This window comes from Janthinobacterium sp. GW821-FHT03A03, assembly GCF_059421435.1.
Genome location: NZ_JBWKUZ010000008.1, coordinates 1 through 109529 on the forward strand (window position 1 = coordinate 1; position 109529 = coordinate 109529).

The 109529-nt window shown below is 64.1% G+C and carries 113 protein-coding genes, 1 other RNA gene and 1 pseudogene (1 of these 115 running past the window's edge); 65 read left to right on the forward strand and 50 right to left on the reverse strand.

What is annotated here, in order from left to right:
- Positions 1 to 573, forward strand: a pseudogene (locus AC07VI_RS16375) (hypothetical protein); the annotation flags it as partial.
- A 403-nt stretch (positions 574 to 976) separates the two neighbouring features.
- On the opposite strand, the gene AC07VI_RS16380 reads toward AC07VI_RS16375, so the two are convergent.
- Positions 977 to 1273 (reverse strand): flagellar protein FliT, encoded by a 297-nt coding sequence (locus AC07VI_RS16380; protein WP_086146338.1) that lies wholly within the window; start codon positions 1271 to 1273, stop codon positions 977 to 979.
- Between the two features lie 192 nt (positions 1274 to 1465).
- Positions 1466 to 2293: an HDOD domain-containing protein gene (locus AC07VI_RS16385; protein ID WP_086146337.1), complete on the reverse strand. Its 828-nt coding sequence runs from the start codon at positions 2291 to 2293 to the stop codon at positions 1466 to 1468.
- A gap of 158 nt (positions 2294 to 2451) precedes the next feature.
- Here AC07VI_RS16385 and AC07VI_RS16390 point away from each other — a divergent pair, with 158 nt between their 5' ends.
- The 3 genes from AC07VI_RS16390 to AC07VI_RS16400 all read left to right on the forward strand — a co-directional run bounded on the left by AC07VI_RS16390 (position 2452) and on the right by AC07VI_RS16400 (position 5576).
- Positions 2452 to 4521, forward strand: coding sequence for a M13 family metallopeptidase (locus AC07VI_RS16390; protein ID WP_492992852.1), 2070 nt, complete (start codon positions 2452 to 2454; stop codon positions 4519 to 4521).
- A gap of 67 nt (positions 4522 to 4588) precedes the next feature.
- On the forward strand, positions 4589 to 5236 hold the full coding sequence (locus AC07VI_RS16395; protein ID WP_086146335.1) for a class I SAM-dependent methyltransferase: 648 nt from the start codon (positions 4589 to 4591) through the stop codon (positions 5234 to 5236).
- A 154-nt stretch (positions 5237 to 5390) separates the two neighbouring features.
- Positions 5391 to 5576: a CsbD family protein gene (locus AC07VI_RS16400; RefSeq protein WP_034759763.1), complete on the forward strand. Its 186-nt coding sequence runs from the start codon at positions 5391 to 5393 to the stop codon at positions 5574 to 5576.
- 74 nt (positions 5577 to 5650) lie between these two features.
- Here the strand turns inward: AC07VI_RS16400 and AC07VI_RS16405 are convergent, their stop codons facing one another.
- The 3 genes from AC07VI_RS16405 to AC07VI_RS16415 all read right to left on the reverse strand — a co-directional run bounded on the left by AC07VI_RS16405 (position 5651) and on the right by AC07VI_RS16415 (position 10304).
- A complete protein-coding gene (locus AC07VI_RS16405; protein WP_086146334.1) occupies positions 5651 to 7861 on the reverse strand; it encodes a S9 family peptidase in 2211 nt (736 codons plus the stop codon).
- A 191-nt stretch (positions 7862 to 8052) separates the two neighbouring features.
- Complete coding sequence (locus tag AC07VI_RS16410; RefSeq protein WP_492992855.1) at positions 8053 to 8892, reverse strand: PhzF family phenazine biosynthesis protein; 840 nt, start codon at positions 8890 to 8892, stop codon at positions 8053 to 8055.
- 20 nt (positions 8893 to 8912) lie between these two features.
- On the reverse strand, positions 8913 to 10304 hold the full coding sequence (locus tag AC07VI_RS16415) for an MATE family efflux transporter (RefSeq protein WP_492992857.1): 1392 nt from the start codon (positions 10302 to 10304) through the stop codon (positions 8913 to 8915).
- A 188-nt stretch (positions 10305 to 10492) separates the two neighbouring features.
- Between AC07VI_RS16415 and AC07VI_RS16420 the strand changes: the two genes are divergently transcribed.
- The 6 genes from AC07VI_RS16420 (at position 10493) to AC07VI_RS16445 (ending at position 15491) form a co-directional block, all read left to right on the forward strand.
- The gene (locus AC07VI_RS16420) at positions 10493 to 11170 is read left to right on the forward strand and encodes a beta/gamma crystallin family protein (protein WP_086146331.1); all 678 of its coding nucleotides are present in this window, start codon (positions 10493 to 10495) and stop codon (positions 11168 to 11170) included.
- Between the two features lie 179 nt (positions 11171 to 11349).
- Positions 11350 to 12219: a beta/gamma crystallin family protein gene (locus tag AC07VI_RS16425; protein ID WP_193068907.1), complete on the forward strand. Its 870-nt coding sequence runs from the start codon at positions 11350 to 11352 to the stop codon at positions 12217 to 12219.
- Positions 12220 to 12309: 90 nt separating this feature from the next.
- Positions 12310 to 13299: a beta/gamma crystallin family protein gene (locus tag AC07VI_RS16430; RefSeq protein ID WP_172404773.1), complete on the forward strand. Its 990-nt coding sequence runs from the start codon at positions 12310 to 12312 to the stop codon at positions 13297 to 13299.
- Between the two features lie 156 nt (positions 13300 to 13455).
- Positions 13456 to 14118 (forward strand): beta/gamma crystallin family protein, encoded by a 663-nt coding sequence (locus AC07VI_RS16435; protein WP_099374656.1) that lies wholly within the window; start codon positions 13456 to 13458, stop codon positions 14116 to 14118.
- Positions 14119 to 14249: 131 nt separating this feature from the next.
- Positions 14250 to 15176: a DnaJ C-terminal domain-containing protein gene (locus AC07VI_RS16440; protein ID WP_086146327.1), complete on the forward strand. Its 927-nt coding sequence runs from the start codon at positions 14250 to 14252 to the stop codon at positions 15174 to 15176.
- A 3-nt stretch (positions 15177 to 15179) separates the two neighbouring features.
- Positions 15180 to 15491 carry a chaperone modulator CbpM gene (locus AC07VI_RS16445; protein ID WP_086146326.1) on the forward strand — a complete coding sequence of 104 codons (312 nt, stop codon included), beginning with the start codon at positions 15180 to 15182 and terminating at the stop codon, positions 15489 to 15491.
- Between the two features lie 3 nt (positions 15492 to 15494).
- On the opposite strand, the gene AC07VI_RS16450 is transcribed toward AC07VI_RS16445, so the two are convergent.
- Positions 15495 to 15722 carry a hypothetical protein gene (locus AC07VI_RS16450; RefSeq protein ID WP_086146325.1) on the reverse strand — a complete coding sequence of 76 codons (228 nt, stop codon included), beginning with the start codon at positions 15720 to 15722 and terminating at the stop codon, positions 15495 to 15497.
- Positions 15723 to 15781: 59 nt separating this feature from the next.
- A complete protein-coding gene (locus AC07VI_RS16455; protein ID WP_086146324.1) occupies positions 15782 to 16696 on the reverse strand; it encodes a LysR family transcriptional regulator in 915 nt (304 codons plus the stop codon).
- Between the two features lie 134 nt (positions 16697 to 16830).
- Between AC07VI_RS16455 and AC07VI_RS16460 the strand changes: the two genes are divergently transcribed.
- The 5 genes from AC07VI_RS16460 to AC07VI_RS16480 all read left to right on the forward strand — a co-directional run bounded on the left by AC07VI_RS16460 (position 16831) and on the right by AC07VI_RS16480 (position 20335).
- Positions 16831 to 17436 carry an FMN-dependent NADH-azoreductase gene (locus AC07VI_RS16460; protein WP_086146323.1) on the forward strand — a complete coding sequence of 202 codons (606 nt, stop codon included), beginning with the start codon at positions 16831 to 16833 and terminating at the stop codon, positions 17434 to 17436.
- A 114-nt stretch (positions 17437 to 17550) separates the two neighbouring features.
- Complete coding sequence (locus tag AC07VI_RS16465; RefSeq protein WP_086146322.1) at positions 17551 to 18105, forward strand: nuclear transport factor 2 family protein; 555 nt, start codon at positions 17551 to 17553, stop codon at positions 18103 to 18105.
- 302 nt (positions 18106 to 18407) lie between these two features.
- Positions 18408 to 19076, forward strand: coding sequence for a GTPase (locus tag AC07VI_RS16470; protein ID WP_492992863.1), 669 nt, complete (start codon positions 18408 to 18410; stop codon positions 19074 to 19076).
- The gene (locus tag AC07VI_RS16475; RefSeq protein ID WP_492992865.1) at positions 19063 to 19554 is read left to right on the forward strand and encodes a hypothetical protein; all 492 of its coding nucleotides are present in this window, start codon (positions 19063 to 19065) and stop codon (positions 19552 to 19554) included. Before AC07VI_RS16470 ends, AC07VI_RS16475 begins: the two co-directional genes overlap by 14 nt.
- On the forward strand, positions 19547 to 20335 hold the full coding sequence (locus tag AC07VI_RS16480; RefSeq protein ID WP_086146320.1) for a hypothetical protein: 789 nt from the start codon (positions 19547 to 19549) through the stop codon (positions 20333 to 20335). Before AC07VI_RS16475 ends, AC07VI_RS16480 begins: the two co-directional genes overlap by 8 nt.
- Positions 20336 to 20477: 142 nt before the next feature.
- Here the strand turns inward: AC07VI_RS16480 and AC07VI_RS16485 are convergent, their stop codons facing one another.
- On the reverse strand, positions 20478 to 20777 hold the full coding sequence (locus tag AC07VI_RS16485) for a YciI family protein (RefSeq protein ID WP_086146319.1): 300 nt from the start codon (positions 20775 to 20777) through the stop codon (positions 20478 to 20480).
- Positions 20778 to 20917: 140 nt separating this feature from the next.
- Between AC07VI_RS16485 and AC07VI_RS16490 the strand changes: the two genes are divergently transcribed.
- Positions 20918 to 21172, forward strand: coding sequence for a hypothetical protein (locus AC07VI_RS16490; RefSeq protein WP_086146341.1), 255 nt, complete (start codon positions 20918 to 20920; stop codon positions 21170 to 21172).
- Here the strand turns inward: AC07VI_RS16490 and AC07VI_RS16495 are convergent.
- Positions 21154 to 21393: a TIGR02450 family Trp-rich protein gene (locus AC07VI_RS16495; protein ID WP_086146318.1), complete on the reverse strand. Its 240-nt coding sequence runs from the start codon at positions 21391 to 21393 to the stop codon at positions 21154 to 21156. The genes AC07VI_RS16490 and AC07VI_RS16495 overlap by 19 nt on opposite strands.
- Before the next feature lie 71 nt (positions 21394 to 21464).
- On the opposite strand from AC07VI_RS16495, the gene AC07VI_RS16500 reads away from it, so the two are divergent.
- On the forward strand, positions 21465 to 22325 hold the full coding sequence (locus tag AC07VI_RS16500) for a cysteine hydrolase family protein (RefSeq protein ID WP_492992868.1): 861 nt from the start codon (positions 21465 to 21467) through the stop codon (positions 22323 to 22325).
- A gap of 77 nt (positions 22326 to 22402) precedes the next feature.
- A complete protein-coding gene (pncB, locus tag AC07VI_RS16505) occupies positions 22403 to 23593 on the forward strand; it encodes a nicotinate phosphoribosyltransferase (protein WP_086146316.1) in 1191 nt (396 codons plus the stop codon).
- Between the two features lie 25 nt (positions 23594 to 23618).
- Here the strand turns inward: pncB and AC07VI_RS16510 are convergent, their stop codons facing one another.
- Both AC07VI_RS16510 and AC07VI_RS16515 read right to left on the reverse strand, forming a co-directional pair.
- Positions 23619 to 23918: an antibiotic biosynthesis monooxygenase family protein gene (locus tag AC07VI_RS16510; RefSeq protein ID WP_086146315.1), complete on the reverse strand. Its 300-nt coding sequence runs from the start codon at positions 23916 to 23918 to the stop codon at positions 23619 to 23621.
- A gap of 66 nt (positions 23919 to 23984) precedes the next feature.
- On the reverse strand, positions 23985 to 24410 hold the full coding sequence (locus tag AC07VI_RS16515; RefSeq protein ID WP_492992871.1) for a hypothetical protein: 426 nt from the start codon (positions 24408 to 24410) through the stop codon (positions 23985 to 23987).
- 207 nt (positions 24411 to 24617) lie between these two features.
- Here AC07VI_RS16515 and AC07VI_RS16520 point away from each other — a divergent pair, with 207 nt between their 5' ends.
- The 4 genes from AC07VI_RS16520 to AC07VI_RS16535 all read left to right on the forward strand — a co-directional run bounded on the left by AC07VI_RS16520 (position 24618) and on the right by AC07VI_RS16535 (position 28158).
- Complete coding sequence (locus AC07VI_RS16520; RefSeq protein WP_492992873.1) at positions 24618 to 25199, forward strand: DJ-1/PfpI family protein; 582 nt, start codon at positions 24618 to 24620, stop codon at positions 25197 to 25199.
- 64 nt (positions 25200 to 25263) lie between these two features.
- Entirely contained in the window at positions 25264 to 26496 is a 1233-nt protein-coding gene (locus tag AC07VI_RS16525) for a GAF domain-containing sensor histidine kinase (RefSeq protein ID WP_086146312.1), read from the forward strand.
- 3 nt (positions 26497 to 26499) lie between these two features.
- Positions 26500 to 27183: a response regulator gene (locus AC07VI_RS16530; protein WP_172404772.1), complete on the forward strand. Its 684-nt coding sequence runs from the start codon at positions 26500 to 26502 to the stop codon at positions 27181 to 27183.
- Positions 27184 to 27462: 279 nt separating this feature from the next.
- A complete protein-coding gene (locus AC07VI_RS16535; protein WP_070221800.1) occupies positions 27463 to 28158 on the forward strand; it encodes a Crp/Fnr family transcriptional regulator in 696 nt (231 codons plus the stop codon).
- Here AC07VI_RS16535 and AC07VI_RS16540 read toward each other — a convergent pair.
- Positions 28155 to 29345 carry an MFS transporter gene (locus AC07VI_RS16540; RefSeq protein WP_492992876.1) on the reverse strand — a complete coding sequence of 397 codons (1191 nt, stop codon included), beginning with the start codon at positions 29343 to 29345 and terminating at the stop codon, positions 28155 to 28157. The genes AC07VI_RS16535 and AC07VI_RS16540 overlap by 4 nt on opposite strands.
- A 91-nt stretch (positions 29346 to 29436) precedes the next feature.
- Between AC07VI_RS16540 and AC07VI_RS16545 the strand changes: the two genes are divergently transcribed.
- The gene (locus AC07VI_RS16545) at positions 29437 to 29889 is read left to right on the forward strand and encodes a winged helix-turn-helix transcriptional regulator (RefSeq protein ID WP_099374650.1); all 453 of its coding nucleotides are present in this window, start codon (positions 29437 to 29439) and stop codon (positions 29887 to 29889) included.
- Positions 29886 to 31106, forward strand: coding sequence for a D-amino acid dehydrogenase (locus AC07VI_RS16550; RefSeq protein ID WP_099420764.1), 1221 nt, complete (start codon positions 29886 to 29888; stop codon positions 31104 to 31106). The genes AC07VI_RS16545 and AC07VI_RS16550 overlap by 4 nt, the downstream gene beginning before the upstream one ends.
- Here AC07VI_RS16550 and AC07VI_RS16555 read toward each other — a convergent pair.
- From AC07VI_RS16555 to AC07VI_RS16565, 3 genes are all read right to left on the reverse strand, one after another.
- Complete coding sequence (locus AC07VI_RS16555) at positions 31081 to 32160, reverse strand: hypothetical protein (protein ID WP_492992878.1); 1080 nt, start codon at positions 32158 to 32160, stop codon at positions 31081 to 31083. The genes AC07VI_RS16550 and AC07VI_RS16555 overlap by 26 nt on opposite strands.
- 67 nt (positions 32161 to 32227) lie before the next feature.
- Positions 32228 to 33262, reverse strand: a complete 1035-nt coding sequence (locus tag AC07VI_RS16560) for a MerR family transcriptional regulator (RefSeq protein WP_086146307.1) — start codon at positions 33260 to 33262, stop codon at positions 32228 to 32230.
- Positions 33263 to 33331: 69 nt separating this feature from the next.
- Positions 33332 to 34246, reverse strand: coding sequence for a LysR family transcriptional regulator (locus AC07VI_RS16565; RefSeq protein ID WP_099420767.1), 915 nt, complete (start codon positions 34244 to 34246; stop codon positions 33332 to 33334).
- A gap of 97 nt (positions 34247 to 34343) precedes the next feature.
- On the opposite strand from AC07VI_RS16565, the gene AC07VI_RS16570 reads away from it, so the two are divergent.
- A complete protein-coding gene (locus AC07VI_RS16570) occupies positions 34344 to 35411 on the forward strand; it encodes an SDR family oxidoreductase (protein ID WP_099420768.1) in 1068 nt (355 codons plus the stop codon).
- On the opposite strand, the gene AC07VI_RS16575 is transcribed toward AC07VI_RS16570, so the two are convergent.
- The 3 genes from AC07VI_RS16575 to AC07VI_RS16585 all read right to left on the reverse strand — a co-directional run bounded on the left by AC07VI_RS16575 (position 35398) and on the right by AC07VI_RS16585 (position 37463).
- On the reverse strand, positions 35398 to 36402 hold the full coding sequence (locus AC07VI_RS16575; protein WP_492992881.1) for an SMP-30/gluconolactonase/LRE family protein: 1005 nt from the start codon (positions 36400 to 36402) through the stop codon (positions 35398 to 35400). The two genes, AC07VI_RS16570 and AC07VI_RS16575, sit on opposite strands and share 14 nt — an antisense overlap.
- A 63-nt stretch (positions 36403 to 36465) precedes the next feature.
- Positions 36466 to 36708, reverse strand: coding sequence for an Imm32 family immunity protein (locus tag AC07VI_RS16580; RefSeq protein ID WP_086146304.1), 243 nt, complete (start codon positions 36706 to 36708; stop codon positions 36466 to 36468).
- A gap of 5 nt (positions 36709 to 36713) precedes the next feature.
- Positions 36714 to 37463, reverse strand: coding sequence for a hypothetical protein (locus AC07VI_RS16585; protein ID WP_492992883.1), 750 nt, complete (start codon positions 37461 to 37463; stop codon positions 36714 to 36716).
- Positions 37464 to 37713: 250 nt separating this feature from the next.
- Here AC07VI_RS16585 and AC07VI_RS16590 point away from each other — a divergent pair, with 250 nt between their 5' ends.
- Entirely contained in the window at positions 37714 to 37956 is a 243-nt protein-coding gene (locus AC07VI_RS16590; protein ID WP_099374644.1) for a hypothetical protein, read from the forward strand.
- Between the two features lie 417 nt (positions 37957 to 38373).
- Here the strand turns inward: AC07VI_RS16590 and AC07VI_RS16595 are convergent, their stop codons facing one another.
- Entirely contained in the window at positions 38374 to 38838 is a 465-nt protein-coding gene (locus tag AC07VI_RS16595; RefSeq protein ID WP_492992885.1) for a hypothetical protein, read from the reverse strand.
- A gap of 238 nt (positions 38839 to 39076) precedes the next feature.
- Here AC07VI_RS16595 and AC07VI_RS16600 point away from each other — a divergent pair, with 238 nt between their 5' ends.
- The 4 genes from AC07VI_RS16600 (at position 39077) to AC07VI_RS16615 (ending at position 42816) form a co-directional block, all read left to right on the forward strand.
- Positions 39077 to 40678: a sensor domain-containing diguanylate cyclase gene (locus tag AC07VI_RS16600; RefSeq protein ID WP_086146299.1), complete on the forward strand. Its 1602-nt coding sequence runs from the start codon at positions 39077 to 39079 to the stop codon at positions 40676 to 40678.
- Between the two features lie 173 nt (positions 40679 to 40851).
- Positions 40852 to 41646, forward strand: coding sequence for a hypothetical protein (locus tag AC07VI_RS16605; RefSeq protein ID WP_492992887.1), 795 nt, complete (start codon positions 40852 to 40854; stop codon positions 41644 to 41646).
- 24 nt (positions 41647 to 41670) lie between these two features.
- On the forward strand, positions 41671 to 42123 hold the full coding sequence (locus tag AC07VI_RS16610; RefSeq protein WP_086146297.1) for an HD domain-containing protein: 453 nt from the start codon (positions 41671 to 41673) through the stop codon (positions 42121 to 42123).
- Positions 42124 to 42240: 117 nt separating this feature from the next.
- Positions 42241 to 42816, forward strand: coding sequence for an SUKH-3 domain-containing protein (locus AC07VI_RS16615; RefSeq protein WP_143450653.1), 576 nt, complete (start codon positions 42241 to 42243; stop codon positions 42814 to 42816).
- Positions 42817 to 42898: 82 nt separating this feature from the next.
- On the opposite strand, the gene AC07VI_RS16620 is transcribed toward AC07VI_RS16615, so the two are convergent.
- From AC07VI_RS16620 to ompA, 5 genes are all read right to left on the reverse strand, one after another.
- Positions 42899 to 43201, reverse strand: a complete 303-nt coding sequence (locus AC07VI_RS16620; protein WP_086146295.1) for an HNH endonuclease — start codon at positions 43199 to 43201, stop codon at positions 42899 to 42901.
- 333 nt (positions 43202 to 43534) lie between these two features.
- Positions 43535 to 43895: a transfer-messenger RNA gene (ssrA, locus tag AC07VI_RS16625) on the reverse strand.
- 190 nt (positions 43896 to 44085) lie between these two features.
- Positions 44086 to 44790, reverse strand: a complete 705-nt coding sequence (locus tag AC07VI_RS16630; protein WP_099374640.1) for an HAD family hydrolase — start codon at positions 44788 to 44790, stop codon at positions 44086 to 44088.
- A 66-nt stretch (positions 44791 to 44856) separates the two neighbouring features.
- Positions 44857 to 45552 (reverse strand): bifunctional 2-polyprenyl-6-hydroxyphenol methylase/3-demethylubiquinol 3-O-methyltransferase UbiG, encoded by a 696-nt coding sequence (gene ubiG / locus AC07VI_RS16635; protein ID WP_086146293.1) that lies wholly within the window; start codon positions 45550 to 45552, stop codon positions 44857 to 44859.
- A gap of 132 nt (positions 45553 to 45684) precedes the next feature.
- The gene (gene ompA, locus AC07VI_RS16640; protein WP_086146292.1) at positions 45685 to 46395 is read right to left on the reverse strand and encodes an outer membrane protein OmpA; all 711 of its coding nucleotides are present in this window, start codon (positions 46393 to 46395) and stop codon (positions 45685 to 45687) included.
- A gap of 543 nt (positions 46396 to 46938) precedes the next feature.
- Between ompA and gyrA the strand changes: the two genes are divergently transcribed.
- The 15 genes from gyrA (at position 46939) to AC07VI_RS16715 (ending at position 63930) form a co-directional block, all read left to right on the forward strand.
- A complete protein-coding gene (gyrA, locus tag AC07VI_RS16645; RefSeq protein WP_086146291.1) occupies positions 46939 to 49608 on the forward strand; it encodes a DNA gyrase subunit A in 2670 nt (889 codons plus the stop codon).
- A gap of 109 nt (positions 49609 to 49717) precedes the next feature.
- Complete coding sequence (locus AC07VI_RS16650) at positions 49718 to 50302, forward strand: DUF2059 domain-containing protein (RefSeq protein ID WP_492992892.1); 585 nt, start codon at positions 49718 to 49720, stop codon at positions 50300 to 50302.
- 24 nt (positions 50303 to 50326) lie between these two features.
- On the forward strand, positions 50327 to 51418 hold the full coding sequence (gene serC, locus AC07VI_RS16655; RefSeq protein ID WP_086146289.1) for a 3-phosphoserine/phosphohydroxythreonine transaminase: 1092 nt from the start codon (positions 50327 to 50329) through the stop codon (positions 51416 to 51418).
- Positions 51419 to 51501: 83 nt separating this feature from the next.
- Entirely contained in the window at positions 51502 to 52572 is a 1071-nt protein-coding gene (pheA, locus tag AC07VI_RS16660) for a prephenate dehydratase (protein WP_492992893.1), read from the forward strand.
- A 90-nt stretch (positions 52573 to 52662) separates the two neighbouring features.
- Positions 52663 to 53769 carry a histidinol-phosphate transaminase gene (gene hisC, locus AC07VI_RS16665; RefSeq protein WP_086146287.1) on the forward strand — a complete coding sequence of 369 codons (1107 nt, stop codon included), beginning with the start codon at positions 52663 to 52665 and terminating at the stop codon, positions 53767 to 53769.
- A 4-nt stretch (positions 53770 to 53773) separates the two neighbouring features.
- The gene (locus tag AC07VI_RS16670; protein WP_172404771.1) at positions 53774 to 54679 is read left to right on the forward strand and encodes a prephenate dehydrogenase; all 906 of its coding nucleotides are present in this window, start codon (positions 53774 to 53776) and stop codon (positions 54677 to 54679) included.
- A 15-nt stretch (positions 54680 to 54694) separates the two neighbouring features.
- Positions 54695 to 56050 (forward strand): 3-phosphoshikimate 1-carboxyvinyltransferase, encoded by a 1356-nt coding sequence (gene aroA, locus AC07VI_RS16675; protein ID WP_086146286.1) that lies wholly within the window; start codon positions 54695 to 54697, stop codon positions 56048 to 56050.
- A gap of 15 nt (positions 56051 to 56065) precedes the next feature.
- Entirely contained in the window at positions 56066 to 56734 is a 669-nt protein-coding gene (gene cmk / locus AC07VI_RS16680) for a (d)CMP kinase (RefSeq protein WP_086146285.1), read from the forward strand.
- A 118-nt stretch (positions 56735 to 56852) separates the two neighbouring features.
- Positions 56853 to 58565: a 30S ribosomal protein S1 gene (rpsA, locus tag AC07VI_RS16685; RefSeq protein ID WP_071650172.1), complete on the forward strand. Its 1713-nt coding sequence runs from the start codon at positions 56853 to 56855 to the stop codon at positions 58563 to 58565.
- A 20-nt stretch (positions 58566 to 58585) separates the two neighbouring features.
- Entirely contained in the window at positions 58586 to 58891 is a 306-nt protein-coding gene (locus AC07VI_RS16690; protein WP_008446215.1) for an integration host factor subunit beta, read from the forward strand.
- 241 nt (positions 58892 to 59132) lie between these two features.
- Positions 59133 to 59435, forward strand: a complete 303-nt coding sequence (locus AC07VI_RS16695) for a LapA family protein (RefSeq protein WP_492992897.1) — start codon at positions 59133 to 59135, stop codon at positions 59433 to 59435.
- A 46-nt stretch (positions 59436 to 59481) separates the two neighbouring features.
- A complete protein-coding gene (lapB, locus tag AC07VI_RS16700; protein ID WP_086146284.1) occupies positions 59482 to 60657 on the forward strand; it encodes a lipopolysaccharide assembly protein LapB in 1176 nt (391 codons plus the stop codon).
- A gap of 139 nt (positions 60658 to 60796) precedes the next feature.
- Entirely contained in the window at positions 60797 to 62164 is a 1368-nt protein-coding gene (locus AC07VI_RS16705; protein ID WP_086146283.1) for a UDP-glucose dehydrogenase family protein, read from the forward strand.
- Positions 62161 to 63105: a D-glycero-beta-D-manno-heptose-7-phosphate kinase gene (gene rfaE1 / locus AC07VI_RS16710; RefSeq protein ID WP_086146282.1), complete on the forward strand. Its 945-nt coding sequence runs from the start codon at positions 62161 to 62163 to the stop codon at positions 63103 to 63105. The genes AC07VI_RS16705 and rfaE1 overlap by 4 nt, the downstream gene beginning before the upstream one ends.
- A 165-nt stretch (positions 63106 to 63270) precedes the next feature.
- Positions 63271 to 63930, forward strand: coding sequence for a ComEA family DNA-binding protein (locus AC07VI_RS16715; RefSeq protein ID WP_076567447.1), 660 nt, complete (start codon positions 63271 to 63273; stop codon positions 63928 to 63930).
- A 128-nt stretch (positions 63931 to 64058) separates the two neighbouring features.
- Here the strand turns inward: AC07VI_RS16715 and AC07VI_RS16720 are convergent, their stop codons facing one another.
- Positions 64059 to 65624, reverse strand: coding sequence for a phospholipase D family protein (locus AC07VI_RS16720; RefSeq protein WP_492992901.1), 1566 nt, complete (start codon positions 65622 to 65624; stop codon positions 64059 to 64061).
- Positions 65625 to 65829: 205 nt separating this feature from the next.
- Here AC07VI_RS16720 and AC07VI_RS16725 point away from each other — a divergent pair, with 205 nt between their 5' ends.
- On the forward strand, positions 65830 to 67185 hold the full coding sequence (locus tag AC07VI_RS16725; RefSeq protein WP_492992903.1) for a M20/M25/M40 family metallo-hydrolase: 1356 nt from the start codon (positions 65830 to 65832) through the stop codon (positions 67183 to 67185).
- Here AC07VI_RS16725 and AC07VI_RS16730 read toward each other — a convergent pair.
- Positions 67182 to 68951, reverse strand: a complete 1770-nt coding sequence (locus tag AC07VI_RS16730) for an FAD-dependent oxidoreductase (RefSeq protein WP_492992905.1) — start codon at positions 68949 to 68951, stop codon at positions 67182 to 67184. The genes AC07VI_RS16725 and AC07VI_RS16730 overlap by 4 nt on opposite strands.
- A 248-nt stretch (positions 68952 to 69199) precedes the next feature.
- Here AC07VI_RS16730 and cysM point away from each other — a divergent pair, with 248 nt between their 5' ends.
- Positions 69200 to 70102, forward strand: coding sequence for a cysteine synthase CysM (gene cysM, locus AC07VI_RS16735; protein ID WP_086146278.1), 903 nt, complete (start codon positions 69200 to 69202; stop codon positions 70100 to 70102).
- Between the two features lie 101 nt (positions 70103 to 70203).
- Here cysM and AC07VI_RS16740 read toward each other — a convergent pair whose 3' ends face one another.
- From AC07VI_RS16740 to AC07VI_RS16760, 5 genes are all read right to left on the reverse strand, one after another.
- The gene (locus tag AC07VI_RS16740; RefSeq protein ID WP_034751784.1) at positions 70204 to 70536 is read right to left on the reverse strand and encodes a hypothetical protein; all 333 of its coding nucleotides are present in this window, start codon (positions 70534 to 70536) and stop codon (positions 70204 to 70206) included.
- Positions 70537 to 70975: 439 nt separating this feature from the next.
- On the reverse strand, positions 70976 to 72124 hold the full coding sequence (gene mltB, locus AC07VI_RS16745) for a lytic murein transglycosylase B (RefSeq protein WP_492992907.1): 1149 nt from the start codon (positions 72122 to 72124) through the stop codon (positions 70976 to 70978).
- Between the two features lie 8 nt (positions 72125 to 72132).
- Positions 72133 to 74142 (reverse strand): transglutaminase TgpA family protein, encoded by a 2010-nt coding sequence (locus tag AC07VI_RS16750; RefSeq protein WP_492992909.1) that lies wholly within the window; start codon positions 74140 to 74142, stop codon positions 72133 to 72135.
- A complete protein-coding gene (locus AC07VI_RS16755) occupies positions 74139 to 75107 on the reverse strand; it encodes a DUF58 domain-containing protein (protein ID WP_099374635.1) in 969 nt (322 codons plus the stop codon). Before AC07VI_RS16755 ends, AC07VI_RS16750 begins: the two co-directional genes overlap by 4 nt.
- A gap of 5 nt (positions 75108 to 75112) precedes the next feature.
- Complete coding sequence (locus AC07VI_RS16760; protein WP_086147965.1) at positions 75113 to 76021, reverse strand: AAA family ATPase; 909 nt, start codon at positions 76019 to 76021, stop codon at positions 75113 to 75115.
- 253 nt (positions 76022 to 76274) lie between these two features.
- Between AC07VI_RS16760 and AC07VI_RS16765 the strand changes: the two genes are divergently transcribed.
- Complete coding sequence (locus AC07VI_RS16765; RefSeq protein ID WP_086147966.1) at positions 76275 to 77201, forward strand: histone deacetylase family protein; 927 nt, start codon at positions 76275 to 76277, stop codon at positions 77199 to 77201.
- Here AC07VI_RS16765 and AC07VI_RS16770 read toward each other — a convergent pair whose 3' ends face one another.
- Both AC07VI_RS16770 and AC07VI_RS16775 read right to left on the reverse strand, forming a co-directional pair.
- The gene (locus AC07VI_RS16770) at positions 77202 to 77597 is read right to left on the reverse strand and encodes a hypothetical protein (protein WP_143450652.1); all 396 of its coding nucleotides are present in this window, start codon (positions 77595 to 77597) and stop codon (positions 77202 to 77204) included. It lies immediately after the preceding gene.
- A gap of 168 nt (positions 77598 to 77765) precedes the next feature.
- Positions 77766 to 78563: a hypothetical protein gene (locus tag AC07VI_RS16775; RefSeq protein WP_086147968.1), complete on the reverse strand. Its 798-nt coding sequence runs from the start codon at positions 78561 to 78563 to the stop codon at positions 77766 to 77768.
- Between the two features lie 230 nt (positions 78564 to 78793).
- Here AC07VI_RS16775 and ylqF point away from each other — a divergent pair, with 230 nt between their 5' ends.
- The gene (ylqF, locus tag AC07VI_RS16780) at positions 78794 to 79714 is read left to right on the forward strand and encodes a ribosome biogenesis GTPase YlqF (protein WP_253251988.1); all 921 of its coding nucleotides are present in this window, start codon (positions 78794 to 78796) and stop codon (positions 79712 to 79714) included.
- Between the two features lie 69 nt (positions 79715 to 79783).
- On the opposite strand, the gene AC07VI_RS16785 is transcribed toward ylqF, so the two are convergent.
- Positions 79784 to 80587, reverse strand: a complete 804-nt coding sequence (locus AC07VI_RS16785) for a DODA-type extradiol aromatic ring-opening family dioxygenase (RefSeq protein ID WP_086147970.1) — start codon at positions 80585 to 80587, stop codon at positions 79784 to 79786.
- A gap of 114 nt (positions 80588 to 80701) precedes the next feature.
- On the opposite strand from AC07VI_RS16785, the gene AC07VI_RS16790 reads away from it, so the two are divergent.
- On the forward strand, positions 80702 to 81592 hold the full coding sequence (locus tag AC07VI_RS16790; protein WP_086147990.1) for a LysR family transcriptional regulator: 891 nt from the start codon (positions 80702 to 80704) through the stop codon (positions 81590 to 81592).
- Here the strand turns inward: AC07VI_RS16790 and AC07VI_RS16795 are convergent, their stop codons facing one another.
- Entirely contained in the window at positions 81593 to 82477 is an 885-nt protein-coding gene (locus tag AC07VI_RS16795) for a hypothetical protein (RefSeq protein WP_492992914.1), read from the reverse strand.
- Positions 82474 to 84738 (reverse strand): M1 family metallopeptidase, encoded by a 2265-nt coding sequence (locus AC07VI_RS16800; protein WP_492992916.1) that lies wholly within the window; start codon positions 84736 to 84738, stop codon positions 82474 to 82476. The genes AC07VI_RS16795 and AC07VI_RS16800 overlap by 4 nt, the downstream gene beginning before the upstream one ends.
- A gap of 242 nt (positions 84739 to 84980) precedes the next feature.
- On the opposite strand from AC07VI_RS16800, the gene AC07VI_RS16805 reads away from it, so the two are divergent.
- From AC07VI_RS16805 to AC07VI_RS16825, 5 genes are all read left to right on the forward strand, one after another.
- Positions 84981 to 86531 (forward strand): TonB-dependent receptor, encoded by a 1551-nt coding sequence (locus tag AC07VI_RS16805; RefSeq protein WP_492992918.1) that lies wholly within the window; start codon positions 84981 to 84983, stop codon positions 86529 to 86531.
- Positions 86532 to 86678: 147 nt separating this feature from the next.
- Positions 86679 to 87350, forward strand: coding sequence for a thiol:disulfide interchange protein DsbA/DsbL (locus AC07VI_RS16810; RefSeq protein ID WP_086147973.1), 672 nt, complete (start codon positions 86679 to 86681; stop codon positions 87348 to 87350).
- A gap of 13 nt (positions 87351 to 87363) precedes the next feature.
- Positions 87364 to 87588 (forward strand): hypothetical protein, encoded by a 225-nt coding sequence (locus tag AC07VI_RS16815; protein WP_086147974.1) that lies wholly within the window; start codon positions 87364 to 87366, stop codon positions 87586 to 87588.
- Positions 87589 to 87835: 247 nt separating this feature from the next.
- Positions 87836 to 88582, forward strand: a complete 747-nt coding sequence (locus tag AC07VI_RS16820) for an SDR family oxidoreductase (RefSeq protein WP_086147975.1) — start codon at positions 87836 to 87838, stop codon at positions 88580 to 88582.
- 130 nt (positions 88583 to 88712) lie between these two features.
- Positions 88713 to 89255 carry an ester cyclase gene (locus AC07VI_RS16825; protein ID WP_172404877.1) on the forward strand — a complete coding sequence of 181 codons (543 nt, stop codon included), beginning with the start codon at positions 88713 to 88715 and terminating at the stop codon, positions 89253 to 89255.
- Positions 89256 to 89264: 9 nt separating this feature from the next.
- Here AC07VI_RS16825 and AC07VI_RS16830 read toward each other — a convergent pair whose 3' ends face one another.
- The 7 genes from AC07VI_RS16830 to AC07VI_RS16860 form a co-directional block, all read right to left on the reverse strand.
- A complete protein-coding gene (locus AC07VI_RS16830; protein ID WP_099419958.1) occupies positions 89265 to 90179 on the reverse strand; it encodes a LysR family transcriptional regulator in 915 nt (304 codons plus the stop codon).
- Positions 90176 to 91072, reverse strand: coding sequence for an efflux RND transporter periplasmic adaptor subunit (locus AC07VI_RS16835; protein ID WP_492992922.1), 897 nt, complete (start codon positions 91070 to 91072; stop codon positions 90176 to 90178). Before AC07VI_RS16835 ends, AC07VI_RS16830 begins: the two co-directional genes overlap by 4 nt.
- A gap of 38 nt (positions 91073 to 91110) precedes the next feature.
- Positions 91111 to 91311, reverse strand: coding sequence for a DUF1656 domain-containing protein (locus AC07VI_RS16840; RefSeq protein ID WP_071324889.1), 201 nt, complete (start codon positions 91309 to 91311; stop codon positions 91111 to 91113).
- A complete protein-coding gene (locus tag AC07VI_RS16845) occupies positions 91301 to 93439 on the reverse strand; it encodes an FUSC family protein (protein ID WP_492992924.1) in 2139 nt (712 codons plus the stop codon). The genes AC07VI_RS16840 and AC07VI_RS16845 overlap by 11 nt, the downstream gene beginning before the upstream one ends.
- Before the next feature lie 10 nt (positions 93440 to 93449).
- On the reverse strand, positions 93450 to 93956 hold the full coding sequence (locus AC07VI_RS16850) for a MarR family winged helix-turn-helix transcriptional regulator (protein ID WP_086147979.1): 507 nt from the start codon (positions 93954 to 93956) through the stop codon (positions 93450 to 93452).
- A 73-nt stretch (positions 93957 to 94029) separates the two neighbouring features.
- Entirely contained in the window at positions 94030 to 95442 is a 1413-nt protein-coding gene (locus tag AC07VI_RS16855) for an efflux transporter outer membrane subunit (protein WP_086147980.1), read from the reverse strand.
- Between the two features lie 139 nt (positions 95443 to 95581).
- Complete coding sequence (locus AC07VI_RS16860) at positions 95582 to 95899, reverse strand: DUF4148 domain-containing protein (RefSeq protein WP_086147981.1); 318 nt, start codon at positions 95897 to 95899, stop codon at positions 95582 to 95584.
- A 285-nt stretch (positions 95900 to 96184) separates the two neighbouring features.
- Between AC07VI_RS16860 and AC07VI_RS16865 the strand changes: the two genes are divergently transcribed.
- The 3 genes from AC07VI_RS16865 (at position 96185) to AC07VI_RS16875 (ending at position 97493) form a co-directional block, all read left to right on the forward strand.
- Positions 96185 to 96511, forward strand: coding sequence for a hypothetical protein (locus AC07VI_RS16865; RefSeq protein ID WP_086147982.1), 327 nt, complete (start codon positions 96185 to 96187; stop codon positions 96509 to 96511).
- Between the two features lie 125 nt (positions 96512 to 96636).
- The gene (locus AC07VI_RS16870; protein WP_226936086.1) at positions 96637 to 96942 is read left to right on the forward strand and encodes a hypothetical protein; all 306 of its coding nucleotides are present in this window, start codon (positions 96637 to 96639) and stop codon (positions 96940 to 96942) included.
- Positions 96943 to 97028: 86 nt separating this feature from the next.
- Entirely contained in the window at positions 97029 to 97493 is a 465-nt protein-coding gene (locus tag AC07VI_RS16875; protein WP_086147984.1) for a DUF2244 domain-containing protein, read from the forward strand.
- Positions 97494 to 97509: 16 nt separating this feature from the next.
- On the opposite strand, the gene AC07VI_RS16880 is transcribed toward AC07VI_RS16875, so the two are convergent.
- Positions 97510 to 97995, reverse strand: coding sequence for a hypothetical protein (locus AC07VI_RS16880; protein WP_492992928.1), 486 nt, complete (start codon positions 97993 to 97995; stop codon positions 97510 to 97512).
- 72 nt (positions 97996 to 98067) lie between these two features.
- On the reverse strand, positions 98068 to 99108 hold the full coding sequence (gene mgrA, locus AC07VI_RS16885; protein ID WP_086147986.1) for an L-glyceraldehyde 3-phosphate reductase: 1041 nt from the start codon (positions 99106 to 99108) through the stop codon (positions 98068 to 98070).
- A gap of 121 nt (positions 99109 to 99229) precedes the next feature.
- Here mgrA and AC07VI_RS16890 point away from each other — a divergent pair, with 121 nt between their 5' ends.
- Complete coding sequence (locus AC07VI_RS16890) at positions 99230 to 100792, forward strand: CYTH and CHAD domain-containing protein (protein WP_492992930.1); 1563 nt, start codon at positions 99230 to 99232, stop codon at positions 100790 to 100792.
- Between the two features lie 18 nt (positions 100793 to 100810).
- Here the strand turns inward: AC07VI_RS16890 and kdoO are convergent, their stop codons facing one another.
- From kdoO to AC07VI_RS16915, 5 genes are all read right to left on the reverse strand, one after another.
- Positions 100811 to 101677, reverse strand: a complete 867-nt coding sequence (kdoO, locus tag AC07VI_RS16895; RefSeq protein WP_492992932.1) for a Kdo hydroxylase KdoO — start codon at positions 101675 to 101677, stop codon at positions 100811 to 100813.
- 79 nt (positions 101678 to 101756) lie between these two features.
- The gene (locus AC07VI_RS16900) at positions 101757 to 102128 is read right to left on the reverse strand and encodes a lysozyme inhibitor LprI family protein (RefSeq protein ID WP_492992934.1); all 372 of its coding nucleotides are present in this window, start codon (positions 102126 to 102128) and stop codon (positions 101757 to 101759) included.
- A gap of 209 nt (positions 102129 to 102337) precedes the next feature.
- Complete coding sequence (locus AC07VI_RS16905) at positions 102338 to 102916, reverse strand: superoxide dismutase (RefSeq protein WP_076567501.1); 579 nt, start codon at positions 102914 to 102916, stop codon at positions 102338 to 102340.
- A gap of 293 nt (positions 102917 to 103209) precedes the next feature.
- Positions 103210 to 104571, reverse strand: a complete 1362-nt coding sequence (gene xseA / locus AC07VI_RS16910; RefSeq protein ID WP_099374630.1) for an exodeoxyribonuclease VII large subunit — start codon at positions 104569 to 104571, stop codon at positions 103210 to 103212.
- A gap of 316 nt (positions 104572 to 104887) precedes the next feature.
- On the reverse strand, positions 104888 to 105019 hold the full coding sequence (locus AC07VI_RS16915) for a hypothetical protein (protein WP_264296515.1): 132 nt from the start codon (positions 105017 to 105019) through the stop codon (positions 104888 to 104890).
- An 881-nt stretch (positions 105020 to 105900) separates the two neighbouring features.
- Between AC07VI_RS16915 and AC07VI_RS16920 the strand changes: the two genes are divergently transcribed.
- The 6 genes from AC07VI_RS16920 to adk form a co-directional block, all read left to right on the forward strand.
- The gene (locus AC07VI_RS16920; protein ID WP_099419961.1) at positions 105901 to 106506 is read left to right on the forward strand and encodes a MotA/TolQ/ExbB proton channel family protein; all 606 of its coding nucleotides are present in this window, start codon (positions 105901 to 105903) and stop codon (positions 106504 to 106506) included.
- A complete protein-coding gene (locus AC07VI_RS16925; protein ID WP_086146703.1) occupies positions 106503 to 106943 on the forward strand; it encodes an ExbD/TolR family protein in 441 nt (146 codons plus the stop codon). Before AC07VI_RS16920 ends, AC07VI_RS16925 begins: the two co-directional genes overlap by 4 nt.
- Positions 106944 to 107017: 74 nt before the next feature.
- Positions 107018 to 108073: a tetraacyldisaccharide 4'-kinase gene (gene lpxK / locus AC07VI_RS16930; RefSeq protein ID WP_086146702.1), complete on the forward strand. Its 1056-nt coding sequence runs from the start codon at positions 107018 to 107020 to the stop codon at positions 108071 to 108073.
- The gene (locus AC07VI_RS16935; RefSeq protein ID WP_010395789.1) at positions 108054 to 108230 is read left to right on the forward strand and encodes a Trm112 family protein; all 177 of its coding nucleotides are present in this window, start codon (positions 108054 to 108056) and stop codon (positions 108228 to 108230) included. The genes lpxK and AC07VI_RS16935 overlap by 20 nt, the downstream gene beginning before the upstream one ends.
- A gap of 2 nt (positions 108231 to 108232) precedes the next feature.
- Complete coding sequence (gene kdsB / locus AC07VI_RS16940; RefSeq protein WP_099419962.1) at positions 108233 to 108991, forward strand: 3-deoxy-manno-octulosonate cytidylyltransferase; 759 nt, start codon at positions 108233 to 108235, stop codon at positions 108989 to 108991.
- 307 nt (positions 108992 to 109298) lie between these two features.
- Positions 109299 to 109529: the start of an adenylate kinase gene (adk, locus tag AC07VI_RS16945; protein ID WP_086146700.1), read on the forward strand. 426 nt of this gene lie beyond the right edge of the window; the window shows 231 of its 657 coding nt (coding positions 1-231); its start codon is at positions 109299 to 109301; its stop codon lies off the right edge, out of view.

The window sequence follows — 109529 nt, forward strand, 5'->3', positions numbered from 1 at the left end:
GTGTTTGTGCCGCCGCCCGCCGCGCAAAAGGCCGCCCCGGCCGCGCGCGCGGCCGTGCGTCCGCCGCCGTTGCGCCATCCATCCGCGCCCGTGGCCGCCTGCGCGCCGCAAGCCGACGCGCAGGCGGCTGCCTGCGTGGCGCTGGACGAGAAAAACGCGGCCCTCAACGTCAAGCTGGGCGAACTCGAGGGCAAGATCGGCGCCCTGCAGCAGGCGCTGGCGCTGCCTGCCGCCGCCGTGACACCCGCCGCCGCCGCGCCGGCCGAGGCCGCGCCTGCGCTGCCGCACGCCAAGCCCAGGCCCCTGCACGCGCCGCCGCCGGAAAAGAAGGCGGGCGGCAATGGCTTGCTATGGCTGGGCATCGGCACCGCGCTCTTCCTGCTGCTGACGGCCGTCATCGCGTATGCCGTGCGCAAGCGCAGGCAGGCTGCGGCACCGGCGGCGCCATCGAAGTACTGGGTCTTGCTGCGCAAGCCGTTCCGCCGCAAGACCGACGTGCCGGTGCTGACGGAAACGGTGGAAGGGGAGCAAGAGCCGGCGCCGGAAGCGGAGCCGGAGCCGTTCTCCCGTTAACGCTCCGCTGAAATTTGATATATAAAAAGATATTGAAAAAATACATGGAAACGCGTGTCAATCGCGTTGCCTGTTTTTCAAAGATGGTGATATGATTAATTCAGTGGACTTGCTCTACGACAAAACAGTCCCAGCCTGGCGCAGCCACCAACGATAGCGTGGCGCGGCAAACAGGTGTAGCGTTGCATAAACGCCTGGGCCTGGAAGCGGTCTGCGATGCCGACGATGTGCTCGCGGACGCCGGATGCAACCGGCAGCGAGGCGACGCCAGGAGATACCTGGGGTTCGCCTTCCAAATTCTTTCTCCCTGCCAACACTGGCGCGCGCTGCGCGGCCGGCCAGGGCGGCAGGCGTAAAAAAAGCACCCTCGGGTGCTTTTGTCTTTTCTGCGATGCAAACTTGTTTACATGCGGGCGCGCGCGGCGGGCATCACGCTGGCCAGTTGCGTCATCCACGGTTCCGTGACGGCGCGGATGTCGCGGTCATTCGCCAGGATTTGCTTGAGCAGGTCGATCTTGCGCAGGCGCGCAGCGCCGGCAAGGGCGGGTACCTTGCCCGTCGTGGCCGTGCTGGCCGCGCTGGCGCACTGGTTTTCCAGGGTGTCCAGGCCATCCCAGTCGCTCGTACGCGCCGCCACGACCATTTTATTGGTCATTCCTGCAATATTTTCGTACATCGAGAGAACGTCGTTGGAGGTCATGATCACACCCGTAACTAGTGAATGTATTACTGCTTGTCTAGGTTAACGGCGGCCACGGCGGGAACTTGAGGGGTTTTTTGAAAATAAATGCAAATAATTTCAACCGCGCGCGCCTGCCTGCCGAAAAATGCGCCGAAACAGCGCGCCAGACCCCGTGGATGCGGGGCTTGGCGGGTGTCGGCGGCGGCGCGCTTATTTCACCAATTCTTCCAGCCCCGCGCTCAGTTCGGCCGGCGGCGGCATCTTGTCCACCAGCACGGAGGGCGGCAGGCCCAGCGATTCAGCCACGTCGCTGGGGTAGCAGGCGATGATTTCTTCATTGCTCAGGGCGTTTTCGTCGACGCGCGCGCGCCAGGCGCCCAGGTGGACGATGGCGGCCAGGCGGTTCAGGGGCGCCTTGATGAGCGGATCGGGAAAGGCGGCGATGGTGGCGGCAAACGTGGGCGGGAATTTCCAGCGGCGCGCCAGTTCCGCGCCCACGTCCGCGTAGCTGTAGCCCAGCGAGACCCGCTCCGCGTCCAGGCGGCGCGCATCGAGCGGCGGGGCGATCTTGTCGAGCTGCATGGCTTGCTCGGGCATGGCGGCATGGATCACCAGTTGGCCGATCGCATGCATCATGCCGATGGTAAACGCCAGGTCCTGGTTGTCGCCCGTCTGCCTGGCGATCCAGCGGGCCGATACGGCGCTGTGCAGGCTGTAGCGCCAGAACTGCGGCAGGTTCAGGCCGGGCACGGCCTTGTAGCCGTTGACCAGGCCCGAACTGATGACGAGCGTGCGCACGGTAACAAAGCCCAGCATCAGCACGGCGTCTTCCACCGTGCCGATGCTGTGCGAGACGTGGTAGTAGGCCGAGTTGGCCAGCCGCAGCAGCTTGGCGCTCAGCGCCGGGTCCGCGCCCAGCTGGCGGGCGATGTCTTCGGTGGAAATGGCGGGATTGTCGAAACTGCGGACCAGTTCGTCGACGACCTTCGGGGCGGTGGGCAGGGCATGGGGTTGCTGGAACAGCGCTTCAAGTTGCATGGCGATTCTCCTTGGCAGTCGCGCGGCACGGTGTCGGGATCGTCAAACTATATGCCGATTTTTTATGCGCATGCAAAAAAGTTCGCGGGCGGTTTTTTGGCCTGAAACAGGCTATGATTTTAGCCACTCATCCCAGCAATTCAACGAAAGGACCGCCCATGCACGGTTTTCGCTTTTCCTGGCGCCGGACGCCAGTCCAGGCCGCCATCGCCCTGACCCTGGCCGGCGCCACGCTGGTCGCCCTGCCGGCCCTGGCCCACGGCCAGGACGCGGCGGCCGCCCCGGCTGCCGCCAGCGCCGCGCCGGTGTTGCCCGGCGATGATTTCTATTCCTACGTGAATGGCGACTGGATGCGCGCCACGGCCATTCCCGCCGACCGTAGCAGCTGGGGGTCGTTCGCCATGCTGGCCGAGGCAAGCAACAAGCGCATCACGGCCCTGATCGAAGCCTTGCCGGCGGCCGCGGGGCAGGGCAGCGAAGCGCGCCAGGTCGGCGATTTTTACCGCAGCTGGATGGATGAATCGGCTATCGAAGCGAAAGGCTGGGCGCCGCTGCGACCGATGTTGACAAAGATCAATGGCATCCGCGACCAGGCGGGGCTGGCGCGGGCGCTGGGCGAGAGCCTGCGCGCCGATGTCGATCCCCTCAACGCGACCAATTTTTATACGGAAAACCTGTTCGGCCTGTGGGTGGCGCAAGACTTGAACGACCCCACGCGCAATGTCGCCTATCTGCTGCAAGGCGGCCTGGGCATGCCCGACCGCGCTTATTATGCGACGGACAGCGCGCGCATGCAGGGCTTGCGCGCCAGCTACCAGGCGCACATCGCCGCCATGTTCAAGCTGGCCGGCTACGGCGATGCGGCAGGCCGGGCCGCGCGCGTGTTTGCGCTGGAACAGCAGATTGCCGCCAGTCATGCCAGCCGCGAGGATTCGGCCGATGTCGCCAAGGGCAATAATGCGTGGCGCGCCGGGGATTTCGCCAGCAAGGCGCCGGGCCTCGACTGGCAAGCCTTCTTCCAGGCGGCCGGCCTGGGCGCGCAGGCGGATTTCATCGTCTGGCACCCGACGGCGATGACGGGCAGCGCCGCGCTGGTGGCGAGCGTGCCGCTGGCCACCTGGAAGGATTTCCTCGCCTTCCACGCGATCAACCATTTCAGCACGATTCTCCCGAAGGCGGCCGCCGACCAGCGCTTCGCCTTCTATGGCAGCGCCCTGAGCGGCACGCCGCAGCAGTCGCCGCGCAGCAAGCGCGCGCTGGCGGCGACGAACGCGGCCTTGAGCGACGCCGTCGGTAAACTGTATGTGGAGCGCTATTTCTCACCGGAATCGAAAGCCCGCGTGCAAGACATGGTGACGAATATCGTCGCCGCCTTCTCGCGCCGCATCGACAAGCTGGACTGGATGGCGCCGGCCACCAAGGCGCAGGCGCAGGAAAAACTCAAGACCCTGTACGTGGGCGTGGGCTACCCGGAACGCTGGGATGACTATGCGGGCTTGCGTGTCGTGCGCGGTGACGCGCTGGGCAATGTGCAGCGGGCGGAACAGTTTCATTACCGGCAGGAGCTGGCCAAGCTGAGCCAGTCTCCCGACCGCAAGGCCTGGGCCATGCCGGCGCAGCTGGTCAACGCCGTCAACCTGCCGCTGCAAAATGCGCTGAACTTCCCGGCCGCCATCCTGCAGCCGCCGTTCTTCGATGCGAAGGCGTCCGATGCGGCCAACTATGGCGGCATCGGCGCCACCATCGGCCACGAGATCAGCCACAGCTTCGACGACCAGGGCGCGCAGTTCGACGCCCAGGGCAAGCTGCGCGACTGGTGGACGCCGGCAGACCTGGCGCACTTCCAGGCCGCCTCCCGGCAGCTGGTAGCGCAATTTTCCGGCTATAAACCGTTCCCCGACCTGGCCGTGAATGGCCAGCTGACCTTGAGCGAAAACCTGGCCGACCTGGCCGGCGTGGCGGCCGCGTACGACGCGTTTGCGCTATCGCAAGAAGGCAAGCCGGCGCAGCCGGAAGCGCAGCGCGCGTTCTTCATCGGCTACGGCGTCAGCTGGCGCAGCAAGGCGCGCGAAGCGGCGGCGCGCCAGCAAATCCTCACGGACGGCCATGCGCCGGCGCAATACCGCGCCGCCACCGTGCGCAACCTCGACGCCTGGTATCCGGCCTTCGACGTCCAGCCGGGCCAGCAGCTGTACCTGGCGCCCGAGCAGCGCGTGCGCGTCTGGTAGTCATTTACGGTGCCGCACGCCCAGCGCGCCGGCACCGTAAAATGGCGTGATTACTGATTGGAGCGCCATGAAGCCGACCTCGCAAGACCAGCAAGACCCCATCCACGCCATCACGGGCCGCACCCTGGCCCATTATGACGCCAGCGCCGAGCAGTTTTTCGAGGGCACGCGCGACCATGACGTCAGCCAGAACATCGGCGCGCTGCTGAACGCCATCGGCAGGCCCGCGCCGCTGTCCATCCTCGACCTCGGTTGCGGCCCCGGCCGCGACCTGAAGGCGTTCACGGCCCTGGGCCATCACGCGATGGGCGTCGATGGCTGTCCCCGCTTCGTCGAGATGGCGCGCGCCTACAGCGGCTGCACCGTGTGGCAGCAGGATTTCGTCGACCTCGACCTGCCCGCTGCGCACTTCGACGGCGTGTTCGCCAATGCCGTGCTGTTCCACGTGCCCAGCGCCGCCTTGCCCGGCGTGCTGCGCGCTTTGTACGCGTGCCTGAAGCCGGGCGGCGTGCTGTTCAGTTCGAACCCGCGTGGGCAGAACCAGGAAGGCTGGAACGGCGCGCGCTACGGCAGCTACCATGACGAAGCGAGCTGGGCCGCCTACGTGCAGGCGGCCGGCTTTACCCTGGTCGAGCAGTACTACCGACCGCCGGGCTTGCCGCGCGAGCAGCAGCCATGGCTGGCCACCGTCTGGCGCAAGGATTTGGCGGCCTGATCGACGATGTTGGCACTGTGTTAGGAACCGTACAGAGCCTTTGAACCCCACTGCGTACTATGGACACATCGACACGCAACAAGCAGCGTGTGAGCCGCAGTACCGGCCCTTGCGGGCTGGACAACAGATGTACCAACTACAGTGAGGATCCATCATGAACAAAGATCAAGTCGAAGGTAAACTGAAGGAAGTCGGCGGTAAAATCCAGGAAGCCGCTGGCAAAGTCGTCGGCAGCGAAGAACAGCAAGCCAAGGGCCTGGCCAACCAGGTCGAAGGCAAAGTGCAGAAGAAGGTTGGTGATGTGAAAGATGCAGTCGAAACTGTGACCCGCAAGCCATAATTTCTGCTCCAGTATAAAAAAACCGCCGCCTGTCGCAAGACAGGCGGCGGTTTTTTATTTGATGCAGCGCAAGCTTACTGTGCTGGCTTCATCAGGTTCTGCTTGAAGAACAGCTCGATTTTCTTGTATACGTGGCGCTGGCCCGCGCGCGACGAGATGCCGTGCTTGGCGCCCGGGTAGGTCATCAGGTCGAACTGCACGCCGCGGTTCACCAGCGCGTCGATCAATCGCGTGCTGTTGCTGAACAAGACGTTGTCGTCGGCCATGCCGTGCACCAGCAGCAGCGGCGACTTCAAGCCGTCGAGGTGGGCGAACACGGTGCTGGCCTTGTAGCCGTCCACGTTTTCCTTCGGCATGCCGAGGAATTGCTCCGTGTAGTGGGTGTCGTACAGCGACCAGTCGGTCACGGGCGCCACCGACACGCCCATGGCGATCTTGTCCGATGCGGCCGACAGCAAACGCAGGGTCATGAAGCCGCCGTAGCTCCAGCCGAACACGCCGATGCGTTTCGCATCGACGAAACTTTGCTTGCCCAGCCAGTCGATGCCGACCAGCTGGTCGGCCACTTCGGCGGCGCCCAGGTTGTGGTAGATGGCGTCCGTGAACGCGCGCTCGCGGCGCGAGGAACCGCGGTTATCGAGGCGGAAGACGACAAAGCCCTGCTGCGCCATGTACTGGTCGAAGTTGTTGCCCCAGCGGCGCGCCACGTGCTGCGAGTGCGGACCGCCATACGTCGACAGGTAGACGGGATAGCGCTTGCCCGCGTCGAAGTTCGACGGCTTGACGATGGAGTAGTACAGCGTCTGGCCATCGTTGGCCTTCAGGGTGCCGTATTCGGTCGGCAGGTGGTCGGCCTTGTACTTGAAATACGGGTGGCTGGCGTTGAGCGCGTTTTCTTCCAGCCAGCCCACCATGGCGCCGTCCGGGCGGCGGATGCTCACTTGCGGCGGCGTGGCCGGGTCGGAATACGTGTCGACGAAGACTTCGCCATTGCGCGAGAACGTCGTGTCGTGCCAGCCGTCGGCTTTCGTCACGCGCTGCGGCTTGTCGGCCGTGCTGCCGTCGAGGGCCAGGGCGTAGGTCTGCTTGTCGATCACGGCGTCGCGGTTCGACGATACATAGACCTTGCCCGACTTCTGGTTCACGGCCAGCACGCTGTCGATGCCCCACTCGCCGGAAGTGACAGGGTGCAGCAGCTTGCCGCCCATGTCGTACAGGTACAGATGGTTGCGGCCCGTGCGCTCGGACGACCAGAGGAAAGTGCCGTTGGCCAGGAAGCGCAGGTCGTCATGGATGCTGACCCAGGTTGTCGACGTTTCCGTCAGCAGGGTGCGCTGCGCCAGGGTGGCCGCGTCGACGGCGACCAGGTCCAGCGTCTTCTGGTCGCGCGACTGGCGCTGGTAGACGAGCGACTTGCTGTCCGCGCTCCAGTCGGCGCGCACCAGGTAGATATCGGGGTTGGTGCCCAGGGCCACCTGGCGCTGCGCGCCCGTTTCCGGCGAGACGATCAGCAGCTGCACCAGCACGTTCGGGTCGCCGGCGGCAGGGTAGCGCTGCTCGACGACGTCGGTGCGGTCGGCGAAGATTTCGAAGCGCCGCACGACGGGCACGGGCGCTTCGTCATAGCGTTTATACGCGATGGCCGAATCGTCGGGCGCCCAGTAGTAGCCGGTGCGCTGTCCCATTTCTTCCTGCGCCACGAATTCGGCTTCGCCGTTGCGTATCGTGCCCTTGCCGTCGCTCGTCAGCTGGCGTTCCTTGTCCGTCTTGAGGTCGATCACATAGATGTTTTGATCGCGCACAAACGACACGTAGCGGCCTTTCGGCGAGATTTTCGGGTCCAGCACATTGCCCTTGGCGACCAGGCGCGCCTTGTCCGGATGGGCCGCGTCGACCAGGTACAGATTGCCGGCCAGCGGCACCAGCAGCTGCTTGCCGTCCGGCGACCAGCTGTAGCTGAGAATGCCGTTCAGGCTGGCCGTGCGCTCGCGTTCGCGGCGCGCCTGCTCTTCGGGCGAAATCGTTTCATTCGGCACCAGCGCCTTCGAGTCGACCAGGCGGTGCGTGCTCTTGTCCTTCAGCTTGAATTCCCACAGGTCGAGCTGGAACTGGTTGTCGGCGCGGCCGCGCAGGAAGGTCACGCGCTCGCCGTCGGGCGAGACCTTCAGGTTGCGCACGCCGGGGCCGGCCAGCGCCGGATCGGCGTGGATGCGTTCCAGGGTCAGCTTTTCAGCCGATGCGGGAACGCTGGCCATCGCGGCCAGGAAACAAAGAATAAAACGCATGGATGTCTCGGTAGTTGAAGGAATGAATGGCACTGCCAGGGAAGGCAAGCTTGAGCGTTGCCTAAGCGTAAGACGATACCAGAGCGTGCCTGTTTATGCGATAGCCCCGGCCACGGAATAAGCGCTTCCTGGCCGTATTTCCTTCGTCAAAAATGTCTAGCAGCCGCCCATTCCATGGCGCTTTGCCCCGTTCAGGCCAATATCGTACCTGCGATCACCGTCAGGCAGGCGCCGCCTATCCAGGCCTGGCCAGCGCGGAAAGTGACGGATACGCGGCCGTCGCGCTGCAGGCACGTGCCCTGGCGGACCGTGTAGTCGGCACCCGCCAGCAGGTGCGCGATGCAGGCGTTGGCGCTGCCCGTGACGGGGTCTTCGACCAGCGCGCCGTGTTCGCTGAGCAGCGCGCGCACTTCGTAGTCGGCCGGCCCGCCTGCGCCGTGCGCGCCGTACAGCGCCAGGCCGTCGGCGCCGGCGGCGGCCAGCAAGGGCGTCAGCGCGGCGATGTCGGCGCGCACGGCCAGGCAGGCGGCGGCGCTGGCCAGCGGCACGCACAGCCAGCGGATGCCCATGTCGGCGATGGTGGCGCCAGCGGCCAGTTCTCCGCCCAGCGCTGTTTGCAGCAGCGGCAGCAGCGCCGGGTCGAGCGCGCGCGTGGCGCAGGACGGCGCCTGGAACGCCAGCACGCCGCCGGCGCCCCGTTCTATCTGCACCAGGCCGACGCCGCACTCCTGCACGATGCGCGCGCCCCTGGGCTGCATGCCCGCATCGAGCAGGGCGTGCGCCGTGCCCAGGGTCGGGTGGCCGGCGAACGGGAATTCCATCTCGGGCGAAAAAATCCGCACGCGGTAATCGGCGGCCGGGTCGCGCGGCGCCAGCACGAAGGTGGTTTCCGACAGGCCCGTCCAGCGCGCGATGGCGTGCATCTGCGCGTCATCGAGGCCGTCGGCGTCCAGCACCACGGCCAGCGGATTGCCCGAGAAGGGAACCGTGCTGAAGACGTCGACTTGCCTGAAGGGGCGTGGTTGCGGCATGAGGCTTCCTTGCTGGTTTATCAGGCTGCGCGCAGGCGCTGCAGCGACAGGCGGTTCAGATACCAGGTCAGCAGCACGGCGGCCACCGTCAGGCCCGTCACCAGGCCGATCCAGAAGCCGGCGGCGGCCATCGGCTCGGCCGGCGACCAGATGAAACCGGCCGGCGCCAGGCCCAGCACATAGCCGATGGGCAGCGAGAAGCCCCAGAACGCCAGCAGCTGGATCAGCATCGGCTGGCGCGTCACCTTGTAGCCGCGGATGGCGCAGGACGTGGCCACCTGCGTCGCGTCGGACAGCTGGAACAGGGCGGCGAACAGCAGCAGCTGCGCGCACAGTTCCTGCACCTGCGGGTCCGACGTGTAGGCTTGCGCGATCTGGTGGCGGAACACGGTGATCAGGGTGGCAGAGACGATGGCCGCCGTCAGCGACATGGCCACGCCCACCCACGAAATGAAGCGCGCCTTGTGCAGATTGGCTTCGCCCACGGCATGGCCCACGCGCGTGACGAGCGCAATGCCGAAGGTGAGCGGCACCATGAAGACGACGGACGAGAAATTGAGGGCGATCTGGTGCGCCGACACCTGGATTACGCCGAAGCGCGCCACCAGCAGGCTGATGACGCCAAAGGCGCTCACTTCGGCAAAATACGTCACGCCGATGGGCAGGCCCAGGCGCAGCATGGGGCCGATGGACGCCATCTGCGGCCACTCCCAATGCGTAAACGGATACGTGGCGTGGTAGGCGGGCGCGATCCTGATCCACGCCAGCATGGCCAGCAGCATCATCCACACGCAGCAGGTGGTGGCCACGGCGCAGCCCACGCCGCCCAGCTTCGGCATGCCCCAGTGGCCGTAGATCAGCAGGTAGTTGACGAAAATATTCAGCGCCAGGGCGGCCAGGGCGATGACCATCACGGGCTTGGTCTGGTTGATGCTGGTGCTGTAGCCGTACAGCGCGCGGTAGGCGGCGAACGGCGGCAGCGCGCAGCTGATGATGTGCACGAACAGCTTGGCCTTGGCGGCAACCGCCGCTTCGAGCATCAGGTGGTCGAACACCAGCGCCGCCATGTTCGTCAGCAGGCAAGCCACCAGGCCGACCAGCAGCGCCTTCCACAGCGCCTGGCGCACGATGTGCGGCACCCGGTCGTGGCGCGCCGCGCCGATTTCATGCGCCACGAGGGTATTGATCGCCATCATGATGCCGCTCACGGTGACGAGCACGATGGACCAGATGGCCGCGCCCAGCGAGACGGCCGCCAGCTCCTCGGGATTGGTATGGCCCGTCATGGCCACGTCGGCCGCGCCCATGCCGACGGTGGCCAGCTGGCCGATCAGGATGGGCCAGGCCAGCTTCCAGAGCGAGGAAACTTCATTGCGGACGGCGGGCAGGGTGAACGAGGTCGTGTGTGGCATGGGCGGCAAGCTTGACTAAAGACAAGATTCTACCGGCATTCGCCGTGCTTGTCCGCGCGCCGCCCCCGGCGCCCGCCTCGGTAATCATTTGTTACAGCTAAGAAGGCCAGTCGCGGATAGACTGCGCGCTCTATTTGGCAAAATGACCAAATAGTCAAACCGCAATACATTGACTATGGAGCAAGACCATGCTGAAACACACCCTGAGGTGCGCCCTGTTGCTGGGCGCCGCCATGACGGCCGAACTGGCCGGCGCCGGCGAACTGACCCTGTATTCGCGCGACGATTACCACGGCCGCTCGCAGACCGTGCGCGACGCCGTCGCCGACCTGGAAACCCTGCGCTTCAACGACACGACGCAAAGCATCCGCGTGCGCTCTGGCCGCTGGGAAGCGTGCGAGGAAGCCGATTTCCGCGGCGCCTGCTTCCTGCTCGATGCGGGCGAGTATCCCTCGCTCGACGGGCGCGCCAACAAGATCACGTCGCTGCGCGAAGTGCGCGGCGGCTGGGACCGGGGGCGTGACCGCGACTGGGAGCGCGACCGCGACCACGACCGCGACTGGGACGGCCGCCGCGACCATGACCGCGAGCGCGGCCGTCTGCCGGGGCGCGCGCTGGGCGGCGAGCTGACTTTTTATACGCGCGACGATTTCGCCGGCCGCAGCTTGACCGTGCGCAACAGTTCGGCCGATTTGCGCGAGCGCGACTTCAATGACACGGTGCAGAGCGTGCGCGTGCGTTCGGGCTACTGGGAAGTGTGCGAGGACGTGGGCTTCCGCGGCCGCTGCCGCACCCTGGAACCGGGAGAATATGCGAGCCTGGAGCGCATGAGCAACCGCATCTCTTCGGTGCGCGAAGTGCGCTGACGCGAGCCGCATAGCGAGGCACATGGCAATGACAGGCTCCTGCGGGAGCCTGTCATTGCTTTTGGTAACAATTTATTGTGCTTTTCACATACTTTGTTACACCGTTTCTGCTGCGGATGGCTACACTGACAGCAGTTGTCATGTCGATCACTTATCCTTGCCGCCACGGAGACCGCCCCATGCATCGCCCCTTCGCCCTCGCCCTGCTGTGCGCCAGTTCGCTGTTTGTCCACCTCGCGGCGCAGGCCGGCGAGATCCGCCTGTACACCGATGACAATTTCAAGGGCCGGGTGGTGGTCTTGCGCGATACGACGGACGACCTGTCGCGCGTCAATTTCAATGACACCGTCTCGAGCATCCAGGTCGATTCGGGCAGCTGGGAAGTGTGTACGCATGCCGATTTCAAGGGCGATTGCAAGACGCTGGAACGGGGCGACTACCGCTCGATGCCGGGCATGAACGATAAAATCTCGTCGGTGCGCGAACTTGGCGGCGGCGGCAGCAGCGGCAGCGGCGGACGCCGCGCGGCGCTGGAGCTGTTCGCCGACGCCGGCCAGCGCGGCGCGTCGGCCGGCGTGAACGCGGACCGCGACGACCTGGTCGACATCGGCTTCAATGACCGCGCCAGCAGCGCGCGCGTCGAATATGGCTACTGGCAGCTGTGCAGCGATTCCAACTACCATGGCAGCTGCCGCGTGTTCGGGCCGGGCAGCCACGATGACCTGGGCGGCCTGAACGGGCGCGTGTCGTCGGCCCGCCTGGTCGATCCGCGCGAGGAGAACCGTCCGAGAAATGACGAGGGACTGGTGGTGCTGTACGGCCGCGCCTTCCTGAAGGGCCGAGGGCTGCAGGTGAACCGCGACGTCAGCGACCTGGTGCTCCTGAATTTCAACGACCAGGCCGAATCGCTCGCCATCAATGAAGGTACCTGGGAAGTGTGCTCGGACTCGCAGTTCAACGGCAGCTGCGAGCGCATGGGGCCGGGCAGGTATGAAACACTGAACACGGCGCTCGACAAGCGCATTTCCTCGCTGCGCCGCCTGTACTGAGCGTTTTGTGCGGGCTGGCGCTTGTTACAATGGCACCCTGGCGTTTTGGCCAGGCAAATCATCATCAAAGAATGAAGAATGGAGTTAATCATGACGGGCCCTCTCAAACACGCGCTGGCATGCGCGGCGACCTTGCTGCTCTCGCTGGGGGCGCATGCGGCCCATGCGGGCGAAATCACCTTGTTCGAAGACGTCGATTTCCGTGGCCGCGCGGTGAACCTGCGCGAGACGACGGACGATCTGTCCCGCTTTGGCTTCAATGACAAGGTGTCGAGCATCCTGGTGCGTTCGGGCACGTGGGATGTATGTACCGATGCCGGCTTCCGCGGCAATTGCCGCACCCTGGGGCCGGGCGAATACCGCTCGATGCCGGGCATGAACGACGCCATCAGTTCGGTGCGCGAGTCGGGCCGCGGCGATGGCTACAATCCGGGGCGCCCTGGGCGCGATCCCGACCGGGGCCATGGCGGCTATGGCCGTGGCGGCACCCTGGAAGTGTATTCGGGCGCGGGCCAGAATGGCGGCTCGGCGCGCCTGAACCGCGACACGGATGATTTCGTCAATATCGGTTTCAACGACCGCACCACCAGTATCGTCGTCTATAACGGCTACTGGCAGCTGTGCAGCGATTCAAACTACAACGGCATCTGCCGCATCTTCGGCCCTGGCCGCCACGACGACCTGGGACGCGGCCTCGATGGGCGCGTCTCGTCGGCGCGCATGGTCGACGAGCGCGAAGCGCGCCGCCAGCAGCAGTACGATAATCAGTACCAGCGGCCGCAGTATGAGCAGCCGCAGTATCCGCAATACCAGCAGCCGCAGTACCAGCAGCGCGGCGCCGTCCTGCTGTTCCCCGAAGCGGGCATGCGCGGCGAGCCGCTGGCGCTGGACCGCAATGCGGAAGACCTGGTGCGCTACAACTTCAACGACCGCGCCTCGTCCATCATCGTCAATGAGGGCCAGTGGGAAGTGTGCAGCGATTCGAACTTCCATGGCCGCTGCGAAGTGATCGGGCCGGGCGAGTACGGGCGCCTGAACAGCATGGAAAACCAGATTTCCTCGCTGCGCCGCGTGCGCTGATACTCCTCCGCCGTGCTGACAGGCCGCCTGCCGGGTTGATCCCGCCAGGCGGTTTTTACATTCCCGGCCGTGTGCTGACATTTGCTTGCCCTTTGTTACACTCGCCGCCTGCCGCCTGGTCTACACTGGCGAAAATGTCTCAGTATTGGAGTTGTCATGGTTCGATCTTTCCGCCCTGCGCTGTTGTGCGCCGCCACTTTCCTTGCCCCCCTGGCCGCGTCGGCGGGCGAAATCACCCTGTTCCAGGATGCCGGCTTCCGTGGCCGTCCCGTGACCCTGCATTCCGACACGGGCGACCTGTCGCGCATGGGTTTTAACGACAAGACATCGAGCATCATCGTGCGCTCGGGGACCTGGGAAGTGTGCAAGGACGCCAACTACCGTGGCAATTGCCGCGTGCTGCAGCCTGGCCGCTACGACAGCATGCCGGGCATGAACGACGCCGTTTCCTCCGTGCGCGAAGTGGGCCGCCCGGGCCATGGCGGCGACCACCGTCCCTACCCGCCGCGCCCGGAGCGTCCTCATCCCGGCTATCCCGGCCACGGCGGCGGCCACCGTCCCGACATGAATGGCGCCGTGCTGCTGTTTCCCGATGCGGGCATGCGCGGCCGGCCCGTGCGCCTGGACCGCGAAGTGCATGACCTGAGCCGCTATGGCTTCAACGACCGCGCCGAATCGGTGGTGGTCAATTACGGCCGCTGGGAATTCTGCGTCGACGCCAATTTCCGCGGCCGCTGCGTGGTCATGGGGCCGGGCAGCTACGGCCGCCTGCACGGCGGCCTGGACCGCCGCATTTCCTCGGTGCGCCGCGTGCGCTAGGCGTTGTAGCCTTCCTGCCCAGCGCCCGCGCAAGCCGTGCTTCGCGGGCGCTGTTGTATTGTGCGCACGCTATGCCGCAGCCAATTCGTGTACTCTTCCCACAGGCAGTTCAACCATGGGGAGCAGGCACGGTGGAATACAAGGACTACTACAAGGAGCTTGGCGTCGAGAAGACGGCGACCGAGGCCGAGATCAAGAAGGCGTACCGCAAGCTGGTGCGCAAATACCATCCCGACGTGAGCAAGGAGCCGGACGCCGACAAGCGCACCAAGGCCCTCAACGAGGCCTACGGCGTGCTGGGCGACGCGGAAAAGCGCGCCGCCTACGATGAGCTGGGCCGCAGCGCGCAGGGCCATGCCAGGGGAGAGCCTTTCCGGCCGCCGCCGGACTGGGGCGCGGGCTACGAATCGTCGGGCGCCGACGACAGCGACTTCTTCGCCGACCTGTTTGCCCATGTGGGCGGGCGCCGCCGCGCCGGCGGCAGTTTCCAGATGCAGGGCGAGGACAGCCACGCCGCCATCAATATCGACCTGCAGGACAGCTACCACGGCGCCAGGCGCCACATCGTCATGCGCGTGCCCGAAGCGGACGCCCAGGGCCACGTGGTGACGCGCGAGCGCACCCTGGAAGTGACGATACCGAAAGGCGTCACGGAAGGCCAGCAGCTGCGCATGAAGGGCCAGGGCCAGCCGGGCAGCGGCGGCGCGCCCGCCGGCGACCTGTATCTGGAAATCCGCTTCCAGCCCGACGCGCGCTACAAGGTGGAAGGGCGCGACGTCTTCGAGACGGTGCCCGTGACGCCTTGGGAAGCGGCGCTGGGCGGCGAAATCGCCGTGCCCACGCCGTCGGGCACCGTGGCCGTCACGGTGCCGCCCAATTCGCAGACGGGGCGCAAGCTGCGCCTGAAGGGGCGCGGCATTCCCGCCGCCCAGCCGGGCGACCTGTATCTGCTGCTGGAAGTGGTGCTGCCGCCGGCGAACGACGACAAGGCGCGCGAACTGTATGCAACCATGGCGCGCGAGATGGCTTTCAATCCGCGCCAGAAGCTGGGAGGGTAAATCATGACAAACAAGGTAATTGGCGAACTGCTCGAAGACCGTGCCCTGAGCCTGGAAGAACTGGCGCGCGCCTGCGCCGTGGAGCCGGACTGGGTGGTGCAGCATGTGCTGACGGGCGTGCTGCTGCAAAGTGGCCCGCCGGCAGGGCAGCTGACGGCCTGGCGCTTCACCAGCATGGACCTGGTGCGCGCGCGCCGCCTGCACGAAATCGAATCCGTGTTCGACGCCAACGCGGAACTGGCCGGCCTGGTGGTGGATCTGTCGGAAGAAGTGGCGCGCCTGCGCCGCCGCCTGCACGTGCTGGGCGTCGATTAGGCCTTATGCCGGCTCGCCGTGGCGTGCCACGGTGAGCCGCGCAATATAAAACTGCCCGTCGACGACCACCCGGTGCGGGATGCCGGCCACGTCGAAGCCGGGGCCGCCGTCTTCCATCCATTCCTGCGCCAGCGAGTCGAACTGCTGCGGCGTCATGCGCAGCATCTGCGCCGTGATGACGAAGCGCGCGCCTGGTTTTTGCTTGTTGACGAAGTCGTCGATGCCGGCCATGGTGTTTCCTTTTGATACTGATCAATGTATGCGCGCATGATACCCGGCCGCGCGCGCATCTAAAAGACTTGTTCCAGCATCGGCAACTGTTCCGCAAAGCGCTCCGTCAGCCACTTGCCCGCCTGGCCGGGCGGCGTGTCGGCCCGCTGGATCAGGTAAATCGGGTAATTTTCGCCGTTGTCGACGGCCAGCGGCAGGTGCACCAGGCGGCCCGCTTCCAGGTCGTCGCGCACCATCGCTTCGGGCATGTTGCCCCAGCCCAGGCCCGCGCGCAGCAGCGCGTGTTTTGATCCCAGGTCGCCCAGGCGCCAGTTGCGCAAGCCCAGCACGCCGAAATCCTGGCCTTCCGTCAGGGCGCTGCGGTCGCTGAGCACCAGCTGCACGTGTTCGCGCGCCAGGGCCGAGGGAATCGGCCCTGCCAGCTGCGCCAGCGCGTGGCTGGGCGCGGCCACGGGAATCAGGCGCACGTGGCCGACGGCCAGGCGCTCGAAGACGCTGGCCGTGGCCGTCATCCAGCCGCCCAGGCCGATGTGGCAGCTGCCATCCATCACCAGCTGCGCCACGGCGCCCATGGCCTCGATGCGCAGGCGCAGGGCGACGGTGGGGAACTGCGCCTGGAACGCCTCGAGCACGCGCACCAGCACGCAGGTGGGGAACATCACGTCGACCACCACCGACACTTCCGCCTCCAGGCCGCCGGCCAGCGCCTTGGCCCGCGCGCGCATGCCGTCGACCTTCAGGGCCACGGCGCGCGCATCGGCCAGCAGGGCTCGGCCCGCGTCCGTCAGGGTGGGCTTGCGCTTGCCGCGGTCGAGCAGCACCACGTTCAGCTGTTCTTCCAGGTTGGCGATGGTGTAGCTGATCACCGACTGCGTGCGGTGCAGCTGGCGCGCCGCGTGGGCGAAGCCGCCCGCGTCGATGACGGCGACGAAGACGCGCAACTGGTCGAGCGAAGGCTGGCCCGGTTCTCTCATGAATACTCCCTATCTAGAAATTCGATGCTAACCATTGATATTTATACGGTTTTATCGATGGTAGACCCGAACTATGATGTATGCAAGTGCAGCAAACGCCGCACCCCCATCTATCGTCCTTGAAGGAGTGCATCATGGCAAACGTACTACACATCAATAGCAGCGTGCGCAGCAGCGGTTCCCTGTCGCGCCAATTGTCGGGCGAATTCGTCGCCAAACTGGCCGCGCAGGGCGACACCATCGTCGTGCGCGACCTGGCGGCGCAGCCCGTGCCGCACCTGACGGAAGAAGTGATGGGCGCGTTCTTCACGCCGGCGGAGCAGCGCAGCGCGCAGGCGGCGGCCGCCGTGCAAGTGTCCGACACCCTCGTCGATGAATTGCTGGCCGCCGACGTGCTGGTGCTGGCCGCCCCCATGTACAACTTTTCCGTGCCATCGACCCTGAAGGCGTGGATCGACCATGTGGCGCGCGCCGGCCGCACTTTCCAGTACACGGCCACCGGTCCCGTCGGCCTGGCCACGGGCAAGAAAGCGTATATTTTCACGGCCAGCGGCGGCGTCTACAGCGAAGGCCCCGGCGCCGCGTATGACTACCTGAGCACCTATCTGCGCACGGCGCTGGGCTTCATCGGCATCACCGACATCGAGTTCGTGCAAGCCGAAGGCGTGGCCATGGGCGAGGACGCCGTCGCCGGCGCCATCGCCAGGGGCCGCGCCTCGATCGCAGCGCTGGCCGCCTGAGTCTGGCCCCGTTCTAGTTCCAAAGAAGGATTGCCAATCTGTCATGGTTGACATAAGCTTGCCGGCGGCACGCCCCGTGCCGGGCCGGCGAGCCGTTCGCCATGAAAGTCCCCCATGCACAAGTTGGCCAGCGCAGTACTGTTCGGCAGTTCCCTGTTTTCGGCAGGCATGGCGCTGGCGCAGTCAGCGCCCGCTGCACCGCCTGCGCCGGCCCACGTGGGCCGCCACGCCGCCACGCCCGAGGATCTTCGCGCCATCGAGCAAGTCGTCGCCGACTTCCAGGCTGCCCTGATTGCCAAGGACGTCAGGCTGCTGTCGTCGCTGATGCTGCACAGCAACATCCTGTTCGCCTCGCCGGCCGACGACGATTTCATCAAGAAGATGCGCGGCACGACGGACGTCCACTTCGACGGCGTCGGAGCGGGCGGCTATGCCGCTTTCGCCAGCTTCATCAAGCGCGAACCGCAGCGCACGGAAGAAAAATTCTACAACGTCAAGATCACCCAGGACCGCCACGTGGCGTGGGTCAATTTCGACTACGAATTCCTCGTCGGCAATAAATTGTCGAACTATGGCGTGGAAGCGTGGCAAATGGTCAAGCGCGACGGCGACTGGAAAATCCTCAGCGTCGTCTGGTCCATGCATGCGGCAGCCGAGGCCGGAAAGTAGCCTGCGCGCACGATGACTGAAGCAAGCTCAAGCGTGCCTTCGGCATGGAGCGGTTGGAACCCGGCCAATCATTCCCCATTTGGTGGTTTGCATTCACTCCCCGTTTATTCTCCCATCTGGAGAAATTCCGGGACGGGTTGGTCTTTTAAGCGGCAACATTTTTATATTTCCACAAGGCAACATGATATGCTACCAATTTTACGCATGTAACTGTTTATCCATTCGCAGCGGCGGCATCGCGCTGTCCGCGTCGGTTGGGCGCCATGTTAAGTTGTGAATATATTCGAGTATAGGAAAGTTGAATGCTGCCATTTATTGCTGTAGGCCTTGTTGCAGGAGTGGGTATTGCGATTTATAAAAAATACAATAATCCACAAGATAAAGTAGTTCCGGTCGCGTCCGTATCCATAGGGAAGTTTGCCATATGGGGGCGTCCGAATGCCGGGAAAACTACCTTCATAAACCGTTTGTTGGGGAAAGCAACGGACTTCCAGCGGAAGGAGGCTACTACTGCCAAGACTGTTCACAAATTTATACCATTTATCAAGATCGCAGGCACGGACTATAAAATTAATGAAATCGTAGACATGCCGGGCACGCAGGATCGTCGCGGAGACTGGTTGGAACTGATTAAATCGCATGAACATGTTTTTTATTTGTTGAACCTGTCAAGAACGGATTCATCTTATATGGCCGAAGTGCGTAAGGATCTTTTTGAAACTGTTCGTGCTTTAAGAGCCTCCGGGAAGAGCAGAAAAAGGATTAATATTATTGCATCCCATGTTGATGAGTCTGGCTGGAAAAATATCAATCCGGCTGAGATTAATAATATTCTGCAAAATGATGATGATTTCCGAAAATTGTATGAAACGATCGATGACGTGGCGGGTTATGTGTACGCGGCTAATCTGACGGATACAGAAAATTTCCAACGCCTGATTGAAAGTGTCGTCAAAGATGCCATCGCTTGACTTGCCTAATTGCGCATATTTTTTTGCTCAGGCGCTGGATAATAGTGGTGAGGTTGAGTACTGGAGGATCAGTGCACAGGGTGCTCGTTATGATAAATTGGAGATGGCGGATCCGAAATTAGCTCTCATTCGAAAAAATATAGACGAAGCTGCGATGTTGGAGGCGTTTTATTTTTTTAAAAGTGAGACGCTGGATATCAGGATGAGTTTTGCTGGATCCGGTTTGATTTCAATCAGGCCAAGCACGCTCGACATTGATGGTCGAATATCACCGGTATTAATGATATTTAATGTGCATGGTGACTTGCGCCATCATGTTGCGACGGTAGTAAACGGAATTCTTGGGCAAATGGGACGTGATTTGAGTCGCGGTAGTGTCGCAGACGTTGAAAAACTTCAACGGATTTTGAATTTGCCCAGGCCGGTGCTGCTTTTTACTTTATTTCTTTCAAAAATCTGGAATAAAATCAATGGATAAATATGTCAGAAAAATCATATTTGTGGATGAAATTTTCCTCGAAGATTTGAATCAGATTTCAAGGCGTGACAGGGAAGAATTTTCCGATCCGGGATTGGACACAAAAGTAATTGCGCTACCTCTTTCTCCGGCGAAAATTGATGAAGTTACGGCGCTTGTCGATCCTTCGGCGATTCGTCCAGGAAGTATCGTTGTTAGGCCGGGCTATACTGACCAGTTCGTTCCTGTGGACGGTTTTTCTGAGGATCTGATGAATCGGAAATACGGTCTTTTTGTGCAGCTTTGTATTGCCTTGGGTGCGAAGAATGTTTCCGTCAGCAATATTGATAATGTCTCGCTTGGAAGTGATGCTGAGCTGGGAATGGAGGCGGGGGTGGGTGCACGCGCGCCATTGGCAAGCGGTAGCGCTGAATTTTCATCAAAAACGTCGGGGCTGACGGAAAATGTCAGCAAAAGCATCATGGAAATGAATACATCCGCGTCTGGTGGCGAACCCGACTTTGAAAAGGCCGACACTATAATTTGCCAGTATGGGCTGCAAAAAGATTCACTATTCACGGATATGCTGGGAATGTGCAGGGTTGCAACGAACAGGCTAAGCAGGCATGAGCTATCGCTGGACTTTTCGACCGATGTGAAGAGAATTTTTGATTCATCTATTCACGCAAAAATCAAGGTCATGAGCAAGCTATATGAAGGTAATGTGGATTTCGAGAAAGCAAAACGGTCTGTCGAGCGGACCCGGACTGCGACAAAACTTTCTGTCGTAGTGCAATTTTAAGTGAGGCAAGACTCCGAGATATTTGACCAGGCTGATTCCTGGTCTCGTTTCCGCATGGCGCCCCCGTTTTACAGATGCTGCTGTATCTATTATTTATAGATAATCGTTCGACTGCCTGTCGCTATTGGCCGGCCCTGCCGCGTCAGTCGCGCGGCAGTTCGCGGATTTCTACCGTGCCCCCTGCGTTCAGTACGGGGTTTCCGATTAACAATTTTTTTGCATCGTTTATACTTTCAGCTTGCACACGCAGATAGCCTGACAAGTGCGGCGTCACCGGCCTGGTTTGGCCGGAGCGGTGGACGCAGACGCCGGGGCCGATGGAGCTGCCGCCGAGGAAGCGGCCGCTGGCCCGCAGCATGGCAAAGTAGTCGTCCCAGACGGGCGTGGCGACTTCCATCGGTGTTTCCGTGTCGTCATGCATGAAGATGATGTAATCGTTCATTCCTTTTCTCCTGTGCCGCGCAATAATAAGTAGAGAACTGAATCAGGTATCCGATCAAGCGCGCACATGATTTTTACCCTGTTACCGTGTCAGTCCGTAGAGACAAGCTGTCCGGCCATGTCATTTTTGGAGCGTACATCGTGCCGATAAAGTATGTTGATTTTTATGAGGTAAATTACACGGCGGAACCCTTGCGGGGCTGCAAGCTGTGGGGCGCCTACGTCGCCATCTATGCCCCTACCGCCAACCCCATGCACAGGGCGAACCTCGTGAAGAAGCGCCGGGTGTCGGCCGATCACCAGTTTGCGACGGAAGCGGACGCCGTCGCCGAGGCGGGCGAGGCGGCCGTCAAGCTGGTCGAGCGGCGTCGGCGCCGCTACGTCTTCCATCCCTGATGCCACTGCGCCGCATCCTGCAGCGCGCGCCACGGCAGGATCTGCACGCGGCCCGAATGCACGGCTTCCAGCTTCACGTGCGTGACGGGCTCATCGGGCGTGGCCGTTGCGCATAGCCCGATGACCAGGAAGTGTTTTTCCTTGTTGGCTGGCGTGACGGCCGTCCATTTGCTGTTGAGTAATTTGCTCGGACGCAAATTATTGCGATTGGCACGGTGCATGGCGGCTCCCGGATTGGCGTGATGGTGATGTTGCCATTATCATGCACTACCCGCCATGCACGAGGATCGCCATGAAACGCCAGCTGCACCTGCTTGTCATCGACCCGCAAAACGATTTTTGCGACTTGCCCGCCGCCTGGCTGCCGCCCGATGCGGCGCCGGCCCTGGCCGTGCCCGGCGCCCATGCCGACATGCTGCGCGTGGCGCAGCTGATCCGCGAAGGGGGAGCGGGCTTGACGCAGATCAGCATCACCCTCGACGCCCACCACCGCTTCGACATCGCCCACCCCGCCTTCTGGCGCACGGGCGACGGCGGTGCCGTCGCGCCGTTCACGCAGATCGGCGCGCAGCAGGTGCGCGACGGCCTGTTCCGGCCCGCCGCCGGCGCCTTGCCGCGCGCGCTGGCCTACCTTGACGCCCTGGAGCAGGCCGGGCGCTACCGGCTGATGGTGTGGCCCGTGCACTGCGAAATCGGCAGCTGGGGCCAGAATGTGCACGCGGCCGTGCGCGCCGCCTACAACGCGTGGGAAGTGGCCCACCTGCAAGTGGTGGCCAAGCTGAGCAAGGGTTCCAATCCGTGGACCGAGCATTACTCGGCCGTCATGGCCGAAGTGCCGGACGCGCAGGATGCGGCCACCCAGCTCAACCGCGCTTTCCTCGACTCCCTGCTGCCGGCGCAGCAACTCTACATCTGCGGCGAGGCGGGCAGCCATTGCGTGAAAGCGAGCACGGAACATATCGCCGACTACATGGAAGCCCAGCAGGGCAAGCCGGCCCTGTCGCGCCTGGTGCTGCTGACGGACTGCATGAGTCCCGTCACGGGTTTTGAACGGCAGCAGCGCGACTTTATTGCCGGAATGCAAGAGCGCGGCGTGCGGCTGGCAACTTCCGCCGACGTCGTGCCCGAATTGCTGGCCAACGTGCCGGCCTGAGCCGCTGTCGATCATGCCCTGCTGAAATGCTTGCGGTGGCGTACTATTCTGCCTTCAGGAAGTTGGAGAAAACACACATGACCCCGATAGTGCGCAGTTTGCTGGAAACCGATCTGTATAAATTTACAATGTGGCAAGCTTTGCTGCACGGTCACCCGAATACCCACACCGAATACGAATTTGTCTGCCGCAATACGCCCGTCTTCCCCCTGGCGGAACTGAAGGGCGAGCTGGAAGAGCAGCTCGACCACCTGTGCGCGATGTCGTTCGCCGACGACGAGCTGGCCTATCTGCGCACCCTGCGCTTCATGAAGAGCGATTTCGTCGACTTTTTGACGGTGTTCCGCTTCCAGCGCAAATTCATCGACGTCAGCACGGACGGCGACACCCTGCTCGTGCATGCGGCCGGGCCGCAGGTACACGTGATGGGCTTCGAGATTTTCGTGCTGTACATCATCAACGAGCTGTATTTCCGCCGTTTCGACCTCGATGCGGCCATGCGCGAAGGGCGCCACCGCCTGGGCTTGAAAGTGGAAGCCGTGAAGGAATTCGGCAAGTTGCCGAGGCGCAAGCATCCGTTTGAATTTTCCGACTTCGGCGTGCGCCGGCGTTTTTCCGGCGCCTGGCATGACGAGGTGGTACAGCGGCTGGCGCGCGAGGTGCCCGAGTATTTCAAGGGCACGTCGAATGTCTACCTGGCGAAAAAGCTCGGCATCGTGCCGATCGGCACCATGGCGCATGAATACATGCAGTCATTCCAGTCGTTCGGCGTGCGCCTGCGCGACTTCCAGAAGGCGGCACTGGAAGACTGGGTGCAGGAATACCGGGGCGACCTGGGCATCGCCCTGACGGACGTGGTCGGCATGGATGCCTTCCTGGCCGACTTCGACCTGTATTTCGCCAAGCTGTTCGACGGCTTGCGCCACGATTCGGGCGACCCCGTCGAGTGGGGCGAGAAGGCGCTGGCCCACTATGCGGCCCTGCGCATCGACGCCAATACCAAGCGCCTCGTGTTTTCGGACGGCCTGGACCTGGACAAGGCGTTTGCCCTGTACCAGCACTTTGCCGACCGCATCATGACGGGTTTCGGCATCGGCACCAATCTGACCAACGACGTCGGTTTGACGCCGCTCAACATCGTCATGAAGCTGGTGCGCTGCAACGGCCAGTCCGTGGCGAAATTGTCGGATTCGCCGGGCAAGACCCTGTGCAAGGATGAAACTTTCCTCGCGTATTTGCGGCAAGTGTTCCACCACCCCGCGGCTTGACGGCGGCAGGGCTGGCGCTGACGGCTTAAAAACCCGTCAGCACGGTGTTCATATGCTCGACCTGCGGCGGGGCGGCGAAAAATTCGCCGACGAGGCCGCGCCAGGCCTGGAAGTCCTCGCTGCCGCGGAAATGCACGGTATGGTCTTCCAGGGTGGTCCAGCCCACCACGAGGCGGTAGGCGTCGCCGTTTTCGATCGAGCGCTCCAGGCGCATCGACTCGCAGCCGCGCGCGCGCTGGAACAGGGGCACGGCTTGCGCCACGGCCGCTTCGAAGGCTGCGTGCGTGGCCGATTTGATCTGGATATGGGCAATTTCATAAATCATGGCAAGTTCCACTGTGGAATGAAGGAACGTCGATCTTGCCATAATTTCGTCGCGCGGGGGAGGGCGTCAGCCTGCCAGCGCATGGGCCCCCGCATCGGCGCGCCGCCCGCCCGCGTGGCTGGCCGTGCGCTGTTCGATGTCGCAGCCATTGCATGCCTGCACGATGGCGTGCACCCGCTCCCGTTCCTGCGCCGTGCCGACGGCGACGATGAGGCGGAACATGCCGCGAAATGCCGTGGTGCCATAGTTACGGCCGTACATATGGTTGTCACCGCCAAACACGGTGTTGATGGCCCGCTCGAGGCGGCCCGTGAGGGTGTCGCGATTGCCGACGGTAAAATTGCCCTGTACGGGACCGGCTTCGTCGTCGCCCGCGTCCAGCTGCACCGCATGGGGGGCGAAACCGTCGGCCAGCAGGGCGCCGCGGGCCCGCTCGGCATCGGCGAAATGGTCGAAGACGCGGATCAGCGTGCCGCCGAGGGGAGTGCTCATGGAGGTACTCATGGCCAGGCTTTCAAAGAGGGTCGTCTGGATTTGACCTGCGAGCCTTGAAATAATTCTGTCTCAGCCTCGAAATGCCTGCATTGAGTGGCAAAAGTTTGATAAATATCCAGTATGGCTGCCAAGTCGCGCTAAGATACGCCTTGCGGCGCAGGGTGCCGATGGCGATACGGTGACGATCTTTCATAGGAGAACCAAATGGCAGCGAAGAAAATTCTGTTTTTGACCGGCGATTTTGCAGAAGATTATGAAACGATGGTGCCGTTCCAGGCCCTGCTGATGCTGGGCCATACCGTGCATGCCGTCTGCCCCGGCAAGAAGGCCGGCGAGACGATCAAGACGGCCATCCACGACTTCGAGGGCGACCAGACCTACACGGAAAAACCGGGCCATCTGTTCACCCTCAACGCCAGCTTTGACGAGATCGATCCGGCCCATTACGACGCCGTGATGATCGCCGGCGGCCGCGCGCCCGAATACCTGCGCCTGAATGAGAAAGTCATCGCCGCCGTGCGCCATTTCGCCGAGGCGGGCAAGCCCGTCGCCGCCGTCTGCCACGGCGCGCAATTGCTGGCCGCCGCCGACGTCATCCGCGGCAAGCGCATTTCCGCCTATCCCGCCTGCGCGCCGGAAGTCAACCTGGCGGGCGGCGCGTACGCCGACATCGCCGTCACGGACGCCGTCACGGATGGCCAGTTCGTCACGGCGCCCGCCTGGCCCGCCCATCCGGCCTGGCTGGCGCAGTTCGTCAAGCTGCTGGGCACCGAGATCCATTTGTAACCTTTACCAGCCCGGCAGGCCGCAGCGTTTGCCGGGCGCACCACTTTTCAGATTCGAGTTCCACATGCATGCGCCGCGCAGTCAACCTTCCCGCAAACAACTTCCAGCCTCGCGCTGGCGCCAGCGCCGCCTGGCGCAAGCCGCATCGGGCCTGAGCGCCGCGCAGGAACGCCAGCTGGCCACCCTGCACGACATCTCCACCCTGCTGGCGGGACAGCACGCCATCGATGCCCTGTGCCGCGGCTTTTTGCGCCACGTGATGCAGTTCGCGCAGGCCGAAGGCGGCACCGTGCGCATCCTTGATCCGCAACAAGATACCGTGCATATCATTGTGCACGAGGGTATTTCCGACGCCATGGTGGAAGAGGAGCATTGCATCCGTAACAACGATTGCCTGTGCGGTGCCGCCGTGGCGCAAGGCGTGATCCAGATCCGCGATTTCCGCCAGGTCGACGCCTTGCAGCGCTACCGTTGCCAGGACGAAGGTTTTATCGCCATCGCCGTTTTTCCCATCCTCGCGCGCGACCAGGTGGTGGGCAGTTTTTCGCTGCACTTTGCGCGGCCGCAAGCGGTGCATGCGCAGCAGCAGGGCTGGCTGGAGACGCTGGGCCAGAGCCTGGGCATCGCCATCGAAAACCAGCGCCTGATCGCGCGCGAAAAGGAGTTCGCCGTGGCGCGCGAACGCAGCCTGCTGGCCGAAGGCTTGCATGACAGCATCGCGCAAAGCTTGAACTTCATCAGCCTGCAAGTGCAGATGCTCGACGATTCCGTGCGCCGGGGCCAGCTCGACGAAGCGGCCGAAGTGTTGCCGCTGATGCGCATGGGTGTCGAACAAAGCTACCAGGACGTGCGCGAGTTGCTGGTTAACTTCCGCACGCGCTGGCATGGCAGCGACCTGGAAAGCAAATTGTCCGAAGTGCTGGCCAAGTTCGAGCTGCAGACGGGCGTCGTCGGCAGCCTGGACATGAGCGGCAACGGCGCGCCGCTGGCGCCCGAGCAACAATTGCAGATCCTGTTCATCGTGCAGGAAGCGCTGTCGAATATCCGCAAGCATGCGCAAGCGAGCAATGTGGCGCTGCGCGTGGAGAACGGGCGCGATTTCACGCTGCAGGTGCGCGACGACGGCGAAGGCTTCGCGGCCAACCTGCGCGACAAGAAAACGGAATTGCAGATCGGCTTGCGTATCATGCAGGAACGGGCCGAGCGTCTCGGGGCGCAATTTGCCATCGACAGCACGCCCGGCGGCGGCACGACGATTTCGCTGGCCCTGCCGGCAGCCCGGCGCCAGGCCGCGTAACAGATGATTCACCCCTATCAGGCAGAAGAAACAAACATAGTGAACGCTCCAATCAAAATCCTGCTGGTCGACGACCACACCTTGCTGCGCAGCGGCGTCAAGCTGCTGCTGCAGCGCAATCCTCAGTTCCAGGTGGTGGGCGAGGCAGCGAACGGGCTCGACGGCGTCAGGCTGGTGGCCGAATTGCAGCCCGACGTGGTGCTGATGGACTTGAACATGCCCGGCGTGTCCGGCGTCGAGGCGCTGCAGCTGATCCTGCAGGATTGGCCGCAGATGGTCGTGCTGATGCTGACCGTGTCGGAAAACGCGGCCGACCTGGGCGCGGCCCTGCGCGCGGGCGCCCGTGGCTACCTGTTGAAAAATATCGAAGCCGAGCAGCTGGGCCAGGCCATCGGCCGCGCCGCGGCCGGCGAATCCGTGATTGCCGACGCCATGACGGCCAAGCTGGTGTCGCAGTTCCGCGCGGGCCAGAACGCGCCCCAGGCCGATTATGACAAATTGACGCCGCGCGAGCGCGAAGCCATGGCCTGCCTGGCGCAAGGGCTGAGCAACAAGGAAATCGCGCGCCAGCTGGACGTGGCCGAAAGCACGGTGAAAATCCACGTGCAGAACATCCTCAAAAAGCTCAAGCTGAGCAGCCGCGTGCAGATTGCCGTATATGCGGTCGAGCGTGAGTTAAGTAAATAAGAGTACCTGTATAAGCTACTGCGCGTCGCGATTTGCGACCTCCGATGCTCACTGTGCTCAAGCACAGTTCCGCTTCTCTGTCGCAACTCGCTGCCGCTCGCTACGGTTCTGCTAGGCACTCTAAAAATCAAACAAAGCGCAAATAGTGGGCAGGGAATGCGCGATTGTTTGATCTGCATGGCGTTACGGCCTAGACAACCCTAGTTCCTTTGACGTATGGCCTTGACCGTGCCGGCCCATTACACTCTTAGTCATTCGCTAATCTAATAAGAGAGTGTCATGCATAAGGTCAACGTCGATGGCTTGCTGTCGAGCCAGGCTCTGTTCCGCCATATTTCCCCTTCGCAATTAGAGCAATTGCGCCAGGATGTCGTGCGCGTCGAAGTGGAAAAAGGCAAAGTGCTGTTCCGCAAGGGCGAAGTGGCGGAAGGCGCCTATGTGGTGGTCTTCGGCCTCGTCAAGCTGAGCGTGTTTTCCATGGAAGGGACCGACAAGGTCCTGGAACTGATCCGTCCCGGCCAGAGCTTCGGCGAAGCCATGATTTTCCTCGATGAACCGTATCCCTTCTGCGCCGAAGCGCTCGAGCACTGCCTGCTGCTGCGCATCCCGCCGCACGCGCTGCTGCGCCTGCTGGACCAGTCGCCCCGCATCGCGCGCCAGATGATGAACAGCCTGTCGCACCACCTGATGGGTTTCATCCGCAACGTGGAGCGCTGCTCCGTGCAGAACGCCACCCAGCGCGTCGTCGAGTATCTGCTGCAGGCATCGGACCAGCAGCGTTCCAACGAGGTCAAGCTGGACCTGAAGAAAAGTTTATTGGCATCGTTCCTGAACCTGGCGCCCGCCACCCTGTCGCGCGTGCTGCACCAGCTGACGGACTTGCATTTGATTAAAGTCAGCGGTTCGCTGATCCAGATCCAGCCCGATGCGCTGAAAACCTATCGCCACGGCTCCGCCGCGGCCATGCTGAATTAAGCTCTTTCAGCAGGCAAGGTCAGCCGCCAGAACAGCAGGGCGAGCAAGCTGACCGCCGCGCCCAGCGCGCATACCCCATGCCAGCCCGCCAGCGCATACACGCCGGTGGCGGCAATCGCACCGACTCCGCTTCCCACCGCATAAAACAGCATGTAGCACGCCACCAGGCGGCTGTGCGCGTCGCTGTCGTCCTTGAAGATCAGGCTCTGGTTCGTCACGTGGACGGCCTGGCCCGCCAGGTCCAGCGCGATGATGCCGACGACCAGGGGCCACAGGGCCGCGCCCGCAAAGCTGAGCGGCAGCCACGCGGCCAGCAGCAACAGCAGGGCCGCGCCCGTCGTCCACTGGGCGCGGCCCTTGTCGGCCAATGCTCCGGCCCGCGCCGCGCCCAGCGCGCCGATCACGCCGACCAGGCCGAAGGCGCCAATGGCCGCATGGCTGTAGCCCTGCGCCGTCAGGGGCAGCACGAGGGCGCTCCAGAAAATATTGAACACGGCAAACATCAGCAGGGCCAGCATGCCGCGCACGCGCAGCACCTTGTTGTGCATCAACATATCCACCATGGAAGCGAGCAGGGCGCCGTAAGCCAGTTGTTGCTTGCCTGGCTGCGCCGGCGGCAGCTTGCGCCACAGCAGCAACAGCAGGGCGCAGGCGATGGCGGCCGAGACAAAATACACGGCGCGCCAGTCGGCGATATCGGCCACCACGCCGGACAGGGTGCGCGCCAGCAGCAAGCCGATCACCACGCCGCCCTGCGCCATGCCGACGACCCTGCCCCGCTCGTGGCTGGCCGCCGCGCTGGCCGCATAGGCGATCAAGCCCTGCGTCATGGCCGTGCCCAGCAAGCCCACCAACAGCATGCCGCCCAGCAACGCTGCCGTGGAACGGGCGCAGCCCAGCGCCGCCAGGGTGAGGGCCAGCAAGCCCAGCTGGAACAGGGTCAGGCGGCGCCGGTTCAGCATGTCGCCCAGGGGCACGAGCAAGAGCAGGGCCAGCGCGCAGCCGAGCTGCGTGGCCGTGATGACCATGCCGCTGGCCGCCTCCGTCATGCCGAATTCCTGCGCCAGCGTGGCGAGCAAAGGCTGGGCGTAATACACATTGGCCACGCTGAGACCGGCCGCACAGGCAAACAGCCAGACGAGGGAGGGGGAAAGTGTGGTCGTGAGGGGAGGGTTCGTATCGCGCATAAGAATGGCTTTAAGTGGTTTCAAATTAAAACTAGTTGGAGTCTACGCCGGGAAGTTTTAAAATGCAACCACTCAATCAAGGAGAGACCCCGTGGCCAAGCGCAAGAGCCTGAAAACCGACCCCTGTCCCGTGGCGCGCGCGCTCGACGCGATCGGCGAGCGCTGGTCGCTCTTGATCGTGCGCGACGCCTTCGACGGCATGCGCCGGTTCGGAGAATTCCAGAAAAGCCTGGGCGTGGCGAAGAACATCCTGGCAGACCGCCTGCACACGCTGGTGGAGAAGGGCATTTTTACCATTGCGCCCGCCTCGGACGGCACGGCCTACCAGGAATATGTGCTCACGCCCAAGGGGCTGGCCCTGTTTCCCGTCGTCGTCGGCTTGCGCCAGTGGAGCGAGGCGCAACTGTTTGAGCAAGGCGAGGCGCATTCCACCCTGCTGCAGCGCGGCTCAGCCTTGCCCGTGCGCCGCATGGACGTGCTGGCCGAGGATGGCCGCGTGCTGCAGGCGGGCGATACCGTCGTGCAGAAGGTAGGGACGCCATGAGCCGCACGGTGGCCGTCATCGGCGGCGGCATCACGGGCGTCACCACGGCGTATGCGCTGGCGAAACGGGGCATCGATGTCACCTTGATCGAGCGCCACCGCTATGCGGCCATGGAAACGTCGTATGCGAACGGCGGGCAATTGTCGGCCTCGCACGCGGAAGTGTGGAACCACAGGGCGACGATTTTGAACGCGCTGAAATGGATGGCGCGGCGCGACGCGCCGCTGCTGCTGCATCCCTGGCCCAGCTGGCACAAGCTGAGCTGGTTTGCGGAGTTTCTCGCCGCCATGCCGGATTACGAGCGCAACACCATCGCCACGGCGCGCATGGCGATTGCCGCGCGCGCACATCTGTTTGCATGGGCGGAAGCAGAAAACATAGCTTTCGACCATCGCCGCGCCGGCATCCTGCACGTGTACCGGGACCGGCGCGGCTTCGAGCGGGCGGCCGGCGTGTCGCGCCTGCTGGCGCAGGCAGGGCTGGAGCGGCGCGCCGTCACGCCGGCCGAAATGCGCGCCATCGAACCGGCCCTGCACGGCAACTTTTACGGCGGCTACTACACGGACAGCGATTCCACGGGCGACATCCACAAATTCACCAGCGGCCTGGCCGATGCCTGCGCCCGCCTGGGCGTGGTCTGCCGCTACGGCGCGCAGGTGACGGCGCTGGCGCGCGAGCACGGCCAGGTGCGCGTCAGCGTGGGCGAGGACAGCAGCGTGTTCGACGCCGTCGTCATCTGCGCGGGCACGGCCAGCCGCGCCATGGCGGCCATGCTGGGCGACCATGTCAACGTGTATCCCGTGAAAGGCTATTCGATTACCGTGCAGCTCGATGACGACGCCAGCCGCGCGGCGGCGCCGTCCGTCAGCCTGCTCGACGATGCGACCAAGCTGGTCAGCAGCCGCCTGGGCGAGGACCGGTTAAGAGTGGCGGGCACGGCGGAATTCAACGGCGTCAATGACGACATCCGCGCCGACCGCATCCGCCCCTTATTGCAGTGGGTGCAGCAGTGCTTTCCTGAAGTCAATACGCGCAAAGTGATCCCGTGGGCGGGCCTGCGCCCCATGCTGCCGGCCATGCTGCCGAAAGTGGGGCCGGGCAAGGCGCCGGGCGTGTACTACAACACGGGCCACGGCCACCTGGGCTGGACCCTGGCGGCCGCCTCGGCGGAGATGGCGGCAGAGGCGCTGCTTAATTCTTCGGCAATAAATCGCTGAGCGCGGCGCGGCCCTTGACGGTGAGGAAGGGGCCGACCTTGCTGTAGGGCATTAAAAAATCGTTTTCGCAGCCGCTGCCGTTCGCGTCTTCCCAGAACGACACGCCTTCGGGCTTCAATGACAGGTGGAAGCGGCCGCGGCCGTCGTAATCCGTGCCCTTGCATTCGGCGTCGATTGCCACATCCTTGAAGAGGGCCTGGCGCAGGCGGTCCGGCAATTCGGCCTTGTCGTCGCCATCGCTGGCGCTGGCGCCAAACCAGTTCCACACGTCCGTTTCCTGGCCCGTTTTCACGTCCCAGGTGCGGAAGCGGATGGAAATGCCGCTGGCGCCATAGCCGGCCGCCCAGCGGTAGAATTTGACCGTCACCCAGCGCGGCGACCAGTAGGTCGGTTCCGCATACACTTCGTCTTCCGTCGTGAAACCGTTGCGGCCCAGGTATTCGCGGCGCGTGGCATAGAAATCGGCCAGGTCCTTCTTGTTCTTGGCCAGCACGGCGCGCAGCTGCGCATTGATTTTTGCAATGCCGTCGCCGGACGCCATCAGTTCCACGGTGATGGTGTCGCCCACTTGCAGGTTGCGGTATTGCTTGCCTTCGAAGGTAATGGGTTTGCTGACCTTGGTGCCGGGAAAGTCTTCCAGCGCCAGGTTGTAGGCGTCGCTGGCGCAGGACGGGTGTTCGCGGTCGCCCGCCGCTTGCAGCAGGGTCAAGGCCAGCGGCAGGGTCTTGCCGCTTCTGGGCTCCGTCCAGGTGCCGGTGAGCTTGCCGCCCTGCGGCGCGTCGAGGCGCCACGTGCCCGTCGTGTCGCCCTTGGCGTCGGACTCGCTCCACTCGCTCTTGCCGTTCGCCATGGACAGCATGATCGGTGTCTTGTAGCGCGTGTAGTAGTAATTGCCGCTGCGGTCAGCCCCTTGCGTGGGGCTGGGCTGGTTGAAGCAGGCGACGATATTCGCCTTGCCCAGGGTGCCCTGCCACACGCCTTGCACGGGCGTATCGCCAGCCATGGCGATATGGCAGGCGGGCAGGGTCAGGCAAGCAAACAGAAAGCGGCGCATCGGTAGTTCCTTTCGTGGGCGAAGGCCGATTCTACATGGCCCCGCCCACGAGATGCCACACGTCAACTTATTTGGCCGGACGCTCCTGCGCCACCACGGCCATCGCCGCGCCCAGGTATTGCACCATGGCGGCGTCGACGAAGCTGCCTTCCATCAAGCGCGGTTCCTGCTGGTGCGCCTGGCGGAACTTCAGCTGCGTGGCCGGGTCCGTGCCCGCATACGAGCGGAACAGGTCCAGCCACTGCCGCGCCAGCTGCAGCACGGCCGGGTCCGTGGGCGGCGTGCGCGCATCGATGGCGGCGCGCACGGCGGCGATCAGGGCCGGCCACTCGCCCGAGCGCCTGCCGTAGTTGGCGAGTAAATACGCATATTCCTGCTCATCGAGGAAAGGCCGGTACAGCGCAATGCGCGAGGCGTTGAAGGCGGCGAGGATGAACTGCATCAGTTCCGCATCGATGCTGGTGGTAGCCTGCATCGATGGTTCCTGCTCGTGCATGCTGTTCAGGCGCGCGAACAGGCCCGGGTGGGCGCCCGTGTCGCGCACCAGCTTGACCATCCATTCCGTGGCCAGCGCCTGCGCCTGCGCATCGTCCGGGCTGGCGCCCGCGTCCCTGGCAGCGCGCACGCGCGTCACCAGTGCCTTCCATTCCTGTTCCACGGCGCTATCTGTCAGCAGCGGCATCCGTTGCAGTTCTTCCTCGGTAAAGTATTTGTCGTACATGGTCATCAACTCCATTGTGGTGAGCCACTCGGCCAGTTCCGGTGCCTGCCCCTGCGCCAGTTGCGCCTGCAAGGTGCGCAGGCGTTCGCGCAGGGTGGAAGCCTGCGCGATCTGGCGTTCCAGCATGGCGATTTGCTGCGCCACGATGGCGCTCAAGGGCAGGTCCGGGCCGGCGAGTGCGTTGGCGATATCGGCCAGCGACAACCCGAACTTGCGCAGCGCCATGATCCGGTGCAGCCGGTCCATGTCGCCGTGCTGGTACAGGCGGTAGCCAGCTTGCGTGCGCGCCGAAGGCGAGAGCAGGCCGATGCTGTCGTAGTGGTGCAGGGTGCGGATGCTCAAGCCTGTCATCTTGGCCAGTTCACCGATTTTCAACAGCATCGTTTGCTCCTTTCCTGGTGCGTACACACAGCATCGACCATGACGTTGCGTCAGGGTCAACGGATATTTTCAGCTGATTGTCAGCCGCTGCCGCAATTCCTGCAGCAGGGTGCCTGTTTTCGGCGTCAGCTGGCGCGCCAGCGGCCACGCCAGGTACAGGGGCAGGCCCGGCGTGGCCAGTGCCGGCAGCACTGCCACGATGGCGCCGGTGGCCAGGTGTTCCTGCACCAGCCAGGTGGCCAGCTGGGCCACGCCCAGGCCGGCCAGCACGGCGGCCGTGCGCGCTTCCGCGTCGCCCGCCGTCATGCGCGGCGACGCCGGGCGGTATTCCATCTGCCCGCCATGTTCATCGTCCGGGAACAGCCACGGCATGGGCGAGCCATCGCCGCGCCCGTAGGCGATGCAGGCGTGGCCGTCGAGGTCCGCGATGGATGCCGGCGCGCCGCGCCGCGCCAGGTAGGCGGGCGCCGCGCACAGGATCAGCTGTTCATCGCCCAGGTGCATCTGCCCCAGCGCGGCGGGCCAGTGCGATGGCGCGCCGATGCGCACGGCGATATCGATGCGCTCCTCGAACAGGTCGACGAAGCGGTCGCTGAAGGCGATGGCCGGCTGCAGGCGCGGATATTTTTCGCACAGATCGATCAGCGCCGGCATCACGCGAAGCCGGCCGTACGCGGCGGGCACGCCGATGCGCACCTGGCCCGCCAGTTCCGCCGCATGGTCGGCCAGCACGTCTTCCGCATCCGCCAGTTCCTGCAGCACGCGCTTGCAGGTGGCGTAGTAGGCGCGGCCCGCGTCGCTCAGTGTCAGGCGGCGCGTGCTGCGCTGGAACAGCAGCACGCCCAGCCGTTCCTCCAGCCGCGCCACGCTCTTGCTGACGGCCGAGCTGCTCAGGTGCAGGCGCTCGGCCGCCTTCGTAAAACTGCCCGCGTCGGCCGTGGCGAGAAAGGGCGTGAGGCCCTTCAGATGTTCCGATGAAAACATGATCCGCGAATTTTATTCATGAATGAGGTGAAATAGTATCGCGGATAAGAATTTGCGTCGCGGATATGATGGTTTTTTCTTTCGGAGCTACTCACTCATGCACAAACACGCCCTCATCATCGGCGCCAGCGGCGTCATCGGCAGCAAGCTGGCCACGCATCTGCTCGGCGAAGGCTGGCAGGTGACGGGCGTCTCGCGCGGCCGCACGCCCGTTCCCGCCGGCTGCACGGCCCTGCGGTTCGATGCGACGGACGGCGCGGCCGTCGCCGCCGCGCTGGCGGGTGTCGACGCCAGCCACGTCTTCTTCACGGCCTGGGCGCGCCAGGAAAATGAGCAGGAAAACATCCGCGTCAACGGCGCCATGGTGGCCAATGTGCTGGCCGCGCTGGGGCCGAACGGCCACCTGCGCCATGCGGCCCTGGTGACGGGTCTCAAGCACTACCTGGGACCGTTCGACGCGTATGGCAAGGGAGCAGTGCCCGTCACGCCGTTCCGCGAAGAGCAGGGCCGCCAGCCCGTGGAGAATTTTTACTATGAACAGGAAGACCGCCTGTTTGAAGCGGCCGCGGAGTACGGCTTTACGTGGAGCGTGCACCGGCCGCACACCATCATCGGCTATGCGCTGGGCAATGCCATGAACATGGGCCTGACCCTGGCCGTGTACGCGCATTTATGCAAGGCCAGCGGCGCGCCCTTCGTCTTCCCCGGTTCGCCCGCGCAGTGGCACGGCTTGTCCGACATGACGGACGCGGGCCAGGTCGCGCGCCACCTGGCGTGGGCGGCGGACAGCCCTTGCGCGCGCAACGAAGATTTTAATATCGTCAATGGCGACGTGTTCCGCTGGAAGTGGCTGTGGCCGCGCCTGGCCGCGTATTTCGGCATCGAAGCGGCGGCCTTGCCGGAAACCATGGCGCCGCTGGGCGGCCGCATGCACGACGCGCCCGCCCGGTGGCGTGCGATTGCCGAGCAGCATGGGCTGGCGGAGCTTGATGTCGGCCGCCTGGCCTCGTGGTGGCATACGGATGCCGACCTGGGCCGGCCGATGGAAGTGATGACGGACATGGGCAAGAGCCGCAAGGCGGGTTTCCTCGACTACCAGGATACGCACGATGCCTTCATTCATCTGTTCGAGAAATTGACGGCCGAGCGCATCATTCCGCGCTGACGCTGTCCGCTGCGGCCGGTGGCGGCATTGCAGCCGCTGCCGCATGCGCCGCATTTGCCTTGTGCCGCTGCGCCCGCTGCCATTCCAGGCCCGGGCGGTCGACGCGGAACTGCAGCAGGCGCCCCTGCACCACTTCCGTCACGTAGGCAGTGCGGCCATCGGGGCCGCCAAAGGTGATGTTACTGGGTTTGGCGCCGGGCACGCTGATCTCGCGCAAGATGCGTCCCTGCGGCGACAATTTCACCACCGTGCCCTTGCCGTAGCGCGTCACGTACAGGTTGCCGTCGACGTCCACGCGCATGCCATCCATGCCGAAGTCGTCGAACTTGATCAGCAGGCGCTTGCCGCCCAGGCTGCCGTCCGCGGCGATGTCGTACATCCAGATATTGCGCTGCACGCTTTCATTCACGTACAGAATCTTGCCGTCGGGGCTCACTTCGATGCCGTTGGCCGTGCCCATGGTGTCGAGCGCCAGGGTCACCGTGCCATCTTGCGCGATGCGCCACACGCGGCCCGTGTTTTCCTTCCAGTTCGGGTCGCTCGCATACAGCACGTCGTCGGCCGTGATGGCGATGTCGTTCGGCTGCGTCATGCGCGGCTCGCGCGCGTGGATGGTGAGCGCGCGCGTGGCCGGGTCGACCAGGTAGATCGTGTGCTCCATGTAGTCGGCCAGATACATCTGGCCACGGCTGCCGAAGCGGATGCCGTTGGCGATGCTGGCGCCGGGCAGGGTCAGGTAGACCTCGGCAACGCCGCCGGGGCTGACCTTGCCGATGGTTTGCTGGCGCGCAAAGTTGACGGCGTAGATATTGCCGTCGGCATCGACGGCCGGCCCTTCGATGCCCTTGGTAAAGGAATGCGCGGCGGTCAGGGTGGTAGCGAGGAACAGCGTTTCGTGCGCGGGCGGGCTGGCGCAGGCGGACAGGCTGGCCAGCGCGGCGGCCAGCACGGCGGCGCGCAGCGACGCCAGGGCGGTTCGGGAATGAGGCATCAAGGTTCTCTGTGTGGCAACGGTGGCGTATGTTACCCGACGCGCAGCGAGCGGGGCGCCAAGCTAGGCGGCCACCACGACGAGGTCGGGGAAGTCGTCCTGCCAGCCGGCCCATGCATCCTGCAGGTGCGCGTGCATGCCGGCCCGGTCTTGCGCCAGATCAAAGGCGTCCGCGCTGGCCAGCAGAAAATGGGCGATGGCGCGCAAGGTGGCCGGGTCGGCCTGTATCGTCACGTCGGAGCAGGGCAGTGGACGTTCGGCGGCCTCGTCTTGCAGATAGCAGTGCAGCGATAAATGTGTGGTCATGAGCTTCAGTTGTTGATGTAGGCGCCCAGCATGGCGTGTGCGTTCAGTGCGGCGCGGGCCGCTTCCAGTTCCCCGGGCTGCAGGTGCCAGAAGATCCAGCCGGCATGTTCTTCACAGCGGCCATGGGCTTGCATCGCAGCGCGCAGCGCTTGCCGGCGCTCGGGCGGCAGCGCATCCAGTTTGGCTTGCGTGAAACCGTTGATGGCATATGCATCGCGCAGGTGCGCATCTTGCAGCCCGCGCCGCTTGATGGCGGCCCAGTTATTTGCCGGGCAAGGAGTGCCAAAGGTCATCGGATGGGCCGCATCAAGCTGCCGGTAGCCGAGTGCGTAGCCGGTGCCATAGCCCTGCGTTTCAGCGTAGCAGTACACATATTCGCAATGCTCAAACAGGCCGGGTATGGCCCGCGCACCGTCGAACAGCGGCGCCAGCGCAAGCTTGCTGGCGCGTATGGACAGAACCAGCTCCGAGTCCGATGAATACATGGCCTGCGCGTCGCAGTTGACGGCCTCGTAAGCTTCGTCGGGCGGTACGAGACGCGGCGAAAGCAGTCCGATGCTGTTGGTCTCTGGCGCGAACAGCATCTTCTCGTAATTTCGCTGTGAGAACTTGACGATTTTGCCACGCTTGTTGCCGTAGCGCTCGACGGGTTCGCCGATGTGCGCGAACCAGGCAAACAGCTGCGCGCTGGCCGCAGCGGCAATGAAGGGGGTATTTTTCTTGAATTCGCCTACGAGGAAGTGATATTGGTCCATATGTCGTTATGAGGGGGGGGCAACGCGCATGATGCCATGCGCGGGCACCTGGCGCCAGCGCGCGCACCGCAGCGATGGCGCCGGATGGGAGCGATAGAAAAAGATGCACGGCAGGACGGCGCAACGGCCGGCTTGAGGCGTATGATGGAAATACGGATGTGGTTGCCGCAAGGCAGTGCGACGGGCTCGCGCCAGCACGTTCTGCAGATTTTTTTCGTGGTTTTGGCAGCAGTAACAACGAGGAGACATCATGGACAAACCCGAATTCATCCTGGCCGCCAAGGCCATGGAAACCCTTGAGATGTATCAAACGTTTTATGGCCATTCGCAGGAATACCAGGCGCACCAGCAGGAAGTGCTGAAACTGCTGCGCCACAAGGGCGCCTCCCTGCTGGTGTCCGAGCATGGCCCGGCGAAGTTTTTATTGGCGTTCGCCGATGCGCTGGAAGTGGCGCACTTGCCGGGCGAGTATGTGCCGTTGAGCCGAAGGTAGGGGGCGCGGGGGCCTGGCTGTTTAATGGCTGCCAGGCTGCAGGGGCGCTAGCAAATCGATCCACCTATGCTTTTGCCATTGCGCAAGTTAAAGCCGAAGTGGCACCGATAGCCGTCATGATCCCGGACACAGGAAACATTTTCCTTATCGCGCTGCCGATAGCCTTTCTCCAAACTGCAGCGTTCTTTCGAATCCGTAGCCATGGAGTCAAACATGTCCTTGGCAACGGCCCCCGTGACCATGAAAGCAATCTTGCGGTCATGCGGTGTGGGCGGCTGTTGCTCGCCCAAGGTATTCGAATAGATCAGATAAGTACCCTTGAACTGTTTGTCTGCGCCTCAGTCGCTGTTGCCACCTGCATAGACCGTTGAAAACAGGGTGAGGGCGCTCAGTGCCATAGGCCATAGTGTTTTCATATCAGGTTCTCAGTTCCAGATGGATGTGATGGTCGTGATTTTTGCATGGCGTCACGAATGGAATGTGGGTATCGTTAAACAGCACCCTGCGCGCGCTGGCATGGGCACGAAAAAGTGCGATGAGCTTGGCCGTCTCGGCTTGATCGTAGTCTCTGTCATACCAATCAACAGGGAGTTGAAGGCCGTCGTTGCGCAGCGGGCGAATGTCCACCTCCAGGCCGGATTTGCGGGCTGAGTGCTGGCCATAGGCGGTTCCGTTAGCCAGACTGATGTTGCCAATGCCAAATTGCCGGTCATCGACCGCTTGCCATTCGCGCTCCACATACAGGAGCGCCATCATCATGTTCGGGTGCGCATATTGACCCGCGCCCCTGCCCGGGGTGCCATAGACGTAATATCCCGCACCTTGCGGAGCCTGCGGCAGGATGAAAAAACCGCGCTTGTCCCCGGGCTGTACTTCGAGCATGGCCGACTCCGCTATACGCAACGCTGGGGGAACTGGCATTGTTTCGCATCCGTTCCATCCGTGATTGCGCCAGCGCAAACCATTGTGAATAGGAACGGGGCCGCCGATGCCGTGGCGGAGAGAGCGCCTTGCCCGGCAAGTGATGCCGTAACTTTTTTGCATCTTTCGTGACGATGTGTGACTATGTTGCTGCCTATTTCGTGCACACTTTGCTGAATATCAAAATGGGAGCGTAGCCATGATCAGGTCGCCTAGCCTGTCGCCGCGATTGCCGAGGGGGCGCTTCCGGGGTTTCTCCTTGTTGCCGCTGGCTATCTCATTTGTCGTGCTGGTGTGCCTGTCGCTGCTGGCGCTGCAGTTATGGATGACCTTGCGCGCGCGGGAAGTGCAATTGCATGAAGCGGCCCGTGAAAGCGCCAACCTGGCGCAGGCTGTCGCCCAGCACGCTTATGACACGATCAAGGCGGCCGATACGGTACTGGTCGGCCTGGTGGAGCGGATGGAGGTTGACGGTACCTCCGAACCTGAACTGGCGCGTATGCATAAATTGCTGGCCGCCCGCGTAGCCGAGCTGCCGCAGCTGCATGGCATCTTCGTCTATGCCAGCGATGGCAGCTGGCTGGTGAACTCCCAGAAGACGCTGTTGAACCATCTGAACAATTCCGATCGGGAATATTTCAACTACCATCGAACGCATGGCGATCGCGGCCCTTATGTCGGCCCGCCCGTGCGCAGCAAATCGACGGGGGACTGGATAGTAACGGTATCGCGGCGTATCAATTTACCTGACGGCAGCTTCGGCGGCGTGGCGCTGGCGACCATCAATATGCGTTATTTCAGGCAGTTTTACGAACGCTTTTCAATAGGAGAAAAAGGCGCCATTTTTATTGCAAATGGCAATGGCATTCTTTTATTGCGAAGGCCGTTTGATGAAAGCATGCTGGGGCGCGATCTTTCGCAGTTTCCCTTATTTCATGATTATTTGCCCAAAAGTCCCGTTGGCACCGCCGTGTTCAGGTCGCGCGTCGATGGCGTGACGCGCATCAACAGCTATCGACGAATCAGCGAATACCCGCTGGTGGTCTCTGCCGCCTTGTCACAGGATGAAGTCCTCGCTGCGTGGCGTCTCGATACGGTGCTGCAGAACGCCGTGGGCGGGGTAATGGTGCTGCTGATTGCATTCATCGGTTACCGCATGGTGCGGCAAATCGGGTTGCGGGTAAAAAGCGAGGCGGGACTGGTCGAGGCGCGCAACGAACTGGAATTGATCAATGAAACCCTGGCCCGGCTTGCCAGCCAGGATGGATTGACGGGGCTGGCAAACCGGCGCCACTTCGACCAGACGCTGCTCGCCGAATTCAGTCGTGCTCAGCGTGAAGGCAACCCGCTTGGGCTGGTGTTGATCGATGTCGACTTCTTCAAGCAATACAACGACCTGTATGGCCATGTGGCCGGCGACGAGTGCCTGAGAAAGATCGGCAAAGTGGTGGCCTACAGCATGCGCCGGCCCGGCGACCTTGCGGCGCGCTACGGTGGCGAGGAAATGGTCATTTTGTTGCCCGGTACGGATTTACCGGGCGCATTGGTGGTGGCGGAAAGCATACGCCATGCCGTGCAATCGCTGGGCATCGACCATCGGGGCAGTCCCCCGGGCGTGGTGACGGTCAGTGTCGGCGTGGCGGCTTTTATACCGTCGCATCTGGAAAACCAGCCAGTCGAGCTCATCGAACTCGCTGACCTGGCATTGTATGACGCCAAGTCGTCCGGGAGAAACCAGGTCTGCCATGCCTCTTCCTGCGAGAGTGCGGGGCGGGCTGCGAGTGTATTTGCATTTCGCTAGCCATCATTGACGGTTGACGCGGCTGCGCCTGCCTTGTCCTGCGTGGCGCGTGCGCCTGCCTGATCCATGTACAATCGGCAATATCCGGATCGACGTGTCCGCCCCTTCATCGCGGAGTGCGCGCCAGCGTGATACCGACATTGCACACCTGCTTATTTGCCTAGCGCGAAGCCTTGACATGCGTGGGCCTGGGATTGCGCGATGCGCGCCATGCCGGGCTGTGGTGGCGTTCCGCGCTGTGGTGCATGGCGGTCGTCGCGCTGTGGCTGGGATTGTACGGCTATTTCGGCCGATTCTTTGTCGAGCTGAGCGCCGTGCTGGCGCAGGTGTCCGTCACCGGCTTGCTGGGCCTGGGCGTGATGGATGGCGTCGGGCCCCTGGCCAACGGGCCTGCCACGCTCTCGCAGATGGGCAATATCGCCGGCAGCCTGGGCAGCGCCGCCCAAGCCCTGTTGTCGATCGGCCAGATCGCCCTGGCGTTGCTGGCGCTGGCCACCTTGTTCTATGTCATGGTCTTTATCGTCGGCGCCATCGGCACGGCGCGCTTGCCGCTGCGCTGGCTCCTGCTGGAACGCGCAAGGACGGTGGCGGCGCGCCGCTATGCCGGCTGGCAGGCGCCAACCGGCCTGGAGCTGTCCGCCGCGCGCCCTGCCTGGTGGCGGCGCCTGTTGCTGCCGCTCTCCCTGCTGATCCCCGTATGGGCCATGTGCGTGCTGATTTCGTACTTGCTTGCCTGGAACGTCCAGGCGATCTACGGCGCGGCGGCCGAAGAGGTGCTCAGCGTGGAACAGCAAGCGGCGCTGCGCCGCGCACAGCGCCCGGCGATCTTTGCGCTGGGACTGCTGCTGTGTTTGCTGATGTTGATACCGGTCGTCAATTTATTGCTGCCCGCCCTGCTGTGCGGCAGCGTCTGCCATCTGCAGCGCCGCGGCTGGCGTGCTGCGGACACATCAATCAAAGTGGCGTGAACAAAGAGTGAACAAGGAGTGAACATGAGTGAACACGCAAGAGGCGGCACGCTGGAGCGCGCCATTCAAATCGCCGCCGCCACGCATGCGGGCCAGACGGACAAGGGGGGCGCGCCCTATATACTCCACCCCTTGCGCGTCATGCTGCGCGTCGCCCCCGGCGCCGAGCAGATCGTCGCCGTGCTGCATGACGTGGTGGAAGACAGCGACGGCAAAGTCACCTTCGACGACCTGGCGCGCGCAGGATTTTCCCAGGACGTCATCGACGGCGTGCGCGCCGTGACCAAGGTCGAGGGCGAGTCGTACGAGGCTTTCATCGCCCGCGCGGCCCTGGACCCGCTCGGCAAGGCCGTCAAGCTGGCTGACCTGGCGGAAAACAGCGACTTGTCGAGGATAGGGGAGCCGAGGCCAAAGGATCTGGAGAGGATAGAGAAATATCGGCGGGCGATCGGGTATTTAAGGGGGGATATTTCTTAATTTTAAGATGGTGCGGCGCATCCTTGCGCTGGCTCAAGGCCATGGCTACAAGCGGCGGCAACGCCCGCATACATTTTCCGTAACGCTAGGATGTTTGATACTCCGCAATGACCAGAAATGCATAGTGGAAAAATTGTCGAATGTGCATGTTCCTTTGCGAACGTGCCGGGATTCTCTGGCAAAATGCATGCAATCAACCCGCAACGGCAGCTGTCGGCTGCGGATTCAATCGACAACCTTTTTAAACTGAGCATGCTGGAGATACCGAAGCTAATAGAGCCCGCCTTTCGAGAGGCCGGCTGGAACGGACCGAAGAGTCTAGCCCCGCCAGGCAAGACGCCAGCGTCTGCCTATGCCATCGCCAATCAAATAGTTGATGAGTTCGGAGGGTTGACTGTAGGCACATGTGGTTCAGGAACAGAAATGGCATCGAGCGACGTGCGCTTTTACGAGCATCTTCGTTGCGGTCTGTTTCAAGCTTGGGCAGAACACATTGGCGAGGTTGTCGCATTTGCATCAGCCCACCATGAGCACATGATCTTGTCAGTCGGTACTGACGGGACCTATTATGTATTTACCGATCCTGACGGTCAGCTATACCAAGGTCCGCAGAATTTCGGAGAGCTGATGCGTCGTTTGCTTTGCGGCTATTCATACGGCGCCACAATTTCAAAGGACGCATACCAGGTCTAAGTCAGCATCCGCCCGGGGGGGCGGAAGCGGGCGGAACCGATTAGGGTTCTGAATCGCCGCCAGTAGCGTAAGACTGCGATTTTCAGCGCGGGAATTTATACCGTACCAGCAGCATAGGTCCTTTGCCGCCGGTTGGCGTCAGCAGTATCTCGTCACCCGGCTGCATCTCCTCGTACATCACCGTGCAACAGGTCGGCATCGAGTGGCCGCGCGCGGGATAAACGCCAACGTCGGTGTGCAGGGTCGCAGCGCGTACGTCCACGCTGGCCTTGCCGGTCTTTCCTGCTTCTTGCAGCAGCTTGCGCAGTGCGGTGACGAAGTCCCCTTTGCTGAGTCTGGCAGGTGCCTGGGTTGCTTGCGGGCGAGCAGTTACGTCGTTTTTCATGCAGTTTCCTTCAATGTATACATTCCCGCCACTATATCATTGGCCCCTGATGGAGCGAGGAGCGAGGGGCAGGCTCGGCATTCGCACACAGCCTGAGCCGCTAAGGTTGTCGTTAGGAAAAACCGCCTGCGGCGCAAGAGCTAGCCGGAAGAATCGGAGAGGGTTGCGCTTGCAAGCGCAACCCGGTGTTGCGGCGCCGAGTTGCGCTCGCCGAAGTCCCGCAAAACCCCCGCGCCCGTTCCGGACGCGCATGCGCTGCCCGCGTTCTGCATGCATGGAATAAATAAAAAGGGCCTCCCCGCCAAAACGGGGAAGCCCTTTTCATTTATTCAGTGGTGGAGACGGCGGGAATCGAACCCGCGTCCGCAAGCACTCTACAGACAGTTCTACATACTTAGCACTATCATTTAATTTAACTCAGCCAGCACGGATGTGCACGTTATGGGCAAGCGAGTTACCTATTATTTAGTCGGACGCTAAGTAACCCAGCATACGACGAGTCCCTGTAAATGACTCTAGAGCTTTTGACGGCCCACCCCAGGGACGAGGTGTTCTAGAGCTAACAGCGATTAAGCTGCCAGTGCGTACGAGTTATCGTTTGCAGTTAAGTTTTTTCTGGTTGTATTTACGAGGTAGCCAGCCCTCGGTATGCCCTGCGCTGCTTTGCAACCCACGTCGAAACCAGGTCGTCCCCACAGAACCTTCATTGTAGCGCAAACTTCACACTCTTGCATGATGCATTCGCGATAAGGAACGAGGCAATGGCACCGAAGTCGTCATACTTGAGTCTTGGCCCATAAAGCAAAGTGCTGGCGGCAGACCCCAGGTTTTCGTTGTTGGCCTGGGCAGGTGTTTGCGGCCGCATTAGTCTGCAAGACAAGTTTTCAGGCGGCCAGCTGCCGCTCCTGCGCCGCCTTCACCACGCCGGTCACCAGTTCCAGCAACGCTTGCGGCGTGTCCAGCAAATGGTCGGCGTTCCAGTGCTGCGGCTCGACGGGGCCGCAGTAGCCCCAGGCGCAGGCCACCGTGCGCATGCCGGCGGCGCGGCCGGCCTGGATGTCGCGCAGGTCGTCGCCCACGTACCAGCAGTCCTGCGGGGCCAGGTCCAGGCGGCGCGCCGCTTCCAGCAGGGGAGCGGGGTGCGGTTTCGGGTGCGCCATGGTGTCGCCCGAGATCACGCAGCCGGCCGCGCCCAGGCCGATCTGGCCCACCAGCGGGTCCGTGAAGCGGGCGGCCTTGTTGGTGACGACGCCCCAGGCCAGGCCCAGGCTGTTCAAGCCGTCGAGTAGAAGGGGGATGCCGTCGAACAAGCGGCTTTCCACGGCCAGGGCCGCTTCATAGTTGTTCAGGAAGCCGTCCTTCAGGGCTTCATAGCCGCTTTCACCCGGGTGGACGCCATACGACGCGCCTATCATGCCGCGCGCGCCGGCCGAGGCCGTGGGGCGCAGCACTTCGTACGGGGTCGGCTCCAGGCCGGCGCGTGTGCGCAGCAGGTTGATGGCCGCCGCCAGGTCGGGCGCGGTATCGGCCAGGGTGCCGTCGAGGTCGAACAGGATGGCGCGCGGTGCTGGCAGGTGGTCAGTGGTCATGATGGCTGAGGTGGTGAAAGAGCATGAAAAATGGCGGCCGCAGCCGCCTTTTGTTACGCGCGTGGATTACAGGGGCCGGGTGCAGGCCACCAGGTAATTGACGCTGGTATCGCTATTAAGTGAGTAAATTTTGGTCAATGGATTGTAGCCCATGCCGCGCATGCTATTGACATCGAGGCCGGCGCTGCGTATGTATTGCGACAATTCGGCCGGGGTGATGAATTTGTCGTAGTCGTGCGTGCCTTTCGGCAGCAGGCGCAGCAGGTATTCGGCCCCCAGGATGGCAAACAGATAGGCTTTCGGGTTGCGGTTCAGGGTCGACAGGAAGACGTGGCCGCCCGGTTTTACCAGCGCCGCGCAAGCCTTGACGATGGCGGCGGGGTCCGGCACGTGCTCGAGCATTTCCATGCAGGTGACGACGTCGTACTGGCCCGGCTCTTCATCGGCCATGGCTTCGGCGGCGATCAGCTTGTAGCGCACCTTGGCGCCCGATTCCAGGCTGTGCAGGTCGGCAACTTTCAAGGCCTTGTCGGACAGGTCGATGCCCGTCACGTCGGCGCCCTTGCGGGCCATCGATTCGGCCAGGATGCCGCCGCCGCAGCCGATGTCGATCACGCGCTTGCCGGCCAGCGGCACCTTCGCGTTGATCCATTCCAGGCGCAGGGGGTTAATTTCGTGCAGGGGACGAAACTCGGAAGTGGGGTCCCACCAGCGGTGGGCCAGCTCACTGAATTTTTGGATTTCAAGAGGGTCGGCGTTCATAGGTCGAATAATAGCGGCAATTTCACAATCGGGCAGCCACGGACGAAAAAAAACCCCGCCTGGGCGGGGTTTTTCATGCTGTCCTTGACTTGCGCGATGACTCGCGGCAAGTCCCAGGCCAGCGTTCAGCAATTACTTGTTGCGGGTACCAACAACTTCGATTTCCACGCGACGGTTTTTCGCACGGCCTTCGGCAGTTTTGTTGTCAGCAACAGGTTGCTTCTCGCCTTTGCCTTCGGTGTACACGCGGTTGCTTTCAACGCCTTTGGTGACCAGGTAGGCTTTGACAGCATCAGCACGACGTACCGACAGTTTTTGGTTGTAAGCATCGGTGCCGACGGAGTCGGTGTGACCCACAGCGATGATGACTTCCAGGTTGATGCCGCCCAGTTGTGCGGACAGCTCGTCCAGCTTGGCTTTGCCTTCTGGCTTCAGCGTAGCTTTGTCGAAATCGAAGAATGCATCAGCAGCGAAGCTGACTTTTTCCGAGGTAGGAGCAACGACGACTGGTACTGGCGCAACGACGACTGGTGCCGGTGCTGGCACTGCTGGCGGAGGTGGGGCCACGCATTTGCCGTCTTGCAGAGTTTCTGGCTCTACGCACAGGGGAACGTCGCAACCTGGCACCGCGTCAGCTGGTGTCCAGTAGCCGGTACGCCAGCACAGGCCGAATGGATCACGCACGATGACGCCGCGGGCATCTTGCACATAAGCGCTTTTTGGGCTTGGTGCTTTGATGTCAGTGGTAACTGGCGCGAACGGTGGGGAGGTTGGGGTTTGGGCCGAAGCCGAGCCAGCAATCACTGCGGATGCAGCGAAAAACAGCGTTACAAATTTATTCATTCTTTTTTCCTTTCGGGGGGTGATATCCGCAGAACAACACTGCGCTACTGGTGCTACGTGCCAAGATTTTATCATGTAGACCATATGCGCTCGTTTCAGATTGCGAAACTAGCAATTAACTTCCCAGTCATTTTGCCACACGCATCAGGGGCGCACGACCGTGGTTAAATCAAAGCTTGCCCGATTTTAGACCGCACGTTGTTTTTGCGCAACGAAAATGCTCATTTGTAACGCGTCTGTAACAAATGATCGCTTTTTTTGCCTCTTTTAAGGGCAGGCGACTTGAACTGGTATTGCCATTGTGCATTAACGACATGCCGGCGCGCACGCCTCCGGCGCAAAGTGGCAATCTTGCCGGTCTGGCCAATTTGTACAGGTAGCAGGGCGCGCATGCTAAAATCGTGCGCTTGACTGTCAATAGTGTGAAGCAAATGCCCGTGGCGGCGCTGCATCCACGACGACAGCCACCCAGGATATGCAGTATTGCGTCATACATTGCGTAACAGATAAGTTAACCACAGCCTGAGATCAGTCGAACCGCCAATGGATCAATTCGCAAAAGAAACAATTCCTATTTCCCTCGAAGAAGAGATGCGCAAGAGTTACCTCGATTACGCCATGAGCGTGATCGTCGGGCGCGCCTTGCCGGATGCGCGCGATGGCTTGAAGCCAGTGCACCGCCGCGTCTTGTTCGCGATGCATGAAATGAACAACGTGTGGAACCGCCCTTACGTCAAGTGCGCCCGCGTGGTCGGCGAAACCATGGGTAAGTACCATCCCCACGGCGACGCCTCGATCTACGACACCTTGGTGCGCATGGCGCAGGATTTCTCGCTGCGCTACATGCTCGTCGATGGCCAGGGTAACTTCGGTTCCGTCGACGGCGACGGCGCCGCGGCCATGCGTTACACCGAGTGCCGCCTGGACAAGATCGCCAGCGAGCTGCTGGCCGATATCGACAAGGACACCGTCGATTTCCAGCCCAACTACGACGGCAAGGAAAAGGAACCGACGGTCTTGCCGACGCGTATCCCGAACCTGCTGATCAACGGCTCGTCCGGCATCGCGGTCGGCATGGCGACGAACATTCCGCCACACAACATCACCGAAGTGATCGACGGCGCCCTGCACGTGCTGCGCAATCCGGACTGCACGATCGATGAATTGATCGAGATCATTCCGGCGCCCGATTTCCCGACCGCCGGCATCATCTACGGCGTGTCCGGCGTGCGCGATGGCTACCGTACGGGCCGCGGCCGCGTGGTCATGCGCGCCAAGACGCACTTCGAGGAATACGGCAAGGACGGCGGCCGCATCGCCATCATCGTCGACGAGCTGCCATTCCAGGTCAACAAGAAATCCTTGCTGGAACGCATCGCCGAAAACGTGCGCGACAAAAAGCTGGACGGCATTTCCGACATCCGCGACGAGTCCGACAAGTCGGGCATGCGCGTGGTGATCGAGCTGAAACGGGGCGAAGTGCCGGAAGTTGTGCTGAACAACCTGTACAAGCAGACCCAGCTGCAAGACACCTTCGGCATGAACATGGTGGCGCTGGTCGATGGCCAGCCGAAACTGCTGAACCTCAAGCAGATGCTGCAATGCTTCCTGTCGCACCGCCGCGAAGTGGTTACGCGCCGCACCGTGTTCGAACTGCGCAAGGCGCGCGAACGCGGCCACGTGCTCGAAGGCCTGGCAGTGGCGCTGGCCAACATCGATGACTTCATCGCCATCATCAAGGCCGCGCCGACGCCGCCGATCGCCAAGGTCGAGCTGATGGCCCGTCCATGGGATTCGTCCGTGGTGCGCGAAATGCTGGCCCGCACGGGCGACGGCACGACGCCGGGCGGCGTGGACGCCTACCGTCCGGAAAACCTGCCGAAGCACTATGGCATGCAGGCCGACGGCCTGTACAAGCTGTCGGACGACCAGGCGCAAGAGATCCTGCAGATGCGTCTGCAACGCCTGACGGGCCTGGAGCAGGACAAGATCGTCAACGAGTACAAGGAAGTCATGGCACACATCGCCGACTTGCTCGACATCCTGGCCAAGCCGGAGCGCGTCACCATCATCATCACCGATGAAATGAACGTGGCGAAGAACGAATACGGCGCCGGCAACAAGGACGTGCGCCGCTCGCAGATCGAGTTGAATGCGACCGACCTGGAAACGGAAGACCTGATCACGCCGCAGGACATGGTCGTGACCCTGTCGCACACCGGCTACATGAAGGCGCAGCCGATTTCCGAATACCGCGCGCAGAAGCGCGGCGGCCGCGGCAAGCAGGCCATGGCGACCAAAGAGGAAGACTGGATCGACCAGCTGTTCATCGCCAATACGCACGACTACATCCTGTGCTTCTCGGACCGTGGCCGCATGTACTGGCTGAAGGTGTGGGAAGTGCCGCAAGGCTCGCGCAATTCGCGCGGCAAGCCGATCGTCAACATGTTCCCGCTGCAGGACAACGAAAAGATCACCGTGATCCTGCCGCTGTCGGGCGAGAACCGCACCTTCCCGGAAGACCATTACGTGTTCATGTCGACCAGCCTCGGCACCGTGAAAAAGACGCCGCTGAAGGACTTCAGCAATCCGCGCAAGGCCGGCATCATCGCGGTCGACCTGGACGACGGCGACTTCCTGATCGGCGCCGCGCTGACGGACGGCCAGCACGACGTAATGCTGTTCTCCGATTCGGGCAAGGCAGTGCGCTTCGACGAAAACGACGTGCGTCCGATGGGCCGCACGGCGCGCGGCGTGCGCGGCATGAACCTGGAAGAGGGCCAGCACGTGATCGCCCTGCTGGTGGCCGAGAACGAGCAGCAGTCGGTGCTGACGGCCACGGAAAACGGCTATGGCAAGCGCACGCCGATTCTTGAGTACACGCGCCATGGACGTGGCACGAAAGGCATGATCGCCATCCAGACCAGCGAGCGCAACGGTAAAGTGGTTGCCGCGACCCTGGTCGACGCCAGCGATGAAATCATGCTGATCACCACCGGCGGCGTGTTGATCCGCACCCGCGTGTCGGAAATCCGCGAAATGGGCCGCGCGACGCAGGGCGTGACCCTGATCGCCGTGGAAGACGGCACCAAGCTGTCCGGCCTGCAGCGCGTGGTGGAGACGGATATCGACGAAGTCGAGCTGACGACGGAAGCGGGCACGGACGCCGCGCCGGCAGTGGCCGATCCGGTTGATCCGGCCCAGCCGGAGTAAGATGATTGGGGCTCTTTCGGGAGCCCCAATTGCTGTTGGCGTGCCAGTTGCGGCGCCAGCCTGCGTATCCCCAGGTAGTTTTCCCGCTTTTTGTAAAGTCCCGCATGCCATGAGAAAAATCGTCGCCACCTTCTTCGCCGCGTTTTCGCTGGCCTTTCTTGCCACCCTGCCGGCCCTGGCGCAGTCCGCGCAAGCGACGCCCGCCCGCCAGGCCGCGCCCAGCCCCGCCATGAAGGTGGCCGTGCGGCGCATGCTCGACGCGATGCAGTTCCCGCAGCTCACGCGCAGCATCTTCGACCAGATGCTGCAATCGGTGCCGGCCATGATACGCCAGTCGGCCCTGCAGCAAATCAGCAGCAACCCGAAGCTGGACGAACAGCGCAAGGCGCGCGCGCTGGCCAGCGCCGAGGAAGAAATCCCCGTCGCCATCGCCACCCTGACGCAGGTGCTGGCCGACCCGACCCTGATCGACGAGCTGGGCGCCGAAATGGTGCCCCTGTACGCGCGTTTTTATACGGTGCAGGAAGTCGACCAGCTGACGGTCTTCTACAAGACGCCGCTGGGCCGCAAGATGCTGGCCACCATGCCGCAGCTGTCGGCCGAGTCGATGGCCATCAGCCAGCGCGTGCTGATCCCGCGCGTGAACGCCGTGCTTGACCAGGTCATGCGGGCGGCCACGCAGCCGCCCCAATAACTCCATCTTATTAAGGACCGTATCGTGACCCATATCTACAACTTCTCCGCCGGCCCCGCCGTCCTGCCCAAGGAAGTGCTGGCGCAAGCGGCGGCCGAGATGCTGGACTGGCATGGCAGCGGCATGTCGGTGATGGAAATGAGCCACCGTGGTCCCGAATTCATTTCCATCTACAAGCAGGCCGTGGCCGACCTGCGCGAACTGCTGGCCGTGCCCGAGAACTACAAGATCCTGTTCCTGCAGGGCGGTGGCCTGGGCGAGAACGCCATCATTCCCATGAATCTGGTGGGCCTGGCCGCGCAGCAGCCGGCCACCATCGACTTCGTGCACACGGGCTCGTGGTCGGGCAAGTCGATCCAGGAAGCGGCCAAGTATGCCAACGTGAACGTGGCCGCGTCGTCCAAGGCCGCCCATTTCACGGGCGTGCCGCCCGTCGCCGAATGGCAGCTGACGCCCGGCGCCGCCTACCTGCATATCTGCACCAATGAAACCATCGATGGCGTGGAATTCCAGCAGGTGCCGGCCGTGCCGGCCGGCACCACCATCGTGGCCGACATGTCGTCGCATATTTTGTCGCGCGTTATTGACGTATCGCAATACGGCGTCATTTTTGGCGGCGCGCAGAAAAATATCGGCCCGGCCGGCCTGACTCTGGTCATCGTGCGCGAAGACTTGCTGGGCAAGGCGCTGCCGATCTGCCCGTCCGCTTTCGACTGGACCATCGTGGCCGAACATGAGTCGATGTACAACACGCCGCCCACGTACGGCATCTATATCGCCGGCCTGGTTTTCCAGTGGCTCAAACGCCAGGGTGGCGTGGCAGCCATGGAACAGCGTAATATTGACAAGGCGGCGCTGCTGTACGCAGCGCTCGATGCGGACGACTTCTACCAGAACCGGGTCGCCCCGCAATACCGCTCGCGCATGACCATCCCGTTCTATCTGCGCGACGAAAGCTTGAACGACGCATTCCTGGCCGGCGCCAAGCAGCGCGGCCTGCTGCAACTGAAGGGCCACAAGTCCGTCGGCGGCATGCGTGCATCGATCTATAACGCGATGCCGATCGAGGGCGTGCAAGCCCTGGTGAATTATCTGAACGAGTTTGCCGGACGCTGAGTCGCTTGACCGACCGCGCCGGCCCGCCGCCGGCGCAGGCCGCGCGGCAATGATTGAAGTACAGCTGACGAAACAAACCAACCATGACCGATAAATTGAAACCGCTGCGCGAACAGATCGATGCGATCGACGCGCAAATCCTCGAGCTGCTGAACCGCCGCGCGCAAATCGCCCAGCAAGTGGGCCACGTGAAGGCCGAAACGCAGGCGCCCGTGTTCCGCCCCGAGCGCGAGGCGCAGGTGCTGCGCGGCGTGACCGAGCGCAATCCCGGCCCCATGGGCGACCGCGAAGTGCAGACCATCTTCCGCGAAATCATGTCGTCCTGCCGCTCGCTGGAAAAGCGCGTGACTGTCGCCTACTTGGGCCCGGCCGGCACCTTCAGCGAACAGGCCGTGTACCAGCAGTTCGGCAGCGCCGTCGAAGGCTTGCCGTGCGCGTCCATCGACGAAGTATTCCGTTCCGCCGAGGCGGGAACGGCGGACTTCGGCGTGGTGCCGATCGAGAATTCCTCGGAAGGCGCCGTCAACCGCACCCTGGACATGATGCTGCAGACGAGCCTCATCATCAGCGGCGAGGTGGCGATTGCCGTGCACCACAGCCTGATGACGAAGAGCGGCAACATGGATGGCGTCACCGTCATCTGCGCCCATTCGCAGGCGCTGGCGCAGTGCCAGGTGTGGCTGAACCAGAATTATCCGCACATCGAGCGCCGCGCCGTGGCCTCGAACGCCGAGGCGGCCCGCTTGGCCGGCGAAGATGGCACGGTGGCGGCGATTGCCAGCGAACTGGCCGGCGCGCAGTACAAGCTGGGCGTGGTCAAGGGCCATATCCAGGACGATCCGCACAACCGCACGCGCTTTGCCGTCGTGGGCACCTTGCAGACGGCGCCGTCGGGCAAGGACCAGACCTCGCTGGTATTGGCCGTGCCGAACAAGGCGGGCGCCGTGTACCAGTTGCTGGCGCCGCTGGCGAAACACGGCGTGTCGATGACGCGCTTCGAGTCGCGCCCGGCGCGCATGGGCAGCTGGGAGTATTATTTCTATGTCGATGTGGAAGGTCACGTGCACGACTCTGCCGTCGCCCAGGCGCTTGCCGAGCTGCAAAGCAATGCGGCATTTTTCAAGGTGCTGGGGTCGTATCCTGTCAGTTTGTAACCCGGTAAAGGCCGGGATCGGACCCTCAGGGGCCGGTCCCAGTCATTGCTGTGGGGGTCACCAATCATTCACCAACTTTTAAAGAACACCATGTCTAAAAATATCGGTCCAGAATACGTCCGCGCCATCGCCCCTTATCAGAGCGGCAAACCGATCGCGGAAGTCGCGCGCGAATTCGGCCTCGACGAGGCAGCCATCGTCAAGCTGGCGTCGAATGAAAACCCGTACGGCATGCCGGAATCGGCCAAGCAGGCGATGATCGCCGCCATCGATGACCTGGGCCGCTACCCGGACGCCAACGGCTTCGACCTGAAGGCCGTGCTGTCGAAGCGCTATGACGTGCCGGCCGACTGGATCACCCTGGGCAACGGCAGCAACGACATCCTGGAAATCGCCGCGCACGCGTTTGTCGAGCACGGCCAGTCCGTCGTCTACTCGCAGTACTCGTTCGCCGTGTACGCGCTGGCCACGCAAGGCCTGGGCGCGCGCCACGTCGTCGTGCCGGCGCAAGCCTACGGCCACGACCTCGACGCCATGGCGGCGGCGATTGCCGACGACACGCGTCTGGTCTTCATCGCCAACCCGAACAACCCGACCGGCACCTTCCTGACGGCGGCGCAGCTCGAAGCCTTCCTGCAAAAAGTGCCGGCGCACGTCGTCGTCGTGCTCGACGAGGCCTACAATGAATTCCTCTCGGCCGACGAGCAGTACGAATCGACGGCGTGGGTGCGCCAGTATCCGAACCTGGTGGTGTCGCGCACCCTGTCGAAGGCGTATGGCCTGGCCGGCCTGCGCATCGGCTTCGCCATCGCCCAGCCGGTGCTGACGGACCTGATGAACCGCATCCGCCAGCCGTTCAACGTCAATTCGCTGGCGCAGGCCGCGGCGATTGCCGCCCTGAACGACAAGGCCTTCCTCGAGCAAAGCGCGCGCAACAACGCGGCCGGCTACCGGCAGTTTACAGAGGCGTTCGATGCACTGGGGCTGGAATACGTGCCGTCGCACGGCAATTTCGTGCTGGTGAAGGTGGGCGACGACGACGGCGCCGGGGCGAGAGTCAACCTGGCGCTGCTCAAGCAGGGCGTGATCGTGCGCCCGGTGGGCAGCTACGGCTTGCCGCAATGGCTGCGCATTTCCATCGGCCTGCCGCAGGAAAACGCCATCTTCATCGCCGCGCTGACGAAAGCGCTGGCCTGACGATATGACGACGCCTGCACTGAAGAAGGTCGTCATTTTCGGCGTGGGCCTGATCGGCGGCTCGTTCGCGCGCGCCTTGCGGCACGCCGGCGCCGTCGCCACGGTGGTCGGCATGGGCCGCTCGCCGGCCTCGATGGCGCGCGCGCTCGAACTGGGCATCATCGACGAAATCGGCGGCGACATGGCGCAAGCCATGGCGGGCGCCGACCTGGTGCTGGTCGCCGCGCCCGTGGCGCAGACGGGCGCCATCCTCGCATCCATCGCGCCGCACCTGCAGCCTGGCACCGTCGTGACCGACGCGGGCAGCACGAAAAGCGACGTGGTGGCGGCAGCGCGCGCGGCGTTGAAAGGCAAGGTGGCGCAATTCGTGCCCGGCCACCCGATCGCGGGGCGCGAGACGAATGGCCCCGACGCCGCCATCATTGATTTATATCAAGGCAAGAAAGTGGTGCTTACGCCGCTGGCGGAAAACGCCGCGTCCGACGTCGAGCGCGTGGCGGCCGCCTGGCGCGCCTGCGGCGCCATCCTGCACACCTTGAGCCCCGAAGAACATGACAAGGTATTTGCCGCCGTCAGCCATCTGCCGCATCTGCTGGCCTTTGCGCTGGTCGACGACATCGCCAACAAGCCGCACGCGGGCCTGCTGTTTCAATATGCGGCCAGCGGCTTTCGCGACTTTACGCGCATCGCCGGCTCATCGCCGGAAATGTGGCGCGACATCAGCCTGGCCAACCAGCCGGCGCTGCTGCACGAACTGGACGCCTACCTGGCGCAGTTGACGACCTTGCGCGCCCACCTGGCCGCCAGCGACGGCGCCGCCATCGAGGGCGTGTATGCGAACGCCCAGCACGCGCGGCAGCAATGGATAGAGGCGATCGAAACGGCGGAAGCGCCCGCGCCCACACAATAATTGAAGGATTCCAGCATGACCCAGATCAAGCACTACCCCCACCATGTCGATTTGAAGCCCGTGATGCACGTCGAGGGCACGGTGCGTCTGCCCGGCTCGAAGAGCATTTCCAACCGCGTGCTGCTGCTGGCCGCGCTGGCCAGGGGCACGACGAAGATCATCGACCTGCTCGCCTCCGACGACACCTTCGTCATGCTCACGGCCTTGACGTCGCTGGGCGTGAAATGGACGCAGGATGAATTGACGGGCGACCCGGCCACGGCGCACCAGGTGCACCATGTGGAAGGCTGCGGCGGCGTGTTTCCGCACCACGCGGCAGACCTGTTCATGGGCAACGCCGGCACGGCCATCCGTCCGCTGACGGCGGCGCTGGCCGTGATCGGCGGCGACTATACGCTGCACGGCGTGTCGCGCATGCACGAGCGCCCCATCGGCGACCTGGTCGACGCGCTCAACGCCGTCGGCACGCAGATCGAATACACGGGCGAGCAGGGCTTCCCGCCGCTGCGCATCCGCCGCGGCCACATCCACGCGCAGCGCATCGCCGTGCGCGGCAACGTGTCGAGCCAGTTTTTGACGGCCCTCTTGATGGTGGCGCCGCTGATGGCGCGCGACCATGCGGTGACCATCGACGTCACGGGCGAGCTGATCTCGAAGCCGTACATCGAAATCACCCTGAACCTGATGCGCCGCTTCGGCGTGACGGTCGAGCATGACGGCTGGCAGTCGTTCACCGTGCAGCCTGGCCAGCAATATCAAAGCCCGGGCACCATCCACGTGGAAGGCGACGCTTCGTCGGCGTCGTATTTCCTGGCGGCCGGCGCCATCGGCGGCGGCCCCGTGCGCGTGGAAGGCGTGGGGCGCGACAGCATCCAGGGCGACGTGCGCTTCGTCGAGGCCTTGCAGCAGATGGGCGCGACCATCACCATGGGCGAGAACTGGATCGAGGCCCGGTCGAACGGCGCGCTGAAGGCCGTCGACATGGACTTTAATCACATTCCCGACGCGGCCATGACGATCGCCGTGGCCGCGCTGTACGCGGACGGCACCTCCACCTTGCGCAATATCGCCAGCTGGCGGGTGAAGGAAACGGACCGCCTGGCTGCCATGGCGACGGAATTGCGCAAACTCGGCGCCGAAGTGGAAGAGGGCGCGGACTACCTGCGCGTGACGCCGCCGGCCGAAATCCAGGCAGCGACAATCGATACCTATGACGACCACCGCATGGCCATGTGCTTTTCGCTGGCCTCGCTGGACGGCGCCGCGCGCCGCGGCAACGAGATGCGCATCAACGACCCGAAATGCGTGGCCAAGACCTTCCCCGAGTATTTCGCCGCATTTGCGGGGATTGCCAAAGATACCTTAATTTAATTGATAAATAATACAATGCCGACTTCCACCATCCCAGTCATCGCCATCGACGGCCCTACCGCTTCCGGCAAGGGCACGGTGGCGCACCGCGTGGCCGACAAGCTGGGCTTTCATTACCTCGATTCGGGCGCGCTGTACCGCCTGACGGCGCTCACGGCCCTGCGCCGCGGCACCGACTTGCGCGACGAGCACGCGCTGGCCAAGCTGGCCGAGCATTTGCCCTGCCATTTCGCGGGCGGCGAGATCCTGCTGGCGCAGGAAAACGTCACCGAGCAGATCCGTGCCGAAGAAGTGGGCAATACGGCGTCAAAAATTGCCGTATTGCCAACTGTTCGCCATGCCCTCGTGGGTTTGCAGCTGGGTTTCCGCAAGACGCCGGGCCTGGTGGCCGACGGGCGCGACATGGGCACGGTGATCTTCCCGCACGCCCAGTTGAAGGTGTTCCTCACCGCCAGCGTCGAGGCGCGCGCGCAACGGCGCTACAAGCAATTGATAGACAAGGGTTTTTCTGCTAATATGGAAGACCTTCTGATGGATTTGCAGGCGCGGGACGAACGTGATACTCACCGTGCGATTGCGCCGCTGGTCCCCGCGGAAGGGGCGCATGTCCTCGATACGTCGGAAATGACGGCAGATGTTGCCGTTGAAACCGTGTTGAAATGGTATGCAGCTGTAGCAAAATAGCGTGCTGTTGTGCTATGTGGTGCCCGTTGACGGCTCCTGGCCTGTCCGGGTGTGTCAAAAACCTAACCCAGTTTAAGTCGCATCGTGCGATCTCTGCTGGATAACCTGTGTGAACCCTATGTCTACTGTTACAACTAACGAATCTACCGGTATGGAAAGTTTTGCTGCGCTCTTCGAGGAATCGTTGTCGCGTCAAGATATGCGCTCCGGCGAAGTTATTTCCGCTGAAGTCGTGCGCCTCGACCACAATTTCGTGATCGTCAACGCCGGCCTCAAATCCGAAGCATTCATCCCTGTCGAAGAATTCAAGAACGACCACGGCGAACTGGAAGTCAAAGTTGGTGACTTCGTTTCCGTGGCGATCGAATCGCTGGAAAACGGTTTCGGCGATACCATCCTGTCGCGCGATAAAGCCAAGCGTCTGGCTTCGTGGCTGGCTCTGGAAAAAGCGATGGAATCGGGCGAAATCGTCGTCGGTACCGTCAATGGTAAAGTCAAAGGCGGTCTGACCGTGTTGACCAACGGCATCCGCGCATTCCTGCCGGGCTCGCTGGTTGATACCCGTCCTGTCAAAGACACCACCCCATTCGAAGGCAAGACCCTCGAATTCAAGGTCATCAAACTGGACCGCAAGCGTAACAACGTGGTTCTGTCCCGCCGCGCCGTCATCGAAGCTTCGATGGGCGAAGAGCGTCAGAAGCTGATGGAAACGCTGAAAGAAGGCACGGTCGTGACCGGCGTCGTCAAAAATATCACCGACTACGGCGCGTTCGTGGATCTGGGCGGTATCGATGGCCTGCTGCACATCACCGACCTGGCATGGCGCCGTGTACGTCACCCGTCGGAAGTGTTGACGGTTGGCCAGGAAATCACCGCCAAGGTCCTGAAGTACGATCAAGAGAAAAACCGTGTTTCGCTGGGCGTGAAACAACTGGGCGACGATCCTTGGACCGGTCTGTCCCGTCGTTACCCACAAAGCACCCGTCTGTTCGGTAAAGTAACGAACCTGACCGACTACGGCGCGTTCGTTGAAGTGGAACAGGGTATCGAAGGTCTGGTACACGTTTCCGAAATGGACTGGACGAACAAAAACGTTGCTCCTAACAAAGTTGTCCAACTGGGCGACGAAGTAGAAGTCATGGTTCTGGAAATCGACGAAGAGCGTCGTCGTATTTCGCTGGGCATGAAACAGTGCAAAGCCAACCCATGGGATGACTTCGGTGTTACCCATAAGAAAGGTGACAAAGTCCGCGGCGCGATCAAATCGATCACCGACTTCGGCGTGTTCATCGGCCTGGCCGGCAACATCGACGGTCTGGTGCACCTGTCCGACCTGTCCTGGACCGAAACCGGCGAAGAAGCCGTGCGTCGCTTCAAGAAAGGTGACGAACTGGAAGCCATCGTTCTGGCCATCGACGTTGAGCGCGAGCGCGTTTCCCTGGGCGTCAAGCAACTGGAAGGTGACCCATTCAACAACTTCGCAGCCATGAACGACAAAGGCTCGCTGGTAACCGGCACCGTTAAATCGGTTGAGCCTAAAGGCGCCGTGATCCAACTGTCCGAAGAAGTTGAAGGCTACCTGCGCGCTTCCGAAATCTCGCGCGACCGCGTTGAAGATGCTGGTACGCACCTGAAAGTCGGCGACACCGTCGAAGCAATGGTGTTGAACATCGACCGCAAAGCCCGTGGTATCCAACTGTCGATCAAAGCGAAAGACAACGTTGAAACCCAGGAAGCCATGCAGAAGATGGCAGCTACCGACAACAACGCAGCTTCGGGCACCACCAGCCTGGGCGCCTTGTTGAAAGCTAAGTTCGATAACAAGAACTAAGACTTCGCGGATACTGGCAGATGACAAAGTCCGAGCTGATCAACCGCCTCGCTGAGCGTTATTCTCAGCTGGTGGCGAAAGATGCGGAGTATGCCGTCAAGACCATTCTCGATGCGATGACCAACGCCCTGGCGACCGGTCAACGTATCGAGATCCGCGGTTTTGGCAGTTTTGCCCTGAACAGCAGGCCCCCGCGCATCGGCCGCAACCCGAAATCCGGCGACAAGGTGATGGTGCCCGAAAAACGGGTACCCCACTTCAAGCCGGGCAAACAGTTGCGCGAACGGGTGGACGCGATGGTCGGGCAACCGATTATCGAGGATTAATCGTCTGCTGGAAGGCGAGACAAAGAGCGGCGTCCCTTGGATGCCGCTTTTTTTTGTTAATATGCTGTAGAGCACTGATCAAACCTGCTGCGCGTCGCGCTTTGCGGCCGGCGATGCTCACCGTACTCAAGTACGGTTGCGCTTCTCGGCCGCAAATCGCTGCCGCTCGCTACGGTTTGATCAGCGCTCTACGTTTGTGCCATGTGGCACGGGCATTTTTTTGTTCACTCTGGACCTATCGATGAAAATCATCTCCACCATCGTTGGCTGTGTTCTTTTCGTCCTGTTCTTCAGTTTTGCGCTGAAGAACGCGCAGGTTGTCGACCTGCATGTTTTCCTCAATTATGAAATTCGCGGCCCCCTGGTCCTGATGCTGCTGGGCTTTTTTGTCGCCGGCGCCAGTCTGGGCGTGCTGGCCCTGACGCCGACCGTGTTCCGTCACCGCCGCGAAGCGAGCAAGCAAAAAACCACCATTGCCGCGCTGCAGACCGTTGGCGTGCCCAGCATTGTTCAGCCGCAACCGGACAGCGTGAGCGCGCAGTAAGCGCCGCCGTCGCTCCTATCTCTCTTACTCGAATAAAAATAATCGCATGGATTTTGAACTCTGGTGGCTCTTGGGTATCCCGGTGTTTTTCGCGCTGGGCTGGATCGCCGCGCGTGTTGACATTCATCAACTGGTGTCCGAATCGCGCAGCCTGCCGCGCAATTACTTCAAGGGCTTGAATTTCCTGCTCAACGAACAGCACGACAAGGCCATCGACGCCTTCATCGAAGTCGTCAAGCTGGACCCGGAATCGGCCGATATGCATTTTGCGTTGGGTAACCTGTTCCGCCGCCGTGGCGAGACGGAGCGCGCCATCCGCGTGCACCAGAACTTGCTGGCGCGCCCGGACTTGCCGCTGGAACAGCAGGGCCACGCCGCCTATGAACTGGGCATGGATTACCTGAAGGCGGGCTTGCTGGACCGCGCCGAGGAAACCTTCAACAGCCTGATCGACACGCAATACGCGGCCCAGGCGCGCCGCGCGCTGCTGGAAATCTACCAGCGCGAAAAGGAGTGGCCGCGCGCCATCGAAGCGGCCGTGGGCCTGCAGGAATCGGGCGCCGGAGCGCGCCAGAAGGAAATCGCCCAGTTCTATTGCGAACTGGCGCATGACGCCCTCGTGCACATGAAGCCGGACGAAGCCATGCCGCTGCTGGAAAAAGCCCTGCAGACGGACCGCAAGAGCGTGCGCGCCACCATCCTGACGGGCGACGTGCTGCTGGCGCGCGGCGACGTGGAAGGGGCGCTGACCACCTGGCGTCGCGTCGAGCAGCAAAGCGTGCCGCACGTGGCCCTGGTGGCCCAGCGCCTGATGGACGGGTACACCAAGTTGAGCCGTCCGCAGGAAGGCGTCAACCTGCTGCGTTCCTACCTGGAAGAAGCGTCGTCGATCGACCTGATCGAAGTCGTCTTCAAGGCCGTCATCGAGCTCGATGGCGTGGAAGCGGCGAAACAGCTGGTCAGCGCCGAGCTGCGCCGCACGCCGACCCTGCTGGGCCTCGACAAGCTGCTGGAAGCACGCATGATGGATGCGCCAGCCGCCATCTGGTCCGAGCTGTCGATGGTGAAAAACCTCGTCCACGGCTATACGCAGAAGCTGGCGCGCTACCAGTGCAGCCACTGCGGCTTCAAGGCGCGCCAGTTCTACTGGCATTGCCCGGGCTGCAACAAGTGGGAAACGTATCCACCGCGCCGCACAGAAGAGCTCAACGTCATGAACTAGTCGTGCCCACCACAGGACCCATGGCTGCGTTGCAGCGCCTCGCCGTACTATTCGTACTGTCTTCGGCGCCGCGCCTTGCCCTGAACCCTGTGCTGTGCACTTGCAGGTCAGAAATATATATTACAAATACGGCACAACCATGAAAATCACCATTATCGGCACGGGCTATGTTGGCCTCGTGACCGGCGCCTGCCTGGCGGAGCTGGGCAACGACGTCTTTTGCCTCGACCTCGACGCACAGAAGATAGACCTGCTCAACAGCGGCGGCATCCCCATCCATGAACCGGGCCTGGAAGAAGTCGTCGCGCGCAACCGCGCCGCCGGGCGCATGACCTTTTCCACCGACGTCGAAGCGGCCGCCGCCCACGGCGTGATGCAATTCATCGCCGTCGGCACGCCGCCCGATGAAGACGGCTCGGCCGACCTGCAATACGTGCTGGCCGCCGCGCGCGGCATCGGCAAGTACATGACTGAGTTCAAGGTCATCGTCGACAAGTCGACCGTGCCCGTCGGCACGGCCGAAAAAGTGCGCGCCGCCATCCAGGGCGAACTCGATGCGCGCGGCGTGGCCACCACGTTCTCGGTGGCGTCGAACCCGGAGTTTCTCAAGGAGGGCGCGGCTGTCGAAGACTTCATGCGTCCCGACCGCATCGTCATCGGCGTCGACGCCACGCCGGACGGCGAGCGCGCGCGCGAATTGCTGAAAAGCCTGTACGCGCCGTTCAACCGCAACCACGAGCGCACCTACTGGATGGATGTGCGCTCGGCCGAATTCACGAAATACGCGGCCAACGCCATGCTGGCCACGCGCATTTCCTTCATGAATGAACTGGCGAACCTGGCCGACAAGGTGGGCGTCGATATCGAGGCCGTGCGCCACGGCATCGGCTCGGACCCGCGCATCGGCCACAGCTTCCTGTACGCCGGTTGCGGCTACGGCGGCTCCTGCTTCCCGAAAGACGTGCAGGCGCTCGAGCGCACGGCGCGCGGCCACGGCCAGGAATTGCTGATCCTGCGCGCTGTCGAAGCCGTCAATGACAAGCAGAAGATGGTGCTGGGCGGCAAAGTGGTCACTCGCTTCGGCGAAGACCTGACGGGCCGGCATTTTGCCGTGTGGGGACTGGCGTTCAAGCCGAACACGGACGACATGCGCGAAGCGTCGGCCCGCGTCCTGCTGGCCGACTTGCTGGGACGGGGCGCCACGGTGGCCGTGTACGACCCCGTCGCCATGGCCGAGGCGCGCCGCGTGCTGCAGCTGGACCTGACGCCGGCGCAATTGGCGAAGGTGCGCTTTGCCGACAGCCCGAAGGATGCGCTGACGGACGCCGACGCGCTGGTCATCGTGACCGAATGGAAAGCCTTCCGCAGCCCCGACTTCGAGCAGGTCAAGGCGCGCCTGAAGCAGGCCGTGATCTTTGACGGCCGTAACCTGTTCGAACCGGCCGTCATGGCCGAGGCGGGCATTGAATACCACGGGATCGGCCGCTCGATCCTGACGCGCGCATGAGCGCCCGCGACATGACGGCGATTGCCGCCCTGGCCCAGGTGCAACTGCTGGTGGTGGGGGACGTGATGCTGGACCGCTACTGGTTCGGCGATGTCAGCCGCATTTCGCCGGAAGCGCCCGTGCCCATCGTGCGCATCGAAAAGCGCGAGGAGCGCCTGGGCGGCGCGGCCAACGTGGCGCGCAACGCGGCCGCGCTGGGCGCGAAGACCAGCTTGCTGGGCGTGGTGGGCGACGACGAGGCCGGCAGCCAGGTCGAGCGCCTGCTCGAGGGCAGCGGCATCCACAGCTATCTGCAGCGCGATGCGGCCATTTCCACCATCATCAAGCTGCGCGTGATCGGCCGCCAGCAACAGATGCTGCGCATCGATTTCGAGGATGCGCCCAGCGACACGGTGCTGCGCGACAAGCTGGCGCAGTTTAACGCCCTCTTGCCTAATTACAACGTGGTGATCCTGTCCGATTACGCCAAGGGCAGCCTGGTGAACGTGGCCGAGATGATCAAGGCCGCCCGCGCCGCCGGCAAGATCGTCATGGTCGACCCGAAAGGCGACGATTTCAGCCGTTATGCGGGAGCGTCAGTGCTCACTCCGAACAAGGCGGAACTGCGCCGCGTGATCGGCAGCTGGAGCACGGAAGAGCAGCTTACGGAGCGCGCCCAGCAGATGCGCGCGCAACTGGGCCTGGACGCCTTGCTGCTGACCCGCTCGGAAGAGGGCATGAGCCTGTACACGGCTGACGAAGTGCTGCACATGCCCACCGATGCGCGCGAAGTGTTCGACGTCTCGGGCGCCGGCGACACGGTGATCGCCACCATGGCGGCCATGCTGGGCGCCGGCATGAACCTGGGCGATGCCGTGCGCACGGCCAACCGCGCCGGCGGCATCGTCGTCGGCAAGCTGGGCACGGCGACCGTCACCCGCGAAGAGCTGTTCCCCCAGTAATTTGTTGCAATGCCTGCGCCGCAGCGTTTGATCTGGCGCAGGCTTTTCCCCCGTTCCCCTGTCCCGTCTTGTCAACCGTATCACGCCACAGCCGTTAAAGCCGTTAAGGCGCTGCTTCTCCCTTGCGTTCGAGTCATCTTGAAACCACATCACGGAGAGATACCCATGTTCAAAAAAATACTGCTGGCCATCGCCACCCTGATCGCGACGATGGGCTTTGCCTTTGCCCAGGTCGACGTCAACAAGGCGGACCAGGCGGCACTCGACAGCGTCAAGGGCATCGGCCCCGTCACGTCGAAAGCCATTATCGACGAGCGCGCGAAGGGCGGCGCCTTCAAGGATTGGGCCGATTTCGAAAGCCGCGTGAAGGGCATCGGCCCGAAAAGCTCCGTGAAACTGTCGGAAGCGGGCTTGCAGGTGAATGGCCAGGCCAAGTCCGGCGCGCCGGCGGCCCCCGTGGCGAAAGCTGCCCCGGCAAAAAAGGAAACTGCTGTGAAGGAAGTTGCAGCGAAAGAAGCCGCAGCGAAGCCAGCTGCTGCGACCGACACCGCTGCGGCGCCGGCCAAGACAGCCGCTGAAACGAAAAAAGAAGCTGCTGCCGCGAAGAAAGAAGCCAAGGCCGCCGCCGCTGCCGCCAAAAAAGAAGCCGCCGCCGCGCCTGCCGCCGCCGCAGCCGATGGTGCCGCGCCCGTGAAGACGGCCGCCGAAGCGAAGAAGGAAGCTGCCGCGGCCAAGAAAGAAGCGAAGGCTGCCGCCGCTGCCGCGAAGAAGGAAGCGAAACTGGCTGCCGCCGAGGCGAAGAAAGCGGAAGCCGAGAAAAAATAAGCGTTTTGTTGTAAAGCGTGCTGAGTGGTGGTGCCGCGCAGCATGCAAGAAAACCCCGCGTGGTACCGGCCGCGCGGGGTTTTTTTATGCGCGCGCCGCCTTGTTTGGCCCGCCGGCGGCCGGCGCGCCTACAGCTGCGACTCGATCGGCAGCCAGCGCATCACGGACACCAGCGTGCGGCGCCAGAAGCCCGTCTCCGGGTCCCGCGTCCACACCTTGGCAGGCTCTTCTGTGGCGTCCGACCAGCGCAGCGCGCCATTGTCGAGGAACAAGCGGTAGCTGGTGTCGCTCGACGTCGAGTGCCGGAACAGGGTGCGCATGTCGGCCGCCAGCGCGGCATCGGTGAACAGCACGCCCATTTCCGTATTCAGCTGGGCCGAGCGGGGATCGAGGTTGAAGGAGCCGACAAAGCCCCGTTCGCCGTCAACCACCACGGCCTTGGTGTGCAGGCTGGCGCGGCTCGAACCCATCAGGCTGATGCGCTTGCGATGCTGCGTCTTCAATTCATACAGGTCGACGCCGCCATCGAGCAGCAGCTGGCGGTAGCGCGCATAGCCCGCATGCACGAGGGCCACGTCGGTGGCCGCCAGCGAGTTGGTCAGCACCTTGACCTTGACGCCGGCCGCGACCTTGTCGCCCAGCAGCGCGCTCAGGGCCGTGCCGGGCACGAAGTAGGGCGAGGTCAGCAGTGCTTCCTCGCGCGCCTGCGTCAGCAGGGGCAGCAGGCTGTGCATGAGCCAGTGCTCGCTGCGCTGCAAACTGGCCACGGGCGCGGCTTTTTCCGGCGGGTCCGACAGCACCTGCACCTGCCCGCTCCAGTGCAGGCGCAGGCGGCCGTCCAGGTGCGCCTGCAGCTGGCCCGTGTCGGTCAGCTGCCGTAAATATGGCGAAGCGCCCACTTCGCCCGTCAACGCGTCGAGGCGGGCGCGCACCGCCTGCAGTTCCGGCGCGCCCGCGTTCTTGCCTGCGTGCAAGGCGCCGATGGGGATGACGGCGCGGCTGTTCCAGAAGCGGTCGAAGATGTCGCTCGTCTGCTGCACGGCGGGGCCGACCAGCAGCAAGTCCGCATCCTGGAAATTGACTTGCTCGGCGGCATCAAAATATTCATCGCCGATATTGCGCCCGCCGACGAGGGCCACCCTGCCATCGACGATCCAGGCCTTGTTGTGCATGCGCCGGTTCAGGCTGACGGCGCGCAAGGCCATTTCCACGGCGCGCCACCAGATGCCGTCGCGGTTGCGGCCGGGATTGAAGATGCGCACATCGATCAGCGGGTGGCTGTCGAGCGCGAGGATGGCGGCGTCCTGGCCCCGCGCATTGATGTCGTCGAGCAACACGCGCACGCGCACGCCGCGGTCGGCCGCGCGCAGCAGCTCGCGCACCAGCAGCCGCCCCGTGACGTCGTTATGCCAGATGTAATATTGCAGGTCGATGCTGCGGCCCGCTTCGCGCGCGCTCAGGGCGCGCAGGGCGAACGCTTCCAGGTTGTCGTCGATCAGGGCCGTGCCGCTGTCGCCGGGGCGTTGCGCCAGCTGCGGCGCCAGCACGCGGTCGAGCAGGGTGGCGTCCATCGCCACCGGCAAGGCCGTGCCAGGCGCGCCCAGCGAACGTTCGGCGAAGCGCCCGTAACTGTACAGGGCGGCGATGCTGAGTGCGGCAAAGATGGCCGCGCACAGCAGCAGTTTGACGAGCACGCGGCGCACCGTCAGCGGACCGCGCGCATGCTGCGGCGTGCGGGAAGGAGGTGTGACTGGCGCATGCGGGTGTCTTTCGTGAACGGGACGGGAAGTGGCCGATTGTAGCAGTTCCTGCAATGCACGATTTTCATCCTGGAACATCCTTGCCTGCCGTCAAAAATGCGAGAATGGGCAGCTCAATCAATCATCGGGGGATGCGCGCATGGTACGAATTTTGACGGCGATGACGGCGGCCCTGCTGTCGGCGGGCGCGGTTGCGGCGCCAGCCATTGAACAGACACAGCCGCAGATCCGCGATATCGTGGCCGCCATCTCGCCGCAGCGCATCGAGGCGCATGTGCGCAAGCTGGTCGGCTTCCGGACCCGCCATACCATGTCCGACACCGTGTCCGAGACGCAGGGTATCGGCGCGGCCCGGCGCTGGATCAGGGCCGAACTGGAGCGCTGCGGCGCGCAGGCGGGCGGGCGGCTGCAGGTGGCGTTCGACAGCCATGTCGCGCCCGTGTCGAAGCGCATCGCGCAGCCGACGGAAATCGTCAACGTGGTGGCGACCTTGCCCGGCAGCCAGCCGCAGTCGGCCGAACGCATCTACGTCGTCAGCGGTCATTATGACTCGCGCGCCACCGAGGTGATGGATGCCAGGGGCGACGCCCCCGGCGCCAACGATGACGCGTCGGGCACGGCGGCCGTCATTGAAATGGCGTGCGTGATGGCGCGCCACCAGTTCGACGCCACGCTCGTCTTCATGGCGGTGGCGGCCGAGGAACAGGGGCTGCTCGGTTCCGGTCACTGGGCGCAGCAGGCAAAGTTGAAAAAGCTCAACATCGCCGGCATGCTCAATAATGACATCATCGGCAGTTCGCGCGCCGACGACGGCACGGTCGATGGCGGCCAGGTGCGGCTGTTTGCCGAGGGCATTCCCGCCGTCAAGGAAATGAGCGACGGCGTGCGCGGCCTCGTGGCCACGGGCGGCGAAAATGATTCCCTCTCGCGCCAGCTGGCGCGCCATGTAAAACAGGTGGGCGAGCACTACGTTCCCGGCTTCCGGGTCAACGTCATCCAGCGCGCCGACCGCTACCTGCGCGGCGGCGACCACATGCCGTTCCTGGCGCAAGGCTACGCAGCCTTGCGCTTCACGGAACCGCACGAGGATTTTTCCCACCAGCATCAGGATGTGCGCGTGGAAAACGGCGTGCAATACGGCGACCTGCCGCAATTCGTCGATTACGATTACGTGGCGAAAGTGGCGCGCGTGAATGCGGCGGCGCTCGCATCGCTGGCCCTGGCCCCGGCCGCGCCCACCGGCGTGCACGTGCGCACGGCCCAGCTGGAAAACGCCACCTCGCTGCAGTGGCAGCCGAATGCGGAGCCGGACCTGGCCGGCTACCGCATCGTCTGGCGCGCCACGACGGCCGACCAGTGGCAGGGTGCGCAGGACGTGGGCAATGTCACGCAAGCGCGGTTGAAATTGTCGAAAGACAACTATTTCTTCGGCGTCCAGGCCATCGACAACGACGGCAATGTCAGCGTGGCAACTTACCCGATGCCCTTGCGCTAGGCGCTGCCTGCGGGCAGCCGCGCCAGGAAGCCGTGGATCTGCGAAACGACGGCTGCGCCTTCGCCCACGGCGGCGGCCACGCGCTTGGTCGAGCCGGCCCGCACGTCGCCGATGGCGAATACGCCGGGCACGCTCGTTTCCAGCGCGGCCCGCTCCGGCAGGTCGGGCGGCGGAGCGGCCAACAGCGCGGCGTGGCCCTGGGCGCGGCATTCGGCGCGCGTGACGTCGAAGCCCGTGCGGATGAAACCCTGTTCGTCGACGGCCACGGCGCAATCGTGCAGCCAGTCCGTGTTCGGATCGGCGCCCACAAACAGGAAGACGCGGCGCACGGCGCAGTCGCACTCTTCGCCCGTCTGGTTGTTGCGCCAGCGCACCTCCGTCAAGCCATCGTCGTCGCCTTCGAGGGCGATGATTTCCGTGTGCGTGTGCAGGGTGATGTTGGGCGTGGCGGCGATGCGCTCGATCAGGTAGCTCGACATGCTGGCCGCCAGTCCCTCGCCGCGGATGACCATGTGGACGCGCGATGCGTGGCCGGACAGGAACACGGCCGCCTGGCCGGCCGAGTTGCCGCCGCCGACTAAAATGATCTCTTCCTGCCGGCACAGCTTGGCTTCAATGGGCGAGGCCCAGTAATACACGCCCCGTCCCTCATACGTTTTCAGATTCGCCAGCGAGGGGCGGCGGTAGCGCGCGCCGCACGACAGCACCACCGTGCGGGCGCGCACCTGCGTGCCGTCGCACAGATTGACGCGCAGAGGCCAGCTGTCGCACAGCAGGCTGGCGGCGCTGGTCGGGGTGGCGATCTCGACGCCGAATTTTTGCGCCTGCACGTAGGCGCGTCCGGCCAGGGCGCGGCCGGAAATACCCGTCGGAAAGCCCAGGTAATTCTCGATGCGCGCGCTGGCGCCCGCCTGGCCGCCATACGCGCGCTGCTCCAGGGCCAGCACCGACAGGCCTTCGGACGCCGCATACACGGCCGTGGCCAGGCCGGCGGGACCGGCGCCTACCACCAGCACGTCGAAGATCTTGTCGCCGGATAAATCTGGCAGCATGCCCAGGCAGCGGCCCAGTTCCGCATTGCCGGGATTCTTCATGACCTTGCCGTCGGGACACACCACCAGCGGCCATTCCTGCGGCGCGGGCTGGTAGCGCTGGGCCAGCGCGGCGGCGGCCGCATCCGTGGCCGGGTCGAGCACCGTGTGCGGGTGGCCATTGCTCGACAAAAAACTCTGCAGCTGAAACAGATTGCCGTTGCCGCGCGGTCCCACCAGCACGGGACCGCCCGAATTGACTTCGATCAAGGCCACGCGGCGCAGGATCAGGGCGCGCACGATGCGCTCGCCCATTTCCGCTTCCGCCACGATCAGCGCGCGCAGCGACTCCGAGCTGATCACGAGCACTTCCACGTCGCCCACGGCATGGCCGTTGACGAGGGCGGGGCGGCCCGACAGCTGCGCCACTTCGGCGATGAAGTGGCCGGGGCCGATTTCGCGCATCAGCGAAGTGCGTCCCAGGCCTTCGTGGCGCGTGACGGCCACGTGGCCGGACAGGATGACGAGCATGCCGAAGCTGCTGCTGCCCGCCTCGAACAGGGTGGCGCCGCCAGCATAGCGGCAGGTCTTGCCGTAGCGCTGCAGGCGGCGCAGTTCGGCCTCGCTGAAGACGGGGGAAATCTGGTGCATGCGGCCCTGGATATCGAGGCTGCTGGCCTGGACGGGGTCGTCCTGCGTGGTTTCGGGGATGAATTCGGGAACGGTGCTGGCCATGACTGATCCATTGAGTGAATAAGCAAATTACTAAAATAACTAACCGTCACGAGTCTAGCGCATGCGCGCGCGGGGCGCTGGCACGCCGCGCGCGCACGGCCCGGCCGGGCGCAAAGCCAGGCGCCGTGCGGCCTGGCGCGGCAGTGGCCGGGGCCTGCGCCGTCCGGCCGGGCAGGGGTTTTTAGCCATACGCCGTCCAGCATCTCATATTAGAATGGGTCTTTGTTGAAATTACTCAAACCGACACGATGGCTTACAAGACACTGGAAGATACGATAGGCAATACCCCGCTGGTGCAGCTGACGCGCTTGCCGGGCGCCGATGCGATTGCGCGCAACAACGTCATCCTCGGCAAGCTGGAGGGCAACAACCCGGCCGGTTCCGTGAAGGACCGCGCCGCCATGTCCATGCTCAAGCGCGCGGAAGAGCGCGGCGTCATCAAGCCGGGCGACACCCTGATCGAAGCGACCAGCGGCAACACGGGCATCGCGCTGGCCATGGCCGCCGCCCTGCGCGGCTACAAGATGCTGTTGTTGATGCCCGACAACCTGAGCGTGGAGCGCCGCCAGAGCATGGCCGCCTACGGCGCCGACATTTTATTGACGCCGAAGACGGGCGGCATGGAATATGCGCGCGACCTGGCCGAGCAGATGCAGAAGGATGGCCGCGGCGTCATTCTCGACCAGTTCGCCAACGAAGACAATTCGCGCGCCCACTATGAAACGACGGGGCCGGAAATCTGGCGCGACACGAATGGCCGCGTGACGCATTTTGTCAGCGCCATGGGCACGACGGGCACCATCATGGGCGTATCGCGCTACCTGAAGGAACAGAATCCCGCCATCCAGATCATCGGCGCCCAGCCCGAGGAAGGATCGCAGATTCCCGGCATCCGCAAGTGGCCGGAAGCCTACCTGCCGAAAATCTACGACAAGAGCCGCGTCGACCAGGTGGAATACGTGAGCCAGGGCGTGGCCGAGCGCATGGCGCGCAGCCTGGCGGCGGAAGAGGGCTTGTTCTGTGGCATCTCGGCGGCAGGCGCGTGCGAAATCGCGCTGCGCATCTCGCAGACGGTGGAAAACGCGACCATCGTGTTTGTCGTCTGCGACCGCGGCGACAGGTATCTGTCCACAGGTGTTTTCCCTGCGTAAGGGCTAAAGCATCGTGTCGTGATATTGGCCAGGACGGCCTGAGAACTGCTGAAATACCCCCTCCCCATGGCGGGGAGGGAAAACCTGCATAACTGGCAGGATCAGCCTTGTGGCGTTTCGCCTTCTTTTGGCTTGAATTGCTTGTCGCTGATGCGGAATTTGTTGCGACGGTCACCCATCAGGTAACGCAGGTCACGGATGCTCAGATCGCTGACTTCGTGCATGCGGATCAGCAGCGATGCGCCGACCGGCAGGCGGTGGTGGCGGATCTTGCTGATGACTGGCGGCGCTACTTCCAGCGCGCGCGACAGGGCTGCGTCGTTTTTCAGGCGCAGGTTTTCGATCAGGGTATCGAGCAGTCTGTTTGGGTTGTACTGAAGCAGATCGTCGGAGTCCGAATCGCTGTTCATATCAATGCCGACTTGGTTTGTCATGATGTTATTGTTCCTTCTGTAGTTGCACTGCAAAGTAAAAAACACTCGGAGCTCGCTCTTGCTGCGTTCATGTTCATTCTTTACTAAAAGGAACGAATTCACACACGGTACGATCCGGGTTACAGTTTTTCATAATATATACACAATTGTACAGCAGGATTTAATTTCAGGCTGGAAAGCTCTGTAATCTTGCTTTGTACAGAATCGGTGTTGTCTTGTTGCAACACCTATTTATTCTTTATTATGCTCTATGATAGAACAAAAATTGTACTTTGACAAAAGTTAAGTATAAAACCATTCTGTATCCCGTACCGCACAACAGGCTGGCGAGCGAGGCTGGCACGATGTTATCGACTCCACCATAGACGTGTTTGCCGGTCGCTTCAACATCGCTTACGCTTTCTTACAAGTAATATTATAACTTTACACCGACTTTCGGTTAGCGTGCGCGCACTTGGCTGATGGCCTTGCCCAAGTCGATCACTGACATGGCATAAAAATAACTTCTGTTGTACTGAGTTATAGCAAAGAAGTTATTGGTTGCCAAGCTATACTCAGTTGCTTCTGAACCATTTTGTAGATCGATCAGGCCAAACAGCATATTCGGTGGCGCGACTGCAACGGCGCTGACGCCGGCCGCCTGCAATTCCTCCAGCCGGTACCTGGCCTGCAAGCCCTGGCCGATGAATTTTTCCCACGCCCGGTTGGCCGACACGGTGACGGGGTAGACGCTGATGGCCGGATCATCGCGGCGCCAGCCGTGTTCGACGAGGAAATGCGCGACGCTGCCAATGGCGTCGGCCGTCGAGTTGCGCAAGTCGATGTGTCCATCGCCATCGAAATCGACCGCGTACTTCATGATGCTGCTAGGCATGAACTGGGGCAGGCCGATGGCGCCCGCATACGAGCCGAGCAGGGTCAAGGGGTCGATGCCGTCCTTGCGCGCGTACAGCAGCGCGTTTTCCAGTTCGCCCTTGAAAAATTCCATGCGCGCGGCCCGCGTCGGGCTTTCCGGATAGGAAAACGCCAGCGTGGTCAGCGCATCGAGCACGCGGAAGCGGCCCGTGTTGCGTCCGTACACGGTTTCCACGCCGATGATGCCGACGATGATTTCGGCCTGCACGCCATACTCGCGCTGGGCGCGCGCCAGCGCTTCCGCGTTTTCTTCCCAGAATTTCACGCCGGCATTGATGCGCACGGGCTCGATGAAGCGGGCGCTGTAGGCATGCCAGTTCTTCGGCTTGCCCGGCGGCGCCGGCTTCATCAGTTGCACCGTCGCGTCCACATAGCGCACCTTGCCGATCAGGGTGTCGAGTTCGGCACGGTCAAAGCCGTGTTTGGCGGACATCTCGTCGAGGAAGGCGCGTACTTCCTTCCAGTTGGCGTAGTCGACAAATTCGCCTTCGAAGTCGAATTTCGCCGGGGCTTTCTTCGCCGAGGCCTTTTTGACGGGCTGGGCCTTGGCGGCGCGCACGGCCCGGGCGCGGTCGGCGGCGGAAATGTTGCTGTTTTCATCCGCGTGCGCGGTTGCCAGGCACAGGGGGAGGGAGAGGAGCAGGGACAGGGCGGAGTATTTGATCGGTAACAAGGAGCGTCTCATCGGCATTGGGTTAACAGGCGGCGCAAGCTGCGCCGCGCGCGGGTGTGTTCATCTGGGTTGGCATTACCATACTTCATCGCGGCGTAGATTGCCAGAAACTGTGCGATGGCGGCGTGCGCCTCGGGCTTAGCCTTGCCGGCGGCCAGCCGCGCAGCATAGCCGTGCGGGCCTTCATGCGGCGCACGGCTGTAGCCGCGCTGCGCCTGCTGGCGGCAAAAACGCGCGTACAGGCGGTCGAGCGGATCGCCTTGCCGCACCTGCCGCCAGCAGACCAGTGCGCCGGCCGCGGCGGCCAGCAGGGCCAGCACGGCGCAGGCCAGTGCCAGCTTTTTCGCTGGCAAGTTTTTCAAGCCGTCGAGCAAGACCCGCTGGCGTTGCGGGGTGTAATCGAGCACCCAGCGGCTCCAGGCATGCCCGGCCTGCTGCCATTGCCGGCGCCAGGCGGCGAGCGCGCCGTGCGCGCCGCCATCGAGGCCGGCCAGGGCGCGCCATGCCGTCAGCGGCGACGGGGGCGGCGGCAGGGCGGCATCGAGGTTGCGCCCCGTGCGCAGGGGCGCGACGGCGCTGGTGGGATCGACGCGCACCCAGCCCCGGCCCGCCAGCCACACTTCGCTCCACGCATGGGCGTCGGACTGGCGCACGCGCAGGCTGTTGTCGGCAGCGTCGCGCGCACCGCCCTGGTAGCCCGTGACGACGCGCGCGGGAATGCCCATGGCGCGCATCAGCACGACGAAGCTGCCCGCGTAATGTTCGCAAAAGCCCGCCTGCGTGCGGAACAGGAAGTCGTCCACGCCATCCTTGCCCAGCAGCGGCGGCTGCAGGGTGTAGCGGAAGGGCGCGCGGCGGAAGTGATCGAGCACGGCGGCGATGGCGTCGGCGGGCGCCAGCGCCCCGGCGCCGCTGCCGCGCAGCTGGCGTGCCCAGGCCGCGCTGCGCGGGTTGCGGCCGGCGGGCAAGGCCAGCCATGGCTGTTGCTGTGCCGGCGACAGGGCTGCCTGCAGCCGGTAGCGCGTCTGCGAACTGGCGCGGTAGCGCACGGTCGAAGCAAGGGGCTGGACGGTCAGCACTTCCAGCGCGGACGAGACGACATACGGATTGCCGGGCAGGCGTTCTATGCTGCGCGGCACGTCGAGCGCGAAGATGCGCCGCAGGCCGCTCGCCTGCAAGGTCACTTCATATTGGCTGGGCTGGCCTGCCAGCACGATGTCTATGCGGCCGTCGCTGGCCGGCGCGCGCTCCTTCGCGCCCCGGCGCGTCCAGGTGCTGCCGTCGTAGTCGCCCAGCACCACGCCGCGCCAGTACAGCTGGTCTTGCGGCGGTATCGGCGTGGAGAAGCGGGCCGTGAAGACGGGTGCGCTTGACAGGGCCAGCGAGGCGATGGCGCCCGGCTGCATGCTGTCGGACAAGCCCGTGCGCGCCTGCGCGCCTTCGTGCGGCGCGCCCCACAGGGGGCCGTCGGGGCGCGGCAGGGCCAGGAACAGCAGCGCCGCCAGGGGAAGGGCCAGCGCCAGCATGCGGCCAAGCAAACTTAACCGTTGCGCCAGGCGCGGCTGCACTGCGCCGTACTGGGTCGACAGCAAGCCGGTCAGCAGTACGAGGACGGTGGCCAGCATCCAGATGGCGCTGAGGATGCCCTGGGCATGGAAGAAGTTTGCCAGCAGCAAGAAAAAGCTGAGGAAGACAAAGACGAAGATGTCGCGCCGGCCATGCATTTCCAGCGACTTCAAGGCCAGCAGCAGGGCCAGCAGGGCCACGCCCGCATCGCGTCCCAGCAAGCTGCCATAGCTGGCGTAGACGCCGGCGATGCCCAGCAGGGCCAGCGGCGCGAGCAGGGCCAGCGGCGGCTGGCGCCGGCCGCGCACGGTAATAAAGGCGCGCCACAGCAGCGGCGCAGCGGCGGCCGCCGACAGCCACGGCGGCAGGTGCAGCGCGTGCGGCGCCAGCGCCATGGCGGCGGCCAGCAACAGCAGCAGCATGTCCGCCTTCTCGCGCGGCAGGCCGGTCATGGGGCTTCCTGCCGTTGCGGCGAGTCATGCAGGGCCAGGGCGCGCAGGCAGGCGTCGCGGTGGCCGGCGCCCAGGCCCGGCGCCAGGGTCAGGGCGCCCAGGCGCAAGCCATATGGCAGGCCGGTCTGCTCCGCCGCCAGCACCCAGGCGGCCAGGCGCGACAGGCGCGCTTCCGGGGGCAGCGCGTGCAGGGCGGCATGGGCGAGCATGATGCTGCCGCGGGGGCCGCCCGTTGGCGTGTCGGCGCCGGGCTGGAATTGCTTGCTGAACAAATGCTCGCCGTCATGGCGGGCGATCTGGCGCCAGGCCAGGCGCTGCAGCGCATCGCCGGGCTGGTAGGCGCGCACGCCGGCCAGTTCCAGGGCGCCGCCGGACGCCTGTGTTTGACGCACGGTGCCGGCCGGCAAGGGCAGCGGCGGCGCGTTGTGCTCGGGCTGCGGATACACGAGCACGCGGGCATCCGGCTGCCAATGGCACCAGGCAACAAACAGGCCCAGCGGAAAACTGCCGGACAGGCGCACGGGAGGAGCAGCGACCCATCCGCGTTGCCGCGCCGCCACGCCGACGGTGACGGCCGTTTCCGCGTGCGCCCCGATATCGGCCAGCTGGGGCGCTGCCTGCGAGTTCAGCATTGCAACGTGGATGGCGTGGCGCGCACGCGTGCTGCGGTTGATCAGGCGCAAGACGAACGTGGCCTGGCTGCCCGCAAACACGGGGCTGCCTGGCGTGGCGGCCAGCGCCAGGCCCGCCAGGTTGCGGCTTGTATACACCATGTCGGCGACGGCGCAGGCGGCCGCGAAGCAAGTCAGCGCATAGCCCAGGCCCAGGCGGTAATTGACGGCGGCGATCCACAGCGCCAGCAGCAGGGCGGCAAACGCCAGGCCCGCGCGCGAGGGACGGATGTGCACGCGCTGCGCGCCCAGCCAGGGGCGCGCCGGCAGCCAGGAAACATTGCGCCAGCGCATGCCGGTCAGACGGGCGTGTTCAAGAGCAATTGCTGCAGCAGGGCGCGGCTATCGCTCGCTCCCTGCGCGGCATGCAGGCGGTGCGCGCAGACGGGCAGCAGCACGGCTTGCACGTCGTCGGGCGTGACGTGGTCGCGCCCGGCCAGGGCGGCCCAGGCGCGCGCCGCCTGCAGCAGGGCCAGCGCGGCGCGGGGGCTGAGGCCGTCGGCAAACGCGCCCGGCGCGCGCGTGGCGTGCACGAGGGCCAGCACGTAGTCGACCACGGCGGCGGAAACGTGGATGGCGTGCAGGCCGGCCTGCGCCTGCAGCAATTCGTCCGCGCTCATCGCGGCGGGCAAGGCATGCAGCATGGCGCGGCGGTCGGCGCCCAGCAGCAGGGCCCGCTCGGCGGCCGCGTCCGGGTAGCCGAGGGTGACGCACATGAGGAAGCGGTCGAGCTGCGATTCGGGCAGGGGGAAGGTGCCCAGCTGGTGCGCGCAGTTCTGCGTGGCAATGACGAAAAACGGCTGCGGCAGGGCCCGCGTGACGCCGTCGAGCGTCACTTGCCGCTCCTCCATCGCTTCGAGCAGGCCCGATTGCGTCTTCGGCGTGGCGCGGTTGATCTCGTCGGCCAGCAGCACCTGGGTAAACAGGGGGCCGGGGTGGAAGAGGAAGCTGGCGCTGCCGCGGTCGTACACGCTCATGCCGGCCACGTCGGCTGGCAGCAGGTCGCTGGTGAATTGCTGGCGTTTCCATTGCAGGCCCAGCGAGATGGCCAGCGCATGGGCCAGGGTCGTCTTGCCGACGCCGGGCACGTCTTCGATCAGCAGGTGGCCGCCGGCCAGCACGCAGGCGAGCGTCTGGCGGATCTGCAAATCTTTGCCGACGAGAACTTCGCCGATCTGGCGCGCGGCCTGGTGTATTTTCGAAAACATGCTATTTCTATCACAGTACGATGGATTATTTAATTTACAATCGCTTTGGCCAGGTCAAACGGCGCCGCCCGCCCGCCGCGCGCTCGTGGTAGATTAGAGTGACGGCAAAGGCGGCAAAGGCGGCAAGGGCGGCACAGACCAGCCAGTGATTTTATGCGAGAACGCGCCAGGCGGGCAGGAATGCCCTGCAGTGCAGCCGGCATGCGTTCCCGGTATGGATAGAGAGCAGAGACAGAGGTAACCAGTACAGCGCATGAGCACAGCCATTTATACCCACCCCGATTGCCAGCGCCATGAGATGGGCGACTGGCATCCCGAATCGCCGGCCCGCTTGCAGGCCATCAACGATCAACTGATCCTCGCGCACATCAGCGACCTGGTCGAGCACCGCGACGGCGTGCGCGCGCAATTGTCCGATATCGAGCGCAACCACAGCGCCACGGCCATCGGCCTCGTGCGCGACAATGTGCCGCCCGCGGGCGACTACTATCCGCTCGACGGCGACACCCTGCTCAACGCGCACAGCTACAACGCGGCGCTGGCGGCGGCCGGCTCGGCCGTGGCGGCCACGGACGCCGTCATCGATGGCGAGATCAGCAACGCCTTCTGCGCCATCCGTCCGCCCGGCCACCATGCGCGGCCCAGCGAGCCCATGGGCTTTTGCCTGTTCAACAATGTCGCCATCGCCGCCAAGCATGCGCTCGACGTGCGCGGGCTCGAACGGGTCGCCATCGTCGACTTTGATGTGCATCATGGCAATGGCACGGCCGAATCCGTGGCAAACGACCCGCGCATCCTGATGGTCAGCTTCTTCCAGCACCCGTTCTATCCATACAGCGACGTCGAGTCCTACACGGATACGCGCGTGAATGTCCCCGTGCCGGCCCACTCGAAAGGCGACGCCGTGCGCCAGCTGGTGCTCGACCACTGGCTGCCGGCGCTGCACCGCCACCGGCCGCAGATGATCTTCATTTCCGCCGGTTTCGACGCCCACCGCGAAGACGACGTGGGCGGCATGGGCCTGGTGGAGGCCGACTACACCTGGATGACGCAGCAGATGATGGCCGTGGCGAATCAGTACGGCAAGGGCCGCATCGTCAGCTGCCTCGAAGGCGGCTACAACCTGTCGTCGCTGGGCCGCAGCGTGGCGGCGCACGTGAAGGCGCTGGCGGAACTCTGACTACAGCAGGCTCGGGCGGCTGCGCGAGTTCGTGTGGCGGTGGGTCTGGTAATCGAGCGCATCGCCGGCCATGAAGCGGCGCCAGGCTTGCGTGTAGACGAGCGATGATTTGTCGGCGTCAAAACTGTCGAGCTGCAGCATGTCGCGGTGGTGCTTGATTTCATTGACCAGCTGGTCGTACAGCGTTTGCAGGCCATAGCTGTCGGCGCTCTGGCGTTTCAGGCGTTCTTCCAGCTGCGCCACCTGCAGCTGCAGCTGCAGGCACTGTTTCTTCAGGTGCGGCAGGCTGCCATTGCGCGGCGCGCGCTTGGACGCCGTCCCCTTGGCCTGGCGCGGGCGCCAGCCGGCCCGCTCATCTTCCACGCGCGCCCCTGGCGCGGCGCCAGTGTGTTCCATCGTCATATCGCCCATCCCCCATCTTTTATCTCCCTGCACCTGGCGGGAGCCAGCATGGAAAATAATTGCTTTTCATTTAAGAGGCGATATTAGAGCATACTTTTTTATTGCTTGCAGTAAATATAAAAATCCATGTGGAAATATTTGACATGCCTGTCCGTGCCGCCCTCACTGGCGCAGGGCCCCCTTCAGGGGCGCGGCGGGGGCGGCTCCGGCCAATTTCCCGTCGTCGGCGTAAGTGAGGGTCAGCAGGGTATCGTCATCCCAGCTCAGGTCATGCAGCGGCGGCACGTAGCGCTGGCGGTCGTCCGTGACGCGGATCTCCATCGTGCGCTCGCCCGAACGCGCCTGCACGGCGGCAAGGCTGCGCGGCACGGGATACGGCACGTGGATCAGCGAGGAGTGGCAGGGGCCGCCCGCCATGCGGAACAGGTTGCGCCGGACGAAGGACAGCTGGTCCTGCTCGACGGCCCAGCGGATTTCGCATTCCAGGCGCAGGTCGCCCAGGCGGCGCACGTTCGCGGGCAGTCCCGGCGTATGGATGTCGGCGCGCCAGCGCAGGGTGTCGCGTTTCTTGTTGCTGACCAGGTCGGCATTGGCATCGTAGGCAACCTTGTTGCGCGCCAGGGTGAAGCCGCCGTCCGGCGCCAGCGGGACGGGAATCGACAGGTTCTCGGCCGACAGGTGCAGGGTCGCGCCGTCGAGCTTGCCCTTCGGCGTGGCGGGAATCAGCATGAAACGCAGCGGGGCGTCGGGCGCCAGGCGCTGGTGGTCGGCATACGCGTCGAGTCCCTTGAGCATGGTGCGGTAGGGGCGCAGGTCGGGATCGCGCGTGCCTTGCACGTCGACGATCTGCTGCATTTCCGGGGCCGCCGCGTCGCCCGGCGCTGCCGGCTGTTCCTGGGCCATGGCGGGCAGCAGGCAGGCGGTGAAGGTGGCGAAGAGGGAAAAGCGGGAAAATTGCATGGAAAGCGTGCCCGGTTAAGCTTGCAATGGGGAAAGGCCGTCCTGTGGCGACGGACTGCGGATCTTATCATTCATGTAACTGCCAAATTATCACCAATTGTCTCGTTCGTGTCGCACGGCTGTCGCCGGCGCCGGAAAATGGGACGTCGTGGCGGCAAGCACGTAAAATAGCGGATTGATTGAACGATTCTGAAAGCACGAGCATGGCGATACAATGGTACCCAGGACACATGAACGCGGCCCGCAAGAAGGCGGCCGAGACCATGGAAAACACCGATCTGGTGATTGAAGTGGTGGATGCGCGCCTGCCGGCAGCCAGCTGCAATCCCATGGTGGACGAGCTGCGCCTGTTCCGCCAGCGCCCCTGCCTGAAGATCCTCAACAAGACCGACCTGGCCGACCCTGCGGCGACTAGCGCCTGGGTGGCGTACTTCAACGCCCAGGAAGGCGTGACCGCGTATGCGATGACGACCAAGAAGCCGGGCGACGTGGCGCGCATCCCGGAACTGGCGAAATCGCTGGCGCCGCACCGCGGCGTGCCAACGAAACCGCTGCGCATCATGATCATGGGCATCCCCAACGTGGGCAAGTCGACCCTGATGAACGCGCTGCTGAAAAAGCGCGTGGCCAAGGTGGGCGACGAGCCGGCCGTAACCAAGATGCAGCAAAAGTTGTATCTGGACAAGAACACCATCCTCGTCGACACGCCCGGCATGCTGTGGCCGAAGATCGCCATCCCCAGCGACGGCTTGATGCTGGCGGCCAGCCACGCCATCGGCTCGAACGCCCTGATCGAAGAGGAAGTGGCCGTCTTCCTGGCCGAGGAATTGCTCAAGCGCTATCCGGACTTGCTGGCGGCCCGCTATGGCACCAAGGTCGGCGAAGTCGACGCCATCGGCGTGGTCGAGGGCATTGCCGCCAAGCGCGGCTTCCGCATCAAGGGCGGCGACTACGATTTCGAGAAAGCGTCGCACACCCTGCTGCTCGACTACCGCAGCGGCATCCTCGGGCGTATCTCTCTGGAAACGCCGGACACGCGCGCGGCCTTGCTGGCCCAGCACGCGGCCGAGATGGCGGAAAAAGCGGCGAAAGCGGCGGAAATCGCCGCCGAAAAGGCGAAGAATGCGGCGCGGGGCAAGCGCGGCACCTGATTCGAGTCGTATCCATGCAAAAAGCGCCGCGACAGCAATGTCGCGGCGCTTTTCTTATGCGGTGGCGGATTATCCGAATTTGAAACTGGTCACGGCCAGCGCCCCGAAGAAATCCTCCTCGTGGTACACGACCTGGGCCGCCTCCTGCTCGGCTGCGCCGAGCGCCACCATCAGCGGCAGCAGATGGTCTTCCTGCGGATGGGCCTGGCGCGCGCCCGGCGCCTGGTCCCAGGCCAGCAACTGTGCCAGCCGCTGCTGCGGCGGCAGGGCCATGGTCTGGCGCAGCCAGGCGTCGAACTGGTGCGAGGCGATGGCGCCCGCCTGGCCGAACTGGCGCAGGTTGTGGTAGGACAGGCCGCTGCCGACGATCAGCACGCCCTGGCGGCGCAGGCCGGCCAGCGCACGGCCCACCTCGACGTGCGTCAGCGGATCGTAGCCGTGCTTGAGCGACAGCTGCACCAGCGGCACGTCCGCTTGAGGGTAGATGGGGAACAGGGCGCTGAAGGTGCCGTGATCGAAGCCGCGCTCGTGGTCCAGGCGCGCCGGATGGCCGGCCGCGTCCAGCAGCTGTTTTACCTGCGCCGCCAGTGCCGGCGCGCCCGGCGCCGGATACTGGATCTGGTACGTATGCGGCGGAAAGCCCGAATAATCGTAGATCATGCCCGGCTTGGGGCTGGCCGAGACGAGGAACTGCGGCCCTTCCCAGTGCGCCGTGACGACCAGCACGGCTTGCGGGCGCGCGCCGATCTGGCGCGGGATATCCTGCAGCGACGCTTCGAGCACGTCGTAGCGGCCGCCGAACTGGTCTTTCATGAACGGCCACGGGCCGCCGCCGTGCGACAGGAAGTAAGTGGGGAAGGTGTGCTCTTGCATGGCGGCTCCTGGTGGGTATGGCTGATGATGGAACGATGATAGTCATGCTCGATCAGTTGATCAAGATCGCTATTATTGATATATCATTTCCATTTTGTTGATGATCGGATGAGCATGGATACCTTGCGCAGCATGCGCGTGTTTCGCGCCGTGGTGGAACTGGACAGCTTCGTGCGCGCCAGCGAGCGCCTCGATCTGTCGCCGGCCATGGTCAGCAAGCACGTGATGCACCTGGAGCGCCACCTGGGCGCGCGCCTGCTGAACCGCAGCAGCCGCCACCTGAGCCTGACGGAAATCGGCAAGGTGTATTTTGAACAGTGCCGCGAGATGCTCGACAATCTCGACGAGGTGGAAGCGACGGTGGGCCGTACGACGGTAGTGCCGCGCGGCATGCTGCGCCTGAGCGCGCCCGTCTGGTTCGCCAACGCCATCTTTACGCGCACCCTGGTGGCTTACCGCGAGCGCTTCCCGGAAGTCACGTTCGACATCGACTTGAGCGGCCGCGTGGTGAACCTGGTGGAAGAGGGTTTCGACCTGGCCCTGCGCGTGAGCCAGGCGCCGTCGCCCAGCCTGATCGCGCGGCCCATCGGCAGCATCGCCTTTCACCTGGTGGCCGCGCCCGCCTACCTGGCGCGCGCGGGCCTGCCGCAGCTGCCGCAAGACCTGGCGCAACACGCCATGATCAGCTATTCCTTGTTGGCGAACGGTAATGAACTGGCCTTCGACGGCCCGCAGGGGAGCGAGACGGTGAAGTTCTCGCCCGTGTTGCAATGCAATAACGAAAGCCTGCTGCACGCGGCCGCGCTCGACGGCATGGGCATTGCCCTGCTGCCGTCGTGGCAGACGGATGCGGACCTGGCGGCGGGGCGGCTGGTGCGCCTCTTCGACGGCTACCAGCTGGCGGGCGGCAAGGTGCATGCGGTCTACACGAGCCGCCGCTACCTGTCCTCGAAAGTGCGCACCTTCATCGATTTCCTGGCCGATGAAGGGCGCCTGGGGGCCTGACTAGGCGAGAGAGCGGTTGATGTCGATCAAGGCAAACAGGCGCGCGCTGCGCATCCACGCCAGCACCAGCGCCGCCAGCTGCGTCACCAGGAAGCCGGCCACGAGGGCCAGCGGGCCGGGCGCGGCCAGGTTCAGCCGGGCCACGCCCAGCAGGCCATACAGGGCCAGTCCCAGCATGGTGATGCCGAGGTAGATGGCGAGGCTGGCCAGCGGCCGCCGGCGCAGCATGGCCAGGCCCCGCCACCAGGCCTTGACGGCCGAGGTGCGGCGCCGGTCGACGGCCAGCGCCGCGCGGCCCGCGTCGAGCGTGGCGCAGGCCAGCAGGAACAGCACGCCCGCGAGCAGCAAGGCCAGGTGACGGGCCAGGTCGGCGTCCGCTTCCAGGATGGCTGTCGCCGCGTGCCTGTCGGCCAGCTTCAGCGCGCCGGCGCCGATGGCCAGCGCCAGGCCCAGCGGGACGATGCTCCACAACAGCATGCGCAGCATGCGGCCGTATTCGCTGAAGGCGCCCGTCAGCAGGGGGCCGAAGCCCGGTGGCGCGGGCGCGCGCGCGGCCGTCGCCACCAGGCCGCTCAGCAGCGGCGACAGCAGCAGGGTCAGGACGATGGCGGCGATGGCGGCCTGGCCGATGGCGGCGCCGTTGCGGCTGGCATCGGCCAGCAGGTCGGCGATGCTCATCAGGTCGAGCCGCTGCGCCAGCGCCGCCCCATGCACGGCGTGATCGAGGCTGGCGCCCAGGGTGCGCCAGAGGGGAATCACGGCGATGATGGCGGGCAGCAGCAACAGGCCCGCCCACAGCAGCAGCAAGCGCCATTGCAGGGCGGCGCGGCTGGCGCGCGTGGTCAGGGTCAGGCCGCTGGCCCGTGTTGAGATAGTGGCGCTCATACGATGGCAATCAGGGACAGCAGGTATTGGCAGGCGGCGGCGATATCGAGGCTCCAGCGCCGCGCGGCCGAGGCGTCGGCCTGCAGGGTGCGGCTGTCATCGAGCTTGTTGACGTCGAGGTAGTGCACGCGGTCGGGGTCCAGCTCGGCCGAGACGGCCTTGACGGGCTTGAGCCAGGTGTAGCGCTGCCACTGCTGCTCCTTGTCCCAGGCGACGCGCTCGCTGCTGCCGTCGGCAAATTTCACCAGCAGCAGCTGCGGCACGGCCGCGCCGCGCCGGCGCAGCACCACGCTGGTCAGATACGGATACGGGCCGGTGCCCGGTTTGGCGTGCGGATGCGCCTTGTCCCACGCCGCGCGCGTTTTTTCCTCTTCCTTTTCCAGCGCCTCGGCCGTGCGTTCCACGCGCTTGCCGTTGAGCAGCGCCATGCCGGCCAGCGGCGTCTGTTCTACGCTGGTGAAGCTGCCGATGCGGTCATCGATGTTCGCCGTGGCGTACACCTGTTGCGCGAAGACCTGTTCCACGATGCGGCGCTGGCCCGTTGCCTCGGCCAGCGTTTCGCGCAGGTCGGCGATGCTGGGGTGGCGGAATTTCCACTGTGCGTAATAGGCCTTGAAGCCTGTTTCCATGGCCGCGCTGCCGATGCGCGCCTCCAGGTCGCGCAGGGTGATGGCCGTGCGGCTGTACACGGGGCCCACGCCCTGCAGCCGGTCCCAGGCATTCTGGCCCAGCGGATCGGCCGCATCCTGGCGCGGCGCGGCCAGGCGCTCGGCCTCGAAGACCTTGAGGGCGGGATCAAGGCCCAGGCGCTTGAGCCAGGGCGTGGTGGCGTGGATATCCTGGCCGCGCGCGCGCAGCATGCGCTGGTCCCAGTACTCGTTCAAGCCTTCGTCGAGCATCGGCTCCTCGAACTCGTTCGAGGCCAGGATGCCGTAGAAATAGCCATGGCCGAATTCGTGGATGGTGACGAAATCGAGGCCGAATCCGGCGATGGTCTTCGGCTGCAGGCTGGCGTAGCTCGACGCCGTAATGAAGGTCGGGTATTCCATGCCGCCCGCCTCGGCCGCATTGAAGGGCGGGATCACCACCGTCAGCGTCGCGTACGGATACGGGCCCAGGGTGCGCGAAAAATACGCGAGCGAGTCCTTGGCCGCCTGCAGCGCGGGCGCCGCGTTGGACGCGTACTCGGGCGGGTACAGTACCCTGATTTCCACGGGAGGGCTGCCGGGTCCGCTCCAGCTGCCGATCAAGGGCTGCGCGCTGCGCTTGTCGGCCGTCCAGGCGAAATCGTGGACGTCGCCCTGCACATAGTGATGCGTCAGCATGCCGTCCTTTTCCTGCGGCGCGCCTTGCAGCTGCCCCGTTGCGCCGACGATGTAATCCTTGGGCACGGTCAGCTTCACGTCGTAACGGCCGAAATCCGCGTAGAACTCCGAATTGAGGTGGAATTCATGCGCATTCCAGCGCGGCGCCGTGGCGCCCCGTTCGCCGGGCAGTTCCAGCACGGCGATCTTGGGAAACCACTGGCCCGCCAGGTGGAAGCTGCCGAAGTAGCCGGTGCGCGCGATGACGCGCGGCAGCTGGTCGAAGAAGTCAATGTCGAGCGTCGTCTCGGCGCCGGCCGCGACGGCCTGCGGCAAGTCCACGCGCACCACCGTGCGGTCGGTGGCCGGGCCGTTGTCGGGCTGGACGAAATGCCAGGGCGCCCTGGCGCCGTTCTGCGTCATGCTGCGCAGTTCGATGTAGCCCCACTCGCCGTCGCGCGTGGCGACGCCCGAGCGGAAGCCCTTGTCGAGCTTGCGCTTTTCCGTGAAAAAGGTCGTATGCTCGCCTTCGAACGCGTTCAGGTACAGGTGCAGGTACACGCTGCTGACCGTCTGCGCGCTGCGGTTGCGCCAGCGCAACTTTTGCTGGCCGGCGATGGTGTGCTTGACGGGATCGAGCGTCGCTTCGATCTGGTAGTCGACCACGCGGTCCGACAGGGTAGCTTGCGCGCCCGTGCGGGCACCGCCCCAGGCATGGCTGGCGCTGGGCGTGGCGACGGCGCCCGCACGCGGCAGGGCCAGCGCGATGCCGTCGGCCGGCGGTGCCAGCGGCGCGACGGCGGCCGCCTTGCCCGGCTGGGCGAACAGGTCCGCCTGCAGGGCAAGGCCGGCCAGCAGCAGGGCGGCGATGGAGAAGGCTTTGAGCTTGCCTGTGACGGGGAAAAAACGGATGCTGCGGCGCGAACGGCCGGGGCGCGACGTGTGACGACATTCCATGCGTGACTCCCACAGTGACTTTATTGTTTATTTTTAAATGCGGTCGGCTGCGACCGGGATCGCCGGACGCCCGTTAATATAGCCATAAAAATTACAAATAAGCAATGAAATGTGCTGGCGGCGCTGTGGCCAGCCCGGCTGGCTGTTGCGGCGCCGTGCGCCGTGCGTATAATGATTCGCTTTTGCCATCCCGCCGAAGCGCCGCGTGCCTGTGCCGCGGCACCGCACTCAAGCCCGCCGCCATGACGCCTGCTTCCCCCGTCCATACCGTTGCCATGCGCGCCTTGCTGCTGTGCGCGCTGGCCATGCCGGCGTGCGCGCAGGAAGGCGCGGCTGCCAGCGCGGCCGGCGTCACGCATGGCGACTTGTCCGCCGAGCTGGCGCAAGGGGGCCAGCACAGCGTGCGCGCTGCCCTGTCGCGCGAGCAGGGCGGCACGGCGCTCGATGTGGCCCTCGATAGGCTGCGCAACGGCAATTACCGCGATGGCAGCGTCTTCCGCCAGCGCAGCTTCAGCGGCGGCGCGGAATGGAAGGGGCGGCAGGGCCGTTTCGGCTTCAGCGCCGACCAGCTGAACCAGGACACGCGCTATCCCGCGCCCGAGGCGCCGTTCCTCGCCTTGCTGGCGGCCCGTCCGGAAGACTTGTACCGCTACGAGATGCGGCGCGCCAGCGCCTTCGTGCAGCGCTACGTGGGCAACTTCGAGCTGGGCGTGGAATTGTCGCAGCGGGAAAAGCGCGCCACGGCCCAGTATGCGGGCGAGGACGGCAGCGGGGTATCGACTTACAGCAGCCGCCGCCGGCAGCTGGCCCCCCGCGTGCGCCATTACGGCAAGGTGGGCGGCGTCGGCACGGATACGGAAGTGGGCCTGGACCTGATGCAGTGGCAGCGGCGCTCGGGCCGTGCCGTGACGGGCCGCGATGGCGATGCGCAGCGCCGCCAGTACTCGCGCGCGCTGCTGCTGCGCGAAGAGCTGGCCTTTGGCGGCCCATATGCGCCGCGCCTGCTGCTGGGGCTGCGGCATGAACAGTTCCAGCTCGATCCGGCCGACATGCCCGCCGGCGGCAGCGACTGGGAAAACCAGAATGCCTGGGACTTGCAGGGCAGCCTGCAGTTGCGCCCGCAGCTGAGCGTGTACGCCAAGGCCGCGCGCAGCTACCGCATCGACGACGATGGCTACACGCGCGCCGGCTACCGCCCCCTGGCCGGCCAGCTGCGGCGCGAAACGGAAGTGGGCGCCACCTTGGGCGACGCCGCGCGCAGCGTTTCCGTGCGCCTGTTCAGCGAGCGCCTGAGCAATCAGATCGTTTTCGACCAGAGCCTGGGCCAGCTGGGCTTTGCCAGCAACCTGGAGCCGTCGCGCCGCGATGGCATCGCCATCGAAGCGAGCATGGCGCTGGCGTCCGACTGGCGTTTCGACGCTCAGGTGCGGCAGGTGCATGCGCGCTATGACGACTACAGCTACGACGGCCCGGATCTCGCCCTCGTGCCCAAGACCCTGGCGAGCCTGCGCCTGTACTGGACGGGGCAGGGCGGCGCCAGCTTTGATGCCGGCGTACAGTGGCTGCGCGCCCTGCGCTATGGCCCGGACTTCGAGCATAGCTGCCTGGCGCAGGTGCCCGCGTTTGCCACCGTGGACGGGCGCTACGCGCGCAAGCTGGGCGCCTGGGAGCTGGAACTGGCCGGCAGCAACCTGGCCAACCGCCGCCATTACGGCGATGCGCCGGGCTGCCGTTCCAGCATTTACCTCAATGACGCGCGCCAGCTGCGCGTGTCGGCGCGCTACCATTTTTGAGGCGCCGGCGCAGCGGGGCTTAAATGCGCCTTAAGCGGGCGCAAACAGGGGCGAAAAACACGGCTTTTTTGCGCCCTATCCTCATCGCCCGGCGCAAAAAGTGGTAATCTCGCCCCGTTCACGACCACTTTATGATGAAGGATTATTATGCGTTTTCTGCGTTTCTTGCGTCCCCTGCTCGCCGCCGTCACCCTGGTGGCGGCCACCGGCGGCGCCATGGCGGCCGATACCGGCTTTACCACGCTTCCGACGCCAGTGCGCACGGACACGGGCAAGAAGGTGGAAGTGGTGGAATACTTCATGTATTCGTGTCCGCATTGCTACGCGCTCGATCCGCTGATGCACGACTGGGTCAAGAAGCAGGGCGACAAGATCGCCTTCCGCCGCATCCACCTGGCCTTCTCCGGTCCGAAAGACCCGCAGGCGCACGCCTACGCCACGCTTGAGGCGATGGGCCAGCTGGACCAGTTCCACGACAAGATATTCCGCGCCATCCACGTCGAGCGCAACCGCCTGAACCGCGATGACGCCATCCTCGACCTGCTGGTGAAGAACGGCATCGACAAGGCGAAATACCTGGACATGTTCAACTCCTTCGGCGTGCAGACCAAGCTCAAACGCAATGAACAACTGATCGCCGCCAGCAAGATCGACAGCGCGCCGACCATCGTCATCGACGGCCGCTTCGTCACCTCGCCGTCGCAATTGTCGCGTCCGGGCCAGTCCGAGCCGCAGACCCAGGCGGCGACCCTGCGCGTGATGGATGAACTGGTGGCGCGCGTGCTGAAAGAGCGCGCCCCGGCGCCAGCGAAGAAGTAAACCGGAGAACGTCATGAAACAGCTGCCCTGGACCCTGTGCGTGCTGGCCGTCGCCCTCGTGGCGTGGCTGGCGATTGCCATCGTCAACGTGGAAAACCAGCGCAATGCGCTGGCCAGCAAGGCTTGCGTGGACCCCGCGTTCAAGAACGAGGTCGACGCGAAATGCCTGGCCTCCGTGCAGACGCGCGAGCACTGGTGGCAGCATCTGACTTATGCCATGACGCATTTCAGGTCATAGAACACCGGATAAAATCTACTGCGCGTCGCGCTTTGCGGCCGGCGATGCTCACCGGCTCGGCGCCCCCGTACAGAGTACGGTTGCGCTTCTTGGCCACAAGGGGGCGCCGAGCCTCACTGCCGCTCGCTACGATTTTCTCCGGCGTCGTGACGATGAGGGCTGGATAGGAAAACTGCCCGCTTTGTGCGGGCTTTTTTACGTCTGCTGGTTGCGGGTATCATGAAGCCACAACCATCCTGGAGGGGCAATGAAGGAAGTCATCCTGATTACGGGCAGCAGCCGCGGCATCGGCGCGGCGACGGCGCAGCTGGCGGCGCGCCAGGGCTATGCCGTCTGCGTCAACTATGTGCGCGATGCGCAGGCGGCGCAAGCGCTGTGCGCGCGCATCGTGGCCGACGGAGGCGAGGCCATCGCCGTGCAGGCCGACGTGGGCGATGAAGCGGATGTGGCGCGCCTGTTCGGCGAAGTCGATGCGCGCCTGGGCGCGCTTACGGCGCTGGTCAACAATGTGGGCGTGCTGGAGCAGAAATGCCGGCTGGCCGACATTTCCGTGCAGCGCCTGGAGCGCGTGCTGCGCACCAACGTGATCAGTTATTTCCTGTGCTGCCAGCAGGCCGTGCGGCGCATGTCGACGGCGAATGGCGGGCAGGGCGGGCGCATCGTGAATGTCTCGTCGGTGGCGTCGCGCATCGGCTCCCCGGGTGAATACATCGACTACGCGGCCTCGAAAGGCGCCGTCGATACCTTGACCCTCGGGCTGGCGAAGGAAGTGGCGGCCGAGGGCATCCGCGTCAACGGCGTGCGCCCCGGCATCATCTACACGGACATCCACGCCTCGGGCGGCGAGCCGGGCAGGGTGGCGCGCCTGGCCTCCGGCGTGCCCATGCAACGGGGCGGCGAGCCGGAAGAAATCGCCGACGCCATCCTGTACCTGCTGGGGCCGGGCGCGAGCTATGTGACGGGCAGCATCCTTGACGTGGCCGGCGGGCGCTGATTTTCAAGGCATTTTCAACTTATTTTCAACTACGGCAAGCAACTGATTCAAACGCGGGGCCAATTATCAAGCGTGGCAAGCGAGTCCAGAATGGCGGTGTGCGATGTGCACGCCGATCAACTCACCTGGAATGACCATGCCCGTTTCCGTTTTTGCTCCCGCCATCCTGGCCCTGTCCCTGCTGGCCGCCGCGCCGGCCCATGCCGCCACCGAGCTGCCCATGCCGGCCCGCCTGTCCGGCGCCAAAGCCGACGCCGCGGTGGTGCTGGCCGCGCGTCGCTATGCCGCGTTCTGGGACAGCGGCGAGCCGGCCCTGGCGCGCCTGGCCCTGGCCGACGATTTCACGGACCGCACCCTGCCCGCCGGCCGTCCGCAGGGATTGGCCGGCCCGCTGCAGGCCTCGCAAGTGTTCCACGCTGCCGTGCCGGACCTGCAGGTGGCCATCGAGGACATGCTGGTGGCCGGCGACCGGGTCAGCCTGCGCCTGCACTTCACGGGCCACTTCACGGGCGTCTTCCCCACGCCGCAGGGCGAGCTGCGCGGACAGGGCCAGGCCATCGATTTCCATGCGTTTGATTTGTATCAGGTCAATGCCCAGGGGCGCATCAGCGACAACTGGCACCTGGAAGACAACCTGACCCTGCTGCGCCAGATGGGCGTGCTGCCCCGGTAAAGGCGGCCGTCAGGCTGGCAACGCGGCGAACCGGCGCACGAGGAAGTCGGCCAGCAGGGCGATGCGCGGCGGCTGGAAGCGCGCGCGCCGGTACAGCAGGTTCAGCGGCGCGCTGTCGGTGAAATACGCGTCGAGCACCGTCTGCAAACGCCCGGCGCGCAGGTCGTCGCCGATGTCGAGCAGGGATTTGTAGGCGTAGCCGTGGCCGGCCACGGCCCAGCGGCGGATGATTTCGCCGTCATTGCTGTGCTGCGTGCCCTGCAGGCGCAGGCTGTGGCGCTTGCCATCCTGGCGGTAGCGCCACTCCTGCGGCGCGCCGTCGCGCGTGGACAGCACCAGGGTCGGCAGCGCCGCCAGGTCGCGCGGCATGGCCGGCAAGCCCGCCTTGGCGGCCAGCGCTGGCGCCACGCAGACGACGCGCCGGCTCGGGTGCAGCAGGCGCGCCACCATCTCGCTGTCGGGCAGCTGGCCGTAGCGGATGGCCAGGTCGACCTCGTCCTGCACCAGGTCGGCCGTGGCGTCCGTCAGGGTCAGCGCATAGCGCACCTGCGGGTGCAGCGCGGCGAAGTCGTCGAGCAGCGGCAGCAGCAGCTGGCGGCCGATGTCGGATGGCGCCGAGATGCGCACCACGCCGCGCACCGTGGCGCCGCCCGCATGCAGCCCGTCTTCGGCCTGGGCCAGCAGGTCCAGCGCCTGCTCGCTGTACTGGCGATAGTGCAGGCCTTCTTCCGTCAGGCGCAGCTGGCGCGTGGTGCGCTCGAACAGGGTGGCGCCCAGCGCCGTTTCCAGGCGCGCGATGGCGGCGCTGGCGGCGGCCGGCGACAGGCCGTGCCTGCGGCCGGCCGCGGAAAAACTGCCCAGCGCGGCGGCGTCGAGGAACAGTGCGATGTCCGCCAGGCGCCCGGCGCTGCCGGCGCGGCTCATGCCGGGTGCGCGGCGGCCGGTTTCGGCGCGGGCGCCGAATGGGGCGTGATCACCACGGTGCAGGTGGTGCCGGCCACCAGGATCTGCTCCTTCGGCTGCTCGTCGATGTGGATGCGCACGGGCACGCGCTGCGCCAGGCGCACCCAGTTGAACGTCGGGTTGACGTCGGCCAGCAGTTCCCGGCCCGTGGCGGCGTCGCGGTCAGTGATGCCGCGCGCGATGCTCTCGATGTGGCCGTGCAGGGTGCCGCCGCTCATCAGGTTCATTTCCGCCTTGTCGTCCTGCGCCAGCATGCCCAGCTTGGTCTCCTCGAAGTAGCCGACGACGTAATAGGAGGCGCTGTCGATGACGGCCAGCTTGGCCGCGCCGACGGCGGCGAAATCGCCCTTGTGCACGTTCAGGTTGGTGACGTAGCCGCTGACGGGGGCGCGCACGGCGGTGCGCTCCAGGTTCAGTTGCGCCAGCGCGCGGGCGGCCACGGCGGCCTGCACCTGCGAGGTGGCCGAGGTGGCGGCAAAGGCGGCGCTTTCGCGGCTTTCCGTCGAGATGATGCTGGCGTCCAGATTGGCGCGGCGCTGCGCTTCCTTGCCGCGGCGGCCCAGCTCCGTCTTTTGCGCGGCCAGCACGGCGTCGGCCTGGGCCAGCGCGCTGACGTAGCGGTCCTTGTCGACGACGAACAGCACGTCGCCCTTGCGCACCACCTGGTTGTCGCGCACCAGCACGTCCGTGACGGTGCCGGCCACGTCGGCGCTGATGTTGACGATGTCGGCCTTGATGCGGCCGTCGCGCGTCCACGGCGACTCCATGTAGCGGTCCCAGACGGTCTTGCCTGTCCACAGGGCTGCGGCCAGTAGCAGCAGGGTGATTGCATAGCGGGTCAGTTTGCTTACCATGTCGGCAGCCTTTCCTTGATCGAGTTGAACAGTTTTTTTTATTTGTAAAGCGACAGCGCCAGCGCGCCGAAGATGGCGATGAAGATGCACAGCCGCGCCAGCGACGGGTGCCACACCATGCGGTACACGCCCAGCCAGCCCAGCACGCGGTCGAGCAGGGTTTGCAGGCCTATGCTGAGCAGGAACAGCGGCAGCAGGGTGGGAATCAGTATTCCGAACAGGGCGAATTCACGCGGCATGGTGGTCTCCGGCGCCAGGCGCCATGTGGTCGAGTAAGGAGGTGTAGATCGAATGCAGGTCGGCCAATGCCGTCTGCAGGCGCGCGCTGCGTTCGGGCGTGGCATCGGTTTCCGTCTGCGCCGCGCGCACCACGGCGCCCGCCTGCAGGGTAGCCGCCAGCGCCGCCTGCAGCTGCGCATCGCCGCGCGTGCGCAGCCAGGCGGCGATGCCGTCCACGCACTGCTGCAGCGCGTGGCGCGTGGCGCCCGGGCGGGCGCTGGCGATCAGCTCGCGCAATTCGATCACCGAGTGGCCGATTTCCAGCAGGGTCAGCGCCTGGCGCACGACGGCGCGCGTGGCCTCGCCCGGCGCCGGCCCGGCCGCCGCATTGAGCTGGCTGAGCAGGTCGCGCACGCGGTTGTCGAAGCGGTGCTTGACGCGCCGCGCCGGCGCCGTGCACGCATGCAGCGCTTCGCGCCACAGGGCCGGGCCGACATGGTCCTTGTGGCCCATCGTGTGCTCGGGCAGCAGCACGGCAAACACGAGGGCGGCCAGCATCAGGCCGACGATCAGCGCCATGCCCGTGTTCAGGAACGCCGCGCCGTCGACGCGCATGACGTTCAGCGGCGCCATCTGCGTGATGAAGGTCGACACGCCCAGGCCGACGCCCAGCTTGGCGGGATTGGTCATCAGGTACAGGCCGACGGCCAGGAAGGGCGCAAAACTGAGCACCAGCATGGGAAAGCCGTCGCCGTGCAGCAGCACGAAGTACACGCAGACGAGCGACAGCGGCATGGCGATCAGAAAGCCCGCCAGCACTTGCCGGATCATCATGATGGGGCGCGGCGAGGACGAGGCCAGCGCGCAGAACACGGCCGCCATCAGCATCGCCGTGCCGGCATACGGCCAGGCGAGGAAGTAGGCGCCCAGGGCCAGCAGGGCCAGGCTGATGCCGGCGCGCGCGCCGCTGGCGAGCACCAGCGCGGGCGGGGTCTTCGGCGCATACGCCTGCGGCGTGCTCACGTCGAGCGGCGTGTCGTGCGCCAGGCTGAAATACACTTCGTGAAAGCGGCTCATGTCGCGCGCGAAGCGTTCGAGCAGCTCGCAGACGGTGTCGAAATCGATCTGCTGCGCATGCTTGATATGCGCCGCGTCAATGTCCGCGCGCGCCTGCGCCAGCGCCGTCTGCAAATGCCGCTGCATGGTGTCGAGCGAGTCCTGCGAGGGCGTCGCCTGCAGCGCCTCGGCAACGATGGCGTACAGGGGCGCGCACGCCTGCATGACCTGTGTCTCGCCATCGCGCTGCAGGCGGTCGAACAGGCGGTGGAAGGTATAGAAGGTGGTCAGCGCCGTCATGAAGGTGGCGTTGAAGGCGTGCAGCTTGCGGTTTTGCGCGCGCACGTGGCTCACTTTGCTGGTCACTTCAAACAGCGCGGCCGAGCGGCCCAGTTCCAGCGCCGCCACGTCGGCGGCGAACTGCAGATGCGTCAGTTCCACCTGCGCCGGCGTGAGCTTTTGCTGCAGCACGTCCTGGCAAAAGGTGAGGAATTTGCCGTAGCGCGCCTGCACCGTGCGCATCACCTGCGTGCCCTGGTGGCGCGGCAGCAGCACGCTGGAGACGCCCGCCGAGCAGATGATGCCCAGGCCGACTTCGGCCATGCGCGTGACGGCCAGCGAAAATACCTGCGTCGGCTGCTCGATGGCGGGCAGGACGATCATGCAGGCCGTGTAGCCGGCCAGCACGTACACGTAGGACTGGGCGTTGCGGTGCAGGGCCGAGCCGCTGGTGCACAGGCCCACCCACAGGGCCAGGCCGGCGAACAGCAGCACGGGCTGCTGCGGGAACAGGCCGATCAGGGCCAGCGCGGCCAGGCAGCCGAGCACGGTGCCGCACAAACGGTAAAAGCTCTTTTCCAGCACCATGCCGCTGCTGGGCAGGGCCAGGATGATGGTGGTGGTCATGGCCGTGCTGGGCGAATCGAGCCCCAGGCGGTAGGCCAGCCACAGGGCGCAGAACGCGGCGATGAGGGTCTTGCCGACGTAGATCCAGCGTTCGCCTTCCGTCTGGCGCCAGTCCTGCAGCGCCAGCGCCAGCCAGTGTGCCGCCCGGGTCAGGGGGCCATATGTCGGTGTTGTGGCTGGCGTCATCGATAGGCTATCAGTTCTGGTTGTTGAGATTGTTGAGGTTGCGCAACTGGCGCACGTACAGCTTGTCGAGCACTTGCAGCTCTTCCTGCGTAAAACCGTCGTACAGGGCCGAGGTTTCCTGGTACACGTCCGGCAGCGCCGTCTCGATCAGGGCGCGGCCCTTGTCGGTCAGCGAGATCATCACGGAACGGCGGTCGCCGGGGCGCGTGCCGCGGTGGATCAGGCCGCGCGTTTCCAGGTCGTTGCACACGCGCGTCAGGTTGGCCGGCTTTTCGTGACAGGCCATGCCCAGGGTGCAGGCGTTCGAGGTTTCGTCGTCCGTGCCGTACAGCACGGCCAGCACCATGTAGCTGGCGTCGACCAGGTCATGCTTCTTCAGCGCGGCATTGGTCAGGTCCTTCATGCCTTTTTGAATGTGGTACGTCATGCGCAGCAGGCGCATCAGTTCCATGGGGAAGCCTGGCATGCGCGTGCGGATATTTTGCAGCCGCTTGGAGGTGGCGTCAAAAGCGGTCATGTCATATTCCTTCATGTGTGAATAAAGCTCCGATTGTATCTTGTTGGGCTAGGGCAATGCCAGGATTGCAAGCTTAGATGCCGCCCCCCAAAGCATTCATCAAGGAAACGTACAGATCGAGCTCGCGCGCCCCATTTTGCGCCTGCTGCTGTTCTTCCGCCAGCAGCGCCACTTGCGTGTTAAGCATGTTGATGGCGTCGCTCATGCCGGCCTTGTAGGCCTTTTCCGCCAGGTCGCGCGCGCGCTGCGCCGTGGCCAGCGCCTGCACGGTCAGCTGGTGCTGCTTTTCCAGCGATTGTGCGCGGGTGACGGCGTTGGCCACGTCCGACATGGCATTGATGACGGTGGCGTTGTACTGCTCCACGGCGCCGTCGTAGATGGCCGTCTGGCTGCCCAGCTGGGCGCGCAGGCGGGCGCCGGCAAAGATGGGCAGGCTCAGCGCGGGCGACGCGCCGCGGATCTCCGAGTGGGCGTCCAGAAAGTGGCTGAAGCCGAAGGCCTGGAAGCCGGCAAAGGCCACCAGGTTGACGTTCGGGTAGAACTCGGCCTTGGCGGCATCGATGCGCTGCGCCGCCGCTTCGACTCTCCAGCGCTGGGCGGCGATGTCGGGACGGCGGCCGATCAGGTCGGCCGGCAGGGCGGCGGGAATGGCCAGCGGCTGGTCCAGGCGCAGCACGGGGCGCGTGAGCGCCGCGCCGGCGTCCGGACCCTTGCCGGCCAGCGCCGCCAGCTGGTTGCGCAGCAGGGCCAGCGATTCGGCCGACTGCTCCAGCTGGCGGCGTCCCGCGGGCAGGGTGGTTTCGATTTGTGCTACGTCAATGTCCGTGCCGATGCCGGCTTGCTTGCGCTGGCGCGTGATGTCGAGGATGCGGGCGCGCTGCGCCAGGCTGCGCTCGATCACGTCCTGCAGCTGGAATTCATACGACAGCTGGATGTAGGTGCGCACCAGCGCCGTTTCGAGGGCCAGGCGGGCCATCTGCGATTCGGCCGACGCCATCTGCACGTCGCCCAGCGCGGCGGACAGGGCGGCGCGGTTGCGGCCCCACAGGTCCAGGTCGTAGGAGGCCGTGACGGTGGCCTGGTTGCGCCACGCATAGTTGCCGGCCAGCGGCGCCGGCGTGCTGCCGTGCTGCGAATACAGTTCGCGGTTGATGGAAACATTGGCGTCCGCCTGCGGGCGGGTCTTGTCTTCCGCCGCACCGGCCAGCGCCTCGGCCTGGCGCACGCGCGCCTGGGCGCCGCGCAGGGTGGGGCTGTCGGCCAGCGCCTGCTCCATCAAACGGTTCAATTGGGGATCGTGCAAGTCTTGCCACCATTGCGTGCGCGGCCATTGTATGGCGGCGCTGGCGGCGGCATCCATGGCCTGGCTCGCTTTCAGCTTGTTGGCGTCGAGCAGGGCCGATTGCGGCGCGATATGGCCCATGTCGGCGCAAGCGCTCAAGGCAAGGGTCAGGCTGGCGGCAAGCAAACGGCGGTGCAGGGACATGCAGGGACTCCGGGAGAGATATGTTGTGGGTGCTGCTGACAGCTCGCCGCGGTGAGCGCCGGGAGTGGCCCGGCCGGGGTAGGCCCCGGTGCTGCGCCGCAACTGAGTTGTTACTGACTGAAACCGGCTGACTGGTTTCTTATTTGACGACGTGTTTTGCCGTTTGCGCGACATCAAAGTCCGCTTCCGTTTGCGGGATCAGGCCAGCCTTGCGGGCGGCGTAGAACTCGGCCATGACTTGTTCGCGCGTCACCTTGCTGGCGGCGGTGGCCGGGGTCTTCGGATAGTCGACTTCGCTGGTGGCGATTTCGCCGGCGTTGCGGGCACGGACGTATTCGGCCGTGACCTGCTCACGGCTCAATTGCTGGCCCGTGGTGGCAGGCGCGGCGCTTTGGGCGAAAGCCGAGGTGGCGGTGGTGATGGCAAACAATGCTGCGATCAGTGATTTGGCTTGCATGATTAGACTCCAATATGTGCATGATGGCTGGGTGTATGGGCCGGCTCGCCACGTACCGGTCGGTCCGGCCGCGCCGCGCGGGTGGCGCGGCACGGCCGACGAAGCAGTTTCTGGATGAGAAGATGCTTACTTGAATTAACTATAGCAATGAATAGTACATTTGTGAAGTAATTTCTGAAAATATTTGTGCGCCGCCGCATTTACCTCTCGGAAAAGGTCGTGCAGGCGTGCGCCACTGGCCGGGCCAGGGGAGTAAGCTGGTTTTTTTGTTAACGGGAGTCAGCCATGAGCAGCACACTCGATCCGGACAACCTGCCCCTCACCCCCGACCGCGTCCTGGGCAGCGGCCATGGCAAGGGCGCACTGGGGCCCAGCGACAGTTCCGACAGCGGCAGCGACATGCAGGGCGTGCCGGGCCAGGACCCGGAAGAGCTCGACAATGACAGCGATGCGGCCGGCACGGGCGACCGGGCCGGCGTGGAGCCGCGCAATACGACACCCGATGGCGGCGACATCGATGTCGATCATGTGGACAGCCTGGCGCCCGTGCGGCCGGCGGACGGCCTTGACGACGGGGAGCGCGCCCCGGCCGCGCCGGCGCCGCGCCCTTGATCCACGTCGCAGCGCGAATTGCCGCCGTTTTGCCGCCATCGGCGTAAAATGAGGGCAGGGCGGCAAATGTCCCGCCATGGGCAGCCGGCCCGCACAGGATAGGATGCAAGAGGATGCAAACGCAGATGTCGGAAGACAAAGAAAAGAACTTGATGTCGATGTACCGCGAGACGCGGCCGCGCGAGTTTTTCGGTGAAAAAAGCAGCACCAATCACCTGGCGTGGAGCTTGCTGGTGATCTTGCTGGCGCTGGTGTTCTGGCTGGGCGTGGCCTTGTCGGCCGCGGAAAACCAGCGCTACGCCTTGCAGACCCGGGCGTGCCAGGATCGCGTGTTCCCGGCGGAAATCGATACGTCTTGTTTGAAGCAGGTCAAGTCGCGCGACCATTGGTGGCAGCACGTGGGCCACGCGCTCGTGCATCTGGGCGCCTGAGCCTGGCCTGAAGGAAGCGCCGGCAGGCGGCTGGACGTGCCGGGTGTTTCGCCCGAAAGGGCCGATGCGATATTGCGGGAGGCGCCATGCCACGCGATAGTTCGCGTGAACAGCCGCAATGGCTGTTTACGCGCCACAGGGCATTGACGACGCGCCAGTTGCTGCGCGCGTATGGTTTGCTGTGCCTGTTCTCCACGGCCATCGCCGCCGCCTTTGCCCTGCGCGGTCTCTGGTATATCCCGTTTTTTTCATTTGCCGAACTGAGCCTGGTGGCTGTCGCCCTGCTGTACTACCGGCGCCACGCGCACGATTACGAGCACATTGCCTTGCGCGACGGCGTGCTGATCGTCGAGCAAGTCAGCGCCGGGCATTGCCGGCGCATCAGCTTTTCCCCGTGGCACACGCGCATCGTCGTGCCGCAGGGCAGCCGCCAGCTGATACGCATCGGCGACGGCGCAGCCCAGGTCGAGGTGGGCGTCTTCGCCACGCCCGAGCGGCGCCAGCAGGTGGCCCGCGAGTTGTGCGCGCTGCTGCCCGATCCGCCGCCGTGACGGCGCCCCCCTGGCCCTATTTGGGACCGTAAAACTGAAACGTCTGCGCCACCAGCAGGGTCGCTGGAAAGCCGGTCATGCTCTTGAACTCCCTGACGCCGATAATCTTGTAGGCGCCCGCCTGGAACGGCTCGCCTTCTTCCCAGCTGAGGTCTTTCATGGCGAACTGCAGCAGGTGCTTGTCGTTGTAGCGGTAGCTGAAGATGGTGTAGGCGCCGACGCGGCTGGTGGCGACGAAGCGTTCGTCCTGCGCGTCGGCGATGAGCAGGATGCCCGGATAGCGCCCGATGCCCGCCTCCTCGTTCTGGATTCTGAGGATGACATCGGTAAAACTGCATTCGGCGTCGCGGATCTTGTCGCGCTTGTCGGCGATCTGCATGACCTCGTCGTAGCTCTTGCCATGCACGATGGACCAGCGGGGCGAGTCGCAATAATTGCCCGCGTGGGCGTTGGCGGCGCAGGACAACAGCAGGCAAACGGTGATGGCGGAGATGGCTTGCATGGAACCCTGGGGTGGATGTGGGAGGCGGCAGTCTACCTGCTGGCTGCCGCCGCCACAAGCGCGGGGCGATCCTTACCTGGCCCGCGACGGGCCTTCCCACAGGTTGACATGGCCTTCGCGCGCCTGCACGTCGATGGCGGCCAGTTCTTCGGCCGTAAACGTCAGTTGCTGCAATGCGGCCGCGTTTTCGCGGATTTGCGCGCTGCTGCTCGCGCCGATCAGGGTCGAGGTGACTCTGGCATCGCGCAGCACCCAGGCCAGGGCCATCTGTGCCAGGGTTTGCCCCCGCTGCGCGGCGATCTGGTTCAGGGCGCGCACGCGGGCCAGGTTTTCCGCGCTCAGGTGTTTTTGCAGCAGCGAGCCGCCGCCGGGGCGGTTGACGCGCGCATCCTGCGGCACGCCATCGAGATACTTGTCGCTGAGCAATCCCTGCGCCAGCGCCGTGAAGGTGATGCAACCCATGCCTTCTTGCTGCAAGGTATCGAGCAAGCCGTCTTCCTCGATCCAGCGGTTGAGCATGTTGTAGGCCGGCTGGTGGATCAGGCACGGCACTTTCCACTCTTTCAGCAGGGCGGCCGCCTCGGCCGTTTTTTGCGGCGAATACGAGGACAGGCCCACGTACAGCGCCTTGCCCTGTTGTACGGCGGTGGCCAGCGCGCCCATGGTTTCTTCCAGCGGCGTGTCGGCGTCGTAGCGGTGCGAGTAAAAGATGTCGACGTAGTCGAGGCCCAGGCGCCGCAGGCTCTGGTCCAGGCTGGCCAGCACGTATTTGCGCGAGCCGCCGCCCTGGCCGTACGGGCCGGGCCACATATCCCAGCCTGCCTTGGTGGAAATGATCAGTTCATCGCGGTAAGGCAGGAAATCGTCGCGCAGCAGCTTGCCGAAATTGCTTTCCGCGCTGCCATATGGCGGGCCGTAGTTGTTGGCCAGGTCGAAATGCGTGATGCCCAGGTCGAAGGCCGTGCGCAGCATGTCGCGCTGGGAGGCGAGGCTGTTGCTGTCGCCAAAGTTGTGCCACAGTCCCAGCGACAGCAGCGGCAGTTTCAGTCCGCTGCGTCCGCACGTGCGGTATTGCATGCTGTCATAGCGGTTCTCGGCGGCGTGGTACGTCATGGCAACTCCAGAGTCAATGAATCGCCTATTTTCGCGCAAAATCAAGGTCTGCGTGCGTGTGCCTTGCGCACCACCGGGCGCGCCTTACAATAGACGTTCGGGAGTCTCGCAAGGAGCGGTCATGGAAATCGAATTGAAATTGCTGCTGGCGCCGGAAGATGCGCCCCGGCTGCGCGCGCACCCGCTGCTGGCGCAGTATGCGCAAACAGCGCCGCAGCTGCTGCAGATGCATGATATCTATGTCGACACGCCGGATTTGCAACTGTGCCGCCACCAGGCGGGCTTGCGCGTGCGCCAGGTGGACGGGCGCTGGATGCAGACCCTGAAGGCGGGCGGCACCGTCAGCGGCGGCTTGCACAGCCGCCATGAGTGGGAGGGCGAGGTGCCGGGGCCGGCGCCTGACCTCGACGCGCTCGATTCGGCCATCGGCCGCAAGCAGCCCGTCGGCGTGCTGCTGCGCCAGGACGCCGTGCGCGACGGCTTGCGGCCGGTATTTACCACGCGCATGGAACGCACCGTCTGGCAGCTGCGCACGCCGCAGGGCGACGAGATCGAGTGCGTGCTCGACGAGGGCGTGATCGAGCGCGGCGGGAGCGGCGCGGACGGGGCCGCGCGCAGCGTACCCGTCAGCGAAATCGAGCTGGAATTGAAGCGGGGCCAGGCGGCCAGCCTGTTCGACGTGGCGCTGGCCTTGCTGCGCGACGTGCCCCTGACGCTGGGCCACATGAGCAAGGCGGAGCGCGGCTACCGGCTTGCTGCCGAGCAACCCCTGCAAGCCGTCAAGGCGCAGCCTCTGGCGCTGGACGCGGCGATGACGGTGGAGCAGGTGTTCCAGGCCATCGCCGGCAACTGCCTGGAACAGGTCAGCGGCAACCAGGATGGCGTGGCGGGGGGCGAGGATGTGGAAAGCCTGCACCAGATGCGCGTGGGCTTGCGCCGCCTGCGCTCGGCGCTGGGCATGTTCAAGGCGCTGCTGGCGCTGCCAGAAGGGCTGCAGCAGGAGCTGGACTGGCTGGGCGGCGCGCTGGGCGAGGCGCGCGACTGGGACGTGCTGGCCGGCCAGACGCTGGCGCGGCTCGATGGCGGAGCGGCGGCCGATGCGGCGGCGCTGGCGCAGGCGGCGCACGAGCAGGCGCGCGCCAAGCATGCGCAGGCCGCCCAGGCCGTCGCCTCGTCGCGCTATACGGCCTGGATGCTGGGCGTGCAGCGCTGGCTGCAGGCGGGCGAGTGGCGCGCCAGCCGTACGCCGCGCCAGCTGCAGCGGCTCGATGCGGGCGTGCAGGGCTTTGCACGCAAGACCTTGCTCGCAGACCAGCGCCGCCTGATGAAGCGGGGCCGGCGCCTGCTGCATGCCACGCCGCAGCAGCGCCACAAGGTGCGCATTGCCGCCAAGAAGACCCGTTATGCGACGGAATTTTTCGCCTCGCTGTTTGCGGGCCGCGCCGTGAAGCCGTATGTGGGGCGCCTGTCGGCCCTGCAGGATGAACTGGGCTGGCTCAACGATGTGCAGGTGGCGGACCGGCTGCTGCTGCAGTTGCCCGATGGCCAGCCCGGCCATGCCGAGCTGCGGCTGCACGCGGCCTTCGTGCGCGGCTACCTGGCGGCGCGCGCGCAGTCGCAGGGCGCCGATGGGCGCATGCACAAGGCCTGGCGCCGCTTCAAGGCCGTGCGCCTGCCCGTCTGAGCCTGCCTTGCCGCCGCGCTAGACCAGCCGGCGTTGCAACTGGCGCTCAAGGATGGCCAGCGGCGACTTGTCGGGCGCGGCCATGGCGCGCACGGGCAGCAGCCAGGTTTGCTCCAGCGCATGCTGTCCCCGCAGGGCCGCATGCGACACGGCGTCGCTGAAGACGATCCAGCTCTGTCCCGGCGCGAATGCGTGCGTGTGCTGTTCCACCTGCGCCTGGTAAGCGAGATCGGCCTTCATGGCGTCGTGCAGTTGCAGCATGTAGTGGTCGTAGGGCGTGCGCCGCGACTTGGTGACGTGCAGCCACTGCAGCAGGGGCGCCATGCCTGGCCATGGCCGGCGGGCCGTGGGCAGGAAGCGCTGCGCCACCTGCTCGAACGGCGCGCCCAGTTTCCACACGCGGGGCGCGTCTTGCGGATGAATGTTGGTAAAGACGCGCAGGATGCGCCGGCCTTGCGTGGGCGAGGCGGGAAAACTGTCGATGTGCAGACGCGTGTCATCCTTGCGCCAGGACGTCACCCTGCCGGCGATCTCCACGGGCCGAAAGCTGCTCTTGCCTTGTTGCAAGTGGGGCAGGTAGCCGGGCAGCAGGCTGGCCAGCAGCGTGCGCGACTGGCGCGCGTAGCGCTGCATCAGCGCGGCGAGCAGGGCGGCGGCGTGCGCATCGCCGTGTCCGCGCACGCCGCGCGCCGGGTCCCAGCTGATGTTCTTGGCGCTGCCGGCCGTGCCGTTGAGCAGCGGATATTCTTCCCTGTGCAACTGGAAGGCCAGGGCGGGCAGCCAGACGACGTGACCTTCCTCGAGCGCCTGCTGCGCCGCCGCCTGCTGCGTGGCGCTGCTGCTGACGTTCCACTGGCTCAGGGGAAGCTCGACAAGTATGCTCATGGGGCTGCGCGGGGAAAACTGGGAACCGCCAGTATGCGCGGTCGCCCGTGGCTCCCGTTTGCGCTGGCGCAGTGTTACATCACAGTTTGCTGTTCTGGCAGCCGGCGCTCACGCATTCGCGCACGCGGTCCTGCAGGAACTGCGCCCGTTCGATGGTGGTCTGGGTGGCGCAATCGAGATTGACATAGAAGTCCGACGATTCGCGTTTCGAGCAGGTCTTGTTGCGTTTCTCGATCCATGCCAGCTGGCCCGATTTCAGGGTTTGCTTGCCGCTGGCGTCGAGTTTGGCAGCGAGGGTCTTGTAGTTGGCGTTCAGTTCCTTGTCCGCTTCCTGGTACACCTTGTTCAGGCAATACAGGCCGTCGAAGTCGTTGCGCGGCGTGTCGCAGGCGGAGTTGGCGAAGACGGCCCCGGAGGCGCAGAGCAGCAAGGCGAGCAGGCATTTTTTCATGATGTACTTTCAGAGCATGGATGGGGGGGCAGGCGAGCGTTGCTCTTGCGCATTTTACAACAGATCTCCGGCCGTTCCCTTTCGCCTGGCTGACGTGCGGTGATTTTTTTCCCCATAAAAAAAGCCCGCGCTCGCAAGCACAGGCTTCTTTGGGTGCGCCGCAGCGGCGAATGCCGCGGCGCGTCCGGTTTTCGTTGTCAGGAACGCGCTTACGCGAAGTTCTTGGCAACGAAGTCCCAGTTGACCAGGCCCCAGAACGTTTCCACGTACTTGGCGCGCAGGTTGCGGTAATCGATGTAGTAGGCGTGTTCCCACACGTCGCAGGTCAGCAGCGGCTTGTCGCCGGTGGTCAGCGGGCAGCCCGCATTCGAGGTGTTGACGATGTCGACGGAACCGTCGGCTTTTTGCACCAGCCAGGTCCAGCCGGAACCGAAGTTGCCCACGCACGACTTGGTGAATTCTTCCTTGAACTTGTCGAACGACGACCATTTGGCGTTGATCGCGTCAGCCACGGCACCGGTAGGCGCGCCGCCGCCGGCCGGCTTCATGCCGTTCCAGTAGAAGGTGTGGTTCCACACTTGCGCCGCATTGTTGAAGATGCCGCCCGACGATTTCTTGATGATGTCTTCCAGCGACAGGTTCTCGAACTCGGTACCCTTGATCAGGTTGTTCAGGTTGGTGACATACGCCTGGTGATGCTTGGCATAGTGGTATTCCAGGGTTTCTTTCGAAATATGCGGCGCCAGAGCGTCCATTTCATACGGCAGTGGTGGCAGAGTATGTTCCATGTGATGTCCCTTTATGGTGAGTGTTCGGAGTCATCCGGCCTGGGCCGGAGGGTTGAGCCATGCGTGCTTGAATCAAGCATTCTTGCTGAACGAGCCACTATTGTAAAGCGGATGCGCCATTGCTGCAGATTCGGGCCTGCGTCGCGGATGCTGGTGGCGTAGTGATTCTCGTTCAGCCTGAAGCGGATGGAAATGTTCCCCGCCGCGAGCCTCAGCGGATGCGGCGCGTGGCGTCGCGCCCGATCCATTCCAGCGGCGCCATGCTCGCCAGGACGGCGCCGCCGCTATTGCAATTATTCCAGCGTTGCCTGCACGCTGGCGATGCCGATCTGCGCGCTGCCTTCGGCCAGGCGCACGTTGACGTTCTGGCGCGCCTGCAGCTGCGCCGGCGAGCGCACGATGTTGCCCTTTTCGTCGCGCAGGATGGCGTAGCCGCGTTCCAGGGTGCGCTGCGGATTCAACAGTTCCAGCTGGGCCGCCAGGCCGTCGAGGCGGTGGCGCCGCTGCGTGAGCAGCTGCGCCATGGCCGCGCCGCCGCGCCGCTGCATCTCCACCAGGCGCGCGCGCGGCGCCGTGACGTCGGGCCGCAAGGCCGCCCAGCGGCTGCGCAGGCGTTCAAGCGCGTATTGCGACTGGTTCACGGGCGCGCGCGCCGCATGCGTCATGGCCGTGGACAGGGCCAGCAGCTGCAGGCGCTGCTGCCGCAGTTGCGCTGTCGGGTTGAGCAGGCGCCGGCTGTGGCGGTCCAGCGTTTGCGCCGCGTCGTCGAGGCTGCGGCGCATGGCGCGGCGCAGGTCCGCCGCGTCGGCACGCAGCGAGGCCATCCAGTCGGCGCGCGGCGTGGCCGCCAGTTCGGCCGCCGCCGTCGGCGTGGCCGCGCGCAGGTCGGCCGCGAAGTCGGCGATGGTGAAATCGGTCTCGTGGCCCACGCCGCTGATCACGGGGATGGCGCAATCGGCGATCGCGTATGCCACGGCTTCATCGTTGAATGACCATAAATCCTCGATGCTGCCGCCGCCGCGGCATACCAGCAGCACGTCGCACTCGGCCCTTGCTGATGCCGTGCGGATGGCGTGCGCGATCTTTTCCGGTGCCTGCTGGCCCTGCACGGGCGTTGGATACAGAATGATGGACACGTGCGGCGCGCGGCGCTTGAGCGCAATCAGCACGTCGCGCAAGGCGGCCGCCTGCGGGCTGGTGACGATGCCGATGCTGCGCGCGAACATGGGGATGGCGCGCTTGCGTTCCTGGTCGAACAGGCCCTGCGCGGCCAGCTTTTCCTTCAGGCGCTGGAACGCCTCGTACAGGGCGCCCACGCCGGCGCGGCGGATGGCTTCCACATTGATCTGGTAATCGCCGCGCGCGCCGTACAGGGTGACGAGGGCGCGCACTTCGACCTTGTCGCCTTCGCGCGGCGTGAAGCCGGCAAACTGGGCGCGGCCACGGAACATCACGGCGCGCACCTGGGCCCCGTCATCCTTCAGCGTGAAATACCAGTGGCCGGAGGCGGCCCGCGTGAAGTTGGAAATCTCGCCGGCGATCCAGGTCAGGGGAAACGAGCGTTCGAGCAGGCGCGCGACGGCCTGGTTCAGGGCGCTGACGGTCAGCACGGGCGGGGCGGCAAAGCCGCTGTCAGTCGGGGTGTCGGTCATCATGAAGCTGGGAGCGGGTGGGGAACTGTCCACATATTATCGGCGAGGTCATGCTTATGTCATATATCGTGCAAAACAACAAGTTCTATTTCTAAGTATTTGATTTCATGCAGAATTCCCGTATGCCTGATTTGCGTGCACGGGGAAAAAGTCCTTTAATATCAAGCACATCAGTGTAGCCCCTGCCACTTACGCACAAAGTTATCCACAGAAAGTGTGCGGAACTTTTTGCCTTGGACAAACGTTAGCGGACAGACTCCTTTCGATGAAGAGAAATGCCTTGCTACATTTTTGCGCACGGAAATAAAGTGCATAGGAATCAAGCGCTTAGTATGCCATGCCTGGCCTTGCGCACAATCTTATCCACAAAAAATGTGCAGAACTCCTGCGCGGCACCGGATTTATCCACCGGAAGGGCCATGGCAAGGCTTGCCTGAATTTTGCGCAACATGAAAATAGCCATATAGATCAAGGGTCTAGCGTGTAGTCGTGGGCCTTGCTCACAATCTTATCCACAGAATATGTGCAAAACCGCCTAAATCGTTTCGCCTTTTCTCCCCGTTTTCCACCGCGCGGACAGGTGCTTGCGCTGCCTCATTTTTCAGCATCGAAAAAAACTCCTTTAAAATCAATGCTCTTGCACGGAGTCAATCGGCTTGCTCACAATCTTATCCACACTTTATGTGTGGAACTGCGCTGGCGCTGGAAAAGTACGCCGTAGCCGTGAAATCGGGTGCTGAAAACGCCGCTTTTCGGTCCTTGCCATATTTTTATGCAAGACAATAAAAACGATATAAATCAATGTACTTAGCGCCTATCTTTGCGCTTGCGCACAATCTTGTCCACAGATTGTGTGCAGAACTTTGACGCTCTGGCTGCGGTTTGTTTGAGGTTGCCTGCCACTTTTTTGCGCATCGATTTAATTTCCTTTAAAATCAATAGCTTGGGTGAATTCTTCGGCTTTGCGCACAATCTTGTCCACAGTAAATGTGCAGAACTCTGCAAGTATTAATTTATTGACATTGACTACTGTCGATAAGCTGCTATGCCTGTATTTTGCGCAGGCTGATAATATTCATGTAAATCAATGGCTTGCGTGCCGGACTTCATGCTTGCTCACAATCTTATCCACACAAAGTGTGCAAAACTGTGCGCCGGCGCTGCGCTCCCGCCGCGCCGTGTGGACAAGTGCCATGCAGGCGCCACTTGCCGCCGGCGCGGCAACGCGCTACATTGCGCCATTCCTGCGCCGACATGCAATCGCTGTTCGGCGCTCGGTACAATACAGGCTGTCCGGGCGCTTCCCCGCCTTCCCTTTACCAGGAGTTTCTTTTGCTCGCTATATTTCAAGCCGCCGGCTGGCCCATCTGGCTGTTGTTGATCGCTTCCATCGTCGCCCTGGCCCTGATCATCGAGCGCCTGCTGTATTTGCGACGCGCCAAGATCCTGCCCCGCAAGCTGTTCGATGAAGTGGTGCAGGTGTATCGCAGCGGCAAGATCACGCCGGACACGGTGGCCAAGCTGGAAGATAATTCACCGCTGGGCGTGGTGCTGGCCGCCGCCCTGCGCAACGTCGATGCGCCGCGCGAGGTGATGAAGGAATCGATCGAGGAGGCCGGCAGCGGCGTGGCCCACGTGCTCGAGCGCTACCTGACCACCCTGGGCACCATCGCCACCCTGGCGCCGCTGATGGGCCTGTTCGGCACGGTGGTGGGCATGATCGAAATCTTCGGCTCGCAAAACGCCAGCGGCTCGAATCCCGCACAATTGGCGCACGGCATCTCGGTGGCCCTGTATAACACGGGTTTCGGCCTGGCCATCGCCATGCCGACCCTGGTCTTCTACCGCCATTTCCGCGCCCTTGTCGACAGCTTCGTCATTGACATGGAGCAACAAGCCGTCAAATTCGTCGACATCGTCCACAGTGGCCGCCAATGAACTTCCGCAAAGGCAAGGGGCGTGAAGACCCCGAAATCAACCTGATCCCGTTCATCGACGTGCTGCTGGTGATCCTGATCTTTCTCATGGTCAGCACCACCTACAGCAAGTTTACGGAATTGCAGATCACCTTGCCGACGGCCGACGCCGAGCAGGCCAAGGACAAGCCGCAGCAGCTCGACGTCACCATCGATGCCAAGGGCAATTACACGGTCAACCGCGAACCGGTCTCGTTCCGCGACGTGGCCGGCCTGGCCGACGCCCTGCAAAACGCGGCCAAGGCGGCCAACGGCGGCAAGGCGCCCGCGCAGACGCCCGTGGTGGTGGTCAACGCCGACCAGTTCGCCATGCACCAGATGGTCATCCACGTCATGGAAGCGGCGCGCCTGGCCGGCTATGAAAAGCTGACGTTCGCGGCGCAGGCGGGCGGCAAGTAAATTCCCGCCGTTACCGGCAACATATTTGGGGGCAGACCGGCCGGGTCTGACCCCAGCCCTTGACTCCTCACCGCATGCCCACATCCTCCCCCGCCAAGCTTGAAACCACTCTCACCCGCGCCTGGCTGACGCGCGGCCCGCTGGCGTGCGCGCTGTGGCCCGTGTCCCTGCTGTTCGGCGCTCTGAGCGCCGTGCGGCGCGTTTTGTACCGTGCCGGCGTCCTGCAATCGGCGCGCCTGCCCGTGCCCGTCGTGGTCGTCGGCAATATTTTTATCGGCGGCACGGGCAAGACGCCGCTGACGATCTGGCTGGTGCAAGCCTTGCGCGACGCGGGCATGCGCCCGGGCGTGATTTCGCGCGGCCATGGCAGCGCCGACCGGCTGGCGCGCGCCGTGACGGGCGAGTCCACGCCGCAGCAGGTGGGCGACGAGCCGCTGCTGATCTTCCAGCGCGGCGGCTGTCCCGTAATGGTGGGGCGCGACCGCGCGCAAGCGGGCAGGGCGCTGCTGGCGGCGCACCCCGAGGTCGACGTGCTGGTGACGGACGACGGCTTGCAGCATTACGCCCTGCGGCGCGACGTGGAAATCGTGCTGTTCGACGGCCGCGGCGCCGGCAATGGCTGGCTGCTGCCGGCGGGACCCTTGCGCGAATCGCCGCGCCGCCGGCGCGACGTGACGGTGATCAATGCGCCCGAGCTGGCGCCGGCGCTGGTGGGCCAGGTCGCGCCCAAGGGCGCCCTGGTGGTGCAGATGCGGCTCGATGGCGGCATGGCCGAACGCTTGACGGACCGCAGCGAACGCGTGGCACTGAGCGACTTGGCGGCCGGCGGCCAGCGCATCGTGGCGGCAGCCGGCATCGGCAATCCCCGGCGTTTCTTTGCCATGCTGCGCGGCGCCGGATTGGACTTCACGGAACTGCCCTTGCCCGACCATCACGACTTTCTCGACCAGCCATTCGCGGCACTCGACGCGGATGTGATCTTGATCACCGAGAAGGATGCAGTAAAATGTGCGCAAATTGAACATCTCAAAGATGACCCGAGACTGTGGGTCGTCCCGGTCAGTGCGCGCATCGATAGCGCGCTGGCCCAACAAATTGTGGAGAAATGTCGTGGACGCTCGACTGCTTGATATCCTGGTCTGCCCTGTTTGCAAGGGCCCGCTTGAACACGATAAGAAGGCGCAGGAACTGATTTGCCGCGCCGACCGCCTCGCCTATCCTATCCGCGATGGCATCCCCATCATGTGGGCGGACGAAGCGCGCACACTGCAAGACGCAGTGGAATAACGATGGCGTTCATCGTCATCATCCCGGCCCGCCTGGCCTCGACGCGCCTGCCGAACAAGCCGCTGGCCGACCTGGGCGGCAAGCCCATGGTGGTGCGCGTGGCCGAGCAGGCAGCCTTGTCGGGCGCCGCGCGCGTCATCGTCGCCACCGACCATGCATCCATCCGCGACGCCTGCGCCGCGCATGGCGTGGAAGTGTGCATGACGCGCGCCGACCATCCGTCGGGCACGGACCGCATCGCCGAAGTGGCGCGCACGCTCGCTTTGCCGCCGGACGCCGTCGTCGTCAACCTGCAGGGCGACGAACCGCTGATCGATCCGGCCCTGCTGGCCGCCTGCGCGGCGCAGATCAGCGCCGCCGTCCCCATGGCCACGTGCGCCCATCCGCTGCATGACGTGGCCGATGCCTTCAACCCGAATGTCGTCAAGGTGGTGCTGGATAAAAACGGCCGCGCCTTGTATTTCTCGCGCGCGACGATACCGTGGCACCGCGACGGCTTTGCCCAATCCCGTGAAAACTTGCCGCAAGGCTACGTGCCGCTGCGCCATATCGGCCTGTATGCATACAGCAATGCATTCCTGCAAACCTATCCGGGCTTGTCCGCGTCGCCGCTGGAAGCGATCGAAGCGCTGGAGCAGCTGCGCGTGCTGTGGCATGGCTATGCCATCGCCGTGCATGTCACGGATTCGGCGCCGGCCGCCGGCGTCGACACGCCGGAAGATCTGGCGCGCGTCCAGGCGCACTACCAGCACGTCACCTGATAAAACGCCCATGGCTGCGGTGCTCCGCCCTGCATACATGCGGCGGCGCGCCTTGCCCTGAACGTTTTTCGGGCGCCGCGGGTGCGCGAGAAAAATTTTATGCGGGGCCTGCCACAAAAAACCACATTTTGAAACGTCTGCAGCGATATTTGCTGGCTTTGATCAATCAGGGCATAGCAATTCGACAGCAAACTGGCGTTGCGGGGATTTTTTGTGGTAAGTTTCGTAGGGAAAGATAGTCATTGCAACACCATCTAAAAAAAATTACACATACCACCATCCAAAATCTGTTTTTTAGGAACTTTCAATGCGTCTGATACTTTTAGGAGCACCCGGTGCCGGCAAGGGCACCCAAGCTAACTTCATCAAAGAAAAATACAATATTCCACAAATCTCCACGGGCGACATGCTGCGCGCGGCGATCAAGGAAGGCTCCGAACTGGGCCTGGCAGCGAAAAAAGTCATGGATGCGGGCGGCCTCGTGTCGGACGACATCATGATCGGCCTGGTCAAGAACCGCCTGCAGGAAGCCGATTGC

Bases quoted from the DNA above. Each gene is read 5' to 3' on its own strand.
- AC07VI_RS16380 (WP_086146338.1), bottom strand. From the start codon at position 1,273: ATGACCTCCAACGACGTTCTCTCGATGTACGAAAATATTGCAGGAATG.
- AC07VI_RS16385 (WP_086146337.1), bottom strand. From the start codon at position 2,293: ATGCAACTTGAAGCGCTGTTCCAGCAACCCCATGCCCTGCCCACCGCC.
- AC07VI_RS16390 (WP_492992852.1), top strand. From the start codon at position 2,452: ATGCACGGTTTTCGCTTTTCCTGGCGCCGGACGCCAGTCCAGGCCGCC.
- AC07VI_RS16395 (WP_086146335.1), top strand. From the start codon at position 4,589: ATGAAGCCGACCTCGCAAGACCAGCAAGACCCCATCCACGCCATCACG.
- AC07VI_RS16400 (WP_034759763.1), top strand. From the start codon at position 5,391: ATGAACAAAGATCAAGTCGAAGGTAAACTGAAGGAAGTCGGCGGTAAA.
- AC07VI_RS16405 (WP_086146334.1), bottom strand. From the start codon at position 7,861: ATGCGTTTTATTCTTTGTTTCCTGGCCGCGATGGCCAGCGTTCCCGCA.
- AC07VI_RS16410 (WP_492992855.1), bottom strand. From the start codon at position 8,892: ATGCCGCAACCACGCCCCTTCAGGCAAGTCGACGTCTTCAGCACGGTT.
- AC07VI_RS16415 (WP_492992857.1), bottom strand. From the start codon at position 10,304: ATGCCACACACGACCTCGTTCACCCTGCCCGCCGTCCGCAATGAAGTT.
- AC07VI_RS16420 (WP_086146331.1), top strand. From the start codon at position 10,493: ATGCTGAAACACACCCTGAGGTGCGCCCTGTTGCTGGGCGCCGCCATG.
- AC07VI_RS16425 (WP_193068907.1), top strand. From the start codon at position 11,350: ATGCATCGCCCCTTCGCCCTCGCCCTGCTGTGCGCCAGTTCGCTGTTT.
- AC07VI_RS16430 (WP_172404773.1), top strand. From the start codon at position 12,310: ATGACGGGCCCTCTCAAACACGCGCTGGCATGCGCGGCGACCTTGCTG.
- AC07VI_RS16435 (WP_099374656.1), top strand. From the start codon at position 13,456: ATGGTTCGATCTTTCCGCCCTGCGCTGTTGTGCGCCGCCACTTTCCTT.
- AC07VI_RS16445 (WP_086146326.1), top strand. From the start codon at position 15,180: ATGACAAACAAGGTAATTGGCGAACTGCTCGAAGACCGTGCCCTGAGC.
- AC07VI_RS16450 (WP_086146325.1), bottom strand. From the start codon at position 15,722: ATGGCCGGCATCGACGACTTCGTCAACAAGCAAAAACCAGGCGCGCGC.
- AC07VI_RS16455 (WP_086146324.1), bottom strand. From the start codon at position 16,696: ATGAGAGAACCGGGCCAGCCTTCGCTCGACCAGTTGCGCGTCTTCGTC.
- AC07VI_RS16460 (WP_086146323.1), top strand. From the start codon at position 16,831: ATGGCAAACGTACTACACATCAATAGCAGCGTGCGCAGCAGCGGTTCC.
- AC07VI_RS16465 (WP_086146322.1), top strand. From the start codon at position 17,551: ATGCACAAGTTGGCCAGCGCAGTACTGTTCGGCAGTTCCCTGTTTTCG.
- AC07VI_RS16470 (WP_492992863.1), top strand. From the start codon at position 18,408: ATGCTGCCATTTATTGCTGTAGGCCTTGTTGCAGGAGTGGGTATTGCG.
- AC07VI_RS16475 (WP_492992865.1), top strand. From the start codon at position 19,063: ATGCCATCGCTTGACTTGCCTAATTGCGCATATTTTTTTGCTCAGGCG.
- AC07VI_RS16480 (WP_086146320.1), top strand. From the start codon at position 19,547: ATGGATAAATATGTCAGAAAAATCATATTTGTGGATGAAATTTTCCTC.
- AC07VI_RS16485 (WP_086146319.1), bottom strand. From the start codon at position 20,777: ATGAACGATTACATCATCTTCATGCATGACGACACGGAAACACCGATG.
- AC07VI_RS16495 (WP_086146318.1), bottom strand. From the start codon at position 21,393: ATGCACCGTGCCAATCGCAATAATTTGCGTCCGAGCAAATTACTCAAC.
- AC07VI_RS16500 (WP_492992868.1), top strand. From the start codon at position 21,465: ATGAAACGCCAGCTGCACCTGCTTGTCATCGACCCGCAAAACGATTTT.
- pncB (WP_086146316.1), top strand. From the start codon at position 22,403: ATGACCCCGATAGTGCGCAGTTTGCTGGAAACCGATCTGTATAAATTT.
- AC07VI_RS16510 (WP_086146315.1), bottom strand. From the start codon at position 23,918: ATGATTTATGAAATTGCCCATATCCAGATCAAATCGGCCACGCACGCA.
- AC07VI_RS16515 (WP_492992871.1), bottom strand. From the start codon at position 24,410: ATGAGCACTCCCCTCGGCGGCACGCTGATCCGCGTCTTCGACCATTTC.
- AC07VI_RS16520 (WP_492992873.1), top strand. From the start codon at position 24,618: ATGGCAGCGAAGAAAATTCTGTTTTTGACCGGCGATTTTGCAGAAGAT.
- AC07VI_RS16525 (WP_086146312.1), top strand. From the start codon at position 25,264: ATGCATGCGCCGCGCAGTCAACCTTCCCGCAAACAACTTCCAGCCTCG.
- AC07VI_RS16530 (WP_172404772.1), top strand. From the start codon at position 26,500: ATGATTCACCCCTATCAGGCAGAAGAAACAAACATAGTGAACGCTCCA.
- AC07VI_RS16535 (WP_070221800.1), top strand. From the start codon at position 27,463: ATGCATAAGGTCAACGTCGATGGCTTGCTGTCGAGCCAGGCTCTGTTC.
- AC07VI_RS16540 (WP_492992876.1), bottom strand. From the start codon at position 29,345: ATGCGCGATACGAACCCTCCCCTCACGACCACACTTTCCCCCTCCCTC.
- AC07VI_RS16550 (WP_099420764.1), top strand. From the start codon at position 29,886: ATGAGCCGCACGGTGGCCGTCATCGGCGGCGGCATCACGGGCGTCACC.
- AC07VI_RS16555 (WP_492992878.1), bottom strand. From the start codon at position 32,160: ATGCGCCGCTTTCTGTTTGCTTGCCTGACCCTGCCCGCCTGCCATATC.
- AC07VI_RS16560 (WP_086146307.1), bottom strand. From the start codon at position 33,262: ATGCTGTTGAAAATCGGTGAACTGGCCAAGATGACAGGCTTGAGCATC.
- AC07VI_RS16565 (WP_099420767.1), bottom strand. From the start codon at position 34,246: ATGTTTTCATCGGAACATCTGAAGGGCCTCACGCCCTTTCTCGCCACG.
- AC07VI_RS16570 (WP_099420768.1), top strand. From the start codon at position 34,344: ATGCACAAACACGCCCTCATCATCGGCGCCAGCGGCGTCATCGGCAGC.
- AC07VI_RS16575 (WP_492992881.1), bottom strand. From the start codon at position 36,402: ATGCCTCATTCCCGAACCGCCCTGGCGTCGCTGCGCGCCGCCGTGCTG.
- AC07VI_RS16580 (WP_086146304.1), bottom strand. From the start codon at position 36,708: ATGACCACACATTTATCGCTGCACTGCTATCTGCAAGACGAGGCCGCC.
- AC07VI_RS16585 (WP_492992883.1), bottom strand. From the start codon at position 37,463: ATGGACCAATATCACTTCCTCGTAGGCGAATTCAAGAAAAATACCCCC.
- AC07VI_RS16590 (WP_099374644.1), top strand. From the start codon at position 37,714: ATGGACAAACCCGAATTCATCCTGGCCGCCAAGGCCATGGAAACCCTT.
- AC07VI_RS16595 (WP_492992885.1), bottom strand. From the start codon at position 38,838: ATGCTCGAAGTACAGCCCGGGGACAAGCGCGGTTTTTTCATCCTGCCG.
- AC07VI_RS16600 (WP_086146299.1), top strand. From the start codon at position 39,077: ATGATCAGGTCGCCTAGCCTGTCGCCGCGATTGCCGAGGGGGCGCTTC.
- AC07VI_RS16610 (WP_086146297.1), top strand. From the start codon at position 41,671: ATGAGTGAACACGCAAGAGGCGGCACGCTGGAGCGCGCCATTCAAATC.
- AC07VI_RS16615 (WP_143450653.1), top strand. From the start codon at position 42,241: ATGCATAGTGGAAAAATTGTCGAATGTGCATGTTCCTTTGCGAACGTG.
- AC07VI_RS16620 (WP_086146295.1), bottom strand. From the start codon at position 43,201: ATGAAAAACGACGTAACTGCTCGCCCGCAAGCAACCCAGGCACCTGCC.
- AC07VI_RS16630 (WP_099374640.1), bottom strand. From the start codon at position 44,790: ATGACCACTGACCACCTGCCAGCACCGCGCGCCATCCTGTTCGACCTC.
- ubiG (WP_086146293.1), bottom strand. From the start codon at position 45,552: ATGAACGCCGACCCTCTTGAAATCCAAAAATTCAGTGAGCTGGCCCAC.
- ompA (WP_086146292.1), bottom strand. From the start codon at position 46,395: ATGAATAAATTTGTAACGCTGTTTTTCGCTGCATCCGCAGTGATTGCT.
- gyrA (WP_086146291.1), top strand. From the start codon at position 46,939: ATGGATCAATTCGCAAAAGAAACAATTCCTATTTCCCTCGAAGAAGAG.
- AC07VI_RS16650 (WP_492992892.1), top strand. From the start codon at position 49,718: ATGAGAAAAATCGTCGCCACCTTCTTCGCCGCGTTTTCGCTGGCCTTT.
- pheA (WP_492992893.1), top strand. From the start codon at position 51,502: ATGACCGATAAATTGAAACCGCTGCGCGAACAGATCGATGCGATCGAC.
- hisC (WP_086146287.1), top strand. From the start codon at position 52,663: ATGTCTAAAAATATCGGTCCAGAATACGTCCGCGCCATCGCCCCTTAT.
- AC07VI_RS16670 (WP_172404771.1), top strand. From the start codon at position 53,774: ATGACGACGCCTGCACTGAAGAAGGTCGTCATTTTCGGCGTGGGCCTG.
- aroA (WP_086146286.1), top strand. From the start codon at position 54,695: ATGACCCAGATCAAGCACTACCCCCACCATGTCGATTTGAAGCCCGTG.
- cmk (WP_086146285.1), top strand. From the start codon at position 56,066: ATGCCGACTTCCACCATCCCAGTCATCGCCATCGACGGCCCTACCGCT.
- rpsA (WP_071650172.1), top strand. From the start codon at position 56,853: ATGTCTACTGTTACAACTAACGAATCTACCGGTATGGAAAGTTTTGCT.
- AC07VI_RS16690 (WP_008446215.1), top strand. From the start codon at position 58,586: ATGACAAAGTCCGAGCTGATCAACCGCCTCGCTGAGCGTTATTCTCAG.
- AC07VI_RS16695 (WP_492992897.1), top strand. From the start codon at position 59,133: ATGAAAATCATCTCCACCATCGTTGGCTGTGTTCTTTTCGTCCTGTTC.
- lapB (WP_086146284.1), top strand. From the start codon at position 59,482: ATGGATTTTGAACTCTGGTGGCTCTTGGGTATCCCGGTGTTTTTCGCG.
- AC07VI_RS16705 (WP_086146283.1), top strand. From the start codon at position 60,797: ATGAAAATCACCATTATCGGCACGGGCTATGTTGGCCTCGTGACCGGC.
- rfaE1 (WP_086146282.1), top strand. From the start codon at position 62,161: ATGAGCGCCCGCGACATGACGGCGATTGCCGCCCTGGCCCAGGTGCAA.
- AC07VI_RS16715 (WP_076567447.1), top strand. From the start codon at position 63,271: ATGTTCAAAAAAATACTGCTGGCCATCGCCACCCTGATCGCGACGATG.
- AC07VI_RS16725 (WP_492992903.1), top strand. From the start codon at position 65,830: ATGGTACGAATTTTGACGGCGATGACGGCGGCCCTGCTGTCGGCGGGC.
- AC07VI_RS16730 (WP_492992905.1), bottom strand. From the start codon at position 68,951: ATGGCCAGCACCGTTCCCGAATTCATCCCCGAAACCACGCAGGACGAC.
- cysM (WP_086146278.1), top strand. From the start codon at position 69,200: ATGGCTTACAAGACACTGGAAGATACGATAGGCAATACCCCGCTGGTG.
- AC07VI_RS16740 (WP_034751784.1), bottom strand. From the start codon at position 70,536: ATGACAAACCAAGTCGGCATTGATATGAACAGCGATTCGGACTCCGAC.
- AC07VI_RS16750 (WP_492992909.1), bottom strand. From the start codon at position 74,142: ATGACCGGCCTGCCGCGCGAGAAGGCGGACATGCTGCTGCTGTTGCTG.
- AC07VI_RS16755 (WP_099374635.1), bottom strand. From the start codon at position 75,107: ATGCGCTGGCGCAATGTTTCCTGGCTGCCGGCGCGCCCCTGGCTGGGC.
- AC07VI_RS16760 (WP_086147965.1), bottom strand. From the start codon at position 76,021: ATGTTTTCGAAAATACACCAGGCCGCGCGCCAGATCGGCGAAGTTCTC.
- AC07VI_RS16765 (WP_086147966.1), top strand. From the start codon at position 76,275: ATGAGCACAGCCATTTATACCCACCCCGATTGCCAGCGCCATGAGATG.
- AC07VI_RS16770 (WP_143450652.1), bottom strand. From the start codon at position 77,597: ATGGAACACACTGGCGCCGCGCCAGGGGCGCGCGTGGAAGATGAGCGG.
- AC07VI_RS16775 (WP_086147968.1), bottom strand. From the start codon at position 78,563: ATGCAATTTTCCCGCTTTTCCCTCTTCGCCACCTTCACCGCCTGCCTG.
- ylqF (WP_253251988.1), top strand. From the start codon at position 78,794: ATGAACGCGGCCCGCAAGAAGGCGGCCGAGACCATGGAAAACACCGAT.
- AC07VI_RS16785 (WP_086147970.1), bottom strand. From the start codon at position 80,587: ATGCAAGAGCACACCTTCCCCACTTACTTCCTGTCGCACGGCGGCGGC.
- AC07VI_RS16790 (WP_086147990.1), top strand. From the start codon at position 80,702: ATGGATACCTTGCGCAGCATGCGCGTGTTTCGCGCCGTGGTGGAACTG.
- AC07VI_RS16795 (WP_492992914.1), bottom strand. From the start codon at position 82,477: ATGAGCGCCACTATCTCAACACGGGCCAGCGGCCTGACCCTGACCACG.
- AC07VI_RS16800 (WP_492992916.1), bottom strand. From the start codon at position 84,738: ATGGAATGTCGTCACACGTCGCGCCCCGGCCGTTCGCGCCGCAGCATC.
- AC07VI_RS16805 (WP_492992918.1), top strand. From the start codon at position 84,981: ATGACGCCTGCTTCCCCCGTCCATACCGTTGCCATGCGCGCCTTGCTG.
- AC07VI_RS16810 (WP_086147973.1), top strand. From the start codon at position 86,679: ATGCGTTTTCTGCGTTTCTTGCGTCCCCTGCTCGCCGCCGTCACCCTG.
- AC07VI_RS16815 (WP_086147974.1), top strand. From the start codon at position 87,364: ATGAAACAGCTGCCCTGGACCCTGTGCGTGCTGGCCGTCGCCCTCGTG.
- AC07VI_RS16820 (WP_086147975.1), top strand. From the start codon at position 87,836: ATGAAGGAAGTCATCCTGATTACGGGCAGCAGCCGCGGCATCGGCGCG.
- AC07VI_RS16825 (WP_172404877.1), top strand. From the start codon at position 88,713: ATGACCATGCCCGTTTCCGTTTTTGCTCCCGCCATCCTGGCCCTGTCC.
- AC07VI_RS16830 (WP_099419958.1), bottom strand. From the start codon at position 90,179: ATGAGCCGCGCCGGCAGCGCCGGGCGCCTGGCGGACATCGCACTGTTC.
- AC07VI_RS16835 (WP_492992922.1), bottom strand. From the start codon at position 91,072: ATGGTAAGCAAACTGACCCGCTATGCAATCACCCTGCTGCTACTGGCC.
- AC07VI_RS16840 (WP_071324889.1), bottom strand. From the start codon at position 91,311: ATGCCGCGTGAATTCGCCCTGTTCGGAATACTGATTCCCACCCTGCTG.
- AC07VI_RS16845 (WP_492992924.1), bottom strand. From the start codon at position 93,439: ATGACGCCAGCCACAACACCGACATATGGCCCCCTGACCCGGGCGGCA.
- AC07VI_RS16850 (WP_086147979.1), bottom strand. From the start codon at position 93,956: ATGACCGCTTTTGACGCCACCTCCAAGCGGCTGCAAAATATCCGCACG.
- AC07VI_RS16855 (WP_086147980.1), bottom strand. From the start codon at position 95,442: ATGTCCCTGCACCGCCGTTTGCTTGCCGCCAGCCTGACCCTTGCCTTG.
- AC07VI_RS16860 (WP_086147981.1), bottom strand. From the start codon at position 95,899: ATGCAAGCCAAATCACTGATCGCAGCATTGTTTGCCATCACCACCGCC.
- AC07VI_RS16865 (WP_086147982.1), top strand. From the start codon at position 96,185: ATGAGCAGCACACTCGATCCGGACAACCTGCCCCTCACCCCCGACCGC.
- AC07VI_RS16870 (WP_226936086.1), top strand. From the start codon at position 96,637: ATGTCGGAAGACAAAGAAAAGAACTTGATGTCGATGTACCGCGAGACG.
- AC07VI_RS16875 (WP_086147984.1), top strand. From the start codon at position 97,029: ATGCCACGCGATAGTTCGCGTGAACAGCCGCAATGGCTGTTTACGCGC.
- AC07VI_RS16880 (WP_492992928.1), bottom strand. From the start codon at position 97,995: ATGCAAGCCATCTCCGCCATCACCGTTTGCCTGCTGTTGTCCTGCGCC.
- mgrA (WP_086147986.1), bottom strand. From the start codon at position 99,108: ATGACGTACCACGCCGCCGAGAACCGCTATGACAGCATGCAATACCGC.
- AC07VI_RS16890 (WP_492992930.1), top strand. From the start codon at position 99,230: ATGGAAATCGAATTGAAATTGCTGCTGGCGCCGGAAGATGCGCCCCGG.
- kdoO (WP_492992932.1), bottom strand. From the start codon at position 101,677: ATGAGCATACTTGTCGAGCTTCCCCTGAGCCAGTGGAACGTCAGCAGC.
- AC07VI_RS16900 (WP_492992934.1), bottom strand. From the start codon at position 102,128: ATGAAAAAATGCCTGCTCGCCTTGCTGCTCTGCGCCTCCGGGGCCGTC.
- AC07VI_RS16905 (WP_076567501.1), bottom strand. From the start codon at position 102,916: ATGGAACATACTCTGCCACCACTGCCGTATGAAATGGACGCTCTGGCG.
- xseA (WP_099374630.1), bottom strand. From the start codon at position 104,571: ATGATGACCGACACCCCGACTGACAGCGGCTTTGCCGCCCCGCCCGTG.
- AC07VI_RS16915 (WP_264296515.1), bottom strand. From the start codon at position 105,019: ATGTTGCGCAAAATTCAGGCAAGCCTTGCCATGGCCCTTCCGGTGGAT.
- AC07VI_RS16925 (WP_086146703.1), top strand. From the start codon at position 106,503: ATGAACTTCCGCAAAGGCAAGGGGCGTGAAGACCCCGAAATCAACCTG.
- lpxK (WP_086146702.1), top strand. From the start codon at position 107,018: ATGCCCACATCCTCCCCCGCCAAGCTTGAAACCACTCTCACCCGCGCC.
- kdsB (WP_099419962.1), top strand. From the start codon at position 108,233: ATGGCGTTCATCGTCATCATCCCGGCCCGCCTGGCCTCGACGCGCCTG.